Annotated in this window: 96 protein-coding genes and 1 tRNA gene (2 of these 97 running past the window's edge); 61 read left to right on the top strand and 36 right to left on the bottom strand. The window is 42.9% G+C overall.

Annotated features, from left to right (window positions below):
- Positions 1-563, bottom strand: the 5' portion of a protein-coding gene (gene ilvC, locus DRB05_RS19360; RefSeq protein WP_128728373.1) for a ketol-acid reductoisomerase. The gene continues 910 nt to the left of window position 1, outside the view; 563 of the gene's 1,473 nt are visible here — the first part of the coding sequence; the start codon lies at positions 561-563; its stop codon lies beyond the left edge, outside the window.
- A 105-nt stretch (positions 564-668) separates the two neighbouring features.
- Between ilvC and ilvY the strand changes: the two genes are divergently transcribed.
- The 6 genes from ilvY to DRB05_RS19330 all read left to right on the top strand — a co-directional run bounded on the left by ilvY (position 669) and on the right by DRB05_RS19330 (position 9,113).
- Positions 669-1,562: an HTH-type transcriptional activator IlvY gene (ilvY, locus tag DRB05_RS19355; RefSeq protein WP_128728372.1), complete on the top strand. Its 894-nt coding sequence runs from the start codon at positions 669-671 to the stop codon at positions 1,560-1,562.
- 62 nt (positions 1,563-1,624) lie between these two features.
- Entirely contained in the window at positions 1,625-2,320 is a 696-nt protein-coding gene (locus DRB05_RS19350; protein WP_010373828.1) for a response regulator transcription factor, read from the top strand.
- A 309-nt stretch (positions 2,321-2,629) separates the two neighbouring features.
- The gene (locus DRB05_RS19345) at positions 2,630-4,459 is read left to right on the top strand and encodes an Ig-like domain-containing protein (RefSeq protein ID WP_128728371.1); all 1,830 of its coding nucleotides are present in this window, start codon (positions 2,630-2,632) and stop codon (positions 4,457-4,459) included.
- Positions 4,460-4,541: 82 nt separating this feature from the next.
- Positions 4,542-5,810 (top strand): imelysin family protein, encoded by a 1,269-nt coding sequence (locus tag DRB05_RS19340; RefSeq protein ID WP_128728370.1) that lies wholly within the window; start codon positions 4,542-4,544, stop codon positions 5,808-5,810.
- Positions 5,803-8,010 carry a TonB-dependent receptor gene (locus DRB05_RS19335; protein ID WP_128728369.1) on the top strand — a complete coding sequence of 736 codons (2,208 nt, stop codon included), beginning with the start codon at positions 5,803-5,805 and terminating at the stop codon, positions 8,008-8,010. The genes DRB05_RS19340 and DRB05_RS19335 overlap by 8 nt, the downstream gene beginning before the upstream one ends.
- Positions 8,011-8,126: 116 nt before the next feature.
- Positions 8,127-9,113: a sterol desaturase family protein gene (locus DRB05_RS19330; RefSeq protein WP_128728368.1), complete on the top strand. Its 987-nt coding sequence runs from the start codon at positions 8,127-8,129 to the stop codon at positions 9,111-9,113.
- A 151-nt stretch (positions 9,114-9,264) separates the two neighbouring features.
- On the opposite strand, the gene DRB05_RS19325 is transcribed toward DRB05_RS19330, so the two are convergent.
- Positions 9,265-9,555 (bottom strand): hypothetical protein, encoded by a 291-nt coding sequence (locus DRB05_RS19325; protein WP_128728367.1) that lies wholly within the window; start codon positions 9,553-9,555, stop codon positions 9,265-9,267.
- A 277-nt stretch (positions 9,556-9,832) separates the two neighbouring features.
- Complete coding sequence (locus DRB05_RS19320) at positions 9,833-11,404, bottom strand: cation:proton antiporter family protein (protein WP_128728366.1); 1,572 nt, start codon at positions 11,402-11,404, stop codon at positions 9,833-9,835.
- 131 nt (positions 11,405-11,535) lie between these two features.
- On the opposite strand from DRB05_RS19320, the gene DRB05_RS19315 reads away from it, so the two are divergent.
- Positions 11,536-12,279, top strand: coding sequence for a sporulation protein (locus tag DRB05_RS19315; RefSeq protein ID WP_128728365.1), 744 nt, complete (start codon positions 11,536-11,538; stop codon positions 12,277-12,279).
- 282 nt (positions 12,280-12,561) lie between these two features.
- On the top strand, positions 12,562-13,008 hold the full coding sequence (locus DRB05_RS19310) for a GNAT family N-acetyltransferase (protein WP_128728364.1): 447 nt from the start codon (positions 12,562-12,564) through the stop codon (positions 13,006-13,008).
- Positions 13,009-13,044: 36 nt separating this feature from the next.
- Here the strand turns inward: DRB05_RS19310 and DRB05_RS19305 are convergent, their stop codons facing one another.
- The 4 genes from DRB05_RS19305 to DRB05_RS19290 form a co-directional block, all read right to left on the bottom strand.
- Positions 13,045-14,391 carry a sodium-dependent transporter gene (locus tag DRB05_RS19305; RefSeq protein WP_128728363.1) on the bottom strand — a complete coding sequence of 449 codons (1,347 nt, stop codon included), beginning with the start codon at positions 14,389-14,391 and terminating at the stop codon, positions 13,045-13,047.
- A gap of 221 nt (positions 14,392-14,612) precedes the next feature.
- On the bottom strand, positions 14,613-15,899 hold the full coding sequence (locus DRB05_RS19300; protein WP_128728362.1) for an ATP-binding protein: 1,287 nt from the start codon (positions 15,897-15,899) through the stop codon (positions 14,613-14,615).
- A gap of 21 nt (positions 15,900-15,920) precedes the next feature.
- Positions 15,921-16,628 (bottom strand): response regulator, encoded by a 708-nt coding sequence (locus DRB05_RS19295; protein ID WP_128728361.1) that lies wholly within the window; start codon positions 16,626-16,628, stop codon positions 15,921-15,923.
- Between the two features lie 110 nt (positions 16,629-16,738).
- On the bottom strand, positions 16,739-17,542 hold the full coding sequence (locus DRB05_RS19290; RefSeq protein ID WP_128728360.1) for a hypothetical protein: 804 nt from the start codon (positions 17,540-17,542) through the stop codon (positions 16,739-16,741).
- A gap of 98 nt (positions 17,543-17,640) precedes the next feature.
- Between DRB05_RS19290 and DRB05_RS19285 the strand changes: the two genes are divergently transcribed.
- A complete protein-coding gene (locus DRB05_RS19285) occupies positions 17,641-18,885 on the top strand; it encodes a serine hydrolase domain-containing protein (protein ID WP_128728359.1) in 1,245 nt (414 codons plus the stop codon).
- On the opposite strand, the gene yhbY is transcribed toward DRB05_RS19285, so the two are convergent.
- Positions 18,882-19,178, bottom strand: coding sequence for a ribosome assembly RNA-binding protein YhbY (yhbY, locus tag DRB05_RS19280; RefSeq protein ID WP_128728358.1), 297 nt, complete (start codon positions 19,176-19,178; stop codon positions 18,882-18,884). The genes DRB05_RS19285 and yhbY overlap by 4 nt on opposite strands.
- 86 nt (positions 19,179-19,264) lie before the next feature.
- Here yhbY and rlmE point away from each other — a divergent pair, with 86 nt between their 5' ends.
- The 8 genes from rlmE to DRB05_RS19240 all read left to right on the top strand — a co-directional run bounded on the left by rlmE (position 19,265) and on the right by DRB05_RS19240 (position 27,020).
- Positions 19,265-19,894, top strand: a complete 630-nt coding sequence (rlmE, locus tag DRB05_RS19275) for a 23S rRNA (uridine(2552)-2'-O)-methyltransferase RlmE (protein WP_099028807.1) — start codon at positions 19,265-19,267, stop codon at positions 19,892-19,894.
- 67 nt (positions 19,895-19,961) lie between these two features.
- Complete coding sequence (gene ftsH / locus DRB05_RS19270) at positions 19,962-21,914, top strand: ATP-dependent zinc metalloprotease FtsH (RefSeq protein WP_095728538.1); 1,953 nt, start codon at positions 19,962-19,964, stop codon at positions 21,912-21,914.
- A gap of 148 nt (positions 21,915-22,062) precedes the next feature.
- Positions 22,063-22,908, top strand: a complete 846-nt coding sequence (gene folP, locus DRB05_RS19265; protein ID WP_128728357.1) for a dihydropteroate synthase — start codon at positions 22,063-22,065, stop codon at positions 22,906-22,908.
- On the top strand, positions 22,905-24,245 hold the full coding sequence (gene glmM / locus DRB05_RS19260; protein WP_128728356.1) for a phosphoglucosamine mutase: 1,341 nt from the start codon (positions 22,905-22,907) through the stop codon (positions 24,243-24,245). Before folP ends, glmM begins: the two co-directional genes overlap by 4 nt.
- 79 nt (positions 24,246-24,324) lie before the next feature.
- Entirely contained in the window at positions 24,325-25,065 is a 741-nt protein-coding gene (gene tpiA / locus DRB05_RS19255; RefSeq protein ID WP_128728355.1) for a triose-phosphate isomerase, read from the top strand.
- Positions 25,066-25,069: 4 nt separating this feature from the next.
- Complete coding sequence (gene secG / locus DRB05_RS19250) at positions 25,070-25,417, top strand: preprotein translocase subunit SecG (protein ID WP_128728354.1); 348 nt, start codon at positions 25,070-25,072, stop codon at positions 25,415-25,417.
- A 23-nt stretch (positions 25,418-25,440) separates the two neighbouring features.
- Positions 25,441-25,525, top strand: a tRNA-Leu gene (locus tag DRB05_RS19245).
- Positions 25,526-25,991: 466 nt separating this feature from the next.
- Positions 25,992-27,020, top strand: a complete 1,029-nt coding sequence (locus tag DRB05_RS19240) for a tetratricopeptide repeat protein (protein ID WP_193554585.1) — start codon at positions 25,992-25,994, stop codon at positions 27,018-27,020.
- Positions 27,021-27,163: 143 nt separating this feature from the next.
- Here the strand turns inward: DRB05_RS19240 and DRB05_RS19235 are convergent, their stop codons facing one another.
- Positions 27,164-27,943 carry a nucleoside-binding protein gene (locus DRB05_RS19235; protein ID WP_128728352.1) on the bottom strand — a complete coding sequence of 260 codons (780 nt, stop codon included), beginning with the start codon at positions 27,941-27,943 and terminating at the stop codon, positions 27,164-27,166.
- Between the two features lie 73 nt (positions 27,944-28,016).
- Complete coding sequence (locus DRB05_RS19230; protein ID WP_010604026.1) at positions 28,017-29,330, bottom strand: Na+/H+ antiporter NhaC family protein; 1,314 nt, start codon at positions 29,328-29,330, stop codon at positions 28,017-28,019.
- Between the two features lie 434 nt (positions 29,331-29,764).
- Here DRB05_RS19230 and dapB point away from each other — a divergent pair, with 434 nt between their 5' ends.
- From dapB to DRB05_RS19190, 8 genes are all read left to right on the top strand, one after another.
- Complete coding sequence (dapB, locus tag DRB05_RS19225; RefSeq protein WP_128728351.1) at positions 29,765-30,568, top strand: 4-hydroxy-tetrahydrodipicolinate reductase; 804 nt, start codon at positions 29,765-29,767, stop codon at positions 30,566-30,568.
- 206 nt (positions 30,569-30,774) lie between these two features.
- A complete protein-coding gene (carA, locus tag DRB05_RS19220; RefSeq protein WP_010377970.1) occupies positions 30,775-31,911 on the top strand; it encodes a glutamine-hydrolyzing carbamoyl-phosphate synthase small subunit in 1,137 nt (378 codons plus the stop codon).
- Between the two features lie 16 nt (positions 31,912-31,927).
- Positions 31,928-35,146, top strand: coding sequence for a carbamoyl-phosphate synthase large subunit (gene carB / locus DRB05_RS19215; protein WP_128728350.1), 3,219 nt, complete (start codon positions 31,928-31,930; stop codon positions 35,144-35,146).
- A 46-nt stretch (positions 35,147-35,192) separates the two neighbouring features.
- A complete protein-coding gene (gene greA / locus DRB05_RS19210) occupies positions 35,193-35,669 on the top strand; it encodes a transcription elongation factor GreA (RefSeq protein ID WP_010377973.1) in 477 nt (158 codons plus the stop codon).
- Positions 35,670-35,836: 167 nt separating this feature from the next.
- Complete coding sequence (locus tag DRB05_RS19205; protein ID WP_128728349.1) at positions 35,837-36,442, top strand: hypothetical protein; 606 nt, start codon at positions 35,837-35,839, stop codon at positions 36,440-36,442.
- Positions 36,443-36,589: 147 nt separating this feature from the next.
- Complete coding sequence (locus DRB05_RS19200) at positions 36,590-36,865, top strand: hypothetical protein (RefSeq protein ID WP_128728348.1); 276 nt, start codon at positions 36,590-36,592, stop codon at positions 36,863-36,865.
- 251 nt (positions 36,866-37,116) lie between these two features.
- Positions 37,117-39,915: a collagenase gene (locus DRB05_RS19195; RefSeq protein WP_128728347.1), complete on the top strand. Its 2,799-nt coding sequence runs from the start codon at positions 37,117-37,119 to the stop codon at positions 39,913-39,915.
- A 224-nt stretch (positions 39,916-40,139) separates the two neighbouring features.
- Entirely contained in the window at positions 40,140-40,892 is a 753-nt protein-coding gene (locus tag DRB05_RS19190; RefSeq protein ID WP_128728346.1) for a transporter substrate-binding domain-containing protein, read from the top strand.
- 55 nt (positions 40,893-40,947) lie between these two features.
- Here DRB05_RS19190 and DRB05_RS19185 read toward each other — a convergent pair whose 3' ends face one another.
- Positions 40,948-41,388 carry a VOC family protein gene (locus DRB05_RS19185; protein ID WP_128728345.1) on the bottom strand — a complete coding sequence of 147 codons (441 nt, stop codon included), beginning with the start codon at positions 41,386-41,388 and terminating at the stop codon, positions 40,948-40,950.
- Positions 41,389-41,662: 274 nt separating this feature from the next.
- Between DRB05_RS19185 and DRB05_RS19180 the strand changes: the two genes are divergently transcribed.
- The 6 genes from DRB05_RS19180 (at position 41,663) to DRB05_RS19155 (ending at position 48,918) form a co-directional block, all read left to right on the top strand.
- On the top strand, positions 41,663-42,724 hold the full coding sequence (locus tag DRB05_RS19180) for a DUF2066 domain-containing protein (RefSeq protein WP_128728344.1): 1,062 nt from the start codon (positions 41,663-41,665) through the stop codon (positions 42,722-42,724).
- 1 nt (position 42,725) lies between these two features.
- Positions 42,726-43,430: a DnaA inactivator Hda gene (gene hda, locus DRB05_RS19175; RefSeq protein WP_117332898.1), complete on the top strand. Its 705-nt coding sequence runs from the start codon at positions 42,726-42,728 to the stop codon at positions 43,428-43,430.
- 83 nt (positions 43,431-43,513) lie between these two features.
- Positions 43,514-44,494: a phenylalanine--tRNA ligase subunit alpha gene (pheS, locus tag DRB05_RS19170; RefSeq protein WP_128728343.1), complete on the top strand. Its 981-nt coding sequence runs from the start codon at positions 43,514-43,516 to the stop codon at positions 44,492-44,494.
- Positions 44,495-44,507: 13 nt separating this feature from the next.
- The gene (gene pheT / locus DRB05_RS19165; protein ID WP_128728342.1) at positions 44,508-46,895 is read left to right on the top strand and encodes a phenylalanine--tRNA ligase subunit beta; all 2,388 of its coding nucleotides are present in this window, start codon (positions 44,508-44,510) and stop codon (positions 46,893-46,895) included.
- 2 nt (positions 46,896-46,897) lie between these two features.
- A complete protein-coding gene (gene ihfA / locus DRB05_RS19160) occupies positions 46,898-47,197 on the top strand; it encodes an integration host factor subunit alpha (protein WP_010377997.1) in 300 nt (99 codons plus the stop codon).
- A 110-nt stretch (positions 47,198-47,307) separates the two neighbouring features.
- Positions 47,308-48,918 (top strand): EAL domain-containing protein, encoded by a 1,611-nt coding sequence (locus DRB05_RS19155; protein WP_128728341.1) that lies wholly within the window; start codon positions 47,308-47,310, stop codon positions 48,916-48,918.
- A 30-nt stretch (positions 48,919-48,948) separates the two neighbouring features.
- Here DRB05_RS19155 and DRB05_RS19150 read toward each other — a convergent pair whose 3' ends face one another.
- Entirely contained in the window at positions 48,949-50,568 is a 1,620-nt protein-coding gene (locus DRB05_RS19150; RefSeq protein WP_128728340.1) for an alpha-glucosidase family protein, read from the bottom strand.
- A gap of 635 nt (positions 50,569-51,203) precedes the next feature.
- Here DRB05_RS19150 and DRB05_RS19145 point away from each other — a divergent pair.
- The 5 genes from DRB05_RS19145 (at position 51,204) to DRB05_RS19125 (ending at position 61,639) form a co-directional block, all read left to right on the top strand.
- Complete coding sequence (locus DRB05_RS19145) at positions 51,204-54,062, top strand: TonB-dependent receptor (RefSeq protein WP_128728339.1); 2,859 nt, start codon at positions 51,204-51,206, stop codon at positions 54,060-54,062.
- A 158-nt stretch (positions 54,063-54,220) separates the two neighbouring features.
- Positions 54,221-55,735 carry a tryptophan halogenase family protein gene (locus tag DRB05_RS19140; RefSeq protein ID WP_128728338.1) on the top strand — a complete coding sequence of 505 codons (1,515 nt, stop codon included), beginning with the start codon at positions 54,221-54,223 and terminating at the stop codon, positions 55,733-55,735.
- 119 nt (positions 55,736-55,854) lie between these two features.
- A complete protein-coding gene (locus DRB05_RS19135; RefSeq protein WP_128728337.1) occupies positions 55,855-57,729 on the top strand; it encodes an alpha-amylase family glycosyl hydrolase in 1,875 nt (624 codons plus the stop codon).
- A 3-nt stretch (positions 57,730-57,732) separates the two neighbouring features.
- A complete protein-coding gene (locus DRB05_RS19130; protein ID WP_128728336.1) occupies positions 57,733-59,232 on the top strand; it encodes an MFS transporter in 1,500 nt (499 codons plus the stop codon).
- A 10-nt stretch (positions 59,233-59,242) separates the two neighbouring features.
- Positions 59,243-61,639, top strand: a complete 2,397-nt coding sequence (locus tag DRB05_RS19125) for a glycoside hydrolase family 15 protein (protein ID WP_128728335.1) — start codon at positions 59,243-59,245, stop codon at positions 61,637-61,639.
- A gap of 61 nt (positions 61,640-61,700) precedes the next feature.
- Here the strand turns inward: DRB05_RS19125 and DRB05_RS19120 are convergent, their stop codons facing one another.
- Positions 61,701-62,720: a LacI family DNA-binding transcriptional regulator gene (locus tag DRB05_RS19120; protein WP_128728408.1), complete on the bottom strand. Its 1,020-nt coding sequence runs from the start codon at positions 62,718-62,720 to the stop codon at positions 61,701-61,703.
- Positions 62,721-63,038: 318 nt separating this feature from the next.
- On the opposite strand from DRB05_RS19120, the gene glk reads away from it, so the two are divergent.
- Positions 63,039-64,040: a glucokinase gene (gene glk, locus DRB05_RS19115; protein ID WP_128728334.1), complete on the top strand. Its 1,002-nt coding sequence runs from the start codon at positions 63,039-63,041 to the stop codon at positions 64,038-64,040.
- Between the two features lie 10 nt (positions 64,041-64,050).
- Positions 64,051-65,070: a LacI family DNA-binding transcriptional regulator gene (locus DRB05_RS19110; protein WP_128728333.1), complete on the top strand. Its 1,020-nt coding sequence runs from the start codon at positions 64,051-64,053 to the stop codon at positions 65,068-65,070.
- A gap of 118 nt (positions 65,071-65,188) precedes the next feature.
- On the opposite strand, the gene DRB05_RS19105 is transcribed toward DRB05_RS19110, so the two are convergent.
- From DRB05_RS19105 to purM, 3 genes are read right to left on the bottom strand one after another with little or no spacing between them, the layout of a single operon-like run.
- Positions 65,189-65,884 (bottom strand): DUF3108 domain-containing protein, encoded by a 696-nt coding sequence (locus DRB05_RS19105; protein WP_128728332.1) that lies wholly within the window; start codon positions 65,882-65,884, stop codon positions 65,189-65,191.
- A gap of 13 nt (positions 65,885-65,897) precedes the next feature.
- Entirely contained in the window at positions 65,898-66,548 is a 651-nt protein-coding gene (purN, locus tag DRB05_RS19100; RefSeq protein WP_128728331.1) for a phosphoribosylglycinamide formyltransferase, read from the bottom strand.
- Positions 66,548-67,600: a phosphoribosylformylglycinamidine cyclo-ligase gene (purM, locus tag DRB05_RS19095; protein WP_128728330.1), complete on the bottom strand. Its 1,053-nt coding sequence runs from the start codon at positions 67,598-67,600 to the stop codon at positions 66,548-66,550. The genes purN and purM overlap by 1 nt, the downstream gene beginning before the upstream one ends.
- A 353-nt stretch (positions 67,601-67,953) precedes the next feature.
- Here purM and DRB05_RS19090 point away from each other — a divergent pair, with 353 nt between their 5' ends.
- Positions 67,954-68,196 carry a DUF465 domain-containing protein gene (locus DRB05_RS19090; protein ID WP_128728329.1) on the top strand — a complete coding sequence of 81 codons (243 nt, stop codon included), beginning with the start codon at positions 67,954-67,956 and terminating at the stop codon, positions 68,194-68,196.
- Between the two features lie 390 nt (positions 68,197-68,586).
- Positions 68,587-69,951: a bifunctional diguanylate cyclase/phosphodiesterase gene (locus DRB05_RS19085; RefSeq protein ID WP_240036275.1), complete on the top strand. Its 1,365-nt coding sequence runs from the start codon at positions 68,587-68,589 to the stop codon at positions 69,949-69,951.
- Positions 69,952-70,002: 51 nt separating this feature from the next.
- On the opposite strand, the gene DRB05_RS19080 is transcribed toward DRB05_RS19085, so the two are convergent.
- Positions 70,003-70,974 carry a LysR substrate-binding domain-containing protein gene (locus DRB05_RS19080; RefSeq protein ID WP_128728328.1) on the bottom strand — a complete coding sequence of 324 codons (972 nt, stop codon included), beginning with the start codon at positions 70,972-70,974 and terminating at the stop codon, positions 70,003-70,005.
- Positions 70,975-71,139: 165 nt separating this feature from the next.
- Here DRB05_RS19080 and DRB05_RS19075 point away from each other — a divergent pair, with 165 nt between their 5' ends.
- Positions 71,140-72,120, top strand: a complete 981-nt coding sequence (locus DRB05_RS19075) for a zinc-binding dehydrogenase (RefSeq protein ID WP_240036273.1) — start codon at positions 71,140-71,142, stop codon at positions 72,118-72,120.
- 321 nt (positions 72,121-72,441) lie between these two features.
- Positions 72,442-73,029 carry an ABC transporter substrate-binding protein gene (locus DRB05_RS19070; protein WP_128728327.1) on the top strand — a complete coding sequence of 196 codons (588 nt, stop codon included), beginning with the start codon at positions 72,442-72,444 and terminating at the stop codon, positions 73,027-73,029.
- A 78-nt stretch (positions 73,030-73,107) separates the two neighbouring features.
- Here the strand turns inward: DRB05_RS19070 and DRB05_RS19065 are convergent, their stop codons facing one another.
- Positions 73,108-74,088: a 2-hydroxyacid dehydrogenase gene (locus DRB05_RS19065; RefSeq protein ID WP_128728326.1), complete on the bottom strand. Its 981-nt coding sequence runs from the start codon at positions 74,086-74,088 to the stop codon at positions 73,108-73,110.
- Positions 74,054-74,569 (bottom strand): glutathione peroxidase, encoded by a 516-nt coding sequence (locus DRB05_RS19060; protein ID WP_128728325.1) that lies wholly within the window; start codon positions 74,567-74,569, stop codon positions 74,054-74,056. The genes DRB05_RS19065 and DRB05_RS19060 overlap by 35 nt, the downstream gene beginning before the upstream one ends.
- A 128-nt stretch (positions 74,570-74,697) precedes the next feature.
- Here DRB05_RS19060 and DRB05_RS19055 point away from each other — a divergent pair, with 128 nt between their 5' ends.
- Complete coding sequence (locus DRB05_RS19055; protein ID WP_128728324.1) at positions 74,698-75,585, top strand: NAD(P)-dependent oxidoreductase; 888 nt, start codon at positions 74,698-74,700, stop codon at positions 75,583-75,585.
- Between the two features lie 42 nt (positions 75,586-75,627).
- Here DRB05_RS19055 and DRB05_RS19050 read toward each other — a convergent pair whose 3' ends face one another.
- The 7 genes from DRB05_RS19050 to DRB05_RS19020 form a co-directional block, all read right to left on the bottom strand.
- The gene (locus tag DRB05_RS19050; RefSeq protein WP_128728323.1) at positions 75,628-76,320 is read right to left on the bottom strand and encodes a M15 family metallopeptidase; all 693 of its coding nucleotides are present in this window, start codon (positions 76,318-76,320) and stop codon (positions 75,628-75,630) included.
- Positions 76,313-77,440 (bottom strand): succinyl-diaminopimelate desuccinylase, encoded by a 1,128-nt coding sequence (gene dapE, locus DRB05_RS19045; protein ID WP_128728322.1) that lies wholly within the window; start codon positions 77,438-77,440, stop codon positions 76,313-76,315. Before dapE ends, DRB05_RS19050 begins: the two co-directional genes overlap by 8 nt.
- Entirely contained in the window at positions 77,440-77,787 is a 348-nt protein-coding gene (locus tag DRB05_RS19040; RefSeq protein WP_128728321.1) for an ArsC family reductase, read from the bottom strand. Before DRB05_RS19040 ends, dapE begins: the two co-directional genes overlap by 1 nt.
- Positions 77,784-78,296 (bottom strand): PTS glucose transporter subunit IIA, encoded by a 513-nt coding sequence (locus DRB05_RS19035; protein ID WP_128728320.1) that lies wholly within the window; start codon positions 78,294-78,296, stop codon positions 77,784-77,786. Before DRB05_RS19035 ends, DRB05_RS19040 begins: the two co-directional genes overlap by 4 nt.
- Positions 78,293-78,673, bottom strand: a complete 381-nt coding sequence (locus DRB05_RS19030) for an ACT domain-containing protein (protein ID WP_010373910.1) — start codon at positions 78,671-78,673, stop codon at positions 78,293-78,295. Before DRB05_RS19030 ends, DRB05_RS19035 begins: the two co-directional genes overlap by 4 nt.
- A gap of 157 nt (positions 78,674-78,830) precedes the next feature.
- On the bottom strand, positions 78,831-80,978 hold the full coding sequence (gene pta, locus DRB05_RS19025; RefSeq protein WP_193554588.1) for a phosphate acetyltransferase: 2,148 nt from the start codon (positions 80,976-80,978) through the stop codon (positions 78,831-78,833).
- Between the two features lie 2 nt (positions 80,979-80,980).
- Positions 80,981-82,180, bottom strand: coding sequence for an acetate kinase (locus tag DRB05_RS19020; protein WP_128728318.1), 1,200 nt, complete (start codon positions 82,178-82,180; stop codon positions 80,981-80,983).
- 152 nt (positions 82,181-82,332) lie between these two features.
- Here DRB05_RS19020 and yfbV point away from each other — a divergent pair, with 152 nt between their 5' ends.
- Positions 82,333-82,779, top strand: coding sequence for a terminus macrodomain insulation protein YfbV (gene yfbV, locus DRB05_RS19015; protein ID WP_039497434.1), 447 nt, complete (start codon positions 82,333-82,335; stop codon positions 82,777-82,779).
- A gap of 67 nt (positions 82,780-82,846) precedes the next feature.
- Here yfbV and rlmA read toward each other — a convergent pair whose 3' ends face one another.
- From rlmA to xthA, 3 genes are all read right to left on the bottom strand, one after another.
- Positions 82,847-83,647: a 23S rRNA (guanine(745)-N(1))-methyltransferase gene (gene rlmA / locus DRB05_RS19010; RefSeq protein ID WP_128728317.1), complete on the bottom strand. Its 801-nt coding sequence runs from the start codon at positions 83,645-83,647 to the stop codon at positions 82,847-82,849.
- Positions 83,644-84,267 (bottom strand): energy-coupling factor ABC transporter permease, encoded by a 624-nt coding sequence (locus DRB05_RS19005; protein ID WP_128728316.1) that lies wholly within the window; start codon positions 84,265-84,267, stop codon positions 83,644-83,646. The genes rlmA and DRB05_RS19005 overlap by 4 nt, the downstream gene beginning before the upstream one ends.
- Before the next feature lie 79 nt (positions 84,268-84,346).
- Complete coding sequence (xthA, locus tag DRB05_RS19000; RefSeq protein WP_128728315.1) at positions 84,347-85,156, bottom strand: exodeoxyribonuclease III; 810 nt, start codon at positions 85,154-85,156, stop codon at positions 84,347-84,349.
- A 265-nt stretch (positions 85,157-85,421) separates the two neighbouring features.
- On the opposite strand from xthA, the gene DRB05_RS18995 reads away from it, so the two are divergent.
- On the top strand, positions 85,422-85,856 hold the full coding sequence (locus DRB05_RS18995) for an exonuclease III (RefSeq protein WP_128728314.1): 435 nt from the start codon (positions 85,422-85,424) through the stop codon (positions 85,854-85,856).
- Between the two features lie 39 nt (positions 85,857-85,895).
- Here the strand turns inward: DRB05_RS18995 and DRB05_RS18990 are convergent, their stop codons facing one another.
- Both DRB05_RS18990 and DRB05_RS18985 read right to left on the bottom strand, forming a co-directional pair.
- On the bottom strand, positions 85,896-86,180 hold the full coding sequence (locus DRB05_RS18990; protein WP_128728313.1) for a hypothetical protein: 285 nt from the start codon (positions 86,178-86,180) through the stop codon (positions 85,896-85,898).
- Between the two features lie 128 nt (positions 86,181-86,308).
- Positions 86,309-87,118 carry a hypothetical protein gene (locus DRB05_RS18985; protein WP_128728312.1) on the bottom strand — a complete coding sequence of 270 codons (810 nt, stop codon included), beginning with the start codon at positions 87,116-87,118 and terminating at the stop codon, positions 86,309-86,311.
- A gap of 286 nt (positions 87,119-87,404) precedes the next feature.
- On the opposite strand from DRB05_RS18985, the gene DRB05_RS18980 reads away from it, so the two are divergent.
- Positions 87,405-88,640, top strand: a complete 1,236-nt coding sequence (locus DRB05_RS18980) for a DEAD/DEAH box helicase (RefSeq protein ID WP_128728311.1) — start codon at positions 87,405-87,407, stop codon at positions 88,638-88,640.
- Positions 88,641-88,868: 228 nt separating this feature from the next.
- Here the strand turns inward: DRB05_RS18980 and DRB05_RS18975 are convergent, their stop codons facing one another.
- On the bottom strand, positions 88,869-90,164 hold the full coding sequence (locus DRB05_RS18975) for an anti-phage deoxyguanosine triphosphatase (protein WP_128728310.1): 1,296 nt from the start codon (positions 90,162-90,164) through the stop codon (positions 88,869-88,871).
- 255 nt (positions 90,165-90,419) lie between these two features.
- Between DRB05_RS18975 and DRB05_RS18970 the strand changes: the two genes are divergently transcribed.
- From DRB05_RS18970 to DRB05_RS18955, 4 genes are all read left to right on the top strand, one after another.
- Positions 90,420-91,241, top strand: coding sequence for a glucosaminidase domain-containing protein (locus tag DRB05_RS18970; protein ID WP_128728309.1), 822 nt, complete (start codon positions 90,420-90,422; stop codon positions 91,239-91,241).
- Positions 91,231-91,881, top strand: a complete 651-nt coding sequence (locus DRB05_RS18965; protein WP_128728308.1) for a DUF2987 domain-containing protein — start codon at positions 91,231-91,233, stop codon at positions 91,879-91,881. The genes DRB05_RS18970 and DRB05_RS18965 overlap by 11 nt, the downstream gene beginning before the upstream one ends.
- Before the next feature lie 314 nt (positions 91,882-92,195).
- Complete coding sequence (locus DRB05_RS18960; protein ID WP_128728307.1) at positions 92,196-94,862, top strand: TonB-dependent receptor; 2,667 nt, start codon at positions 92,196-92,198, stop codon at positions 94,860-94,862.
- 513 nt (positions 94,863-95,375) lie between these two features.
- Positions 95,376-95,813: a hypothetical protein gene (locus DRB05_RS18955; protein WP_128728306.1), complete on the top strand. Its 438-nt coding sequence runs from the start codon at positions 95,376-95,378 to the stop codon at positions 95,811-95,813.
- A gap of 307 nt (positions 95,814-96,120) precedes the next feature.
- On the opposite strand, the gene DRB05_RS18950 is transcribed toward DRB05_RS18955, so the two are convergent.
- Complete coding sequence (locus DRB05_RS18950) at positions 96,121-98,535, bottom strand: hypothetical protein (protein WP_128728305.1); 2,415 nt, start codon at positions 98,533-98,535, stop codon at positions 96,121-96,123.
- 74 nt (positions 98,536-98,609) lie between these two features.
- Between DRB05_RS18950 and DRB05_RS18945 the strand changes: the two genes are divergently transcribed.
- The 7 genes from DRB05_RS18945 (at position 98,610) to DRB05_RS18915 (ending at position 106,859) form a co-directional block, all read left to right on the top strand.
- Positions 98,610-100,355 carry an MFS transporter gene (locus tag DRB05_RS18945; protein WP_128728304.1) on the top strand — a complete coding sequence of 582 codons (1,746 nt, stop codon included), beginning with the start codon at positions 98,610-98,612 and terminating at the stop codon, positions 100,353-100,355.
- Between the two features lie 90 nt (positions 100,356-100,445).
- Positions 100,446-101,711, top strand: coding sequence for an amidohydrolase family protein (locus DRB05_RS18940; RefSeq protein WP_128728303.1), 1,266 nt, complete (start codon positions 100,446-100,448; stop codon positions 101,709-101,711).
- A gap of 214 nt (positions 101,712-101,925) precedes the next feature.
- Positions 101,926-103,230 carry an NAD(P)/FAD-dependent oxidoreductase gene (locus tag DRB05_RS18935; RefSeq protein ID WP_128728405.1) on the top strand — a complete coding sequence of 435 codons (1,305 nt, stop codon included), beginning with the start codon at positions 101,926-101,928 and terminating at the stop codon, positions 103,228-103,230.
- A 263-nt stretch (positions 103,231-103,493) separates the two neighbouring features.
- Positions 103,494-104,141, top strand: coding sequence for a TetR family transcriptional regulator (locus DRB05_RS18930; protein WP_128728302.1), 648 nt, complete (start codon positions 103,494-103,496; stop codon positions 104,139-104,141).
- Positions 104,142-104,665: 524 nt separating this feature from the next.
- On the top strand, positions 104,666-105,292 hold the full coding sequence (locus DRB05_RS18925; RefSeq protein ID WP_128728301.1) for a LysE family translocator: 627 nt from the start codon (positions 104,666-104,668) through the stop codon (positions 105,290-105,292).
- 49 nt (positions 105,293-105,341) lie between these two features.
- Positions 105,342-106,142 carry an AraC family transcriptional regulator gene (locus DRB05_RS18920; protein ID WP_128728300.1) on the top strand — a complete coding sequence of 267 codons (801 nt, stop codon included), beginning with the start codon at positions 105,342-105,344 and terminating at the stop codon, positions 106,140-106,142.
- Between the two features lie 93 nt (positions 106,143-106,235).
- Positions 106,236-106,859, top strand: a complete 624-nt coding sequence (locus DRB05_RS18915) for a LysE family translocator (protein WP_128728299.1) — start codon at positions 106,236-106,238, stop codon at positions 106,857-106,859.
- A 56-nt stretch (positions 106,860-106,915) separates the two neighbouring features.
- Here DRB05_RS18915 and metG read toward each other — a convergent pair whose 3' ends face one another.
- Positions 106,916-108,952, bottom strand: a complete 2,037-nt coding sequence (metG, locus tag DRB05_RS18910) for a methionine--tRNA ligase (protein ID WP_128728298.1) — start codon at positions 108,950-108,952, stop codon at positions 106,916-106,918.
- A gap of 202 nt (positions 108,953-109,154) precedes the next feature.
- On the opposite strand from metG, the gene apbC reads away from it, so the two are divergent.
- From apbC to DRB05_RS18895, 3 genes are all read left to right on the top strand, one after another.
- The gene (gene apbC / locus DRB05_RS18905) at positions 109,155-110,258 is read left to right on the top strand and encodes an iron-sulfur cluster carrier protein ApbC (protein ID WP_128728297.1); all 1,104 of its coding nucleotides are present in this window, start codon (positions 109,155-109,157) and stop codon (positions 110,256-110,258) included.
- A 2-nt stretch (positions 110,259-110,260) separates the two neighbouring features.
- Entirely contained in the window at positions 110,261-110,845 is a 585-nt protein-coding gene (gene dcd, locus DRB05_RS18900; protein WP_128728296.1) for a dCTP deaminase, read from the top strand.
- A 456-nt stretch (positions 110,846-111,301) separates the two neighbouring features.
- Positions 111,302-113,767, top strand: coding sequence for an EAL domain-containing protein (locus tag DRB05_RS18895; RefSeq protein ID WP_128728295.1), 2,466 nt, complete (start codon positions 111,302-111,304; stop codon positions 113,765-113,767).
- Here DRB05_RS18895 and DRB05_RS18890 read toward each other — a convergent pair.
- Together DRB05_RS18890 and DRB05_RS18885 are read right to left on the bottom strand one after the other, a co-directional pair.
- Positions 113,727-114,515: a CLCA_X family protein gene (locus DRB05_RS18890; protein WP_128728294.1), complete on the bottom strand. Its 789-nt coding sequence runs from the start codon at positions 114,513-114,515 to the stop codon at positions 113,727-113,729. The two genes, DRB05_RS18895 and DRB05_RS18890, sit on opposite strands and share 41 nt — an antisense overlap.
- 9 nt (positions 114,516-114,524) lie before the next feature.
- On the bottom strand, positions 114,525-115,115 hold the full coding sequence (locus tag DRB05_RS18885) for a tRNA-uridine aminocarboxypropyltransferase (protein ID WP_128728293.1): 591 nt from the start codon (positions 115,113-115,115) through the stop codon (positions 114,525-114,527).
- 119 nt (positions 115,116-115,234) lie between these two features.
- Here DRB05_RS18885 and DRB05_RS18880 point away from each other — a divergent pair, with 119 nt between their 5' ends.
- On the top strand, positions 115,235-115,343 hold the start of the coding sequence (locus DRB05_RS18880; protein ID WP_128728292.1) for an Hpt domain-containing protein. The gene runs 236 nt beyond the window's last position; 109 of the gene's 345 nt are visible here — the first part of the coding sequence; it begins with the start codon at positions 115,235-115,237; its stop codon lies beyond the right edge, outside the window.

Below are 115,343 nucleotides of genomic sequence, written 5' to 3'. Positions count from 1 at the left end.
AGACCTTTACCCTCAGGGTCGTTTTCAGGGTGAACAGCAATCAGCGTAGGTACACCAAAGCCGCGTTTGTATTCTTCACGTACTTCCGTGCCCGGACATTTTGGTGCAACCATGATTACGGTGATATCTTCACGCACTTGCATCCCTTCTTCTACGATGTTGAAGCCGTGAGAGTAAGCAAGTGTTGCGCCTTTTTTCATTAACGGCATAACCGCATTTACAACAGGTGTATGTTGTTTGTCAGGCGTTAAGTTTAGTACCAAATCTGCTTCAGGAATGAGCTCTTCATAGGTGCCAACGATAAAGCCGTTTTCAGATGCATTAAGAAACGATTGACGTTTTTCTTCGATTGCTGAGGGACGTAGTGCGTAACTAACATTCAAACCAGAATCTCTTAAGTTTAGACCTTGGTTTAAGCCTTGGGCACCACAACCAACGATGACCAGTTTTTTACCAATCAGAACGTCGACACCTTGTTCGAATTCTCTTGGATCCATGAATTCACATTGAGAAAGCTGAGCTAATTGCTCGCGTAAAGATAAAGTATTAAAGTAATTCGACATGATATTTCCTGATTCTGTAGAAATAGATTGAAGTCAGAGTAGGGCGAACTTTTGATTGCGTAAAATGATATATTTGAACTATAGTATTTCAAAAAGTGAAATACTATGAATCACAAACAACTAAAATATTTTTTGGCACTTGCAGATACGCTGCATTTTTCCCGGGCGAGTGAACGCTGTTTTGTAAGCCCTCCAACTTTAAGTCGTCAAATCAAGCAGCTAGAAGAGGAGGTCGGGGCGCCTTTGTTTCTACGAGACAATCGCACCGTAGAGCTGACTCAGCAAGGTAAAGCGTTTGTTCATTACGCGCAAGCGACGTTGGCAAGCTGGCGGCAGTTTAAGAGCGAATGTGTTGACGATGATAAGCCTTTGACCGGTGAGCTGAGCTTATTTTGTTCAGTGACCGCGACTTACAGCTTTATTTATGATCTTTTTTCCAAATTTCGCCATCTATACCCGCAAGTAGAGTTGAATCTTATTACCGGCGACCCCGCGCATTCGATAGCAGAAGTTGCCAGTAGTAAGGAAGATGTGGCAGTAGCGGTGAAGCCAAAACATCTGCCAAACGGTATCGAGTATTTACCTATCGGCCGTTCTAGGTTGGTGTTCATTGGCCCGACGATGGATTGTCCGCTTAAATCTATTATTGACGAATACAGTCACAGTGATCTGCCATGGCAGCGCTTGTCTTTTATTATGCCAGAGCAAGGTGTGTTAAAAGATCGTATTGATAGCTTTTGCAAAAAACACAATTTTATACCCAAGGTTTATGCGCATGTTTCGGGTCATGAAGCTATGGTTGCACTCGCAAGTTTGGGTTTTGGTATCGCGTGTGTCCCCGAGATAGTAATTAGTCAAAGCCCATTTAAGAATCAAGTTCAGCTTTTGCAGCTTAGATCTGATGAGATTGAAATTGGACTTGTAACTAAGAATAAACGGTTATATGACCCAGTTGTTAAAGCACTTTGGGATACGGCAAAAGGATTATTTGTGCTGTAAAGCATCCATTCAGGTTGCGTGACTACACTGTGTTCATCCACGTTGAATGAAGAGGTGCGTCCGTGTCCACTATCTTGGTTGCACAAAGCAATAACAATATATTGACATCACAACAAAAAATGCTTGAAGAGCAAGGTTATACTGTTGAGTTGTTGAGGGAATTAGGCCAATTGAATGGTTTTTCAGGGAAATCTATTAACGGTATCGTGCTTGATCAAGCTATCGCTTCGGTACCAACCTGTGATTCAATTAGCCAGTTTAGACAAAGGTTTAAAGCGCCGGTGATTGTCAGTCTTGACAGCGATGATGAAGATGTTCATAGCCTGTTTCTAGAGCTTGGTGCTGATGAAGTTATTTCAAAAGATGCAAAGCCACGGCTGTGGCGTGCTCGACTTGACGCCGTATTAAGAAGGCAAGCTGCGAACTCGCAGTTCGACGATGAGCCGGAGCAGCTCACTTTCGGACAATTACATATCGATAAAAACACCAGACGCGTGAGTTATGGTCAGGAGCGTATTGATCTTACTACACATGAATTTGAACTTTTATGGTTGCTCGCAAGCAATGGTGGCAAAGTGGTGAAACGCGACTTTGTTTATGAACAAATCCTAGGTAAGTACTATCGCCCAGACACACGAACGATAGATGTCCGTATTTCTCGCTTACGTAAAAAACTACATGATAATCCCAGTCGTCCTGAGAAGATCAAGACAATTTGGCGTCAGGGTTACTTATTTGTTACTGACGTTTGGAACTAAAAAGTAACAATTTGATTTAACGCAAAAATACTTCGGGTTTTTCGAATACTTAATTCGATTAAATTTGATGAAAAGCTATGCGTAATAGCGGCATAAATTCATTGTTATGGGTTTATGCCTTTGTTTTTTCTATATTATTTTTACTCCCTCAATTTTTCCATTGCCTCTTGGTGGTAAAATGCCAAGCAATAAACTTGAAAAAATTGTTATTTTTACAATGCAAATAATATTGATTGCTATTTAGGTGCGTGTATACTTTACACCTAGTTATGAAAATATAAACATAATTAGTCTCAAAGGAACAATTCAATGGCACTTAAAAAGTCTCTGTTAACGACTGCTATTCTCGCTGCAACTTTAGGCCTCACTGCATGTGGTGGCTCGAGCAGCAATTCAAACGATAACGATGATAACAACACAACACCACCTCCAGCGGAAACTAATGCTGCACCTACGATCAATGTAGACAGTGCATCAGTATCTGAAGATACACTTGGTGCAGCGGTTGCAAACATTACTTTCGCAGATGATAACGATGAAGTAAGTGCACTGACACTAAGCATCTCTGACAATCGTTTTGAAATTGTCGACGGTGCCGTCAAGCTCAAAGCTGCGAATGCACTAAACTTCGAACAGGTTGACGCTGGTAAAGTATCGGTAACTATCACGGCAACAGACAGCAAAGGCGAAAAAACCGAAGTTGAAGCCGAAATCGCTGTTCAGCAAATTGCTGAAGAAAACAAAGCGGGTGTAAACCGTTATGCCTTTAATAATGCTCAAGGTGAGTCTTCAGTTTCTTACTCTGGCCAAATCGCGCGCCACGCGGCTATGGTTCATATCAAGAGTTTAATGGGTAAGCTTAGCAATGAGACTGTAGGTAATGCACCTGGTCAAAAAACGGCTGAAGCAGCAATCACAGAAATAAAATCATTCTTGATGCCTACAGAAGCACTTGTATTAGATGAACCTTTAGATTTTGCTGTTGCGGCAAACGCTTCACAAACTACATTGGGGCAAATTTCAGGCTCATTTAAAAAGGTGGCGGGTGAAAGCGGTAAAATTGCAGGCCGTGACACGTCTTATATGCATAAAGCATGGGAAGAAGATGGCGTTATGGTTGGTTGGACTGACTTCGGTACACAGCCTAAAACACCAGAAGGTCTAGCACTGCACTATTTAGACTTGTTACAAGCTCAGCTTCAACAGTTTGAAAATGGTTCAACGATTAAAGCTGAACATAATGGTACAGAAGTAACATTAAACAAGCTATATGTCACACCGGAAGGCCTAGATTTGGCCCAACTGATGCAAAAGCATTTAAATGGTGCCGTATCACTTTCTCAAGCAGCTGATGATTACCTTGACGACTTACTTATCGGAGCTAAATCGGCAGACAACTCTGCGCTAGCTGAAGGTAAGAGTTATACAGAGCTCGAGCACAAATTTGATGAAGGTTATGGCTACTTTGGTGCTGCAATTGACTATCTAGATTATTCAGATGATGAGATTGCGGGCAAGGGTGGACGTGAAGCTTACGCAAGTGGTTATCATGATTTAGATAAAGATGGAAAAATCAATCTACTGTCTGAGTTTAACTTCGGTAACTCAACAAATGCAGCAAAACGTGATCGTGGTACTAAATCCAATGTGAATCCAACGGATTTGACTGCCCAAGCGCAATTGGCATTTATTGAAGCTCGTAAACTTATCAACATGAATGTTGGCACTAACGTTGCGCAGTGGTCAGACGAAGACAAAGCGCGCTTAGAAGCTTTGCGTGATCAAGCATTGCTTGCATGGGAAAAGTCGATTGCAGCGACAGTGGTTCACTACATCAATGATACAATCTCTGACGATGATGGTGATTTAGACGATATCGCATCAGGTAACTTTACTGCTGAGCAATTTTATACAGTAGCTAAACACTGGTCTGAGATGAAAGGGTTCGCGTTAAACTTCCAGTTTAACCCGCATTCTCCAGTAGAAGAAGCCGACTTCGCTGAAATCCATAACTTAATGGGTGATAAACCTGAGCTTGCAGCTGACAAAGTAGCAGATTATAAGGCTGACTTGTTGAAAGCGCGCGAGATTATTGCCAATGCATATGGCTTTGATGCTGAGAATGTTGCCAACTGGTAATCTAAATTTTCATTTATAACGTTAAAAGGTTAGCCGTTTATTCAGCTAACCTTTTGTTGTATATAGATAATAGAGAATACAAATGAGAGTATCTAAACGTTTAAGTACTGCAGCTATCGCAGTGGCTCTGGTGTTGTCGGGTTGTGGGGAAAGCACTTCAAGTAGTCAAGGCCCAGGAGTAAAGGACAATAATAACTCAGGAACGGATAACCCATCACCAACGCAATTTGATGAAGCAGCCTTGGTAAGTAACTTGGTTGATAATGTACTGACTCCTACTATCGAGCAGTTTAATGAACTAGCAAAGACACAACAAGTTGCAATTGCCAGTTACTGTAGTGCTGAAAAAGCGGTGGCAGAAAATACCGCAGCGTTAAAGCTAAGTGCTCAAGACAGTTGGCGCTCAGCTATGGTGGGATGGCAGTATGTTGAATTAATGCAAATGGGTCCACTTACCGCCAATAGCAAAGAGCTTAAGAATAACATTTATGTTTGGCCTGCTACCGGTTCTTTATGTGATATCGATTTGGATGTTGTGTATTTCGAAGATGGTGTCATTAATCGTAATGCTAGCAATCCTTATAATATTTCTGAGCGCACCGCAAACCGCAAAGGCTTAACGGCCCTTGAGCACCTTCTATTCAATGCTAATCTTGACCATAACTGTTCGTCAGTGAATGATGCTTTGGCACCATGGAATAGTCGCCCAGCTCAGGAGCGGGTCATTGCTCGTTGTGAGTTCGCGACGGAAGTCGCAAAAGATGTTGAAACTCAGAGTAATTTACTTCTGTCCCAGTGGGGCGGAGAAAATGGCTATGCAGCTAAGCTTGTTAATGCGGGACAGCCTGGGTCGCCGTTTGATACGCCTCATTTAGCGCTAAATGAGATATCAAAAGCACTGTTTTATATGACCGAAGAGCTGAAAGACGGCAAAATTGCGACACCGTTAGGCCTAGGTTTTCCTAATGCATGTGGTTTAGAGGCTTGTCCTGAAGCTGTTGAGTCCCCTTTGTCTGAGCATTCAAAAGAGAATTTACTTGCCAATATAAGAGCGTTTAGGAAGATTTTTACCGGTAATGGCCAAGACGCTGAAAATACACTGGGCTTTGATGACTTTTTAGACGCAGAGGATGGCAGTGATGTAAAAGAGCGCATGCTTGCAGGGCTTGCAGATGCTGAAGCCACATTGCTTGCGATGGATGCGAGCCTTAAAGCTGAGCTCGCGGGTTCAACAGAACAAGTAACGCAAACGCATACAGATGTTAAAAAAGTGACGGACGACTTAAAGACTGATTTTATCGAAAAGCTCGCCCTAGAACTTCCACAAACTTCGGCAGGTGACAATGACTAAGCGCATGAATATGAAGAGATCTTTATTAGCTGTTGCGGTAATTTTTGCATTGCCTCAAGCGCAAGCTGCGGATGACAATCAAGATATTGAACATATCTCTATTATCAGCCACCACGATAAGTTGCGAAAAGAAGCAGGCTCCGCAACGTTGTTGTCAGAAGCGCAGTTGGCAGAATACGAGTATGATGATATTCACCGTATTCTTTCTAACGTACCCGGCGTTAATATTCGTGAAGAAGATGGTTATGGCTTGCGACCAAATATCGGGTTTCGTGGTGTAACACCTGAGCGAAGCAAAAAAATCACCATAATGGAAGATGGTGTGCTGATTGGCCCCTCACCATACTCTGCACCAGCTGCTTATTACTTTCCAGTGCCGACTCGTATGACTGCGGTTGAGGTATTTAAAGGGCCTGCGGCTATCAAGCATGGTCCGCAAACCGTTGCTGGGGCACTTAACTTAGTGACTCGCCAAGTGCCAGAATTTACAGAAGGCGGTATTGATGTCGCGGCTGGAAGTGATGGGTACTCCAAAGCACACGGTTATTATGGCTCTGTGGTAAATAATGTCGGCTTCTTATTTGAAGCAGTTAATTTACAGGCTGATGGCTTTAAAGAGCTTGATGGTGGGGGAGATACTGGATTTGAAAAGAACGATATCTTAGCCAAATTCAATTATAAGCTTTCTCAAGGTGAATTAAACCACACTTTTGGGCTAAAACTCAGCTATGCTGATGAGTTGTCTGATGAAACCTATCTTGGTTTAACTGATGCAGATTTTGCTGAAAACCCATACCGTCGATACGCAGCGTCTGAGCCTGCAGAGATGGACACTAAGCATACTCAAGTAATGTTATCCCATGTGCTTGATGGTGAAGACTTTAACATTACAACAAGACTTTATCGCAATGACTATGAGCGAGCTTGGCTTAAACTCAATAGTGTGGGTAGCAAAAATGGACCATCATTGTCAAAAATCATGGCAAACCCAGAGGCTTTTGCAAACGAGTACGATGTGATCACAGGGGCAAGGGACTCGGTCGTTGCAGGTTCAAATATCTTTTTGAATATGGGGACTAATGATCGCGAGTATTTCTCTCAAGGTCTTCAAGTCGATGCCAATACGAGCTTTAGTCTGTTTAACTTAACCCATGATATTGCTGTTGGCGTGCGTTTTCATGAAGATGAAATTGAGCGCAAACATTTTGAGCAAGCGTATGCAATGGAAGCTGGTTCACCCGTGTTGCTAGAAGGCTCAAAGCAGTTTACATCGCTAAATACTGAAAATACTAAAGCTTGGTCTGTATATCTAGAAGACAAAGTACAACTGGATGCTTTAACACTAGGCCTTGGCCTTCGTGGCGAGCTGATGGACATGTCTTACCAAGATAATAAAGATGTCGATGTTTGGATTGATAAAACCACCCGTATTTGGCTACCTAGCCTAAGTGGTTTCTATCAGCTTTCTGATGATGCCGGTCTTTTATTTGGTGTGCACCAAGGTTTTGTGCCTTCTTCACCACAACAAGATCCGGATATAGAGCTTGAGAAGAGCGTTAACTACGAATTTGGTGGGCGCTTTAATGATGGTGTGACTCAGTTTGAGATTGTGAGCTTTTTCAACGATTATGAGAATCTGAACGAAAGCTGTGGTCAGTCTAACTGTGGTGTTAATGACCAACAAGACCAGCAGTTCAGTGGCGGTGAGGTGGATGTTTACGGTCTCGAAATGCAGTTTGCACAACGTTACCCTTTGAACCTTCAACTGGATATCCCTTATAGTCTCACCTACACCTATACGAAAGGTGAATTCCAGAATGAGCGTGCGACAACGTTTGCACAATGGGGTTATATTAAAAATGGTGATGAGCTTCCGTATTTACCATCTCATCAAGCCACTTTTAATATTGGCCTTGCAGCAAGTGACTGGAAAGTTAACGTAGCCATCAAATACATCAGTGAGATGAGCGAAGCTGCTGGCAGAAGCACTGAAGACTTTGAGCTTGTACTTGAAGGCGCAAAGGTGCCTAGCACAACCATCGTTGATGTGTCTGCGAGTTACGAGCTAGGCCAGTATGGTCAAATCTATGCTAAAATCGATAACTTGTTCGATGAAGCAGAAATTGTCAGTCGCCGCCCGTATGGCGCGCGCCCAGGCAAACCAAGACAATTTAGTTTAGGTTATAAATACCAGTTTTAATTGATTGTCTATGCGCTCTTAAATAAGAGCCGCAGCTTCATGGCGGTTTGTCGCTAGACCTATGGAGCTATTCCCAAAATATATGAACTCATTATTTCTTTTTGATGGAAATGACTATGTTAGAGCAATTATGGCAAAGCATTACTGAACTCCCAGGCTACTTGTTCGATGCCAATAAAAGAGTGTATTTGCCATACTTGTTTAGTGCCGTTTTGATGGCTGTTCCTGTTTATATCGCCACAGAAAAAGCGCGCTCTGGTAAAGGTTTTTTAAAGTTTCTGTTTCCCAAGCAAGTGTGGTGGTGCAAAAGCGCCAAGCTCGATTACTGTTTATTGGTCACAAATCGATTGATAAAGGCGGCGACGTTCACGCCTATCGTGTTGACTATGGTACCGGTGGCGTTGGGGTTATCAGGTGGGCTCGAAGCGCTTTTTGGTCCAGCGTTACATATTGAAGCGCCAGAATGGGTGGTGATTGGACTATTTACGTTATTTTTGTTTATAGTCGATGACCTCACTCGGTTCTTGCTGCACCTGATGCTACATAAAATCCCATTCTTTTGGGAGTTTCACAAGGTGCACCATTCTGCAAAAGTCCTAACCCCTTTTACCATTTATCGCTCACATCCCGTTGAAAGCTACCTGTACGCCTGTCGTATGGCATTAACTCAAGGAATTGTAGTTGGAATAGGGTATTACGTATTTGGCAGCAGCTTGAGTATGTACGATATTCTTGGTGCGAATGCGTTTGTCTTTTTATTTAATATCTTTGGGGCCAATTTAAGGCATTCACATATATGGCTGAGTTGGGGTGATAGGCTAGAAAATTGGTTTATTAGTCCTGCACAACATCAAGTGCATCACAGTGATAATCCAATCCATTTTGATACCAATTTAGGCTCGGCACTAGCCATTTGGGACCGTATGTATGGCTCGCTTATTAAGGCCTCGAGTGCGGGTAGCATTACCATTGGAGTCGGACAATATGATGCTGGGCATGATTCACTCTCCGCTATTTATTTGAAGCCGTTCAAGCAAGCTTGGAAAACGTTGTTACCGAAAAAGAAAAATGACCCACCACTTAAATCACCGCAGGGGGAATGATTAAGTTATCCAGCTCAGCGTTTTTATGAGAAACAAGATTGGTATTTCGTGTTTCAGTCATAAATTAGTTTCTTTTATTGAGCGAAAGGGGAAAATAGGCTGACGACGGGCATTGTCAGCCTATGTGGGAGAGTAGGCTCCCTAAATCATATTAGTGTAGTTGTGACGACAGCTTATTACGCACGAAGCCAAGTTCATTTAGCCTTTCAACCAGTTTTTGTGGATCATCTAAACCACAAGGTGTTTCTTCGCTTCGCAAAAAGTGATCATTTGGGACTGCGTGTAAATCCAGCATTTTATGGAATAGAATATTTCTAATTGCCAGCGCTGTCATGCCATTGTCCTGAATCGCATCGAGTCGCTCTTGAAGGTCTGAAAAAGGCGCAGCCTTTACGTCATCCACTACTGCAGAAAATTGACTATTAGATTTATTCTTAATCATAAAACCTCCAGAGGTATAGCTTGTTCACAATCCAGTGACACACTGTTCTAAAGCCGAAAAATATCAATTTATGTTCATAAAATAGATACTTACGTCTTGTCCAATGTGGTCAGTTTACTCTGAAGTCGGGGCAAATTACCATCTTGGATGTAAAGCTTTGTAAATCGAATAATGAGAGGAATGAAATAATTAAATAGACGTCTAGATGTAACATGATGATCTGAATATGAAAATAGTTCTCAGTACCAATTATGGAACTGAGAACCGAGTATCTAATTTAAGTAAATAATTTTTCTTTTACATGCTCAGCAAAGCCGCTACCTGCTTCTAAGTAAAAGTTATAGGTAGAATTTACTCCCATCTCTTCTAATTCTTTTTGTTGATCTGGGTAGTTTGCAATCGCGGTTACTTGGCCGTTGTAACCTGAAGCTTTTAGCTGCTCTAATGCGTAAATATTCTGCATGTGTTTTGGCATAGCCAGCATCACCATTTCTACTTCAGAGTGATTTACACGTTGCCAAAAATCAGGATCGGTTGCGTCGGCGGTCAATACTCTGCGGCCTCTGGAAACATGTTTTTCAACCACCTCAGGCTTAATATCTACACCCGCTACGGTGTCTGGGAAGCTAGCTTGTATCGTTTCATAAGCACCTGTTCCAATTCTTCCCATGCCAAATATTACGATTTTTGTATCGGTAAGATTTACGGGAAGCTCTTCTTCTAAGCGGTCTTGGCTCTCAAACTTTAATAGCCAAGGCTCTAATTTAACGTAGATCTCATTTGAGCGCTTGTTTAGCGGAGAGGCAATTACAAAAGTGATAGAAACAGCGATCGCCACGACCGCTAACCAATCAGGAGCAACCGCACCAGAAGCAGATGCAACGGCACAGACAATGAGACCAAACTCGCTATAGTTGGTTAGCGTAAAAGCGCTCAAGAGTGACGTACGGGCACGCAGTTTAAACATATTGGTAAAGATGTAATAAAGCGATACCTTGATTGGTAGCACAAATACTAACAAGATAGCGATTAGTAACGCGTCTAAGGTAATGGTCGCGTTCAAACCAATATTCAAGAAAAATCCAACAAGTAAAATGTCTTTTACATTTAATAGTGACTTTGACAGCTCACCCGCCTTTTTATGTGGTGCGAAAATCATCCCCATAATAAGTGCGCCTAAATCGCCCTTGAGACCCGCAAACTCAAAGGCATGATAGCCTGCAACCAATGCAAAAAAGAAGCCAAAAAGTGGTAGCAACTCGCCATGTTTCGAGCGACTTAACACCCAAAACATAACTGGACGTACAAGGGGTAAAACTACAAGCAGTGCCAAAGCCCAAATATTTGGTACTTTGCCCGTACTCACGGCGAGAAAGATAACCGCAAAGATATCTTGCATGACTAAAATACCGATTGAGATTTTACCATGAAGGCTTGCCATCTCACCGCGCTCTTCTAATACTTTTACTGCGAAAACGGTACTGGAAAAGCTAAATGCAAAACCAACCAATAACGCACTTTGCCAGTCTAAGTCAGTAAACAAAGGTAGGCTCATTGCTCCTAGCATCAATGATAGGCTAGCGAAAAAAGCGGTGCTAGTAATGATGTGCATACTTGCTGGCGCCCAAACCTGAGGCTTTATTAGGTTACCAACTCGTAATTTTAAACCTATGCTAAAAAGTAGTAGTGTTACACCAAGATCAGCCAATTGGGTGAGTAAATCAGTGGTTTTGTGTCCAAGTAAGTTTAAAACAAAGCCAGCCATCAAAAAACCAATCAAAGGAGGAAGCTTTAATTGATAGACAGAAAATCCGCATGCGAATGCGACAGCAAAATAGAGCAGTTCCATAACTTCAAATTTTTATCCAAGATATGAGCAGTGTACCAAAACCTCCTGATATATAAATTATAAATTTTCGCTGACAAGTTGGAAAAAATATGGTTATGATGCAGGTAAGGACATACCGGACAGGAGACGTAATGTTTAAGAAGATCCTAGCATCTGTCGGTATCGGTGCGGCAAAAGTAGACACTATATTAGAAACAGAACATTTGCACCCGGGACAGAAATTTCAAGCGCAAATAGTAGTGAAGGGTGGTGACGTTAGCCAAGAAGTAACAGGTTTAGAACTTGCGCTAATGACCAGAGTTAAGATTGAAGGGGAAGACGGCGAATACTTCAGCAATCATGTTATCGATCGTTGGCGTGTAAGCAATAGCTTCACGATAGGTCCAGATGAAGAAAAAGTGATTCCTTTCGAAGCTCGACTTCATTCAGAAACACCAATCACAGAAATTAATGCAGGTTTCAACCGTTGTCATGTTTGGATTGAAACAGGACTAGACATTGATTTAGCAATAGATCCTTCTGACAAAGATGCTTTGCATATATATCCAAATGAAGCAGTTAAAGCCTGTATGACGGCAATGGAGCGTTTAGGCTTTCGTTTAGTGAAAGCTGATGTGGAAAAGGGGTATTTACGAGCCTCTGAGTTTCAGTCTGTTTCTGGTTGCTATCAAGAATTAGAATACCGACCAAGTGCTCGTTCGTTGTTTGGATTACAAGAGATTGAGCTCTCATTTGTCCCTGAGGCACATCGAACTCATGTACTGATTGAACTAGATAGAGCATTTCGAGGCGATGGCTATGTCGATCTTACGATTGAGCACGATCAGGTAAATATTTCCCAATTATGCGATCAGTTGGAGCGGCTGTTCTCATAATCACTTAATTTAACTCAAAACGCCCAGCTTTGTCTGGGTGTTTTTGTTTCAGCATAAAGGATACCAATTAGTTTTTAATACTTGCTCAATTTGACGGAGCAAATCTGACGCTAACTGTGTTAAAAATTTTCATTTAGAACAACTAAATAGCAAAATTTCGCCTTGCCTACATGGATGTAGGTACCTTGGCGTGAGCCGGATGCGGAAGCGGTGTTATCGACAAGATTTTCTCGCCTCAAAATAGATCACTTAATTAAGCTAATAGGTATGACAGAGAAGAATATGAATTGGCAAGTTAAAAGTTATGATGCACTTACAAAAGATGAGCTTTTTGAAATTTTAAAACTAAGAGTAGATGTATTTATTGTGGAGCAGGCATGTCCCTATCCGGAAATTGATGACACGGATAGAGCGCCTGAAACTAGACATTTGTTTTTGGTTAAAGATGAGCAAATCTTGGCCTATGCGCGTTGTTACAGGCAATCAGCATCAACAGCATCCATTGGTCGTGTGATTGTTTCGTCAATATTGCGCGGGCAGGGTGTTGCGCACGATCTTATGCATCGTGCTATTGCTTGTTGTGACACGGATATAACCCATGAAGCTTTAGTTATTTCTGCGCAGTGCTACTTAGACAAGTTTTATACAGGGCTTGGTTTTGTGAAGCAAGGTGACGAATATCTTGAAGATGGGATCCCGCATCAAGATATGTTTTTGGTGAGAAATTAAAAGAGGCTACGTGTAGCCTCTTTTTTATGAGCAAAATTATAGCGAATTTAAAAATACTGCAGCAATAGCGATTGGACAAACGAAGCGAATGTACCAAGGCCATATCTTCCAGAAAAAACTACTACCAACTTCCGGGTACCCTGACTCAATTTCCTTGAGTAGCTTTGCTCTGTGCCAAATCCAACCTACAAAAATACAGCAAAGCATGCCGAGCAGAGGTTGCCCAAACTTAGTTGTTAGGCTGACAATGAAGCCGAATAGCGTCTCGATATTTACTAAAATGGTTAAGCTTACAGCTGTCACTAAAGCACCGATGATCCAAGTTGCTTGTACTCTGCCAAGTGCAAAACGTTCAACGGCGTAAGATACAGGTGCTTCTAACATCGAAATAGAAGAGGTGAGTGCTGCAATACTCATCAGTGCGAAGAAAGCGAAGCTTACTAAGAGGCCAATACTACCCATGCTGTCAAACAGTGCAGGCAATACTTGGAACACTAGGGTATCTTCGTTTAGAAGCGAGCCGTCGGCTGCGAAGATGTCCACGCCTTGTGCTTGTGCAACATACATGGCAGGAATGATAAGTAAGCCGGCAACGAATGCGATAAAGACGTCGATTAATGTGACCAACGCACCGAGTGAAACTAAATTTTCTTTTTTACTAATATATGAGCCGTAAATGATCATCACGCTGGTACCAAGCGAAAGCGAGAAAAATGCTTGTCCAAGGGCATCAACGAGTAACTGCGGATTGAGCACAGACGAAAAATCAGGAACAAGATAAACTTTAAGCCCTTCAACAGCACCTTCTTGGGTTAATACATAGGCAATTAACGAGAATAAAATACCAATAAGTGCAGGCATCAAGCGTTTTGACCACTTTTCGATCCCATTTTCTACGCCTTTGCTGATAATAAGCACAGTGAGTGCAATAAAGGAGGCTGTAAAGACGATATTGCGCGACATGGAAGAGTCAGCAAGCCAAGATTGTGCTTGAGACATTGACGCAACCTCGGCGATGGGCTCAAGTGTTGCACTAAACATCCAACCTGCCACGATCGCATAGAAACTTAAAATAAGACCAGCGCAAATGATACCGCCGAATCCAACAACAAAAGCAAGCTTACTTTGCCATGCTGTATTTGTAAGTTTGCGCAGTGAAGATACCGCATTTGCTTGGCCGTGACGGCCAATAACAAGCTCTGCCATTAGTGCTGGGTAGGCAAGACAAAAAGCCAACACCAGATAAACGAAAACAAACGCAGCACCACCATTGGATGCTGTCTGTGTAGGGAAACCCCAAATATTTCCCAAACCTACTGCCGACCCTGCGGCAGCCATAATAAAACCAAAGCGAGAGCTGAACTCTCCTCGGACATTGCTCATAATTATTATACTTCTCTAAATTTTCTAACGGCGTTGACAATCTACTGTAATTAAAAAGAAATAAAAAGAATAAATTACTTTGATTTAGCGCAAGTTTTAGCCGGATATGTGGCCGTAATTAAGTTGTTGCACTCAAAAAGGAAAGTTTAGCTTATAAGCTAATGTTTTCACGATTATTTATGCATGAGGTTGGTTAGCGTGTAGCGGCATATTTACAACAATTATTTTTCTTTACAGGGAAGCGAAAGCACAAATTTTGCACCGCCTAATCGCTCGGACTGGTTAACAGTGGCTGTACCATGATGCCAATCCATGACTTTTGCAACGATGGCAAGCCCTAAACCGTAGCTCTTACCCGCACGGTTACGATGAGTTTGCTCTTGAAAGAAAGGGCTAAAGACTTTGTCCCAGTTTTGTCTCGCGATCCCAGGTCCATCGTCTTCAACGGTAATAATAAGCCTGTGTTCGGTACGATGTGCACTCAATACCACACTACTTGTCGCAAAATCACAAGCATTGCTGATCAGATTACTTACGGCTCTGGCAAGCCAATGTAAGTCACCATAGATCATTAAGTGTTCAGGAATATCCACCAGACCACTAAGTTGATTCTTTTGTAGTTTAGGCTGCATTTGCTGCATAAGATCTTGGCCATAATGAGATAAGTTTGTGACTTCGTGTTTGAGTAAATGAGACTTTTGCTCGAGTGTTGCAAACGAGAGGTAGCTCGCAAGCATATCTTCCATTTGGTCTAAATCTTTTTCCATACGTTCTAAATAGTCGTGGATAGCGCCAATATCATTTTCATCCAAAGCAGCATCTAAGCCAAATCTTAAGCACGCAACAGGTGTTCGAATGTCATGAGAAAGACTAGAGGCCATTAATTTATTTTCGGCCATTAGCTTTTCAATCTGATTGGCCATGCGATTGAAAGTGTTTTCCAGATCACGGATGTAAGTGAAATGATTGGGGGCGATCCGCGCACTTAGGTTGCCGCTAGCAAAGTGCTTTGCTGCGGTATTGAGTACAATCAATCGTTTCACTAAGGGAGAGAGAATAAACCATAGAATCGCGCAAATACCGCCATAGAAAAATAAAGTCAGTAGCACATCGTAGTTCGCCTGTTCAACTTGAGGCAACCATTCTAACTCAATATAGTCAGGTGCCATTTCAGGCGTTGTTTTTAGTAGATAGACATTCTCGTTCTCTATCACTAACCCATCAGGTTGAAGCATTTGTTGCTTCAACTCGAGTGGCATGGCTAGTGTATCGCCATCTTTATAACTAATGTTGATAGCAAATTGTCGAGCAATCAAAGTAGTTGCATCTTCACGCTTTGCCCGATCAATATTGGCAATTTGCTTAGCAAGGCCGGTGATTAGTTTACTTTGCCATTCAAAGTTATCTTCTACAGGGGCGGTTTGCTGATTGTAGGTGTCAATCACCCAACCTAATGCAAAGATCGAAATCAATGCACCGGCGAGTAAGTAGATGTAGAGTTTTTTCACGATATGAGCTTGTAATTCACGTTACCAAGCCGAGGGTACAAGTAAATAACCTTTTCCCCATACGGTTTTAATCTTTTCGGGATTTTGTGGGTCGTCGTTAAATTTCTTCCGCAGAGCGGAAATGAGTACGTCTACGCTTCTATCAAGGCCATCGTATTCTCTTCCTTTCGTGGCTTTAAATACCGCGTCACGAGATACAACTTCGCCAGCATGACTGGCTAGAAACTGTAACAGTAAATATTCGGCGCTGGAAACGATGATTTCTTGTCCTGAAACACTGACTTTGCGAGCCTGAGTATCAATGCATAGGTGTCCAACGATAAGTTCATGATTTGCCGTTTTGTGGTCGAGTGGCTTTTCTTGGGCTGCGCGTACATTGGCTTTGATCCGAGCTAGTAAGGCTCGGGGGCGAACCGGCTTAATAACATAATCGCTAGCACCAACTTCTAAGCCAATGACTTCGTCCATTTCTTCATCTTTGGCGGTAAGCATAATAACAGGTTTGTTATAAAACTGGCGTAAGTCGCGGCACACGCTGATACCGTCTTTACCAGGAAGCATAAGATCAAGTAAAACAAGGTCTGGGTCTAACGACTTAACACGTTCGATCACCTCGTCGCCACGATAGCAACAATGTGTTTTGTAGCCTTGATTGTCTAGATATTCCGCAACCCACTGAGCAAGTGAAGTGTCATCTTCAACCAATAAAATCGTACCGTATTGCTCCATGTCTTAACTCCGAACTTTTTATTTTTCTGCGTCGAGTATAATTCCAGAAGCGAAGATGTCTGTAAATAAGTGTAGCGCCAGCTTCTGAGAAAAAGCTGACGGCTCTTCAATTATTTAACGTTTAGCTTCTCAATTAAACTTTCGGCTAAGTGTTTTTGCATATCCGCTGTTAGTGCAGATACTTCTGTTTGGGTACACGCACCAGCGGTTTTTTCGAGTGGAGAAACCGTCTTAGTTACCTTGTAAGGAGGAATATCCACTGGGTTTTTGCCACGTTGACGGCGCGCCTCGTCGGTATTTTGTGCAACGATAAACGATAGCACGTCATGTTCATTTTCTATTTTCTCTACTTCGGTAAAAGTGAACTGCAATGGGATCCCTTGGAATCCAGCACTGTCCACCGAAGATTTAGCAAACCATACAACATCTGATGAAGCTTGGTGTGCCAGGCGCATACTGACTGAAGCCACAATATTTGTGCATTGGAACGCTGGTGAGTTTTGTGCAAGCTCAGCAATGTGAGGGTGTGGATTTCTTGGTCTATCCAAAGCGTACGTTTTATTGGCCGCAAACTCTAAATCAAGTTGATGAATCGTTAGCGTATAGCTTGCCCCTTTTCCAGCGGCAATTTTAAGCCCTTTTTTCTCGAGTAAAGTAACGATTTGCTTTCTTAGCGTATCAGTTAAGCTAACTTTGTCTGCGTTGATATAAACAGTATCACCTTGTGCGAGCGGGTGAGCGGGTAATTGCACTGATTTAATCCGTGCGGAATTAAGTTCGGTACTATAGCTGATTTGATAGACAGATTTTTTTAATAGTGGCTTCTTAGGCACATCTAACTTTGGCGCTAATGGCGCTGTGGTGACACATCCAAAGAGTAGGCTTGTACATAGAGCTGCTAGCACTAAACGCATTAAAATACCTCAATTAAACAGTTATTTTCTTATATTTAGTGAGTTCCGCCAATTCATCGTGTTAATATGGCGGGCGAGTGTTAATGAAATGAGTCATTATGAAGTCGCTAATTCTCACATTAGTTTGTTTTTTTTGCATTAGTTATCCAAAAATAACGATTGCAAAAACTCCAAACCAGCAATGGTCACAATTTTTAAAGAGCTATTCTAAGCAAGTCGAGCGCAAACTAAAAGAAAAATCGGTGCCTGGTGCTGCATTATCCATTGTGCATATTGAGCACGGTAGCTACGCTAAAGGCTTTGGTTTGACGAAAAGCCGCCAAGGAAGAGTGGTTAATGAGCAAACTCGTTTTCGATTAGCATCTTTATCTAAAACGTTTGCGGGCAGTTTAACCGCAAAGCTGGCGAGTGAAGGATATTTTAGTGTTGACGATCATGTCAGTACCTATTTGCCACAAGTCGCAAAGGGAAATTATAGTCAACTTAAGCTCTATCACCTGCTAAGTCATTCGAGTGGCTTGGTGCCCAACGCCTACGATAACCTAATAGAATCGCGCATGGATTATCCGCAAATTGTAGAGCGCTTACTGCAAGTCAAAGCGTTGTGTAAGCCCGGCGAGTGCTATGGCTATCAAAATGTCATGTTTAGCTTGATTGGGGATGTTATCGAAAAAGCAACAAACATCAGTTACAAGACTTGGATGGAAGAATTTGTATTCGCGCCACTTAATATGCGCGATTCAGGTCTTGGTTATGAGCAAATGACAAAAAATGATAACTTTGCCTGGCCGCATGTGAGAGGCAGAAAACGTTGGCATACCGCAAAATTAAAGCAACATTACTATAAAGTACTGCCGGCTGCAGGTGTAAATGCGAGCGCAGCGGATATGGCGCAGTGGTTAAAAGCACAGTTAGGCATGTACCCAAGTGTGTTATCACCAGATGCGCTAAGTAAACAATCGGTACCTTATACCTTGACCAAGCGAGAGTTACGACGAAGGATTTGGCGTGGCCACGTAGAAGAAGCTTATTATGGACTTGGATGGCGCATTTATCGCTACGATGGCAAGTTACTTTATTATCACAGTGGCTGGGTGCAAGGTTATCGTACCGATGTAGTGATTATTCCTGAGCTTGGTGTTGGCTTTAGCTTACTGTTAAATGCTGAAAGTGGGATCATTAACCAATTAACGAATGACTTTATTGTTGATGCATTGGCACTTGAGAAGAAATTACTGCCTAAGGTGAGTGAGCAAGAAATTAAGAAAATTAAAGAAGACGAAGCAAATTTATTGAAAGCCGCGACGTTTTCTAGTGAAAGCGTCGCGAGCAATAAAGATTAATTACGAGGTAATTGGATCTTTTTGTCTTCACTTTGACGGTACAGCACAATGATATGGCCAATTGTTTGTACCTTGTGCGCGTTCGTTTCACGAACAATTGCTTCAAAAATCAGTTGCTTAGTTTCACGATCATTAGTAGGTACTTTTACCTTGATGAGTTCGTGAATGTTCAGGTTTTGCTCAATTTCAGCCATGACACCTTCTGTTAGGCCGTTTGCGCCTAGAAGAACAACTGGGTTTAAAGAATGAGCTAGCCCTTTTAGGAACTGCTTTTGTTTATTTGATAAGGTCATATTGATACAATCTTATTTATTAAAAGGCTTGAATTCTCGATATTCTAACGCCATCTAGACAATATTACTAATGAGTTGTAGTTAATATGGCAAATAAAAAACATTCCGCCAGTTCGAAACGTTGGTTAAAAGAGCACGTAGAAGACCCTTACGTACATGAGGCTCAAAAGCGTGGCTACCGTTCACGAGCGGTTTTTAAGCTGGAAGAAATCCAACAAAAGGATAAATTGATCCGTAAAGGGATGACGGTAGTTGATTTAGGGGCTGCCCCGGGGAGCTGGTCGCAGTATCTCGCAGAGCAGGTAGATATTGACGGACAAGTGATTGCCTGTGATATCTTACCGATGGACTCATTAGCAGGCGTTGACTTCCTTCAGGGAGACTTCAGAGAAGAAGCGGTATTAAATGCGCTGCTCGACAGAATAAATGGCAAGAACGTAGACGTGGTTTTTTCCGACATGGCTCCAAATATGAGTGGTAATATGTCAACCGATCAATCTGGCAGCATGTATTTAGTCGAACTAGCATTAGATATGTGTCACCAAGTGCTTAAACCAAATGGCGCATTTGCGGTTAAAGTTTTTCAAGGCGAGGGCTTTGATCAATTTGTACAAGAGGTACGTAATTGTTTTAAGGTTGTAAAGATCCGTAAACCAAAAGCGTCTCGTCCTCGTTCACGAGAAGTATATGTAGTGGCGACAGGTTACAAACTGTAGTACAGTTGGAAAGCATCAAGTTGAATTTGAATTTTTTTGGATACAAGAGGTTAACTCCTTGAGCGATATGGCTAAAAATCTAATACTCTGGTTAGTGATTGCAGTAGTGCTAATGACTGTGTTCCAGAGCTTTAACGGTGGCGAACAATATGATCGCCAAACGAGTTACACACAATTTGTAAAGGATGTGCGCAATGGCTCTGTAAGAGAAGTCAGTATTGACCGTCAAACGGGCATGATTAGTGGCGTTCGTTCTAGTGGAGATCGTTTCCAGACAGTGATCCCATTAACTGATTTAGATTTAGTTAATGATTTACTTAAGAATGACGTAAATATCAAAGGTGTTGCACCGGAAGAACAGTCTTTCTTGGCAAATATCTTTATTTCTTGGTTCCCAATGCTGCTGCTTATCGGGGTATGGATTTTCTTCATGCGCCAAATGCAAGGCGGTGGCGGCAAAGGCGCGATGTCGTTTGGTAAAAGTAAAGCTCGATTAATGAGCGAAGACCAAGTTAAGACAACATTTGCGGATGTTGCTGGTTGTGATGAAGCGAAAGAAGATGTTACTGAGCTAGTCGATTTCTTGCGTGATCCGTCAAAGTTTCAAAAGTTGGGCGGTAGCATTCCGAAAGGCGTGTTAATGGTTGGTCCTCCTGGTACGGGTAAAACCCTACTTGCTAAAGCCGTTGCTGGTGAAGCAAAAGTGCCATTCTTTACCATTTCGGGTTCTGACTTCGTAGAAATGTTTGTTGGTGTTGGTGCATCTCGTGTTCGTGATATGTTTGAGCAGGCGAAAAAAGCAGCGCCTTGTATTATCTTTATCGATGAAATCGACGCTGTAGGCCGTAAACGTGGCGCTGGTATGGGCGGTGGTCACGACGAGCGAGAGCAAACACTTAACCAAATGCTTGTAGAAATGGATGGCTTTGAGGGTAACGAAGGTATTATCGTTATTGCTGCTACTAACCGTCCTGATGTACTAGACCCTGCATTATTACGTCCAGGCCGTTTTGACCGCCAAGTCGTAGTTGGTCTTCCGGATATTCGTGGCCGTGAACAAATCTTAAATGTACACATGCGTAAAGTGCCTTTAGACGATAATGTTGAAGCGTCTGTGATTGCACGTGGTACACCTGGTTTTTCTGGTGCTGACTTAGCTAATCTTGTGAATGAAGCTGCACTTTTTGCCGCTCGTGGCAACAAGCGTAAGGTAAGCATGGCGGAATTTGACGCCGCGAAAGATAAAATCATGATGGGTGCTGAGCGTAAGTCCATGGTGATGAGCGAGCAAGAGAAGGAAATGACGGCTTATCACGAAGCTGGTCACGCGATTGTTGGTCGTTTAGTGCCTGAGCATGACCCAGTATATAAAGTGTCGATTATCCCACGAGGTCGCGCATTAGGTGTAACAATGTACTTACCGGAGCAAGACCGTGTAAGTCACTCTAAGCAACACCTAGAATCTATGCTTTCGAGTTTATACGGTGGTCGTATCGCTGAAGCGCTGATTTACGGCGATGACAAAGTAACGACAGGCGCGAGCAACGATATTGAGCGCGCAACTGATATTGCTAAGAAAATGGTTACGCAGTGGGGCTTAAGTCCGAAACTTGGTCCACAGATGTATTTAGAAGAGCAAGGCGAGATGTATATGGGTGGTGGTTCTCACCGCATGTCAGGTATGTCAGATGAGACCGCTAAGCTTATTGATGCTGAAATTAAAGATTTCATCGATCGCAACTACCAACGTGCGGAGCAAATCCTAAAAGATAATATGGATATTCTTCACACGATGAAAGACGCGTTGATGAAATATGAAACGATTGATGCATTGCAGATTGATGACTTAATGGAGCGCCGTGATGTTCGTCCACCAAGGGATGCACATGACATTAAGCCAGAGAAAAAAGCGGAATCTGCGAAAGTAACAGAGATAAAGCCTGAGCCTAAAGCTGAAAAACCAGCAGAGGAGCAGTCAAACGACACATCATCAAACTCAGAACTTGATGACAAATCGTAAGATTAGGTAGAATACGACAGCCCCGAGCAATCGGGGCTTTTTTGTATCAGTTGATATAAGTTCTATTAACACTCAATGCGAGAATTTAAATCAACTGCTATAAGCCTTTCGTTATCACCAAACTTAAACTACAGAAAATAGGTATAGAATGTACGAGTTACGTTTACCCAAAGGGCGCACCCTTAGTTTAGACAAGCCTCAGGTAATGGGGATTTTAAATGTTACTCCCGACTCATTTTCTGACGGTGGACATTTTACTCACCTTGATAGTGCGATAGAGCAAGCAAATTTAATGCTTTCACAAGGCGCTACCATCTTAGACATAGGTGGAGAGTCCACTCGTCCCGGTGCGCCAGACGTACAATTAGAAGAAGAATTACAGCGCGTAATACCGGTTATTCAAGCAATTCGTACACACTCTAACTGTGTGATTTCGGTAGATACCAGTAAAGCCGAGGTGATGAAACAAGCAATAGAGGCTGGCGCTGATATCATTAATGATGTTCGAGCGTTGCAAGAGCCAGGTGCGCTCGAAGTCGCAGCTCAATACAGTGATGTACCAATTTGTTTAATGCATATGCAAGGTCAACCTCGCTCAATGCAAAATAACCCTCACTATGATGACTTATTTTCAGACATCAGTCAGTTTTTCGAAGCTAGGATCAGTGCATGCAAGCAAGCTGGGATTGATATCAATCGGCTGATTTTAGATCCTGGCTTTGGCTTCGGTAAATCTCTAGAGCATAACTTTCAGATATTAGGTGGGCTGGACAAGTTTCATGCTTTCGATTTGCCGATTCTGACAGGCCTCTCTAGAAAGTCCATGTTTGGACAACTACTCACTCGGGAAACGCATGAGCGCGTAGCTGCGAGTCTAGCTGGTGCACTGATATGTGCGCAGAAAGGCGCGCACATAATTCGTGTTCATGACGTAAAAGAAACAAGCGACGCGCTTAATGTATGGCTAGCGTCGGTCAATGGAGTTACTCAATGACAACAAGAAAGTACTTCGGTACGGATGGTGTAAGAGGCATGGTGGGCGAGTTCCCAATTACGCCTGAGTTTGCAATGAAACTAGGCTGGGCGGCTGGAAAAGTGCTGTCTGAGCGTGGTACCAAAAAGGTAATTATTGGCAAAGATACCCGCATTTCTGGCTACCTTCTTGAAACCGCGTTAGAGGCTGGGTTAATTGCCGCTGGGATCAATGTGATTTTATTGGGGCCTATGCCGACACCCGCTGTTGCTTACTTGACGCAAACGTTCAGAGCTGAGGCTGGTATTGTGATCAGTGCATCTCATAATCCATACCATGACAATGGCATCAAGTTTTTTGGTGGCGATGGTAAAAAGCTCCCTGACGAGGTGGAACTTGCAATAGAAGCAAAGCTGGATGAGCCGATGACGTGTGTAGCGTCTGAAAAGCTCGGTAAAGCTAAGCGCCTAGAGAGTGCGGATGGTCGCTATATCGAATTTTGTAAAGGCCAGTTCCCTAAAGAGCTATCGCTTGAAGGTTTGAAAGTGGTGCTGGACTGCGCAAATGGCGCGACTTATCACATTGCGCCAAGTGTCATGCGTGAACTTGGTGCGGACGTGATCACAACTGCGTGTGAACCGAATGGTGTTAACATCAACGAAAAATGCGGTGCAACGCATGTCGAAGCGTTGAAAAAAGCCGTGCTTGAACATCAAGCGGATGTTGGTATTGCTTATGACGGTGATGGTGATCGAGTCATGATGGTCGATCACGACGGTCATGTATTTGATGGTGATGACATCGTCTATATTATTGCATGCCAGGCTCATGCCGATGGCACATTAGGTGGCGGTGTTGTAGGTACGGTGATGTCTAACATGGGGCTCGAAAACGCCCTTAAATCACGCGGAATTGCTTTTGAGCGCAGTAAGGTCGGTGACCGCTATGTGATGGAGCTTCTTGGTGAGAAAGGCTGGAAAATCGGCGGCGAAAGCTCAGGTCACGTTTTAAATCTGGATCTGATCAGCACCGGTGATGGCATTGTCTCGAGCTTACAAGTGCTTGCCGCCATGGTTGCGCAGAATAAAACATTAAAAGATTTGGGTGACGGTTTTAGCAAATACCCAATGAAGATGATTAATGTGCGTTATAGCACTAAAGATGATCCAACCGAGCAAGACGCTGTTAAAGCGGTTGTCGCTGAAGTTGAAACTCAGCTTGCCGGAAAGGGCAGAGTGCTATTGCGTAAATCTGGTACAGAGCCAGTGGTTCGCGTCATGGTTGAAGCTCAGCAACAGAAGCAAGTTATCGATTTTGCCCAAAAAATCGCTGAAGTTGTTGAATCTGTGAGCAATTAAACCAAAAGTTAAATTTATTTCTTGTAACTTCGGGTGAGTAGAGTTAGTATCTCACCCGCTTTCTACTGCGGAGTATCGTATGACAACTAGAAAGCAAATTGTTGCTGGTAACTGGAAAATGAATGGCTCAAAAGCTCTTGTTGACCAAATATCAGAAGCAGTAAGCAATCAAACATTTAAAGCAGATGTAATTATTTTTCCTCCTGCTATGCTCATTGAGCAAGCAGCAAGTAAAGGGCTTACTGTCGGAACACAAACTGTTTCGGAATATAAAGAAGGCGCATACACTGGAGAAGTTCAGGCGTCCCTAGCAAAATCGCTAGGAGCAACATATACCTTAGTTGGTCATTCAGAGCGTCGAGCTATTTATGGCGAAAGCGATGAAGATGTTGCTAATAAATTTGCACATGCTCAAGAACAAGGTTTAACACCAATTTTATGTGTTGGTGAGACCGAAGAAGAAAGAGAAAATGGGCAGACAGAGCAAGTAGTTGCTAGGCAAATAAACGCAGTTATCACCAAATTAGGTGTAGCAGCGTTAGCAAACTCTGTGATAGCATACGAACCTGTTTGGGCTATTGGTACTGGTAAAACAGCATCTCCAGAGCAAGCGCAAGCAGTACACAAATTTATACGTGATTTGCTTTCAGATAATGACAAGCAAATCGCACAATCACTGCAGCTCCTTTACGGCGGCAGTGTTAATGAACAGAACAGTGAATTGTTATTCGCACAAGACGATATAGACGGTGGACTTATCGGTGGCGCAAGCCTAAAACCTGAGAGTTTCGCTGCTATATGCAGAAGTGCAAAAGGATAAGTAAATGTACGAAATTCTAATGGTTGTTTACTTAATTGTGGCATTAGCATTAATTGGTATGGTGTTAATTCAACAAGGTAAAGGCGCAGACATGGGCTCTTCGTTTGGTGCAGGTGCATCAGCGACAGTTTTTGGCTCATCAGGCGCAGGCAACTTTATGACCAAGACAACAACAATATTGGCAACTGTATTCTTTGTGCTAAGTATTGTTCTAGGTAATCTAACTACAGGTCAGATTAAAAAGACTAACGAGTGGGAAAACCTAGAGGCACCAGCTGCTGCAACAACAGTTCCAGCAACAAATGATGTGCCAGCGACAGAAGAAAATCCAGCTTCTGACGTGCCTAACTAATTGTTAGGAAATACACCGAATTTGCGAATGTGGTGGAATTGGTAGACACGCCATCTTGAGGGGGTGGTGGCTTCGGCCGTGGGGGTTCAAGTCCCCCCATTCGCACCAAATAAAAAAACCAGCTTAGGCTGGTTTTTTTCGTCTAGACTCTTTTATTTAGAGAAACTAATACCAGTTGTATTAAGTAAATGATCTATCTTGAAGCGGGGAAATAGCTTTAGTAGCACCGCTCTCGCGTCCTGCTACCGCTAAGGTACCTATATCCATATAGGCAAGGCAAAAATTTTGCTATTTAGTTGTTCTAAATGAGAAATTTTTAACGAAGCTAATATGCTATTTCACCCTTCAAATTGATTAGAGAATTAATTCAATTGGTATAAGTAGCAAAGTTTTTGGTCTGCCAATAGACATGTTGATACTTTTGTGCGAGCAGAATATGGTAGCTGTGTTATCGACAAAATTTTCTCGCCTAATAATAGAACACTTAAACGTTAAGTAAATTGCTATTAGGCATTTTGCCAACCAAAAGAAGCTCCACTATGATTACTTTAAATCAGGAAATCGGAGAGCGAAAGTGCTTCCAGTTTTAATTGTTGTTTCTTCCCTGACAGTACTTGCACCTGATGAGCTGTTTAAGACATTGCGGGTTATTCAAGATTTAAACATCTCTAACCCAGCACAAGCAACTCGAGCCTATGAAGCAGTATTACCCAAACTGCCAGTGCAGCCCTCAAAAGGTTTATATGAGCTACATCGAGCAGGCTTAGAGGCATCAATAAAATCAAATAATGTACGTAGAATAACTGAAATTGTGGAGCTATTTTCTGAAAGTGCTGATTGGCTTACCTATCTTCAGTCAGAGAAAGGGTTAATTGCAAACAATCTTGCGATTTATTATCGCCGCATTAATCAACCTGCTCTTGCTCAAATAAACTACGAATGTGCACTCAGGTACTCAACTCATGATCAAAGGCCCCGTATCGTTAATAATCTCGCGGTTTTATATCGAACGATGGGACAGTTAAAAGAAGCAATCAATATTTTAACACCAACATTGTCTGACGTTAAAGATGAGCAACTGGAAGCGGCACTTAACAATAACTTAGCCAATGTTTATTTTGATATGAGCAAATACCAACATGCTGCAAGACTATATAGACAAGCTTTTCTTTATCACCAAAAATCAGGGCAAGCATATGAGGCGAGTTATACCGGGTTAAATTTGTTAAACGTTTATTTGCTCGCAAATCAATGGAAAAACTATAGACGCTATAGGAATACAGTAAAAGCTCAGCTAAGTGCAGCAGAGGATAGAGAATTGTCGATTGTGTTTATGTGGCAGGAGTTAATTTTTCAAAAAAGTAGAAATGGTTTAAACCCAAAAGCAGAGCAAGTGGAGTTTCTCATGTCGACTTTACCCAAGTTGATCCAAAGTGACTACGGCAGCAACATGGAAAAATATGTTTATACACTACAGCTCCCAGAGTTGATAGCATCTTATAATACCTTGCTGTCCGAGCAGCAAAAAACATCACCTAATGTATCAACAGAGGCTCAACTGTTAGGCGTCGCGCTGTCCTGGTGTGAGAGCAATAACTCATAACAAAAACACGACTACCTCAGTAGAAAGCGGTACGGTTTTTATACTGTGAGTGGTAGAGAAATGTAGCTAAGCAATACTGGCTAGTCAGCGCCTATGACTCAACTACCCCAGAGCCAAGTCAAAGGCTATGAAAAAATTGACGACTAGAATGTCCACGCAACGTGTACTTGAGGAACAGATTCGTTAGTGTCTGTACCAAGTTTGTTGCGCCAATACTGCCATTCAATACCTAACATCAACTGGCTGTTAGGCATGCCCATCGCGTAGCCGAGATCCCATTGCAGAATTGGCTGCGCGAGCAACCAGCCTTTTACGTCATTACCAAACTCGTTCTCTCGCTCGCCAATATATTCTACGTGACCTGTGAGGTAGAACTTTTGTTCGCCTATTGTGAAAGGGTAACCCCATGCAAGATCTATCATCCAGCTATCACTTTCCTTAGGTGCACCGCCATGGCTGACCCCTTGGCTATCGTCTTGATAGAGAGTAAAAGTAGAAGAGAAAAAGTTGAATCCTTCAAAATTCCAGTTCACTTTGACACCAGGTAAGTATTTCATCACCTTAGCGTCTCCAGCTGCATTGAAACCCATGGTTAAGCTAACGTCAGCTATGGCGTCGAAAGAAGACTTAAAGCCAGCAACCTTTGACATCGACAAGCTTGAATACCACTCTCCATAAAAGTCACCATCTTGGTAACCATCACGAAGGTTATCTTTGCTGTAATCGATAAAGAAGAAATTATCGCCGTAGCGATATCCAGACGCATGTTGTAATGAGTAAACCGTTGCCGTTGCTTCGTTTCTGCTAAACGGGTTTTTGAAATCACCGTGGTTTATGTGTAGTTGCGTTGTACTCCAATCAGCAGCATAACTAAATGTGCTAAAAGCGAGTGAGGAGGAAATGATGAGCGTGTTGATTTTCATTTATTAATTCGGATAGCGTTAAAAATGAAAGTATAACAAAAGCGCCCAAAGTTGGGCGCGTAAACCGAATAAATTATGCTTTATTTCTTCTTAGGCAGATTACGGTAATGGCGGTGAAAGCCAAAATGAAACAGTAATAAGAAGAGCTAGATACGTCCCAAGGGCTGATTTTAAACGTGGCCCCGAGCAGCAGTGCCTGTGCACCATAGGGTAAAGAGCCTTGCATAACACACGCAAAAATATCTAATAAGCTTGCCGAACGCTTAGCTGAGATCTTTCCATCTTCAGCCAGTTTTTTAGCAACGGGGCCAGCAACTATGATACTTACCGTGTTATTTGCGATACACAAGTTACTTGTTAACACGAGTGCAGCAATACCGAGTTGATCAGCTACTTGACGGTGCCATTTCGCAATAATGCTGGTAATTTTTTGGATCTGTTTGGCTAAAAAATCTAGGCCGCCATTGATACGAATAAATTCAGATAAACCACCAATGAACATCGACAGCAAGAAAATCTCCTGCATATCACTAAAGCCTTTATAGATATCGTTTAAGAACGCAGCGCCTTGATAGTCACCGGCAAAACCCATACAGCCGGCAAACACAATGCCACTAAAGAGCACAACAAAAACATTGATACCAATCACCGCCAAGACCAAAATAAATGCGTATGGTAAAACTAATAACCAATCAAACGGCTTGGTTTCTACAACCTGCGGCTCTGGGGTTAAAAACACCAAGAGTAAAACAGTCAGCAGTGCAGCTGGTAGGGCTATTTTTAGATTCTCTCTAAATTTATCTTTCATTTCACAGCCTTGCGTTCGCGTTGCTGCAATTGTGGTATCAGAAATAATGGATAAATTATCGCCAAACATTGCGCCCGAAACGATGGTGCCAGCCATAAGTGCCGGATCAATCCCGGTTTTCATCGCGACGGCAACAGCAATAGGTCCAATTGCACCAATCGTGCCCATGGAGGTTCCCATTGCAGTAGAGACGACAGCAGAAATAAGGAACAAGCCGGGTAATAAAAATGCCGGAGGAATAAGTGATAAACCGGCGTTAACCACAGCGTCAACACCGCCAGTGGCACTTGCAACCGCAGAAAAAGCACCTGCTAATAAATAGATGAGGCACATGGTGATGATATTGCTGTGTCCTGCGCCTTGAATAAAAGTTTCGACACTGCGGTTGATGGTATCTTTATTAAGTAAAAAAGCGAGAACGATGGCTGGTAAAATCGCGACAGGAGCTTTTAATTGATAAAACGCATAATCAACGCCTTGCGATTGCAAATACAATCCTGCGCCAAGAAAAATCCCTACAAAGGTCAACAGCGGCAATAGTGATAGTTTTGCCTTTGTTTGATTGTAATTTGGTTGCATAGCACTCCCCAACAATAAAGCACAGCCAATAGTTAGCTGTAAAACCGCACAACACACCTGATACCAATTGTATTAATTCTCCAACCAATTTGAAGGGTGAATTAGCATATTAGCGTCGTTAAAAATTTCTCATTTAGAACAACTAAATAGCAAAATTTTTGCCTAGCTACTAAAGCTATTTCTCCGCTTCAAAATAGCCCTTTTACTTAATGCAATTGGTATAAGATGAAAATCTCTCAACTTCAATAGGTGAGCGAGCGCGGCAGTTTATATGTTTAGACGTCTAAAGTCTAATGTTTTATTATTTTCAACTTAACTGACTATGACACACAGATACGGTAAACTCTACTCCCGCAAAAACACATTTCCATTATCCGGTTAGCCATCGTTGCTGCCTTTCGGATAATCAATATCGCAAATAAAAAGGGTAACGTATGACAAGAATAGGTATTTACGGTGCGAATGGCAGAATGGGGTTAGCATTGATAGAAGCCTGCTATTTGTCGCAAGAAGTAGAGCTGGGCAACGCTTTTGTACGAGATAGTTCACAATATCTTGATAAAGCAGTTAATCAATTGCAGCCTCAAGCAGACGCAAATATCTGTTTTAGTTCCGAGCAAAGTAAGCTTGAAAATGTTGATGTATTAATAGACTTTACTTTGCCAGAGGGTATGAAGCAGCATTTATCAGCTGCAATTGCCGCTAAAAAACCAATGGTGATTGGTACTACTGGACTGACAGCAAGTGAAATGGCGCAGTTGGCGGAAGCCGCAAAAGATATCCCAATTGTGTTTTCTCGAAACTATAGCGTTGGCATTAATCTGCTGCTTAATCTTGTACAAACAGCCGCTCAAAAGCTGGCTGACGACATGGATATTGAAATCTTTGAAGCGCATCATCGCAACAAAATAGACGCCCCCTCGGGAACCGCGCTCGCTATCGGAGAGGCAATTGCAGAAGCTAAAGGCTGGCAACATGATGATGTTGCGGTTTACGATCGAAGTCAAAATCATGAAGCGAAATCACAACAAGAAATCGGATATTCGGTCCTCAGAGCGGGTGATATAGTAGGCGAACATACAGCTTACTTCGCGACAATGGGGGAAAGGCTTGAATTAACACATAAAGCTGCGTCGAGACTGACCTTTGCATCAGGTGCTGTAAGGGCTGCGCAGTGGCTAAAAGATAAACCAGCAGGTCTTTACGATATGCAAGATGTGCTGGATTTAAAGAAGTAAGTATAACATTTTGAGGCTTTAAAACAAAAAAAGAGTTTAATGGCTTATTTTTATAATTTTTGTGATTTGTATTAGACGAAAAGGCATTCATGCTGTAGACTATAACGAATTTGCCAAAATTTTAATAACTGCGTGTTACCAAGCGCTTTGTAGACGGGATGTTGAGCGTTTTGCTTTCGCCCGTTTTTTACTATTAGGAGGTTAACTTGACTAAATCCGCTCTGTTAGTCCTTGAAGACGGCACGGTGTTTCGCGGTACTGCTATCGGTGCTGACGGTATGTCAGTCGGTGAGGTGGTATTTAATACGTCAATGACGGGGTATCAAGAGATCTTAACGGATCCTTCATACGCGGAACAAATCGTTACGCTTACTTACCCACATATCGGCAACACCGGTACTAACAGCGAAGATGAGGAAGCGGACAAGATCTGGGCAAAAGGCCTAGTGATCCGTGACTTACCACTGCTTGCGAGTAATTTCCGTAACGAACAATCATTGAGTGATTACTTGAAAGAACGCAATATCTTAGGGATCGCAGATATTGATACTCGTAAACTAACTCGCATTTTACGTGATAAAGGTGCCCAAAATGGCTGTATTATCGCAGGTGACGAAGTAGACGAGCAAAAAGCGCTAGAAGCGGCGCAAGCATTCCCTGGCTTGAAAGGGATGGATTTAGCAAAAGTAGTAACAACAGAATCTCAGTTTGAATGGCGTGAATCAAGCTGGACTCTAGGCGAGGGCTTTAAAACGCTTTCTGCTGAAGAAGAAAAATTCCATGTTGTTGCGTACGATTTTGGTGTGAAAAAGAACATTCTTAGAATGTTAGTTGATAGAGGCTGTAAGTTAACCGTTGTTCCAGCAGAAACCTCCGCTGCTGATGTACTTGCATTAAACCCTGATGGTATCTTCCTATCAAATGGTCCTGGCGACCCTGAGCCATGTACTTATGCCATTGAAGCAATCAAAGCATTTTTAGAGACAGATACACCTATTTTTGGTATTTGTCTAGGCCATCAGTTATTAGCACTCGCTTCTGGTGCGAAAACAGTAAAAATGAAGTTTGGTCACCATGGTGGTAACCACCCGGTTAAAGACTTAGATCGTGATGTTGTGATGATCACAGCACAAAACCACGGTTTTGCTGCTGACGAAGCAACGCTTCCTGATACGCTACGTGCAACGCACAAGTCACTGTTCGATGGCACACTGCAAGGTATTCACCGTACTGATAAGCCAGCGTTTAGCTTCCAAGGTCACCCTGAAGCAAGTCCTGGTCCACATGATGCGGCACCGCTATTCGACCATTTCATTGAATTAATGCAATCTCGCAACGCTTAATTAGACCGGAGTAATAATGCCAAAACGTACCGACATAAAAAGCATTCTGATTTTGGGCGCAGGTCCAATCGTTATCGGCCAAGCATGTGAATTCGATTACTCTGGTGCTCAGGCCTGTAAAGCGCTTAGAGAAGAAGGCTATAGAGTTATTCTTGTAAACTCTAACCCTGCGACTATCATGACTGACCCTGAAATGGCGGATGCGACTTACATCGAGCCTATTCACTGGGAAGTGGTAGAAAAGATCATCGAAAAAGAAAAGCCTGATGCGGTGCTACCTACTATGGGTGGCCAAACAGCACTTAACTGTGCGCTAGACCTAGATAAGCACGGTGTGCTTGCTAAACATGGCGTTGAGCTAATTGGTGCGACTGCAGATGCGATTGATAAAGCGGAAAACCGTGAGCGTTTTGATGCGGCGATGAAAAATATCGGCCTAGAATGTCCTCGCGCTGAAATTGCACACTCAATGGATGAAGCCCACGATATCTTAACTCGTATCGGGTTCCCATGTATTATTCGTCCTTCATTCACGATGGGTGGTACCGGTGGTGGTGTTGCGTATAACATGGAAGAGTTTGACGAGATCTGTACTCGTGGTCTTGATCTGTCACCAACCAATGAGCTGCTTATCGATGAAAGCCTATTAGGCTGGAAAGAATATGAGATGGAAGTGGTTCGTGACAAAAACGACAACTGTATCATCGTATGTTCAATCGAAAACTTCGACCCAATGGGCGTACACACTGGTGATTCAATCACAGTTGCGCCAGCACAAACGCTAACTGATAAAGAATATCAAATCATGCGTAACGCCTCGATGGCGGTACTTCGTGAAATTGGTGTTGAAACGGGTGGTTCAAACGTTCAGTTTGGTGTAAACCCAGTTGATGGCCGTATGGTTATCATCGAGATGAACCCACGCGTATCACGCTCTTCTGCACTTGCGTCAAAGGCTACGGGCTTCCCGATCGCTAAAATCGCAGCCAAGCTTGCCGTAGGTTACACGCTAGATGAGCTTCAAAACGACATCACAGGTGGTGCAACTCCAGCATCATTTGAGCCGTCAATCGACTACGTAGTGACTAAGATCCCTCGTTTTAACTTCGAAAAATTCGCAGGTTCAAACGACCGTCTAACTACGCAAATGAAGTCGGTTGGTGAGGTAATGGCAATTGGTCGTAACCAACAAGAGTCATTACAAAAAGCACTACGAGGTCTAGAAGTGGGTGCAACGGGTCTGAACCCGATTGTCGCATTAGATGCGCCAAACGCAAAAGAAACGATCATTCGCGAATTGCGCGAGCCAGGTGCCGAGCGTATTTGGTATATTGCCGATGCGATGCGTCATGGCATGTCTGTCGAAGAAGTATTTGAATTAACTAAGATTGACCCTTGGTACCTAGTTCAAATCGAAGACATTTTAAAAGATGAAGCGACAATCGCTGAAGTGGGAATGGCAGGTCTAAACAAAGACTTCCTGCGTCGCTTGAAACGTAAAGGTTTCTCAGATGCTCGCATTGCCGAAATCGCGGGTGTATCAGAAAAAGAAATTCGCAAGAAGCGTCACCAGCTTGAAATCCTACCGGTTTACAAGCGTGTAGACACATGTGCTGCAGAATTTAGCTCAGACACCGCTTACATGTACTCAACGTATGATGAAGAATGTGAAGCGAATCCTTCTGACAAAGACAAAATCATGGTTATCGGTGGCGGTCCTAACCGTATCGGTCAAGGCATCGAATTTGATTACTGCTGTGTACACGCAGCCCTTGCAATGCGTGAAGATGGCTATGAAACTATCATGGTTAACTGTAACCCGGAGACGGTTTCAACAGACTACGATACGTCTGATCGCCTATTCTTCGAGCCAATTACACTTGAAGACGTGCTGGAAATTGTCCGTGTTGAAAAGCCAAAAGGCGTGATCGTTCAGTACGGTGGCCAAACGCCACTGAAACTGGCAAGAGACCTTGAAGCGAATGGTGTTCCTGTAATTGGTACTTCTCCTGACGCCATTGACCGCGCAGAAGACCGTGAACGCTTCCAACAGCTAGTAGAGCGTCTAGATCTACTGCAACCAGAAAACGCAACAGTGACGTCACTAGAAGAAGCGGTTGCTAAATCACAAGAAATTGGCTTCCCACTGGTTGTTCGTCCATCATACGTACTTGGTGGTCGAGCAATGGAAATCGTGTACGATGAAGACGACTTACGTCGCTACATGACAGAAGCGGTGTCTGTTTCTAATGAAGCACCAGTGCTACTTGACCGTTTCTTGGATGATGCGATCGAAGTCGATGTAGATGCTATTTGTGACGGTGAGAACGTTATCATTGGCGGTATCATGGAACACATCGAGCAAGCGGGTGTTCACTCGGGTGACTCGGCTTGTTCATTACCAGCACACACGCTGGCGCAAGATATTCAAGACGTGATGCGTAAGCAGGTTCGCGATATGGCGCTTGAGCTAGGTGTTGTGGGTCTGATGAATACTCAGTTTGCGGTGAAAGATGGTCAAGTTTATTTGATTGAAGTTAACCCGCGTGCTGCTCGTACAGTACCATTTGTTTCAAAAGCAACAGGCGTTGCACTTGCAAAGGTTGCGGCACGTTGTATGGTTGGTCAGTCTCTTGAAAGCCAAGGTGTAACGAAGGAAGTGATTCCTCCATATTACAGTGTAAAAGAAGTGGTATTGCCATTCGCTAAGTTCCCAGGTGTTGACCCAATGCGTGGTCCAGAGATGCGCTCGACGGGTGAAGTGATGGGTGTTGGTGAAAACTTCGCCGAAGCATTCGCAAAAGCCCAATTAGGTGCATCAAACACTTTACCACGTGGCGGCCGCGCGCTACTATCTGTGCGTAATGGTGATAAGGCACGCGTAGTTGAACTAGCTAAGACAATGAAAGCAATTGGATTTGAGCTAGATGCAACGAATGGTACGGCGAAAGCGCTTGAAGAAGCGGGTATTGAAGTACGTCGCGTAAACAAAGTATTCGAAGGCCGTCCTCATATTCTTGACCGTATCAAGAATGGTGAGTATAGCTATATCGTTAATACGACCGAAGGTCGCCAAGCTATTGAGGACTCGAAGGTGTTACGTCGTGGTGCACTTCAGCATAAGACTAACTACACCACTACGCTAAATGCAGCGTTTGCAAACTGTACAGCGAATGAAGCTGACGACAGAAGTTCTGTAAACTCTGTTCAAGAACTACACCAGCGTTTGAACTAAGAAGAACAAGGCCAGAGCGTTAGCTCTGGCAATGAGTGAGATACTTATGCAATCAATTCCGATGACAGTACGAGGCGAAGAGCTGCTTCGTGATGAACTGAATCATTTAAAAAAAGTTGTTCGCCCGAAAATCGTTGCCGATATTGCAGAAGCGCGTGAACACGGTGACTTGAAAGAAAATGCTGAGTACCATGCTGCACGTGAGCAGCAAGGTTTTTGTGAAGGCCGAATTCAAGAAATTGAAGCTAAGCTTTCGACAGCACAAATCATCGACGTGACTAAAATGCAGAATAACGGCAAAGTGATTTTTGGTAGTACTGTGACTATTGTTAATGTAGATACAGACAAAGAAGTGACTTATCGTATCGTTGGTGACGACGAGGCTGATCTTAAGAACAATTTGATTTCTGTTAATTCACCGATTGCGCGTGGGTTAATCGGTAAAGAACTGGATGATACAGTGAATATTCAAACACCAAATGGTGCTGTTGAATATGAAATCATCGAAGTTGAATACAAGTAATCCTTCCTTTTAAAGCCCGGGTCTGCGGGCTTTATACTATCTCAATCTTAATCATCTTATTTCGACTTTTGCAGCTGTAATGCCGTGTAATTGCCATTTCTCAAGATTCTTATAGCTTAAGATGATGCCTGTGTATTTTTTGCTATAAACACTTTTAGGAGAAATGGATGTCATTTGAAGTCGACCAGTTTAAAACACAAGGGTTTGAATTGTTTATGTCCAGTTGGAGATCTAGGTTGGCAGGTGCTGGCGCGCGGGACCTTTCCCTGGATCAACATTATTTTTGGCGTACCATGCGTAGTCGCTTTGCGATTGACCTCAGTAAGCAGAGTGAGCTTTTGCAAGGAGTGAGCTTAGCGAGATACGATACCTATCTTATTCTAACCGCTTTGTTGTACACCAATAGCTTGTACGAAAGTTCAGATTTAATTGTTGGTTATAATCTTCCGGATCATTTTTTTACCACTAATAGTTCGGAAGCTCGGCACTGCTTTTCTCGAGAGCTACTTGATTCGCTTAAGCTTACTCAGTCATTGGTCTTAGTCGATGAATATTTTGAAAATTTTGAGTTCAATACCATTGCTTATGAAAAGCTTAATGAGGATAATCCCGTTTGGCACGATATTAGTAGCGAATTAGGCACTTTACCTAGTTTAGTAAATACCACACGCTCCGAGCACCAACTTTCCTTAAATCTATTGCATTTTGTGCCGAAACTCTTTTCTGGTAGGCAGCTTGCCGAGCAAATAAATTACTTAGCTGAGATCGAGTAGAGTGGTACACGTCTGACATAGTTTGAAACGAATTTGCTTTAGACTTTTAAAGTATACTTGTTACACTCGGATTGTTCCCAAAACCAATCAGGCACCGGTTCATAATTGGTGTTATTATGAGCCGGTATCTTTATCAGGAGAGTAACCATGAGTTTATTAAAAAGCGCATTGTTTAAGACGTTGAAAAATAAGTCTACTCAGCAAGTCGCTTCAGTGGTATTGGATAAGGCACTGAAGCAGGGAAAAGAATATCTAGATTCAAGAAACACCAGCGGTGGTAACGATACAGATGAGTTGTTGTTAGGGCTGCAGCATTTGTTAGCACAAAAACCCAATGATGGTGTTTATTCAATCACACTATCCACTTATCGAGTGAGAGTAAAAATTACTTCCGGCGCTATTTCCCATATTGATAAGATCTAATTTATTCCACTCACTGTAAATTTTTATTCCTCCTTTTCGTCAATTGGTTGGATTTTTAATCATAAAGATCAACCAATTGGATGTATGTATAAGCTACGACTTTCCCTTTGGATATCCGTTTTTAAGATTATGATGGCTTGTCCGTCGATCCACTATTCCATAAAGTTATATAAAATATATTGTATACATTGTAATTTTGGTGTTAAAAACCTATAACCCGATCGGGTTTGGATACACAACAGGAAAGGTAAATTATGAAAATTACAAAACTCACTTTGGCGTTATCTGCGATCACAGCGATAAATTCAGCCAACGCACATCAAGAATCACAGCGACTTTTTAAGCCGCTCAATGCATCGGTTCAAGTGGAAACGAACATATCTCATGGCCATGAGCATAAAGCTTTGAATGATAGAGCACCCGTTGCACACACACCAACAAGAAGCGTGCCGCTGCTATCTGCTAAGCACACACCATTATTGCAAGCGATGGCAGTTAGCGAGAGAGAAGCAATTGCTGCATGTGATTTAAACAGCTTAGCAAGTGCGAGCAGTAGCCAAATTGTTACTGAAATAAAGCAACAGGGCACGAGCTGTATCAATGCTTTATTCTCCGCTGACAGCAGCATCCAAACGCAAGTGTTCACGTCAGATAAAATGTATGCTGCGGCGCAAAATGCTAAGTCGCTTTCGCAAAGCTATACAGGCAACGGCAGTGCCGATCTCGAAGCGCTTTATTTGTTTATTCGCGCTGGCTTTTATGTTGAGTTTTACAATGATCAGGTAACTTTCGCCACTTGGGTTAAGCCTGCGGTGAAAGATGCGTTGGATGCTTTTGTTAGCAATAGCCATTTCTACGACGACAATGATGCCCATGGTAAAGTACTTGGTGAGGCTATTACTACAATGGACTCATCGGAACTACAAGGGCACTATCTGCCTGTCGTAAAAGCATGGTTATCTAAATGGAATGAAAGCTACGCTCAAAAGTGGAATATGCGCAGTGCGGTAAACGGCATTTTCACTATCTTATATCGTGGTCAGTGGAATGATAACTTTGTCGCTTTGGTTAAAAACGATCAACAATTGGTAAGTTTACTGGGGAGCTTTACCGAACAAACTTGGATGGTAAATTCTGACTCTGAATATCTAATCATCAATGCAGCAAGCGAATTGGCTCGACTTAAACTGTACAATGGTGCAGCTATTCAAGAGTCAGTCGACACGCAATTAACTGCTTTATTCTCGCGTTACAACAGTTATGGTTTTGGCGATGGTGTCTGGTTAGCTGCGGCTGATGTCGCGACCTATTATGCTGATTGTGGTCAGTTTGGTATTTGTAATTTTGATAAAGAACTTGAGACAAAAGTACTTTCTCAACAACATAGTTGTAGCGATACAATAAAGATTAGAGCACAAGCGCTTACTACTCAGCAATTGACTTCAGCTTGTCAAACTATGGAAGCGGAAGAAGTGCGATTCCACACCATGCTGGAAACAGGCCGCTTACCGGTTGCCGATGACAACAATGATTTTCTGCAAGTGAATATCTTTAATAGCAGTGCGGACTATAAAAAATATGCCAAAGCCATTTTTAAGATCAGCACCGACAACGGTGGTATGTATTTAGAAGGTAATCCCAGCGATGTAAATAACGTTGCTAATTTCGTTGCATACGAGGCCAGTTATGCAAAGCCGGATCATTACATCTGGAACTTAGAGCATGAATACGTCCATTACCTTGATGGGCGCTTTGATCTTTATGGTGACTTTAATGCACCAACTAAACCTATCGTCTGGTGGAGCGAGGGGGTGGCTGAGTACATTGCAAACCTCAATGATAATCAAGCTGCAATAGACACAATCAAAGATGGTTCAGCATATACGCTTGCCGAAATATTCAGCACCACGTATGACGGTTTTGATCAAGATAGAATTTACCGTTGGGGTTATTTAGGGGTGAGATTCCTGTATGAAAAGCACTTTGATGAAGTGCTCGCAATGCGACAGGAAACGAGACAAGCAAATTGGAATGCGTACCAAGCTCGTATGGACCGACTCGCATCACAGTATCAATCAGAGTTTGTTCAATGGTGTAATGCGCTTGCCACTGGTGGTCAGAATAACGCGCCGACTTCAGAGATTAATGGCCCTTACTCCGGTGACGTCAATCAAGCGATACTATTTTCAAGCCAAGGTAGTGTCGATCCTGATGGCGACGCGCTCACTTATTTGTGGCGCTTTGGTGATGGTAGTCAAAGTAATGAAGCCAATCCCACGCACAGATATGCACAAGCAGGCGAGTATCAAATTAGCTTAACAGTAAGTGACCCTAGCGGATTGAATCACACTAGTAATACAGTGACTACAGTAAGTGCAACGACTTCAAACAAACTACAGTCTGGCGTACCTGTCACAGTTGCTGGCGAGCAAGATGAACAAGTTGCGTTTTCAATTGATGTTGCTGCTGGCACCGATAAGTTAGTCATTCGCACGTCTGGAGGTAACGGTGATGCCGATCTTTACGTTAAGTTAGGGTCGGCGCCAACGTTCAGCGATTATGATTGTAGACCATACCAATCAGGTAACGAAGAGATATGTGAGATCACCACACCTACCGCTGGCACCTATTACATTATGTTGTATGGCTATAACCGCTTCGAAAATGTGCAATTGTTAGGAGAAATCGTAACAACTTCAACAATAGCGGACGTATGTCAGTCGCAGGGCAGTGTCTCTAATGGTAGATTGGTAGCAGGTGAAACGATTTGCCTTGGAAGTCAAGAGCCTATGTGGTTTAGCCTTGAGAACGTAAGTGGTCAACAATCGGTGGTGATCAAAACCGCGCATGGTAGTGGTGATCTTGGTCTGGAATACAGCAATTCAGGGTGGCCGAATGGCACAAATGTGGATGCAAGCTCCTTCAATCAAGGTAATCAGGAGTGCATTGAAATAAGTGCGCAATCTCAATATTGGGGATACCTAAAAGTGTCGGGCGCACCGACGGGAGCTGCGCTGAAAGTCTCTTATAATAAAGGTGATTGTCAGTAACTGTTCAATATTAAGCTTAAATTGATGAAGGCAATTGAAAAGGTGAGTTAGATCACAGATATTACTTGTTAATAATTTGTTTTTGTTATATTTTTGTGAAGTGAAGGGGCCTTTGGTCCCTTTACTTATTGTAAAAACATGCAAAAGGAATTAACTGATGTGCCAAGAAGGAGCTAGGCTGTATTAGACTGTATGAAAAGTTTAGGGTATACACGAGGCGCTCAGTGTTAAAACAGTATTGTATTGCCATTACTACTTTGTTAATGCTGGCCTTTTCAGTGAAAGCCACAGAAACACAAATTCTCTATATATATCACGATAAACCACCCTATGTTATTGATCTAGAGTCCCAAAAAGGCCTCTATTTTGATTTAGCCAAATTAATTAATGCAGTACAAAAAGACGTACGGGTAGAAGTACGGTTTGTACCACGCAAACGCTTAGATAAGCAACTCGAACGACAAACGTTTCAAGGCTTCATATTAGGGGTAAATCCAGCTTGGTTTGATGACCGAAAAAAACAAAAATATTTGTGGAGTAGCCCGTTAATGTATGACACGGACGAATTTGTTTCGCATATAGATCAACCGTTCGAATATTATCACCCCAGCTCTTTGTATGGAAATCAGGTTGGCGCTATTGCTGGATACTATTATCGACACCTAGATCAGGGAATGGAGCAATCTAATATCCAGCGAGTGAACGTAAATTCCGAAGAAGCGCTGTTGGAAATGGTCCTAAAAAAGCGGGTGAGTATTGCGATCGTCAGTCGGTCTACGACAGAATATCTTATTGCTAAAAATGGATGGAAGAGAGTGTTTCACTTTTCACAAAATCCGCACGAAACCTATTTCAGAGCGATATTGGCGCCTAAAAGTTCTGTATCGGACTTTGAGGCGCTACAGCTGGTGCTAGATTCCAAGCCCTTCAAAAAACAACTGGTGAAATTGCTTAAAAGCTATCATCTTGTCTATTGAGCGATTGGGGGCTAATTTTATTTAAATCAGTTACATCGCTCAGGCGCTTGAGTGATTACCAACTGCCAGTGTTGTCCATTGACTGCCAAGGCTCAGCTGGAGGCAATGCATCACCTTGCTGCAGTAACTCGATAGAAATTCCATCTGGAGATTTTACAAATGCCATATGGCCACAGCGCGGTGGTCTGTTGATCACGACTCCGGCATCTTGCAGTTTTTGGCAAAGTGCATAAATGTTCTCTACGGCAAAGGCCAAGTGACCAAAATTTCGTCCCCCCGTGTATTCTTCCGGATCCCAATTATAGGTAAGTTCGATAGTAGGAGAAAAGCTTTGCTGCGCTTGTTCAACTTGATCAGGGGCGGCAAGATAAACCAGACTAAAGCGACCTTGCTCACTGTCATAACGTTTCACTTCAACGAGGCCCAATAGCTCGCAATAAAACTTCATTGACTCATTAAGGTCACGGACTCGCACCATAGTGTGTAAGTATTTCATTATGTAATCCATTTAGACTCTAGTTGATAAATTTTAAAGTGTTCTACATCAGATTGGAAGGTCAACAGACTTTGACGCTTAACAGTGGCGATAAACGTGCTTTATGAGCCGAAAAGAAGTACAAGAACCTGTTCCTATATAGCTTCAAACAATACTGAATATTAGATTAATATTTTGTTATTTATCATGTTTTTATAAAATTTCATGATATTTTTCGTTGCCCTTTGCTTTAAGCAGATGATTGATTTAGGATCAGACTTTATAGTCAAAAAACATGGACATTATGATCATCAGGCTGATCCTTATTGCACTGTTTTGTTTTGCCATGACGGCAAAAGCAGTAGAAGTTCAAAATTTATATGAAGCCTCGCTGAGTGTTAACGACAAATCTCGCGCAACACGAGCGCAAGCGAGCCAACAGGCATTATTAAAAGTGTTGCAAAAGCTCACGGGTAAAGCCGATGATTTTTCTCACCCTTCTATCCAAGCGAGCCTTAAGCGTATTTCAGATTACATGCTGAGGTATGAATATTATGATCGACAAGGTGTAACTAAAATAAAGGTGGAGTTTGAGCCTGGTAAGGTCGAAGATTTGGTTAGAGAAGCTGGCTTACCGCTTTGGGGCAACCGCCGTCCTATGGTCGCGATATGGATGGTGATTGAAGATAACTTCCGCCGAGAGTTTGTTACGCAAGAAAGCTACCCTCAACTCGAACGCTTGATTTATGACACAGCAGACGAATGGGGTGTGCCAGTCGTCGTCCCTTTGATGGATCTTGAAGATCGCAGCAATGTGAGTATCGCAGAGGTATGGGGAAACTTTTCTAACGAAGTTGAGGAAGCGTCATTGCGTTATGAGGCGGAGCGCGTTATCACTGCACGTTTGTTTCAGCCTGCCCATACAAATTCTTGGCAGTTAGACTGGCGCTACACTGATGCCGAATATTTTGAGCCTGAGCAATATGTTGGTGACAAGCAGCAAGTTATCATTGATATGGTGAATCAGCTATCTAGTACCTTAGCTCAGAAGTATGTTATCGATCCTAATCTTACTTTAGAGGCCCATCGAACTGAAATTGTCGTCGAGCAATTACGGTCATTTTCGGATGTAGAAATGGCTAAGCGTCGTTTGCTATCCATGAGTACGGTGGTGGATGTCGATGTGATCTACCGTGCGAAAACAGCGGTGAAGTTTGCAATTGAACATACCTCAAGCACAACAGACTTGCGTAAAACGATTGCATTGGAGCAAAGCTTTAAGGCGTATGAAGACCCAAGAGCTTATTATCAAATTGCAGACGAAAATAACCTTAAATACAATTGGGTGGGCAAATAGGATGGAATCGCCACGTCAAATGGCGTTGCCAGTGACACTGCCAGATGACGAAACCTTTGCCTCTTATTTTGGTGGCGAAGCGTCATTGGAAGTAAGTCACTTAAAAAATGGCCTTGCCCGTCGTTTAACTGGTTTTCAGTACACTTACCTGTGTGGATTAGCAGACTCTGGCAAGTCGCACTTGCTTTATGCCACGTGCATTGAAGCGCAAGAGCTTGGGCTTTCAACTATCTTATTGTCTATGCGAGAAGTGTTGGATTTTGGTCCGTTAGTGTTAGATGGGCTCGATGCACTGGATGTAGTTTGTATAGACGATGTGCATTTGGTTGCAGGAGATGAAGCGTGGGAAAAAGCCTTATTTAACTTTTTCAATCGTTTTAATGAAAAAGGCAAATGCCTAGTGGTCACTGCCGATCTGTTACCCAACATGCTGAATTTGTCACTGCCAGACTTAGAATCGCGCCTAACCTGGGGAACGACCTTTCAGATCCGCTCGATGAGTGACGATGATAAAGCCGAAGCCTTAGTAAAAAGAGCGCATATGCGTGGCCTTGAACTATCCGATGAATGTGCGCGATTTTTGCTCACGAGATTGAGTCGTGATATGCGTGCGTTACTTGATGTATTGGATAAACTCGATCACGCATCCATGGCTGCGCAAAGAAAGTTAACAATTCCTTTTATAAAAGCCACTTTAAAGCTGTAACAGGGCTAGAATATCGCCTTGCAATTCAGTTATCATAAGAGATTAAATAACAGCAAATTACCTCAGCAAAGATCAGGTAGACAATGAATTTAGAAAATATTTTAGCGCAAGCGCTTGAAGCCGTTGAGCAGGCAAGCGAAATTGCGCACCTTGAGGAAGTTAGAATTAACTACCTTGGTAAAAAAGGTGAGATCACAGGTCTTCTTAAAACGCTAGGCAAACTAGCACCAGAAGAGCGTAAAGACGCAGGTCAGGTGATTAACCAAGCGAAGACCCAAGTACAAGATGCGATTACGGTAAAACGTGAAGCGTTAGCCAATGCTGCACTTGAGCAGAAGCTAGCAGCTGAGACAATTGATGTGACGTTGCCGGGTCGTACAATGCCAGCTGGTGGTCTTCACCCAGTTACTCGCACCATTGAGCGTATTGAGCAGTTTTTTGGTGAGCTAGGATTTGCTGTTAAATCTGGCCCAGAGGTTGAAGATGACTTTCATAACTTTGATGCGCTAAATATTCCAGAGCACCACCCTGCGCGTGCCGATCATGATACTTTCTACTTCAATCCTAAATTGGTACTACGTACACAAACCAGTGGCGTTCAGATCCGTACTATGGAAGCTGAGCAGCCACCTTTACGTATTATCTCACCAGGTCGTGTATACCGTAACGATTACGATCAAACACATACGCCAATGTTCCACCAAGTTGAAGGCTTGATGGTAGACACTAACGTAAGCTTTACAGAACTTAAAGGGATTTTGCACGATTTCCTACGCAACTTCTTTGAAGAAGATATGGAAATCCGTTTCCGTCCTTCATACTTTCCGTTTACAGAACCTTCTGCTGAGGTAGATGTAAAAGGTAAAAATGGTAAATGGCTTGAAGTACTAGGCTGCGGCATGGTGCACCCTAACGTATTGCGATCGGTAGGCATTGACCCTGAAAAATACACTGGTTTCGCCTTCGGTATGGGGGTTGAGCGTTTGACGATGTTACGTTACGGCGTAACTGACTTAAGAGCTTTCTTCGAAAACGACTTAAAATTCCTAAACCAATTCAGATAAGAGCGACAAAAGTATGAAATTCAGTGAAAAGTGGTTACGCGAGTGGGTCAATCCAGCAATTGATACTGATGCGTTATCTGAGCAATTATCAATGGCGGGTTTAGAAGTTGATGGTGTAGACCCAGTTGCCGGTGACTTCCAAGGTGTGGTTGTCGGTGAAGTGGTCGAATGTGGTCAACACCCAGATGCTGACAAACTTAGAGTAACAAAAGTAAATGTAGGCGAAGACGAGCTACTAGATATTGTCTGTGGTGCCGCTAACTGCCGTGCCGGTTTAAAAGTAGCGGTTGCTAAAGTGGGCGCAACGCTTCCTGGCGATTTCAAAATTAAGAAAGCCAAACTTCGTGGTCAGCCGTCTCACGGTATGTTGTGTGCGTTTGAAGAGCTTGGCATGGCGGAAAGTTCAGACGGAATTTTAGAACTCCCTATGGATGCGCCAATTGGCCAAGACATTCGTGAATACTTTGGCTTGAACGACGTGACTATTGACGTTGATTTAACGGCTAACCGTAGCGACTGTTTAGGGATCAAAGGTCTGGCTCGTGAAGTTGGGGTACTAAACAGCATTGACGTAACAGAAGTTGCTATCACGCCTGTTGCGCCAACGATTGATGATAAAATCTCTATTGAACTGGTAAATAGCGAAGCATGTCCACGCTACTTAGGTCGTGTGATCAAGGGCGTTAATGTTAAAGCAGAGACCCCGTTTTGGATGGTAGAGAAACTGCGCCGCTGCGGTGTTCGCTCGATTGATCCAGTTGTTGACGTAACGAACTACGTGTTGCTTGAGCTAGGTCACCCGATGCACGCGTTCGATTTAAGCCAAATCGAAGGTGGAATTAAAGTACGTAATGCCTTTGAGAATGAAGAGCTAGTATTGTTAGACGGCAACACGGCGAAGCTTAATCCATCAACGCTACTGATTGCTGATGATAATAAAGCACTTGCGATGGCCGGTATTTTCGGTGGTGAACAGTCTGGTGTTAGTGACGAGACAAATGACATCTTGCTAGAAAGCGCGTTCTTTGCACCGCTTGCGATTGCAGGTCAGGCACGTAACTACGGTTTGCATACCGATGCATCGCACCGTTACGAGCGTGGTGTAGACCCAGTGCTGCAGCGTGATGCAATGGAAAGAGCGACAGGCTTGTTACTTGAAATCGTTGGCGGTGAAGCAGGCCCGATTGTTGAAGCTGTGTCAGAAGCAGATTTACCAAAAGAGCGTCAGGTGACGTTACGCCGTGAGCGTTTAGACCGTGTGATCGGTTATCATATCGAAGATGCTAAAGTGTCAGACATTTTAACGCGTCTGGGCTTAGCTGTAACATTTGCAGGCGGCCAGTGGCAAGCAACAGTGCCAAGCTATCGCTTCGATATTAGTATCGAAGAAGACTTAATTGAAGAAGTTGCTCGCGTATTTGGCTACAACAATATTCCAAATGTGGCGCCAACCGCTGCGTTAAAGATGACAGATCATCAAGAAGCACGTTTGCCTGTAGCGCGTTTTAGAGATGAGTTAGTAAGCCGTGGTTATCAAGAAGCCATCACATATAGTTTCGTTGATCCAAAAGCACAGCAGCAGCTACATCCAGAAGCTGATGCATTAATTCTTCCGCACCCAATTTCGATTGAAATGTCAGCAATGCGTGTAAGCTTGATGACAGGCTTGATCAATGCGGTTTCTTATAACCAAAACCGTCAACAGTCACGTATTCGCTTATTCGAAACGGGCCTTAAGTTCATCAAAGACGACAGCGCGGAAAACGGCGTACGTCAAACAGCTGTGATTGGTGGTATCGCGTATGGTAATACGCACAATGAACACTGGTCTGTGCCTTCACGTAAAGTGGATTTCTTTGATGTGAAAGGCGATGTAGAAGCATTACTTGCGCTTTGTAACGATAAAGCACGCTTTAGCTTTAAAGCAGAAGCGAGCGATGGTTTGCACCCAGGTCAATCAGCTGCAATTTATGCAGACGGTAAAAAGGTTGGTTTCATCGGTGCTGTTCACCCTCAGCTATTAAAGCCGTTAGAGCTTAAAGATACACCATATGTATTTGAAATCGACATGGCTGCTTTAGAAAATCGCCTGCTTCCAGAAGCAGTTAGTATCTCGAAATTCCCATCAAATAGAAGAGATATTGCTATTTTAGTTGCAGATGACGTAAAAATAGGCGATATTTTAGAGTGCATTGAGAAAGTTGGCGGAAATCAATTAGTTGACCTAAACTTATTCGATGTGTACAAAGGGCAAGGGGTTGAACCTGATCATAAGAGTTTAGCCATTGCTCTAACATTACAAGCGGTTGATAGAACGCTCGAAGAGAAAGACATCAACGCGGTTGTAGAAAACGTGGTGGCCGAACTGGCCAAACAATTCAATGCATCGTTGAGGGACTAGATATGGCGCTTACTAAAGCCGACATAGCTGAACACCTATTTGAAAAACTGGGGATCAATAAGAAAGATGCCAAAGACTTAGTTGAAGCGTTTTTTGAAGAAATCCGCTCAGCGCTAGAAAACGGCGAGCAAGTAAAGCTCTCTGGGTTTGGTAACTTTGACCTTCGCGACAAGAAGGAACGCCCAGGTAGGAACCCAAAAACTGGGGAAGATATTCCTATCTCTGCGCGACGCGTGGTAACTTTTAGGCCTGGCCAAAAGTTAAAAACCCGTGTTGAGGTCGGCACAAGCAAAAACTTGTAATATAAGAAAGCCTTGGTGGTGATACCAAGGCTTTTTTTATATTGAAATAGTTTTGTCACATATTCAAGCTACACTCTGCGCTTGATTGCGTTCTGTGGAGTGGAGAGCTTATGCGAGGAGCACACTCCTTAAGCAAGTTGTTTAAGAATATCTTTATTGCTTGGTTGTCTTGCACCTTTGTATTTTCAATTTTGGCAGCATTCACTTATGTGCATCAAAAAGAGACTGCTAAATCCAACCTTACTACCGTAGCGAGTCGGATTGTATCTGACATCAACAAAGAGTTTGCTGTAGTAGACGATACCTTAAAACATGCTATCCACCTTTCTTCGAATTGTGACCCTGAGGGTCTACAGTACATGCGTAGATTGGTTTTTGAAAATCCAGGTATGAGCGAAATAGGTATAGTAGATAGTAAAGGGAAATTGGTTTGCAACTCTTTTGGGCAGCTCACTCCACCTGTTAATACCAGTGCCCCCATAAAAAAGCCCGGGCTAAGATACTACGGTCCAGTTATTACTGACTACCTGGAGCTTCCAGCCTTTGTTCTAGCACGTACAAGAGACGATGGCTATGAAGTGAATGTGTTGATCCCTGCTCATTGGCTGAAGAGTATGCTTGATATTTCGGCTCATCATAATACCGATTTTGCTGCCTTGGTCGACAATAGCACGGGTGTGCCGATTTTTTTAAATGGTAAATACGCTTTGCCAATCCGTCAAAAACTATTTCCGTCCGCTAATAGCCGTGCAGTAGAAGCACTTTTTGATGATGGAAAAGTAAAATTTGCTTACGTTGCTGCTATTCCAAGTTTACCGCAGATGAGTTTGATTATTGCAAAAAATGACGAGCAACTAGTGAGTCTAGGTTGGTTATGGTTAATACTCTGGAGTGTTTTTTATGGCGTCTCTTGGGTTGGCCTTACGTTGTTATTAATCAGTTATGACAAGCGCCAGTTAAGCAGTAAAACCCAAATACTAAGAGCATTGGCAAATGATGAGCTGTTTAACGTATATCAACCACTCGTTAATTCCGAAGTGAAGTCGATAGTGGGCGTAGAGGTGCTCATTCGTTGGCGACATCCACTTGAAGGTGTGCTAGGGCCAGCTTACTTTGTTCCCGAGGCTGAGCGAGATGGTACTATTTTAGATATCTCGATAGCGCAAGTCGAAAACGCTGTGCGTGATTTGACGGACATCTTGGAAGCTCAGCCAGACTTTAAGGTTTCTTTTAACGTTAATGGTTTACTTCTGGGTTCTAAGCGCTATATAGACGCCTTACTCGCTGCAAAATGTCAAATATCTTCATTAACTATTGAGTTAACTGAGCGCGATGTGCTGACACAAGCTCAAACCAAAACGGTACTAACTGAGCTCAAACGTGCTGGAATAGAAATCGCGATTGATGATTTTGGCACGGGGTATAGTGGTCTGCAGTACCTGCAAAGTTTTCCGATTGACCTACTGAAAATAGACCAGAGCTTTGTCGCATCGATTGGCCTAGATACTTTGCAATCCCCGGTTTTATCGGCGGTGATTGATATGGCGGAAAAGCTGGACAAAAAACTGATTGCCGAAGGGGTAGAAACTCAGGCTCAAGCAAGTTACCTAAAAAGTCGAGGAGTGAATATTCACCAAGGCTGGCTTTACTTTAAAGCATTGGAGCTGCCGCAATTGCAGTGTGAGGTAGGTAAAGCGCTGGGTGATAACAGAGCAGCTTAACCACTCTGTTACTTTCAATAGACCCTAAAATTAAATAACCTTAGCGAAGTAGCAACCAAATGCATCAAGAGTGAGTACATTTGCGCTTGCCGTGCCACTTAGGTGCTTCAGGTCGCACTGCATTAATGCAACTTCAGGAAGTGTCACGCTTTGCTGAGTAGCGGCTAAGTTGAATGCGCACAGCAGTGTCTGGGTTTGTGCTTTACGGTAAAAAGCTAATACTGGCTCTGGAGTATCAATAAACTCAATATCGCCTGTTTTTAGTGCAGGTTGCGCATTTCGCCACTGTAAAAAAGCTTGATAGTAGCTGAGCGTTGAATAGTCATCTACTGCCTGTTCATCTACAGCTCGTAGCGCATGCGCTTCAGAAACTGGTAACCAAGGCTTAGATTCTGAGAATCCAGCATTGGTTTTTTCTTTTGTCCACGGAAGCGGCGTTCTACAGCCATCACGGCCTTTAAAGTTTGGCCAGAAGGTAATGCCATATGGGTCCTGCAGCTCCTCGAAAGCAACGGTGGCTTCGCCAAGTCCAAGTTCTTCGCCTTGATACATACAGACGCTACCGCGCAATGAACCGAGAAGGGCGGTGAGCATTTTGACCTGCGTATCGTTCACCTTGCCATCTACACTCCAGCGACTTGCTACCCGTTCTACATCGTGATTTGCAAACGCCCAACATGGCCAACCTTCGGTCATGACTGACTCTAGGCGAGCAACCGTTTCTCTGATGTACTTTGCACTATAATCGTTAGTTAGGAGCTCAAAGCTATAACCCATGTGTAGCTTGTTACCATCGGCTGTGTACTCTGCCATTGTTTGCAAAGAGTCTTCTGAGCTTATCTCACCCAAGCTAACTGTGCCTGGGTATCTATCTAATAAGGCACGGATCTCTTCCATGAACAGTAAGTTTTCAGGTTGTGTATTGTTGTAATAATGGTACTGAAAAGCATAAGGGTTGTCTTCGCTAAAGCCACGACCTTGACGAAGCTCAATAGGCTTAGCTGGATTATCCCTAAGCTGCTTGTCGTGAAAACAGAAGTTGATGGCATCTAGTCTAAATCCATCAACGCCTTTTTTAAGCCAAAATTCGACGTTGTCTAGTACGGCTTTACGCACTTCAGGGTGATGAAAGTTAAGATCCGGCTGCTCAGTTAAGAAGTTATGCAGGTAATATTGGCAACGTCTAGGCTCCCACTGCCAGGCAACACCGCCAAAAATGGATAGCCAATTGTTTGGTGGACTGCCGTCTGGATTGGCATCGGCCCATACATACCAGTCTGCTTTGTCGTTTGTTTTGTTTTCACGACTTTCGACAAACCAAGGGTGTTGATTTGAGGTATGACTAAGTACCTGATCAATGATGATCTTAATATCACGGTTATGTGCTTCGCTGATAAGCGTATCAAAATCGTCGAGTGTGCCGAACATAGGATCGATATCGCGATAATCGCTAATATCATAGCCAAAGTCTTTCATCGGTGATTTAAAAAATGGTGAAATCCATACTGCATCAACACCAAGCGACTTAATGTAGTCTAGTCGCTGAATAATACCCTGTAAGTCGCCAATACCATCTGCGTTACTGTCCTGAAAGCTACGTGGATATATTTGATAGATAACCGCGCCTTTCCACCATTCATTATTTGCCATGCACTTTCTCCAGGCTATGTGCGTGTTTATTCTGTGGTCGTGCTGAGTATCAAGTAAATACGATACTAGGCACTTTCACCACTAATTTTGCCAAAGAATACGTCATGCTCATGGGGCTGTAAAAAACCTGCATACGTATGCAAGTTTTGTTGGGTAAATTTATGATAAGTCATTTACATAATTTTATTTTATAAAATAAATTTACCAATATTGGCCTACAAAAGGGAATAACCAGATAAATAAGGCTTTACAAGACTAAGTTTTTGGTAAGACCAATTTAACTTGAGTAAGTCGTTAGATAACACGGAAGATGTGGTTTGATGTTCAGTCAACAATAATAGTCCGTGAAAGTTAAGATTTAGTGAAATTAAAGCAGGTAAATAAATGTTGTCGGTCTTATGACCTTAATAAGTAAAACTATATATTTATCATTAGGTTGGGCTTTATTTCTGTAAAAAGCCTGTAAATTTCGTTGAAATGCACTAGCTTTGAATACGTATGCATAAAGTTGTTTACAAATTTAATCAGCCGCTAGTATTTGACTGACAACAACTGTGCTCGTTTGTTTTTTCATCAGTTTGCACGCCAGATGAACAAATCGCACAATATAATATGGTTAATTGGGATAAAACATTATGTCTAAGTTCAAACCGAGTATGCTAACGCTTGCGCTGATTGCTGCAGGTGTGAGCCATGCTGCTCCTGTTGAAGATAACACTGCTAATAATGAAGAGAAAAACGTTGAGGTGATCGAAGTTCGCGGTATCTCGCGCAGTATCATCGCCTCAATAGATAAAAAAAGATTTAGCGACACCATTGCAGAAGTAGTTGATGCTGGAGACTTAGCTTCCTTACCTGACGTTTCAATTGCTGACTCGTTAAGCCGATTGCCTGGGATCACAGCGGTAAGAGCAAGTGGGCAATCATCGCAACTTAATATTCGCGGGATGAACGGCGACTTTATTCAAACCACATTAAACGGACGCGAGCAGGCGAGTACCAGTGGATATACTGCAGGTAGTCGCTGGATTTCATTCGACCAATATCCGTCAGAATTAATTAATCAAGCCGCGGTGTATAAATCACCAAAAGCGTCGCTGATTGAAGGCGGTGTTGCGGCTACGGTTGAACTTAAAACGGCAAATCCTCTCGATGCTGAAAAAGAACATAATTTTAATTCTTCGGTAAGATATTCCTACAATGATGCAGCGTCAGATGTGGGGGCGGATTCAACGGGTGAGCGCATTAGTTTTTCATACCGAGGTAAATTCCTAAATGAGACACTTGGTTTTGCCATTGGTGGGGCGTATCTAAACCAACCAAATAATGCAATTGATATTTCAGCGCATGCACCTACACGCTCTCAAGATTTTGATGGTGATGGTACTGAAGAGCGCTCAGTTAATGGCTTTCAATATCGTTCAGCCAAAGGCAGTGATGAAAGACTTGGCCTGTTAAGCACCTTAGTGTATCAGCCAACAGACGCACTCAAAGTCCAATTTGATTATTTCCATTCTAAGTTTGAATCGGAAGATAAAAAGAGCGGCTTGAATATTGAAGGGTTTTCAAAAGATATTAACTCGTTGTACACGGTTGACAATGCAGTTGTTAAAGACGGCTTTCTAGTTGCTGGGGATGTCACTATTACAGATCCAAATGGTCCATGGGTTGAGATGCGCTCTGAAGACCAATCAACGGACTCAACCACCGATAGCTTTGGCTTAAACTTACAATACACGACTGATACATGGGAGTTAAAGTTCGACTGGGCTCATAGTGAAGGGGAAAAGACGCGTAGAGATATGATTGCTTCAATGCATGCATATGAATACGGTACTTCCACACTGGAAGATGGAACGTTAGTTAACACTTGGCAAGAATTAAGAAATCAAACGTTTTCTTTTGAACAAAGAGAGAAAGACTCACCACTGTTAACACTTGGCAACGGGTATACTGACCTATCTAATATGCGACTGGGTGATTGGGAACAATTCCCTCACAAGTACACAGACGAGTTAGATAGCGTTAAAGTTGATTTTAAATATTTTATTGAGAACAGCTTTATTTCTTCAATTGAGGTCGGTGCACGCTGGTCCGAACGAGAATTTACTGATCAGCGCTCGACATTTAGATGGGGGGCACGTGAAGGTCAAAATGGTTATCAGTTACCGGATGGCACTATCGTCACGAACAAAGGCTGTGAGTTTAATGATCAGAACCACCCGTGTATTCCTCACGATTTGACGGGATATGTCTCGGTTAGAGATACACGGGGCTTTCAATACTTGGAATTAGATCTTGAAGGTATCGCTGATGAGGTATTTGGTCCAGGTAACTATGACGCGCAACAAACTTGGGGTCATAACTGGACACTTATTGAAAGTGGAGCTGTTCGAGAAGAAGTGTTAGCTGGTTATATTATGGCTAACATTGATACCGAAATTGCTGACATACCAGTGACGGGTAATTTTGGTGTTAGAGTTGTAAGAACTGATACGAAATCAATAGGCATTCAACAGATCCAAGGCGATGAAGTTGGCGACTCAATCATTGATGACAATGGCGTTGAAAGAACCGATTATCGCCATGTTAATTATGGTCCTGAGTATACAGACACATTGCCTTCACTAAACCTCAATTTCAGAGTGAGTGACACTGACCAAATTAGGTTTGCAGCTGCGGAAGTTATTGGTCGTCCACCTGTCTACCAGCTTAGAGGTGGTGCAGGTTCTTGGGCTGACACTGCAAATGATGGTACTAGTCCTCGTTATAATGTTTGGTCAAAAGGTAACCCAAATTTAGACCCATTTAGAGCGACTCAAATTGATTTATCTTATGAGCGTTATTTTGAAGATGGTGGTGCTTTTGTTGCCGCTATATTCTGGAAAGATATTGAATCTTTGATTGAAAGCATCACTTATCAGGAAGGTGAAGTTGACTGGGCTGATATTGGCTTAGAGGTACCAGATGGGTTCGTTGCAGGTCAATACCAAACGACTCAGAACAATGATCAAGGTGGATACATAAGAGGTATTGAGCTTGCTTATACCACGATGTTTGATAATTTACCGGGCATCTTTTCGGGCTTAGGTTTTAACGCTAACTATTCATATACTGAGAGCGAAACAACGGTGGATGGCGGTGGTAATTTCCCTGATCAGCAATTGCCGCTCCCAGGTCTATCAAAAAATGTTTGGAGTGCGACGGTATTTTGGAACATAGACTCGTTCACAACACACCTGAATATCCGTTACCGTGATGAGTATGTGTATGAAGGGGCTTCACCTGGTGGCTCTTCTCTAGCTTGGGCTGATGAATATACTGTGGTTGATTGGCAGGCATCGTACAACTTTGAGAATGGCTTGGAAGCCGTCTTACAGGTTAATAACCTAACTGATGAGCCAAATACCACTAACTATGGGACTGCACTTGCCACTGGTGAGTACAAAGAGTTTGGTCGCCAGTATTATTTAGGGTTCAACTACAGCTTCTAATTATTAGCAAGCATTCATGGCCACCAAAGTAACACCTGCTTTGGTGGCTTTTTTATAGTCGCTCACAGTGTAATGGGTGGTTATCATCAGTTATCTAAATTGATATGTTTGTTTCACTTTCAATACATGGTTTTTAATAGGTTTAAGGTGCGAAGGCGATGAAAAGTCAGAAAATAGTGATTTTAGGTGGTGGAACTGCAGGTTGGATGGCCGCAAATATGATGGCGAAAAGCTGGGCAGATAAAGCGATAGAAATCACTGTGGTTGAATCTTCAAGCATCGGAACTATTGGCGTTGGTGAAGGGTCTACTCCGCAGTTCAAAGGATTTATGGACTATTTAGGTATCTCGGAAGCCGAGTGGATGCCGGCTTGTAATGCGACCTATAAAAATGGCATTCGGTTTATAGATTGGTCGACCAAACCTGGGTTTTCTAGCTATTTTCACCCATTTCCTGCACAACCTGACGACTACAGTGCACCGGCTTTTTTTCATAACAGCTTTGTTCGGCGTAAGGCGATTGACGTAGAGGGCCATCCAGACCACTTTTTTTTAGCGACTCACTTGGCTGATTTAAATAAATCCCCAATTGCTGCAGAAAACTTTCCATTCGAAATTAATTATGGTTATCACTTTGACTCTGCTTTGCTTGGCCAGTTGTTGGCTCGCAAAGCGGCTGAGTTTAATGTAAAACACATTGATACCACTATTACCGACGTTCGAACACACGTTGATGGTGATATCGCAGCACTGATAACGTCGGAGGGTACGGAAGTCGCTGGTGATATCTTTATTGATTGCTCGGGTTTCAAAAGTTTACTGCTACAACACACTTTAGGTGTGGGTTTTGAGTCATTTGAGTCCAATTTATTTAACGACGCTGCGGTCGTTATACCTACCAAGCAACTTGACACTATTCGCTCCGAAACACAATCTGTTGCGCGTCAATTTGGGTGGTCTTGGCACATTCCACTAACGAACCGTATCGGTAATGGTTATGTTTATAGTCAGCGTTACTGCGATGCGGATCAAGCAGAAACCGAGCTAAGGGCTGCTTTGGGTTTGTTGGACTCAGAAGTAGAAGCTCGGCATATAAAAATGAAAGTCGGGCAAGTTAAAGCGCACTGGAGTAAAAACTGCATAGCGATTGGTTTATCTCAGGGCTTCATAGAGCCATTAGAAGCAACCGCTTTGCATATAGTCCAAGAAACCGTTCAAAGTTTCATTGAATGCTACCAAGATGCGGATTTTACCGATGGTAACAGAGATAAACACAACCGCGCTTTGAGCGAACGGTATCAGGCTATTCGAGACTATATCGTCGCTCATTATCGTGTCAATAGTCGTACTGACACCAACTACTGGCTTGATAATGCCAACAATAACCACTTATCGCGGTCACTCTATCAAATTTTACAGACTTGGGTTTCTGGTAACAACTTATCGGATGAATTAGTTCGCCAAAACGTCGAGCAATATTACCCTTCAGTCAGCTGGCATTGTTTATTGGCAGGTTATGGTATCTACCCAGAACAATCTCAGCTTAAGTCAGGCAATGCCCTAGCAAACCAACATAGCATCGAAAAAGTGAATGATTTCATCAGACGATGTGGATTGAATTTTAAAGATCACCGAATGGAGCTAGAAAGCTTTGTGGCAAATGTTCACAAGTAACTTGGTATTAATCGTTATAAATAAAATCTAATTAAGGGTCTCTCTGAATACATATGTAATGGGTTCAGTACGTTCGTTTACGCAAGTAGACTCTTTTAAAACAGCATTATGACAACACTATGAAAAATAAATCTCTACTATTGGCTGTGTCAGCGCTTTTGGGTGGTGCAGTAGGTTTAAGCGGCTGTGGCCCTAAGCCAGTTGACAATAAAACTGAACAAATGACATTGCAATCGGAAGTGGCACCAGTGAGCAAACCCGTTGTTTATCAAGTCTTCACAAGGCTCTTTGGCAATACCAAAACGGTGAACAAACCTTGGGGAACAATTGAGGAAAACGGTGTAGGCAAGTTTTCTGATTTTACTCCTACGGCACTACAACAAATCAAGGCGATGGGCGTGACCCATGTTTGGTATACCGGTGTCCTTCATCACGCAGTCGTAACCGATTATAGCAAGTATGGGATCAGCCAAGATGATCCTGATGTTGTAAAAGGCAGATCGGGTTCACCCTATGCGATAAAAGATTACTACAATGTTAATCCTGATCTTGCGAACGATCCTTCCGCACGACTGGCTGAATTTGAAGCCTTAATCAAACGCACACATGACGCCGGTTTAAAAGTGATCATTGATATTGTGCCAAACCATGTCGCTCGTAACTATGAGTCACTCGGTGCGCCCAAAGGAACTGTCGATTTTGGCGCGAATGACGACACGCAAGTTGCATATGCTAGGGACAATAACTTTTATTACGTGGTTGGTGAAGAATTTGCAGTACCAACGAGTGAAAGCTATCAGGTGTTAGGGGGGGGAACCCATCCATTAGCGGATGGCAAATTTGCAGAAAATCCAGCAAAGTGGACCGGTAATGGGGCTCGTGCGGCAAAGCCTGATATTAATGATTGGTATGAAACCGTCAAAGTGAATTATGGGGTAAAGCCTGATGGTAGCTACGATTTCGATCGCTTGCCAGATGAGTATGCGCAGCAAGATTACCGTGCGCACTTTGAATTTTGGCAACACAAGCAATTGCCCGATAGTTGGTACAAATTTCAAGCCATTACCCACTTTTGGTTAGAAAAGGGCGTAGACGGTTTTCGTTACGATATGGCGGAAATGGTGCCAGTAGAGTTTTGGAGCTTCTTAAACTCGTCGATTAAAACAAAAAATCCTGAAGCTTTCTTGCTTGCAGAAGTCTATAACCCCACTTTATATCGCCCGTATATCAAGCAAGGGAAAATGGATTACCTCTACGACAAAGTGGGTTTTTACGACACCTTGAAGGCGTTAATGCAAGGCAAAGGTAGTGCCCAAGCTGTGTTGGATAGTCATCAATCGGTAGCCGATATTGCTCCACATATGTTGCACTTTTTAGAAAACCATGATGAGCAGCGTATCGCAAGCCCTGAATTTGTAGGCGATCCGCTAAAAGGCAAACCCGCTATGGTGGTCAGTCACCTGATAAGCACAGCGCCATCAATGATCTATTTTGGACAAACATTAGGGGAAGATGCCTCTGAGCATGCAGGGTTCGGCAGTCCAAGCAGAACCAGTATCTTTGACTATATTGGTGTACCCGAACATCAAAAATGGATGAATAACGGAAAATTTGATGGCGCGTTACTGTCAAATGAGCAAAAGGCGCTTCGTAATTACTACGTCAAATTACTTAACCTTGCAAAGCAGCCGGCGATTGCTGCTGGTGAATACCAGCAAGTCGTTATGAGCGCTGAGATGTCAAGCAATGCTGAAGCCGTCATGGCATTTGGCCGTAAATTAGGTCAACAAAAGCTGTTGGTCGTGAGCAACTTTAATGCAGAACAAGAACAAACAGTCACCGTCAATCTGCCTAAAGACTGGCAGGGTACTTATAACGATATTTTAGAGTCACACCCGACTTTACAATTACAACCAACAGCTGATGGCGAGCATGCCAACGCAACGATTACGCTAGCGCCGCTTGCCAGCGCAGTTTATCAATTAGAGAAGTAACCTATGCAACAAGAACAACAAAAACCACAACTCAGTTTTTGGCAGATATGGAATATGTGCTTTGGGTTTCTTGGGATCCAATTTGGTTTTGCACTACAAAACGGCAACGTGAGCCGTATTTTTCAAACCCTTGGTGCAAAGGTCGATGACATCCCTATATTGTGGGTTGCAGCGCCCTTAACGGGTTTAATCGTGCAACCAATTATTGGCTATTGGAGTGATAGAACATGGGGAAAACTTGGCCGTAGAAGACCATTTTTCTTGTGGGGGGCTATTCTCACCACGCTATCGCTTTTTATCATGCCCAATTCTCCAACGCTTTGGATTGCGGCGGGTATGCTGTGGATCATGGATGCGTCGATCAACGTCACGATGGAGCCGTTTAGAGCATTAGTAGGTGATAATCTGAATGAAAAGCAACGTGCTACAGGTTATGCGATGCAGAGCTTTTTCATTGGGGTTGGTGCCGTGGTCGCGTCTGCGCTGCCTTGGGTGATGACCAATTGGTTTGAGGTGAGTAATACAGCACCTGCTGGACAAATCCCTGACTCGGTAAAATACGCATTTTACTGGGGGGGAGCTATCCTGTTCATCTCCGTATTATGGACGATTTTAAAAACGAAAGAATATAGTCCTGAGCAACTCGCTGCTTTTGAACAAGCGCAAACGAATACGCAAAGCGCAACACTGTCAGACCTACCTGTGAACTTTATAAAAGGCAGTGCGGTGAGTGGTTTCATTGGCGTTATTGTGTTGCTTGCCGTTGCACTTCTTGGCCTTGAAAAAGAGCTTTATTTGCTTAGCGGGCTGCTCATCGCTTTTGCAATTGTATTTGTCATTGCGCATGTGATGCAGCAAAAACAGCGTGTAAGTAATGGTTTTTATCATGTTATTTTTGACTTATTTACGATGCCAAAGACCATGCAGCAGCTTGCTGTGGTGCAGTTTTTTAGCTGGTTTTCGCTATTCGCCATGTGGATCTACACTACCTCAGCGGTGACGAGCCATCACTATGGTACGTCAGATGTAACGAGCAAACTTTATAACGATGGTGCTGACTGGGTTGGGGTGTTATTTGCAGCTTACAATGGCTTTGCTGCCATTGCTGCGATGGTGATCCCATTCATGGTTAAGCACATTGGTCTCAAAGGGGCACATGCAGCTAACTTGTTTTTTGGTGCTGTGTCTTTAATTAGCTTCAAATTTATTGGTGACCCCACATTACTTTGGTTGCCAATGGTGGGCATTGGCTTTGCTTGGGCATCTATTTTGTCATTACCTTACGCGATGTTAAGTAACGCTTTGCCAAGCAACAAAATGGGTGTATTTATGGGGATCTTTAACTTTTTTATCGTGATCCCACAATTACTCGCCGCCAGTATTCTAGGTCTAATTCTACGTCATGGTTTTGATAACCAACCGATATTTGCACTCGTCATCGGAGGCGTGTCATTTTTACTCGCTGCATTAGCTGTTTCAAGAGTCACGATAAAGGCTCAATAAGGAGAACGAGATGATTAAACTATCAACAATTGCACTTGCTCTGGTAAGTGCTGGCCTCATGGGTTGCGGATCACAGCAATCTGGCAATGAAACCCTGACGGCACCAGGTGAACCTGGCGTTAAACCTTATTGGTCATACTCTGGAAAAACGGGGATTGGTACGTCGTACGAAGCGTACGAAGACGGCAAGTACAGTGATTCTACGGCTACTAAAGCAGTTTCAAAGGTATGGTTTTCTGTTGCAAAAGGGATGATCACAGAGACCATGTTTGGACTTATTCACCAAGCGCAGATCAAAGACATGCAATTCATCATCGTGGGTGACGGCTTTGCAGTGAAAGAATCTGATACTGACGCCCTAGATGTCACGATTGACTATCTTTATAAAGATGCCAATGGACGACCGTTATCGCTGGCTTACAAAATTTTAAGCAAGGATAAACAAGGCCGCTTTACCCTTGAAAAGCATATTTTTACCGATCCTGACGGACAAACCTTGTTTGTTAGAGCAAAAGTAGATACTGCTCTCAAAGATGTAAAAGCTTTTGTGAACGTAAACCCATACGTGAATAACAATGGCTTAAACGATTTTGCAAAAGTGACAGAGCAAGGTTTGTTAGCATGGGAAGGTAAGAATTATCTCTCTTTGCAGAGCAAAACTGGCTTTGTTGAAGCATCTGTCGGTTTTACTGGCACCAGCGATAATTTAGCGGCACTTGAGTCTACAGGACATATAGCTCAGGCTTATGCGTCTACAGGCAAAGAAAGTGGCAACGTTAACTGGTTGGCAAACTTAGGGCAAGTAAAGGGCAGCAGCACCTTTGATCTTACCTTGAGTTTTGGTCATTCTCAGCAGCAGAGCTTTGCTGAGGGAGCAGCCACATTAGCCAAAGGTTATGACAAGGTACTGGCTGATTATAATGGCCAAGGCGAAGCGACGGGCTGGCAAGATTATCTCGACAGTTTAGTGCCACTAAAGTCCATGACGGCAAATACCGCAGACAACGGCAAGTTACTTTACACCAGTGCGCTAGTGCTTAAGGCGCAAGAAGATAAAACCCATGCCGGTGCGCTGATAGCATCGTTGTCAAATCCGTGGGGTGACACAGTGCCTGCAGAGCAAGGCCATACCGGCTATAAAGCAGTATGGGTGCGTGATTTTTATCAAGTAGCGATGGCATTTTTGGCGATGGGAGATACACAAACAGCACTCACTGCTTTTGAGTATCTAGAAAAAGTGCAAGTTACGGATAAAACACCGGGTAACCATGGTGATACTGGCTGGTTCTTACAAAAAACGCATGTAGATGGCGAGCTTGAGTGGGTTGGTGTACAGCTTGACCAAACGGCAATGCCAATCATGCTGGCATGGAAACTGTGGCAATCGGGTGTGCTAAGCGATGAAAGACTGGTTTATTGGTACAATAAGATGTTAAAGCCCGCGGCTAACTTCTTAGTTGAAGGGGGACTGGCTAAAATATTGTGGAATGACACGCAAATCACACCGCCTGCGACACAGCAAGAGCGTTGGGAAGAGCAAAATGGCTATTCACCATCGACTACCGCGGCAATCATTGCAGGCCTTGTGACGGCGAGCGATATTGCTAAATTGGCTGGTGATAAAGCGGGACAAGAGAAATTCCTTGCGACGGCGCAGCAGTACAATCGTGATGTTGAGTCATTCATGTTCACAACCAAAGGGAGTCTGCAAAGCAAACACAGTGACGGTCAATATTTCTTCCGTATTGGACAAGACAAAGATCCTAATTCCAATACGACCTTAAATACCAACAATGGCCGCAGCGGAATGGATAAGAAGCAGATCATCGACGGTGGCTTTTTAGAACTTGTGCGTTACGGGGTTAGAGGGGCTGACGCCCCGAGCATCGTGGCCACCATGCCTGAATACGATGATGAATCGATAGCTGACAACTTAAGAGTAAAATATAGCTTTAAATTTGATGGTGATGTTAATAGTTATCCGGGGTATCGCCGTTACGGTAATGACGGTTATGGTGAAGATGAGAAGCGTGGTATCAATTATGCCGAAAATGGTCAGAATACTGATGGCCAACGCGGTCGAGTGTGGCCTTTCTTTACCGGAGAGCGTGGTCACTATGATATTGCGCTGGCGCTGCTTGATGGTGAATTAAGTGCGGATGAACAGAGCAAAATACAAAATACTTATGTGAAGGGGATGGAGCACTTTGCTAATGAAGGCATGATGTTACCTGAGCAAGTATGGGATGGTGTGGGTAAAAATACCTTTGGCTATCAACTTGGCAAAGGAACCAACTCGGCGACGCCTTTGGCTTGGACACATGCTGAATACGTAAAGTTAGTACGCTCTCTTAATGAAAAGCAAGTATGGGATCACTACCCAATCGTAGAAAGTAAACTGAAATAACAAACTGTAAGTAAACACATAAAAAATGCCGAACATGAGTTCGGCATTTTTATCGCTATTGCTACCGTGAAGACTGCCTAACAATCAATTTCGGCGGCAAGAGGGTAGAGGTTACCGCTTCACCTCGGATAAGCGTAAGTAGGTTATCGACTAGCATTTGCCCTGCCAATGTGGTGTTTTGCTGCACAGTAGTCAAAGAGGGAGAAACATAACCCGCCGCGGCAATGTTATCAAAGCCAACGACATGCACATCATGCGGCACGCGAACGCCCGCTTCTTGAAGTGCCTTAATCGCGCCAATAGCAATGAGATCGCTAGCAGCGAAAAGCGCATTAAATTTAACATTGTTGGCGATTAAAGAGCGAGTCGCATGATACCCTGAGTCTTCTGTGGAAATCGCATTTGCCATTTTACGGTCACTCACCTCAATACCTTTTGCTTTAAGGGTGTCTCTAAAACCTTTAAAACGCGCAAAAAATTCCGGGCTGTGATCCGAGGCATCGCCAATAAACGCACAATCTGTTCTGACCATGTCGATTAAATGCTTTGCAGCTAATACACCACCACCGTAATTATCGCAGCTCACAGTGAGGTCTGGACGGTTATCAACCGTTGCCCCCCAGCAAACAAACTTCGTGTGGTTGTCGAGTAGAGTTTGTAACTTTGACTGGTAATCGATGTAATCACCATAGCCGAGTAAAATTAACCCGTCAGCACGATGACTATCCTCGTAATCGGCATGCCAATCACTGCTCGTCGATTGAAACGACACTAAAAGGTCATAGCCTTCTTTCGCGCATGCTCGGGTAATACTGCCAAGCATACTTAAAAAGAAAGGATTAATTTGTGACTCGTCTTCTGTGGGATCTTCAAATAACAGCAAAGCCAACGTACTGCTTTGCTGAGTGCGCAGATTACTCGCGTTTTTATCGACCTTATAGTTAAGCTTTTTAGCAATCTCATGAACGCGACGACGAGTTTCTTCGTTAACCAAAGGGCTATTTCTTAGGGCGCGCGATACCGTAGATTGCGAAACGCCAGCATAATGGGCGATATCAAATGAAGTTGCTTTACCTTTCATGTTCTTCTCAACGCTTAAGACAGTGACATTGTCAGTCATTCAATTTTTTTTTCAACCAATTTCACCGAATTTGCAAATTTTTATTGATACAGTCTGACACCGGTGTCATAATGTCGATGTTTTATCATTTTGTTGTCAAAACGTATTTGGCTGCCCTATGCCAAGGGCAGCATTTTTTTACCAAATTAACAGAATAACAGGTAAGAGCAAAAGCCAAGGCGTGCAAATTTTGGCGAGTTGAGACAGTAAATTGCAGGACGTGTGCTGGCAGCCCTGATGTTAGCCCAAGCATAATCGCAGTGATAAAGAGATAATAATATGAGCCAGACAACAAGCCATTCATCCGTGCCGTTTGAGCCGATTGTCGTTGCCGACATCGGGGGAACAAACGCCAGATTTGCAATCGTGTCAGATTTTGATGCGCGAACTAACCATTTTTCAATTACGCATCAAGTCACTTTTCCTAGTGCTGAATTCCAGTCTTTTGAATCCGCTATCCAAAAATATTTAACTGAGCTACCTGTTGCGCAACCAAGCAGAGCCTGCCTCGCGGTTGCTGGTCCTATTAAATCTCAGCAAGTTCATTTAACTAATTTAGGTTGGCACTTTAGTTCAGAAGATATCAAAGCTCAGTTCGACTTTACCGAGCTTGCCGTGATCAACGATTTTGCCGCTTTTGCCTACGCGGCACCTTATTTGGCACTAGAGAAAAATCTAGTAATTAAGCAAGGTCAACCTGAGCTAGGTGCAAATATCGGCGTGATGGGTCCGGGCACTGGATTTGGTGCGGCTTGCCTTGCTAGAGATATCAATGGCAGCGCAGTGATGAGCTGTGAAGCAGGGCATATATCGCTTGCGCCGGTTACTGCTCTAGACAAAGAGTTATTAAAGGTGCTGCGCGCGAGTATTCAACATGTTTCAGTCGAAACTGTATTTTCAGGCCCGGGTATTGCGAGACTCTATAAAGCCATGGCTGAAGTGCGTGGTGAGCAAGCTAAAGATCTTAATGCTGCGCAGATCAGTGCGCTTGCGAAAGAATGCAAGGTTTGTGACGCAACATTGAGTCACTTCTGTGACTGGATGGGGAGCGTAGCTGGCGATTTAGCGCTGACTTTTGGAGCCTTAGGTGGTGTTTATATTGGTGGTGGGATCTTGCCGCGGATGAAAGCGCGATTACAAGCAAGTAGCTTTGTTGAGCGCTTTACCGAAAAAGGCATGATGTCACAGTACACGAGCCAAATTCCAGTGACTTTGGTGGTACAAGATAATATCCCACTGATTGGTGCAGCGGCATGTATTCATGAGCGACGCCGAGCCTAAGGGAAAATCGATGAAAAAAGTAACTATTAATAGCGTTGCCGAATATGCCGGAGTATCTAAAAAGACTGTATCTCGAGTATTAAATAACGAGCCAAATGTTAGTCCAGCAACGCGGGAAAAAGTCCTGAAAGTCTTTGAAGAGCTGAATTATAAGCCAAATCCTATTGCACGCGGTTTGGCACAAAACCGTAGCTTTATCATTGGCTGTTTATACGACAATCCATCAAAAAGCTATATCACGCGAGTGCAAAGTGGTGCGCTGGAAGCGTGTCAGAAGCATAGTTACAATTTATTGATACATCCTTGTGAACTGCGCGGCCAAGACCTCATCGACAATGTTGAGCAGCTGCTGACCACATCGAGACTTGATGGTATTGTGCTTACTCCACCGTTTTCAGACTCCAACGAGCTTATTGCTTTTTTAAAGCAACGTAATATTCCCTATGCACGCGTTGCTTCAGCCATTGAAGGTGATGATTCGATTTCAATTCGCAGTAATGACGAGCAGGGGGCTTTTGAGTTAACTGAGCATCTGATCAATTTAGGTCATACCGAAATTGCCTTTATTAAAGGTCACCCTGATCACAGTGCTACAGAAAATCGTTTCTCTGGCTACCAAAAAGCGCTAGCAAAACATGGCATTGAATATCGCGAACGATTAGTTGCAGAAGGTAACTTTAGTTATCACTCAGGTGCAGACAGTGCAAAAGCCATATTGGACTTAGAGCCAAGGCCAACGGCTGTATTTGCATCAAACGACTACATGGCTGCGGCCGTGTTAAAACTTGCGACCCAGAGAGAGATCAAAGTGCCCGAGCAGTTATCTATTGCTGGGTTTGATAACGCACCTATCGCAAGGCATATTTGGCCGGGCCTGACGACGATAGCACAGCCCGTGGAAGAAATGACTCGGATAGCGGTAGAAGAGCTGATTAAGCATATAACTCAGCCGCAAGAAGCACCGTTTCAGCAGGTTTTAGAAGCTAAACTCATCACTCGAGAATCGACGAAAGCGCGCTCGAGCTCATAACATTTTCAATTTTTATACTTGCCCCAAAGCCCAACGCCTAGCCGTTGGGCTTTTTATTAGGGAAGTGACGGCAGCAATACAGTAGAACGGAGCGACTTGCTCTAACGAGTTAGTGCTTTCAACTATCAGATTTTGGTTGATAGGTTTTAAGCTCAATCTGAAATTGTTCCATACCATCTTTGCCTTTAAACATTTTAACCAACATGTGATCGTAGTTAGGAGCAAACCAAGCAATAGCTTGTCGGTCGCTATCATCGTAAACGCGCTTAACCTTGATGGTTTTGACATTACCAAAAGGTAAGGTGATCATTTCCTCGCCGACAACTTCAAAATCATAGCTTCGCTGGCCGCCTTTTTTGTCTATGATTGGGTAGCTAAACTTGGTTTTTCCGGCTTTCAGGTCTTCTCGCAGCTGTACCTGATAACTAATTAAATCTTGCTGATTCTCAAGCCACTTCACTTTCAGTGGATACTTTTCTTCACTGGAGGTAATTGCTTGGTTTTGATGATCAAACTTAATTTTGTAGCTTTTATCTGGGCCAGTCCCTTCACGAGTCATGCTATAGTGTAGTGGGCTTACAGTATGCTCGGTGACTTTAAACAATGACTCTTCAGTTCTTACGTCCGAAAAAATCATCCATTCGATATCACTTTTGTAGCGCACAGCGTATGTTGCGTCTGCAATTTTTGTGAGATCGCGGGTGGCCGTACCATGAACCTCACCTTTGCGCGAAACTTGGTATTCGGCGTGATATTCAGTGAGCGAGTTTGCAAATGTGGAGGTAGAAAGTAGAGCGCTAATACCAATTAGCACAGCGCTCCATTTTTTATTTTTCTGGGTACGGTGCGCCTTGAATTGGTAAGGTTTTGTTATCAAAAACAGCATAGTCTGCTTCCATTGTTAGTCTTTGTTCGCTGAACCATTTGACCACCAAAGGATAAAGAATGTGTTCTTGCTTATGCACACGTTGCGCCAGTGACTCTGCCGTATCATCTGGAAGAATAGCGACCTTGGCTTGACAGACCACAGGACCACCATCTAACTCCTCTGTGACAAAGTGAACGCTAGCACCATGTTCTGCATCGTTTGCATCGATTGCTCTTTGGTGGGTGTTCAACCCTTGATACTTAGGCAACAAAGAAGGATGAATGTTCAACATTTTTCCTCTAAATTTTTGCACCAAGTTTGGAGTTAGAATACGCATAAATCCAGCTAATACAACCAAATCTGGTGTAAAGCTATCAATTAGTTGACCAAGCGCAACATCATACTCTTCACGAGAAGTGTATTGCTTATGGTCTAAAACGGATGTTGCTATGCCAGCTTCTTGCGCTCTGGTTAGGCCGTATGCGTCCGCTTTATTACTAATAACGGCAGCAATTTCACCTTGAATATAGCCAGCTTTGCAAGCATCAATGATGGCTTGCAAATTCGAACCACTCCCAGAAATCAGAACTACAAGGCGAGTGGGTGCCATTACTCGGCACCACCTAAGATCTCAACTTGTTCTTCACCAGCCTGAGCGTCTTGAATTTCACCGATGTGCCAAGCGTTCTCGCCTTGTTCTTTTAGGATTTCAAGACTTTGCTCAAGCTTATCAGCTGGAACAACTAAGATCATGCCAACACCGCAGTTGAATGTGCGGTACATCTCGTGAGTTGCAATGTTACCGTTTTCTTGTAGCCAGTTGAAGATTGCAGGCCATTGCCAGCTATCACCCTTGATCACTGCTTTCGCTGACTCAGGTAGTACACGAGGGATGTTTTCCCAGAAGCCACCGCCAGTGATATGAGAAAGTGCGTGAACATCAACTTCTTTTAATAGCGCTAAGATTTGCTTTACGTAGATACGGGTCGGCTCTAGCAGGTGCTCGCCTAGAGTTTTGCCTTCGAACTCTGCGTTAGTATCTGCGCCAGATATTTCTAGTACTTTACGAATTAGAGAGTAGCCGTTTGAGTGCGGACCGCTTGAACCTAGTGCAATTAGCTGATCGCCAGATGCAACTTTAGTTCCATCAATGATTTTAGACTTTTCGACCACACCAGTACAAAAGCCAGCCATATCGTAGTCATCGCCTTCGTACATGCCTGGCATTTCAGCTGTTTCACCACCGATAAGCGCACAACCCGAAAGTTCACAGCCCTTACCAATACCAGATACCACATCTGCTGCGACGTCAACGTCTAACTTGCCTGTGGCATAGTAATCCAAGAAAAACAGCGGTTCAGCACCTTGGACAATAAGATCGTTAACACACATAGCAACTAGGTCAATACCTACTGTGTCGTGCTTTTTCAAATCGATAGCTAAGCGTAGCTTAGTACCAACACCGTCAGTGCCAGCAACCAAAACAGGCTCTTTATATCCAGTTGGAAGTTCGCATAGTGCACCAAAACCACCAATGCCACCCATTACTTCAGGGCGACGAGTTTTTTTTACTACGCCTTTAATTCTTTCGACCAATGCGTTGCCCGCATCGATGTCAACGCCAGCGTCTTTATAACTAAGAGACTGTTTTTGTTCGCTCACAGGTTTTCCTCAAAAGTTGCTAGATAGATTTGCTTAGAAACGCCGCCATTTTACAACAATTGCATCTAGGCGGCTAGCGACTTTGCGAGAAACCCCGAGAATGTGGTCAAAGGTCCTAGCTTTTATGGGGTAGATAGTATAAAGAAGCAGCAAAATACCGAGGGCTAAGCAAGGTTTGCGTTAGATCAATACTCAAAGGCGACAGCGGGTTACTATGGGAGTAGGCCCAATCAGACAGTAACTTCATCAATACTTTGAAGCGACTGTTACTACGGCGCATTGATTGGGTCTACTCTTTGAGGTTGGGTGTATATCTTAACCTCGTGTATATGGCTATTTATGGGAATAAAACGATGAACATTGAACGTCACAGCCTAGCTAAAGAACTCCCAGAATTTAAAGATAGAATTCATGACTTAAAACTGTCAGATGGACACTTCTCAAGGTTATTTAAAGATTACCATGAAGTGGACAATGAAGTTATTCGGATTGAAGATGGTGTAGAGCACTCAAGTGATGAGTATCTCGAGTCACTAAAGAAAAAAAGGCTGTGGTTAAAAGATCAGCTTTACCAAATTCTAAAAAGCGCGGATTAAACTCTTGTCTTGGCCAATTAGCTAATATGAGCGGGCTACCTAGCCCGCCACTGTGTTCCCCACCCAATATTGAATAATTCTTTCTGTCCCGAGCAAGGGCGTATTTATAATCTATACTCTAACCATTGTACTCTATGCACGATGATTCCTTTGATTGCACTTATATTAGTATTAGCTGGCAGCTTTATCATGGGATTAGCTTTTTCTCCGGCCTTTAAAATATGTCGATTAACTTCTTCGGTCGGTTGGCGAGTGTTGTTAATTCTTATGGCTCTGTTTGAACTTGGATATTTGAGCTTTGCCTACTTCCTGTACGATCACAATAGCGCGAGTTTTATTGAGCAAGGCTTAAGTTTAATCCTGTTTCTAGGTTCCATTTTTGTTTTTGTGGTGAATTGTTTGAGTCTAACTAGCCTGCAAGAATTGAATGAAATTGCAACACAGGCCAAGTATAACGCAGAACATGATTTTTTAACGGATTTAGAGAATCGCCAGCGTTGCATTGATGCTATTAATGAACGTAAACATCAGCAGCTTGATTTTAGTGTTATTCTGGTAGATTTGAATAATTTCAAGCAGATCAATGATGCTAAAGGGCACTTTTTTGGTGATAAATTACTGGTGGAACTGGCGCATAAAATGGGGGCAGCACTGCTTCCTCGTAGCAAGTTATATCGCATGGGCGGCGATGAATTTATTATTTTAATGGACGTGACAGACGTAAATTGTATTTACTCCCAGAACAATGCGCTGCTGAGTGAGCTAAAGTCAGGTATTGAAGTTGAAGAGCTACAACTTGACGTGACGTACAGTGCAGGCGCAAGCTTATGGACTAAGTCTCGTCAGCTCGATGTTTTTGAGCTATTGAAGCAAGCTGACATCGCTATGTATTCGGCCAAACATAGCCGGCAAAGCATTGTTATTTTTGATGAAGAGCTTCATGAGGGAATTGAAGCCGAATTCCAGATGCTGGCCAATCTAAAGGTTGCGCTCGCACGTGGTGAACTTGCGCTTCATTATCAACCGATTGTTTGTTCGAAAAGTGGTGATATTCATGGGGTTGAAGCCTTACTTAGATGGCCGCAGCCAGATGGCTCAATGACAATGCCGGATCAATTTATTGAATTGGCGGAGCGTAATAATTTGATCCGCCAGCTGAGTACATTTGTGATCAATCGTGTTTTTCAAGATCTCGCTATCTTAACTGAAATAGATAACAAGTTAGTTGTACATATTAATCTTTCTTGTCAGGACTTTGCCGAGCAGAACTTAATTAATACCCTCGCAATGCTTCTGGATACACACCGAGTAGACCCAACACATATTGTGTTTGAGCTCACGGAAAGTACGGTGATGGAAGAAGTTGAGAAGGCACGGAGCATGATTGAAACGTTAATTGATATGGGATTTGCAGTCAGCATTGATGATTTTGGTACTGGTTTTTCTTCATTTTCAATATTAAAGGAGTTACCAATTTCTCAAATTAAAATTGATGGCTCGTTTGTGAGGCAAAGCCATGAAAGTGAAAAAGATCAAGCCATAGTCGAAACAAGTATGTTTTTAGCGCGTAAATTGAATTGCAGTATAGTTGCTGAGGGTGTTGAAAGCGATGCCTGCTTGCAGTATTTGTATAGCTTGGATTGTCCTTATATTCAGGGCTTCCAGATCTGTGAACCACTCTCGCTAAGCGAATGCGTAAAGTGGATTAATTCCCAGAGCATGGTGAGAGGTGCGATGAAAAGGTTAGACGGATGAGAGTAATAATCCTTTTCTACTAAAAGCTTATTGTCCAGATATACGAGTCAACTAGAACGTCAACATGGGTTTAGGTGGGACGAAGCCATACATTTGTTCAAACCCCGGGATCTCTGTTTCCCAAATCGGTGTTTCCTCACCAATATATGCTCTGAATGCATCTAAGAAAAGCCTCGTTCTAACCGGTAAATCTCGGTGAGGGTAGAGGGCATACATCGCAGCGAAGTCAACTAACTTAATATTCGTTAAAATTGGCTGTAACTTCCCTTCAATAATCTCTTTACCAACTAAAAACGCAGGCGCTACGATGTAGCATGTACCTGATAATACACTTTCTAGCAAGGTATCTCCGTCATTGGTTCTAAAGATACTTTTAACAGGCATTTGTTGTTCGATGCCTTGCTCGTCTTGATAGGTGATACTGGTAAACCTTAGCGCATCACTGGCGTAAGTTGCTGCAGGTAACTCGCTGAGCTCTTCAAGGGAGCTTGGTGTGCCATGGGCTTTTAAGAAGGTTGGGCTTGCTAATATGAGCAATCGATTGCGTGCAATTCTACGAGCGATAAGCGAAGAATCTTTCGGTTCGCCGACACGAAAAGCTAAATCAAAACCTTCACCGACCAAATCTACTAATCTGTCTTCAAGTCGAAGCTCAACCTCGACGTGGGGGAAACGTTTCTGAAAATCGTTAATGACAGGCTGTACATAGCGTCTACCTACTACAGTGGAGCTCGCAATTTTAAGCAAACCTTTAGGCTCGGTGTGATAATTTTGTGCGATCCGTTGTGTGTCGTTGAGTAATAGCCTTAGCTCCTCTGCTTTTTTTACCATCTCAGAACCAGCAGAAGTGAGTGAGAAAGAGCGAGTTGTACGGTTCATTAATCTTACGCCAAGCTCTTCTTCTAATTTGGTCATCTGTTTAGAAATGACAGAACGGTCAATATTTCTCAACTGTGCCGCACTGGCAAAGGAACCGCGCTCCACAACGTCTAAAAAGATTAATAATCTGCTGCTAATATCCATGATGCGAAAAAGTTCACCAACACTGATGCCATTGTGACACTAAACAATTGGAAATGCGAGTAGCATATTTACACTAATAAAGTTGTGGCTCGTTGCTAACAATGGTTTAATGAAGTGAAGCGCATAGGTCAAATTATTTTATTTTTAGACATAAAGTTAAGGTATATGATGAAAGCAGTCCGATTCAATCACACAAATGGACTTACCTTCGAGCAGGGAGAAATTAATTTGCCTGAAGCAACGGATGATCAGGTTTTGGTCAAAGTTGAATACGTTGGTTTAAGCTTTATCGATACAAAGGTGGCCAATTGTCCCTGTGAAGAAACACCAAACAGAGTGTTTGGCGTGGACGCTGTGGGTATTGTGGAAAAAGCATGTAAAACAGGGTTTCCAGAGCCGGGAACTCGAGTATTCTGGCACGGCGATATTCGAGAGCATGGTACGATGAGTGAATTTGCCTTGGTGCCAAGTCATGCACTTACTGTCTTGCCAACAAACGTCGATGGAAAACTGGCCGCAGCTTCAATTGCTCCAGCAATGTGCGCGTTAATAGCTCTTTTCAAACTGCAGTTAAATGCTGGGGATACGGTCTTAATCGAATCGGCTCATCACCCAGTTGGTCAAATGGCGATACAATTTGCAAAACAGTTGGGTTTGGGCGTTGCGGCATGTTCTGAATCTAAGCATAAAAAGCTGCTTGAGAAACTAGGCGCGGATCTGGTGTATTGTCATCCTGACTTTGCGGGTTTGGCTGATGCGTTGCAGCTTCACTTTGGTGCCGCAGAGGTACAAGGTGCGTTGGACGTGACGGGCACACATACTCAGCAACTGATTGCGCACTTGACATTTTGTGGCCGCGTCAGCTGCCTAGCTGGGTTACCAGCAATTGAACAACATATATTGATGAAGAAAGCCCCCAATATAGGAATTGTTTCCTTATGCGGCAGCTGGCTTTCAAATAGCGTCTGTGCACAGCAAAGAATGGCATTTATTGGAAACGCGCTTGCAGAAAAGCTTGAAAAAAATGAAATCATTTTGCAGCAACTTGAGTCAATTTCGCCGCAGCATGATGCGATAATAGAAACACTGGAAAAACTGGGAAGCTGCGATAATATCGCGTTTTTTGTGGCAGATATGGAACGCTAGCCTCCAGCGACAACGGTAATTTATCCCCTTCACGCAATAATCGTGAGCTTGGCTGCAATCGCCAAGCTCAGCGAGCAAATAAATTGATACAATTTCTGACATTTTTCGTCGTTTGATCCCCGTATACTTCCCGTAGGCCTTGTCATAACAGTAATACGCCTTTTATTTCTGACTTTATAAAAAGCGGTTGTCATCGTGAGCCTCTATTTTACATTGCGTTAATTGATGTCGGTTAGGCATTAATTTGGTGCAGATTGGTATGTTTATTTGCACTCGTCAAATTGGATAGACTAGTGTCATCAGTTTAATAAGGATTAAACAATGAAAAAGTTACTCGTTATTTTCAGTTTTCTCATTTTCTCAGGCTTCGCTTCTGCGAATGACACGCCTTACGAGTTAATTAATCACGTTGGCGATAAACTATTTGCCGACATAAAAACGGTTAATCAAGATGGCAAGGCGACGGAAACTCAGATGAAAGGCATTGTACGTAGCCGTTTAATGCCGCACATAGATGTCAAGTTTGTATCTTTTAAATTACTTGGCAAACACATCAAAGGGTTAAAGCGAGATGAAGCGATTGAATTTATCAATGCAGTAGATAAGTATCTTGTAGCCACCTATGCCAATGCACTTTTGCAGTATAAAGGTCAAGATGTATTGTTTGAAGAATTACCAGTTTCTGACGGCGCTGATTTTGCCACGGTCAAGGTGGTAATAAAAGAGCAATCAAAACCGGATATTGATATGCATTTTAAGTTTCGCCAAAGCAAAGACGGCAGTTGGAAAGTCTATGACATGGTTGCTGAAGGTATTTCTTTATTGAGTGCTAAGCAAAAAGAGATCACGATGAGAATTTCAGAAGTAGGTTTAGCTCAGGTTACGGCTGAATTGAAGAGCAAAGCATAAATCAAATTACTTCCCCCGACTTTGAAGTAACCAAAAGAGCACATCATGATTGATATGCTCTTTTTTTTGGTTCTGAAATTAGATTACTTGGTTTATCAACGGCTTTTCCAGTCTTGCTGCGTCGAGGTTTTCACAGGTTATTGTTGCAATTTGTTTTAGTGCTTCTTTGGTAAAGAAGCCTTGATGCCCTGTAACTAGTACGTTGGGGAAGCTAACCAAACGCGAGAAAACATCATCTTGAATTATTTCTTCACTATGGTTTTTAAAAAATAGCTCTGACTCTTGTTCATACACATCTAAGCCGAGATAACCGAGTTGTTTAGACTTGAGCGCGGCGATACAGGCTTTGCTATCTAACAGGGCGCCTCTACTGGTGTTAATAAGCATCACACCCGCTTTCATTTTGGCAAACGCAGCATCATCGATAATATGATGGGTATTTTCATTAAGCGGACAGTGCAGACTAATAATATCCGATTGTGCTAGTAAGATATCTAGAGAGACCAAAGTGTAGGGGCCTTCTCCAACGTTTGGGTCATAAACTAATACATTGGCACCAAAGCCGTTCAAGATACTGACCAATGCTTGCCCAATTTTGCCACAACCGATGATACCGACCGTTTTATTATAAATATTAAAACCTAGTAAACCGTTGAGATCAAAGTTATCTTCTCGAACTCGATTATAGGCCTTATGAGTTTTGCGGCTGAGCGTTAGCATTAACGCGATACAGTGCTCTGCAACCGCTTCAGGACTGTAGGCTGGCACACGGACAACATTTATGCCACGTAGCTTTGCTTGTCGAATATCAACGTTATTGAAACCTGCGCAGCGTAGGGCGATGAATTTAACACCATAGTCAGCGAGTTTATCAATCACTTGCGCATTTACAGAATCGTTTACAAATACACAAACCGCGTCATAGTGCTGACAAAGTGAAACTGTGTTTTCATTGAGTGACTCGCTAATAAAGCTTATTTCAAGTTCTGAGTAAACATTTACAGCTTGCTCAAAAAATGGCACTTCATAGTTTTGCGAGCTGAATAGGGCGATTCTCATGATTAATGTGGCTCTCTATCACTGATTTAAGCGTTTCTGGTTTAGTTCTTGGGGCATATCTAGATACTAGCATGCCTTCTGAGTTTATTAGAAACTTGGTAAAATTCCATTTAATTGCACGGTTTTGCGCGATACCACGGGTATGAGATTTTAAGTAGCTAAACAATGGATGTGCATCAGGTCCGTTGACTTGTGTTTTAGTACAGATCTTAAAGCTTAAATTGAAATGTGTATTGTAAAACTCTTTAAGCATTTCATCTTCAAGTGGCTCGTTGCGACCAAACTGATTGCAAGGAAAGGCCAATACCTCAAATCCAAAAGGTTTGTATTTGCTGTATAGCTTTTCAAGTGCAGAAAGTTGTGGCGCAAAGCTACATTTACTCGCAATGTTAACGATCAATAACGGTCTTCCCGCCAGAGACTGTAATGGCAAAACTTGGCCATCAATAAGTTGTGCACTAAAACGATAAATATTCTCCATCCTTTCAGGCTCCGTGTGATTTATTCATGTTATTCGGTATCAAAGCGGTTTTTTCATTTGCTATGACAGAGGTGCTCGGGTATAAAAACTCCATTCTTATTAAGATAACAACGAAATAGGACAGAAATATGTCAGTGAAAGTCGCATTTATAGGATTAGGCGTCATGGGGTATCCAATGGCTGGGCATTTGCAAAAGGCGGGTCACCAAGTCACGGTATATAATCGTACTACCAGCAAAGCCGAAAAATGGGCCGAGGAGTATGCTGGCAACTTTGCAGTTACACCTAAAGACGCAGCGACTGACTGTGATTTTGTGTTTATGTGTGTTGGCAATGATGACGATTTACGCTCAGTCGTATATGGCGAAAGTGGTGTATTAGCGGGAGTGAAGCCGGGAGCGGTGATAATTGATCATACTACAACATCTGCAAGAGTTGCCCGTGAAATAGCGCAAGAAGCCAAGAAATTAAAAGTTGAATTTCTAGATGCTCCTGTATCTGGAGGCCAGGCTGGTGCAGAGAATGGCGTGTTGACGGTAATGGTTGGCGGAGACGAAAGTACGTTTGCAAAAGCACAACCAATCATGGCCGCGTTTGCTCGCTTTAGCCAATTAATTGGAGAAGTGGGTGCTGGGCAGCTTTGTAAAATGGTTAATCAAATCTGTATCGCGGGTGTGGTGCAAGGGCTCGCAGAAGGCTTGCACTTTGCTAAAAAAGCGGGTCTTGATGGTGAAAAGGTGATTGAAACGATTGCCAAGGGTGCGGCTGGCTCTTGGCAAATGGAGAATCGTTATAAAACCATGTTAGCAGGCGAATATGACTTTGGTTTTGCAGTCGATTGGATGAGAAAAGATTTAGGCATTGCGCTAGACGAGTCAAGAAGTAACGGCGCAAATTTGGCGCTTACAGCTTTAGTGGATCAATATTATGCGGATGTTCAAGCGCTTGGCGGCAACCGTTTTGATACCTCAAGTCTACTGGCTAGGCTTGACGCTATTCACGACAAAAGCAAATAACCTTTCGTTTCTAGTCTAAGTAACTTAAGGTCGGGTTAGTTGTTATGGCTGCGCTACATTGGTGATAAATTGCTGATGTAGTGCGCTGAGATTCGTCAGTATTGCGTCTTTACCTTTGATATCGCTGCGTTTAAGCACTGCACCAATCGCGTCAACGGATTGCAGCGAGGCAAGTTTTGATGCCGTTAGCTGGTGGCTAATATGCCAAGGCTCCGCAGCAACACCCCCTCGGTAACAATCATAAGGCCGATAGAAACCAAAAGTTGCTAAATGCGCATCAAGCCACAGCGAAAATTCGTGCTGATGTCCATCTCGCTGGTATTCCCACGGTTCCAGTTGTAGTGATTGCCCTGCTGGTACAAGGTTTTTGGCGAACACATCCAGATCAGTGCCCAAATGGTGGCGACTAGCACCAGGTAGGGCGGAGAACAACATAATTGCTTTTACTTTGTCGATGTCTGAGAGGTTACTCAGTTCTATCTCTTGATTAGTGATACCAAAAACAGGACGGCGCATTGCAAACTTGCTATTCCAAATCGCTTTTTGCCTTTCAAATCCTCGATATGCGGACGCCATGTAAAACTCAAAACCTGCCTTTTTCGCAGCTTTAGAGAGGTCATTGAGATCGGAAACTATTGCGCTATGCACGTGGCGACCATGGTAAAACACCAGATGTGATTCGTTGACGCCACAAGCGCTACATTCAGCGCTTGTAAGCATATAGTTGCTAGGCAAGTAACTTCTCCAAGATCTTTTCATAGATTAAGGCTAATTGATCTAGGTCTTTGCAGCTCACGCATTCATCGACTTGATGGATTGTGGCATTAATTGGGCCAAGCTCAATTACCTTACATCCCGTTTGGGCAATAAACCGGCCATCCGATGTGCCACCTGAAGTTTCTGGTGTGGTTTGCCTTCCCGTCACTTCTTTGATGGCTGCAATCGTCACATCGAGCAACGGACCTGGTTCAGTTAAAAACGGTAAGCCATTCAATATCCAATTAAGTTCATAATCAAGTTGATGCTTGTCTAGAATAGCAATAACACGTTGTTTGAGCTCATCGGCTGTAACTTCGGTGCTAAAGCGAAAGTTAAACTGTACTTGCAGGGAACCTGGTATCACATTACCAGCCCCCGTTCCGCCATTGATATTGGACACTTGGAAGCTTGTTGCGGGGAAAAATGCATTCCCTTGATCCCACTCGGTCTGACTGAGTTCAGCAATCGCCGCCGCAGACAAGTGAATGGGGTTTTTAGCAAGGTGAGGGTAAGCTACGTGACCTTGTTTTCCAATCACTTTTAGGTGTCCTGTGAGTGAACCGCGGCGACCATTTTTTACTACGTCGCCAAGTTTATGGCGCGATGAAGGTTCACCGACTAAGCACATATCAATTTTTTCGTTGCGGGCTTCTAATAAATCTACAACTCGAGTTGTGCCGTTCACGAAAGGGCCTTCCTCATCAGAGGTTATCAAAAAAGATAGTGACCCTTTGTGGTTGGGGTGTTTTTCGATGAACCGTTCCGTTGCCACGATCATAGCTGCAAGTGAGCCTTTCATGTCAGCAGCTCCACGGCCATGCAACATGTCATTTTCAATCACTGCAGCAAATGGCGGGTGTTGCCATTGACTCTCGTCGCCAACCGGTACTACATCAGTGTGTCCAGCAAAGCAAAAATGTGGTCCGCTGTCGCCTTTTCGTGCCCATGTGTTGAGGGTATCAACAAAGAAGTGTTCTTCGATGGTAAAGCCAAGCTTTGCTAGGCGTTCATTCATTAATTGTTGGCAACCAGCATCATCAGGTGTAACAGAAGCCCTTTGGATCAGAGCTTGAGCGAGCTTAACTACTTCGCTCATTAGGCAAAAATCTCATCATACTGCGCAGCTTTAAAACCCAAGTGATATTGACCTTGGTACTGCAAAATAGGGCGCTTTATCATGGCTGGTGCCGCCAAAAGGTGTTGTTTCGCTGACTGCGCATCGAGATTTTGTTTTTGTTCTTCGCTAAGCGCTCGGTATGTGGTCCCGCGTTTGTTTAACACGTTTTCCCAGCCAAGTTGGTCAATAAAAGTAGTGAGTAGAGCTTCGTCTAATCCATCTTTGCGGTAGTCGTGAAAAGTGAATTCGATATTGTTGTCTTGAAGATATTTTTTGGCTTTTTTAATGGTATCGCAGTTGCTGATCCCATACATGGTGATTGTCATAAAGCACACGCCCTTGCAATTGTGATTATCGGCTCTTTGGCCGCAGATACTTGTTTTAAAGGATAATAACACGCACCAAGCTTTTGTGCATTGAGTAGCACAATAGCGGCCATGGTTTTTGCTTCACTGAGTGGAATATCAAAAAAGCATAGCGGCTCTCCAAGCTTTATCGTGGTTTTGCCAAAGCTGTTTGCTTTGAGATATTCGGGTTTGGCAAACTCATTGCCGACTTCTAAGCTCAGCAACATTTTTAAGCCGTTATGGGCGTGTAGAATGTATTCACAGTTATTTTTTCTGATCTGAATTAGTTTTCCGTTACAAGGAGATAGCAACAAAGGCACGCGCATTTGTACACAAACACCAATCCCTAACATTCCTGACGCAATCGCCGCGTTTGGGTGCGCACTTAGCGGTAAGACTTTACCAGAAAAGGGACTTGGAATATGCGCAATAGGGTTTGCGATTTGGGATATTGGCCGATATTGGATAGGTGGTGAGAGTTCAATCAAAGTAATAAATATCCATCTTTTTTAAGTGCTTGCATCGCTTGCTGGATTTGGCTTTCTTTTACTAGGATGTAATCGGTATCGTACGTTGATAACGTAAAAATAGAGACGTTGGACTTTGCTAGCACACCAGAAATATTAGCCATAATGCCTGTAAGCGAAAACCCCAGCGGACCCACGACTTCCAATGCTCTCCAATGACTTTCAGCCGCGAGGCTACTGACTGCGATATCTGACGCGCAAACGATAGAGAGCTCATCCTCAGTTTTGGCAATAAAAAAGATTTTACTGTTTAACACTGCTTGTGGAACAGCGTCATCGCAATCCAAGCTATGTATTGTAAATTCTTGTTTGAGCAATTGCAGCGTTTGCTTTGACATTACCAACCCTTGTTTTTGGAAAAATACCAATTGGTATAATTCATAGTATAGCTAAGTCAATTTAAAGACCAGAGGGTTCACCCGAATTCTGGGCAAAAGAAAGGATTAGTGAGGTAATAAAGAAAAGGGCTCACGCATTGAGCCCTTAGTGTGAAGACTATTCTTCGATTTGTGTTGCCTGAATAGCAGTTAAGGCTATGGTGTATACAATGTCATCAACCAAAGCCCCGCGGCTTAAGTCGTTAACTGGCTTACGCATACCTTGTAACATAGGCCCGATGCTAACAAGTTCAGCACTTCGCTGCACCGCTTTATATGTGGTGTTACCTGTATTTAGATCTGGGAAGACAAATACTGTTGCTTTACCAGCGACTTTGCTGTTTGGCGCTTTTTTACGTGCGACATTTTCCATAATGGCGGCATCGTATTGCAGCGGCCCGTCAATATCGAGATCAGGGCGTTTCTTTTGCGCGATCTCTGTGGCTTCACGCACTTTTTCTACATCTGCACCTTGTCCAGATGTTCCTGTGCTGTAACTGATCATGGCAACGCGAGGCTCAATGCCGAATGCTGCAGCGGAATCTGCAGATTGAATTGCGATATCTGCTAACTGCTCAGCCGTTGGATCAGGGTTAATTGCACAGTCGCCGTATACTAACACTTGGTCCGGTAGCAACATGAAAAATACTGAGCTTACCAAAGACGCGCCTGGTGCCGTTTTGATTAACTGCAGTGGTGGACGAATAGTATTGGCGGTGGTATTTACCGCACCAGATACTAAGCCATCAACTTGGCCTTCGGCTAACATCATGGTGCCGAGCACGACGTTATCTTGCAGTTGCTCTGCCGCAACAACTTCGGTTAGGCCTTTGTTTTTACGTAGCTCAACCATAGGCGCAATGTACTTTTGCAACTCTTCTTCTGGAGATAAGATAGTCACGTTTTCATTAAGCTCAACACCTTGTTGCTGGGCGATACGCTCAATCTCTTCTCTATCTCCAAGTAGAACGGTTTTAGCAATGTTTCGTGCACCGCAGATAGCCGCCGCCTTGATCGTTCTAGGCTCATTACCCTCAGGCAGCACAATGGTTTTGCTAGCACGTCTAGCTAAATCAGTCAGCAGATAACGAAACGCAGGAGGGGAGAGTTTTCGGGTTTTACCGACCCCTTTAGCCAAACTTTCCAGCCACTCGCTATCGATATGGCGAGCGTTGTGCTGTTTTACGCGCTCGATGCGCTGCTCGTCATCACTTGGCACTTCCATATTGAAATTATGTAATAGTAACGAGGTACGCCACGTATCAGCCTCAGTAGCAAGAATAGGCAGACCGGTATCCATCGCTTGCTCACATAAGGTCATGATCTTCTCTTCTGGTTTGAATCCACCAGTTAACAAGATAGCGCCAATCTTGGTGCCATTCATAGCTGATAAACACGCTGCAACTAAGATATCCGAACGATCGCCAGGAGTAACCAATAGGGCACCTGGCGTAAAGTGGTTAAGAATGTTCGATACCGTTCTTGCACAGAAAGTAACACGGCGCAGACGACGGTGCTCCATATCACCCGCATTGATGATTTCGGCTTTTAAATAATTGCTTAAGTCGATAACTCGCGGCGCAACTAAGTCAAAGTCCCATGGTATGGCACCTAAAAGTTGAAATGGGTGTTTTCTGAAAATAGGTAGCGATGCTAAACGATTCATTTCGTTTTCAAGCTCTTCTGGTTTGTATTGATCAACCAGATCGGCGCGCGCTCTGCCATCTTCATCCAGCGGTGCATTCACTTTATTGAATATACAACCCAATACGCGAGGGTGGTTTACACCGCCATAATTGCCTGCAGCTATCTCTAAGCGGTCTTCAAGCTCGTCGATAGAGTCATTACCCGGCGTTAAGACAAACACGATATCTGCACCTAACGTTTGCGCAATCTCGCGGTTTACACGGCCAGCGTAAGGTTGACGACGGGTGGGAACCATTCCTTCTATAATGGCAACTTCATCGTCTTGTACTGTGCCTTCAAAGCGCTCCACTATTTCTTCTAACAGGTCATCGCCTTTACCATCACCTATCATTTGCTCAGCGTAGCTAAGCTCAAACGGCGTGGGTGGGGCAATGGTTGAACCTTGCTGAACGATGAGTGTTGACTTCTCGGGGCCGACTTCATCTTTACGAGGTTGAGCGATCGGCTTAAAGAAGTTTACTTTTACCGCTTTTTGTTCCAGTGCTCGGACTATTCCTACAGACACCGACGTCAAACCAACGCCCGTTGAAATAGGAATAAGCATGATACGACGACCCATCATTACACTCCTTTAGCAAGCGTGGCTGCATCGTTGGCAATCACCCACTCTTCATTGGTTGGGATGACCATAGCGACAGGAGAGTGAGACTCATCAGTGATCACACCTTGATTACCAAAGCGTGCGTTGAGGTTATGCTCCTTATTGATGTGCATGCCAAGGAAGCTAAGTTGGCTCACTACTTTTTCACGGATAACGTCAGAGTTTTCACCAATTCCGCCAGTGAATACAAGTGCATCTAAGCCGTTTAGTGGTACCAAGAAGCTAGCAATTTGTTTGGCTAAACGATAACAGAAAATATCAAGCGCCAGTGTTGCTTGAGGATGGTTCTCCTGCGCTGCTTCTTCTATCGTACGGCAATCGTTAGAAAGCTCACTAATACCTAAAAGGCCACTTTGTTTGTTCAACAAAGTGTCAATTTGCTGTGTTGAATAGTTTAGGTGATTAACTAAAAACGAGAACAAGCCCGGATCAATATCACCACTTCGGGTGCCCATCACTAGGCCTTCTAATGGAGTTAAGCCCATGCTGGTGTCCACCGATTTACCGTCTTTAATCGCAGTAACGGAACAGCCATTGCCCAGGTGTGCAGTGATAATACGAGATGGCTTATCTTTTAAGCCTAAAATCTCGATGGCCTGCGCCGATACATAAGCATGGCTGGTGCCGTGGAAACCATAACGTCTAACACCATGTTCACGGTATAGTGAATAAGGTAGGGCATAAAGGTACGCTGTTTGATCCATACTTTGATGGAAAGCCGTATCAAAGACAGCGATTTGCGGTAAATGTGCAAATGCGGCTTGAGCTGATCGGATCCCAAGTAGGTTAGCTGGATTATGTAAAGGCGCCAGACTTGCCGTTTCTTGGATAGCTGTGATAACGGAGTCATCGATAATGACTGAGTGTGTGAAGCGCTCACCGCCGTGTACCACGCGATGGCCTACAGCGACAAGATTTGCGTCTAACGCGAGATCTTTGATAAGTTTTACAAGTGTTGTGATCGCAACTTGGTGCGCATCACCACTATTTAGGGGCACGATTTCCTTGTTGCCTTGGAACTTATATTTAATTTGTGGCGACTGTTCAGCTAGGCGTTCAGCCAGACCTGATAATATCTCCTCTCCCGTTGCATTATCGATGATTGCAAACTTAAGACTGGAGCTTCCACAATTAAGAACCAAAACATGCTGAGATGACATAATGACTTTCCGTTTTGACAATAACAGTTATTGCGTATTAAGCTTAAAGCTATAGCGCATATAAGCTACGCATTTAGACTAAGGTATAGTTGACAGTAAAGACGTCGATTTTACCTCATTTTTTATATAAAAGTTAGCACCTAGGAGTTATGATGCAAAAAAGTCTTATTTCGCAAGTGCAACTTGGACGTCAATACTCGAAAGAGTGGCCTATGCGCAAGGAGCTAGCACCGTTGTTCCCTGAATTTAGGGTGATCAAGGCGACAGAACTTGCTTTAAATACAATGCCTATGCTGGCGGTGTTTACTCTGTTTTTGCAGACCAGCCAATTGGGTTTTCAATATCTTCCGCAAGCCATTGCGATTGCTTTGTTCTTTTTATCGCTTCCTGTCCAAGGATTATTATGGCTTGGTAAAAGAGCTGAAACGCCGTTGAATCCGGCTTTGTATTCTTGGTATACAGAGCTGCATCAAAAGATGGTTGCTAATGGTTATGATTCGCCCCTGTCTTCAAGAAAGCCTAGATACAGAGATTTAGCGCGATTGCTAAAAGATATGTTCGATAAAATGGACAAAGCGTTTACGCAAGAAAACCTGTAGGATCCGTTTTCCTGCCTACCAAGCAAGTAGGCAGTGATTTGCTCATAATTGGTGATCTGATGTTGGATTACTTGCGCTGATATTCGTTTATTAAAAACGAGAGCGTGACTTCGATATGATCCATCTTTTGTAATCTATCCATGTGTTGTTGCTTAAATTTCCATGCAAACGGCGTCATCATGATTAAGTGCTCAACACACTCAAATTCCATGCTATGTGTTTGTTGCAATTTAGTTCGTTCAACCAATTCAAACCCTTGTGGTGTTTCAGGTGCCTTGTGTAGCTTTACATTATCATAAATCAGCGACTTGAGTTCGAATAGATGGTGCTCACCAGGTGAGACGACATACAAACTGCCTGATGGTTTGCATAGACGGGCAAGTTCCTCGGCAAACACTGGCGCAAAAATACTCACAATCACATCTGCAAATTCATTTTCAAAAGGGGCGTCTTTGATAGAGGCTACGCTAAACTCTACTTGAGGATAGCGTTTAGCAGCATAGCGGACAGCAGGTTTTGCGATATCGACCCCGTAGACTTTAGCATTCTCGCAGCGGTTTGCGATTTCACGGGTATAAAATCCTTCACCACATCCTAAATCCAGTAGGGTAGCTGGCAATTTTTCAGAGACTATTTGTGCAAGTCTATCACGTAGAAAGTGATAGTGATCGGTTTCGAAGAATGCCCGACGCGCTGCAACCATTTCCTGATTGTCGCCCGGTTGTTTTGATTTTTTATTTTGCACGGGTAGTAAGTTGACATAGCCTTCTTTGGCAATATCAAATTGATGATTATTATTGCAACTGTAGCTGGCACCGCCCTGATATAAAGGCAGTTTACACAGTGGACAGCGGTAGTGGGAGATCATTTGTCTAAGTATTCCCTATCAAAAAAAGTTTTTACCCAGTGTGGGCGATATGTAATGAGTAAGGTGATGGCCATACCATTCAACATGGCTTCCGGGAACCACATTATCACCGCAAAATGGAGATAATTGTCCGCCAACTGATACCAAGTATAGGCACCGACTGCATAATAATAGAATGCGCTTAGGAGTATCTTTAAACAGCCCACCGTACCTGCGAAAATAAATGCACAAACAAAAATATAAACAAAAAAGTGCCGCGGTAAATGATGATAGCAAAGGGCAAAAAGTCCATAGCTTAAGTAAACAGGGAGCAGTGCTGTGAATAGCCAAAAATTACCGAACTCTATCAAAGTAAAAGCGCTAAAGTAACTGTGGACGAGACAGGCCAAAGTCGCACTCAACGCGCCTAGCCGCCAACCCAAAATTAACGTTACTGCGGTTATTCCTAGAATATGAATGTTCAACTCAGGTAAGATACCTGCTTTTATTTGCCAAAGGAATGTAAGCACGACCGCACAGCTAAATACACCAGTTTGTCTGGCAGGCACTTGTAACAATTGCTGATATTCTTTGCGATGAAAACTGAGTAAAAATAACCCAAGGGCAGCGATAAACGTCACGTTTCTATCCAGTTTTTAAGTTGGTGATTTTAGTATATGCCGAGCACTGAATTCACAGTCTCGGCGGAAAAGCGGGCGATTAGATGTCGAAAGTTGCCCAAATAGGTGCGTGATCTGAGGGTTTATCAATTCCTCTCAATTCGTAATCTATGTCACTTTCAATACACTTCGCAGTTAAAGGAGCAGTTGCTAGAACCACATCTATGCGTAGACCACGATTATCATCAAACCCTTTAGAGCGATAGTCAAACCATGAGTACTTTTCGGTTGCATCAGGTGTTAACTCTCTAAATGTATCTTTAAAGCCCCAATCTAGCAGTGTTTTTAACCATTCGCGCTCTTCAGGTTGGAACGAGCACTTACCTGTTTTTAACCAACGCTTGCGGTTTTGCTCACCAATACCAATATCTGCATCCAGTGGAGAAATATTAATATCGCCCATGACCACAAGGTTAGATTGAGGATCGGCAAAATTATTTAAATGGGTCATGAGGTCCGCATAAAATTGTCTTTTATACGGAAACTTTGTTTCATGGCTGATGTTATCCCCTTGAGGGAAGTAACCATTCATAACGGTAACTTCGTTCCCTGAATCGCTTTCAAACGTACCGCTGATCATGCGACGTTGTGATTCATCAGTATCCGTTGCGAAGCCTTTTTGTATCGCTTTTGCAGGTTTCTTGGAGAGTAGTGCCACACCGTAATGCGCCTTTTGGCCATGGAAATAAACATGGTAGCCAAGCGCTTCTACATCGTCGACAGGAAAAGCTTCGTCATGGACTTTAATTTCTTGCAGTCCAATGACATCAGGTTGGTGTTTTTCAATCAATGCTTGTAATTGATGCAGTCTAGCTCTAAGGCCGTTTATATTAAACGAAACAATTTTCATAGCGCTCTCTTTAGATTCTTGCTGTTATTTGACAAAGTTTATCACTTAAAAACGAGAGGGTCAGCGCTTGGGGGAAATAACTTCTTTAGTGAATGGGTACGCATGTTGGTAGTTGTTAAATTTTGCACAAGTTTAGCGCGGGGATAACGAGGATTTTAGCTTAGTGTGAATAGATCATTAAATAATCAAAATTGCATGATTTAGCTGTTTACTTATTCTTCATTGTAATTATAATCCGCGCCGAATCGTTCAATTGGGGTATATTATGCTTAAATCTCTCTCTTTCTTTGGTCTTGTTTCTTTGGTTTCTACAACGGCTTTTGCTTCACAGGTTGAGTTCACTCAAGCTGATGCATCACCAGCGACAAAAGTATGTGCTGTTGCAGCAGAACAAGGTTTCAGTGCAGCTCGTAGAGAAGCTTCTTCACTAGGTCTATTTATTTCACGCTTTTCACCAAGCATCCATTGTAACGGTGAAGATATCCGTGAGTTTGCGAAAGCGGCAAAGCGCTCGCAAAAGCAAGAAAAGAAAGTTGAGCTAATCGCTGAAAAAACTGATACCGCAACTGAGCTATGCTTAGACGCAGTTCGTCACGGCGTAAATCACCTACGTTTGAATAACCAACAGGTTCGCAACTTACGTTGTAACGATATGCCTGTTAAGCAATTCGTCAAAGAATTCAGAAACGCAGCAATCTAACCTAATTGATGTGAAGAGAAGGGGCGTTTAGCCCCTTTTTTATTGCTTTTTATTCAATTGTGCATCACGATATTTGTTGTAACAGACTAGCGCTGCCAAACCTCCTACTGGCACTGTAATAATACCGAACCAGCCACCCGTATATAAGACGGCAAGTAGCATTCCAATATCAATACCGCCGATAACACAATCAGAATGACCACTTTCTGAAACCCGACAATTCAGTACTGCAACGCTAAGTTCAGCAATGAGTAAACCAAATAAAGGCGCAAGGGCGAGAAACCCTAAGCTCACCGCTAAAAGTTTCAATTGCTTGTGTGACATGTACATATCCTTATTTATCATTCACGTTTATTGTGTCGTGATGAGATTAACGCGAGCTGATAATTTCTGCAACGCAATGACAGTCGCACGTTTTTTGCACAAAAAGTGTCGTTCACATAATACGATATTTAACGTAGTGAGGATGGTGAAGTTGTACAATCAGGTGAAAACCAAAAGTCATCGGAGGCTGCTGACCACTCATCGCTACATACACCGAGTTGCTCACCTTCAACGTCAGCACAGGCATCGTGATTTAAGCAATCTTGAGTGTATTGTCCATCGCCAAACATTGGGCAGCCAGCACCGCATCGAGCAGCACAAAAACCATGACCGCCAACAATATAACTCCGTGTTTTTACGTTTGAATCGTTAACATCCCAAACCGCTGTTCTTGAGTAACCCATGTATGGACAAAGATCGGTCCATCCTTGTGCACTAAAGTCCCTAGTAACTTCTTGTTCTATTGCCTCACCTAACGGGTAGGTCGATAAAAACTCGAAGAACTTCAGCAACACCAGTTTCGATTGCTGGTCTAGAGTAGATTGGCTCTTCATGATGGCGCTTCCATTCAGTTTTGCATGATGTAACATATCTTTAATATCTGTTTGGAGTGCTTGAGTGTTAACGAGTGGCTGCTTAGTCGCATCAATCCCTGATATTTTAACTAGCTTCTTATTTTGATCTAGCGATAAAAAGTAAAAATTACCCTTGTATTGAATGGATGCCGAGACTATACCCTGCATTTTGTTAGTTATCGAAAACTGAATTGGAGAGGAATCACTTTGCAGGTTTGGCGATTGGTCCTTACCATCATTGTGAGTTTGAATTACTCCTTTAATACCGTGTTCCGTAGTCTGAACGATAGTATTGTCGGTGCTAGCGAATGTTAAACCAGAGAATAATACAGATAAGATAATAGATGAAAACAGGTGCTTCATAGTAAATCCTTTTTAAAAAATATTAAAAAACTAGGTTAAATTAAAGCTCTTAACCTGGTTTACATTTTTGTTTCATTTTTAGTGTTTGTCAAGTGTATGTTCTATAAAGAAATAATTGTTTTATTGGTAATAATGTTGTTTTTTGGTTTTGACCAAGTTATAAAATTATTACCGTGAGCTTCTTGCGTTGTTTTACTTACTTAAACTATTACTTGCTACCGCTTTATAACCTTGTCTATTTCTTTGCTATAATCCGCACAATTTTGGTAATAGGCACTGACCTCCAATGACATTTAGCGAATTACAACTTCACCCTGAACTACTAAGCGCAATTACCGAGCTTGGGTTTGCGTCACCAACACCAATCCAAGAAAAGAGTATTCCACTTCTGCTCAGTGGTTTTGATTTAATTGCAAGTGCCCAAACTGGAACCGGTAAGACTGCTGCCTTCATGCTGCCGATTTTGCATTCCATGCTGATAGGTGGCGTGCAAGATGAGAAACGGGTTAGGGCGCTGATACTTACCCCAACTCGTGAGTTGGCGCAGCAGGTTGCTGAGCATACTGAAAAGTTAGTGGGTAGCACCGGCCTAAATGTCGTGTGCTTATATGGCGGTGCAAATATTGGTCCGCAAGAAAAGCGCTTAAGAGCGGGCGTTGACATAGTGGTTGCGACACCTGGGCGTTTACTTGACCACCTAATCAAAGGCACATTAACACTCAAAAATATTCAACACTTGGTCTTCGATGAAGCAGATCGCATGTTAGATATGGGGTTTATGGGGGAAATTAAGCGGATCATGCGAACTATGCCGCTTAAGCGTCAAACGTTGCTATTTTCAGCTACGGTTGACGATGCTGTGTTGTCCCAAGTAAAGCCTTGGTTGAACGACCCTAAGCGAGTAGGAGTTGAATCTCAGAACAGCACCGCAAGCACAGTTACGCAAACTTTCTATTCGGTAGACGAAGATCGCAAACGTGAATTGATCTCCCACTTGATTGGCAAAAATAATTGGCATCAGGTACTGGTGTTTACTCGCACAAAAAATAGTGCTGATAGCTACGCAAAAGAATTGAATAAGGATGGCCTTAAAACCGCAGCGATCCACGGTGATAAGTCTCAAGGTGCGCGTGACAAAGCGCTATCTCAATTCAAATCAGGTGAAATTCGCGTCTTGGTTGCAACGGATGTAGCAGCTCGTGGCATTGACATTGACTCGCTAAACTATGTCTTCAATGCTGAGTTACCCTATGTTGCTGAAGACTATGTGCACCGTATCGGCCGTAGTGGTCGTGCTGGACAAAATGGCCAAGCCATTTCGCTTGTGAGTATTGATGAACAGTGGCTACTAGAAGAAATAGAAATTTTCTTAGATGAGCGATTTGCACCGCAATGGCTGCTAGGCTATGAACCTGATTTAACCAAAGAGCCTAAAGACACTCGCCGTAATTCTGGTAAATCTAAGAAGCAAAGAGACAAAAAGCGTATTTTGGGAACAAGAACCAAGCGTAAAAGGAAGTAATGGCTTAGCGCTAAAGCTAATTTCGTTTGATACATGCTTAGTTTGTTGATTGAAATACCATGGCAACGGTTTTAAAATTTCTCATTTTTAACAACTTCATAACGCAAATTTTGGCATGCCTTTTTAGATATCGTTAGTCTGGCGCCAGCAGGATACGAGAGCGGAGTTAATAATACTATTTCTCCGCTTCAAGTAGCCCCTGCTGAAGTTCAGGGCTTGGAATGCCGGCTATAATTCCCCGGTAAATAAGCGTCGATGCGCTTTTCGTGCATACTCATCAGACATACCACCAAGATAGTCCGCTAACACGCGCATTTGCTGCGTTTCATCGGTTGCTTGCTGGAATAGTGTTTGGGTTGTATACGGCAATAATCGCATTGGGTCACTGGCAAAAACTTCAAATAAATCAATAAGCAGGTTTTGACCACTAAACTCAATTTGCTGCATTTTAGGTTCACGAATTAATCTTCGATATACGAACACTTTTAATACTTGCAGGATCTCTTGAAATTCGGGTGCCATCTCAACGGTAAAATGAAGTAGGGCGGAGTCAAAATCTGAGTCTTGAACGGTGAGTTTACAGTGCACAATAAACAGGTTGACGAGTTCGCCTATAGTATCTTTACGGTTAGATTCATCTTCTGAAAATAAACTCTCGCTCACGCGTTGTAAGTTTTGCTTTAACCAAGGTGAGTCTAACTTTTGTAATTCAGGTAGAGCGAAATCATGCCATGCTGCCTCGTTAAGGGTCTCGGTTGCAATCGCATCTTCTAAATCATGAACTGCATAGGCGATATCATCGGCATATTCCATAATGGCGCAATCTAACGATTTAAACTTAGTCTTGCGACGAAAAGTATCTTTTACTTCGGTTTCCTGCAGCTTGCTTTGGTCATTTTGAGAAAATGGCGAGAGGATCCAATCAAATACAGATTGGTCGCATTGATAAATACCTTTAGCAGGCAGCCAATCGCTAGACAATATGTATTTTCGACTTTGTGTTTGCGTTGGTTGGTGATACCAAAGTGTGTCGATTAATGCAGGATATTTAATAAAACCTAGTAGGGTGCGGCGCGTTAAGTTCATGCCATAACCTTTAGTATAGGGTTCTAATTTAGTTACAATGCGCAAGGTTTGAGCATTACCTTCGAATCCTCCATGGTCACGCATAAGGTAATTAAGTGCGATTTCGCCACCATGGCCAAAGGGTGGGTGGCCGATATCATGGGCTAGACACAAAGTTTCAATAAGGCTTGTCGAAGGAAAGTGTTCAAATTCAGGGTGTTGTTTTCTTAAATGGCGCAGTAGACCGCTGCCTATTTGCGATACTTCCAAAGAGTGGGTTAGACGAGTCCGATAAAAATCGTTAACGCCGATTGCCATAATTTGGGTTTTGGCTTGCAAGCGCCTAAAAGCCGCGGCATGTATGATCCTAGAGCGGTCAATTTGCCATGCTGAGCGGTTGTCGTTAGGGCGGTTTTTTTGCAGCGATAGCAGACGCTGCTGCCAAGCGTTAGACGTCATACCTCTGTTCCTTTTTCTTTATACCTTAAATTCGTCTAAACTATGTACGATAACTGAACGAAAATTCGCGTTTAATTGCGGCTTTTGATATTATCAGCCGCTATTTTTGAATACTGTTATTTTGGCGCAAGTTATCAACGCCTTATCACACTATAGTAACAGAATAAAACTGTTATTGAGTGGGCTTGAGAAAAGTTCTTAGAGACTTAGGGAAAGAGACTCCGTTTCCAGAACAACGCCACTGCGAGGAGAAGTATGCAAGCTAAACTGATTAAACTCATTGTTGCCCTAGTGACTATTTGGGCACTCTTATTCCCTTTTGTCCAAGATAAGGGCCCTCAAGATACCGTTTTAGACCAAGAGGATACGGGCACAGAAGTCTTACCTAAGGTGCCTGAAAAGCCACTTCATAGCGTAAAACTACCCAATTTTTCAGACATTCGTGATATCAATGAAAAGAAAACGGCATTTTTCGACTTTATTAAACCGCATGTAGAAGCCGAAAATAAACAGATCTTGGAGCAACGAGCCACGCTTGAAATTGCGCTGATGATGGTGCAATTTGATGAAACCCTGACACGAAAACAAATAGAAAAGATAGCATTGATTTTCACAAAGTATGATTTAAAAGGTGAAGCCATTAATGAATCGTCGCTCAAAAGAGCATTACGCCGAGTGGATATTATTCCTAAAGAGCTGGCGTTGATGCAAGCTGCTAATGAATCCGCTTGGGGCACGTCACGATTTGCGCGAATTGGATTAAACTTCTTTGGTCAGTGGTGTTATACAAAGGGCTGCGGTATGGTACCCAGACGTAGAGAAGACGCCGCAGATCATGAAGTTAGAGCATTTCAGTCGGTACGGGCTGCGGTTAAGTCGTACTTTAGAAATATCAACACCAATGATGCATACAGAGAGTTGCGTTTGGTACGAGCAGAGCTGCGAGCTCAAAAAGCACCGATTGATGCGACAGTATTAACAAGTGGCCTGTTGAGTTATTCAGAACGTGGTGAAGACTACGTGAACGAACTTAACGACATGATTAGACATAACCGAGCGTATTTTGATGAAGAGTAAGATTGTATTTGTCCTGATAATGGCACTTTGGAGTGCGATAGCCTCTGCTAACACGGTCACCTTTGCATACGATAGTTTTTACGACAGATTAAAAGTAGTAAATAAAGGCGATTTTGAATTTGCACGTGTGGGTTTTTACCTTGTCGATACAGTGAGCATGCAGCCATGCAAAATCACCAAGGGGAATATTGTAACCGAAGAGGCCAGTTTTCCATTATCGTATACCGATGAAGCACAACTATTGCTTCCATTTGACAAAGAATTGGACAAAGACAAAGCAAAAGTGTTGATTGAAACAAAGAGTGGACACTCGGACTGTCAGCTAAAAATGCAGATTGAAGCCGAGTTATTTAATACGACATCTCTAAGCAGATCTGACCTTTATAAAATGCAAATGGAATTTGAGGAGCTGTTGGCTGATCTATCGGGTTTCTTTATTAAAAACTTGCTATCATTTTTGCTACCAGAGCAACAAGGGGTCATTGTAACCTTTGACCATACTCAAAAAGTCACTGATGCCGCTATGCAGTGTGAATCGCAAGTCTGTCAAATCACTGTTCCTAAAACATGGCTTAATGACAATACACATTTTGCTGACTCTGCTAATGTGCAGTCAGTACAACCTTGGCTAGCATTATAATTAGTCTATTATAATATGAAGTAACGTCTTTAGACTTTAGTCGTAGCTCTTCAAGCTGGCTAAATTTATTAGATGTTACTTCATCCTCGCGTTTTTATATGTCAAATTTCCTCTTTACGACCTTTAATCCTTCTTTTGGCAATAATTCAGGCTGGAAAATAGTTTGGTATATTCGTCGCATTTTTCTGTCGTCACATCCCTAAATTGGAAACTTTCTGTTAAATAAATGCATTGTTAAAGTTTACGTGGTGTGCTAATAATGTTTTGATTATTAAAAAAACTACAGTGTAATTATTAACTTAAGGGGAAACAGGATGACCTATAAATTACCACTCAGTGCGCTTTCAATTGCTATTTTAATTGGCATGAATCAACAAGTTAAGGCTGAAGAAACAACGCAAGTTGAACGTATTGAAGTGACCGGCTCTCACATAAAAAGAACAGACTTAGAAGGCCCGTCACCAATCCAAAGTTTATCGGCTGCTGATCTAGCATCAACAGGATCAACGGACCTTATTGGCGCACTACAGAAACTACCAGTTTCAGGAACGGGGACTTTTAGTACGCAAGGTAACTCAAGTGATGACACCGCAAATGGTGGTTCAAGTGTGGCGCTAAGAGGACTTGGGGCCTCATCAACTCTTGTACTGATCAATGGTCGTCGCGTTGCAGTGAGCCCATTTGCAAAAGATATTGAAACTTCGTTTGTTGACTTAAATACCATTCCGGTTTCATCGGTTAAGCGTATAGATATTCTAAAAGATGGCGCTTCAGCGACTTATGGTTCTGATGCGGTAGCTGGTGTTATTAACATCATTCTTCGTGACGATATAGATGGTTTTGAAGTTGCGGGTAAAATCTCTGATACCGCAGATGGTGGTGCCGAAGAACAAAACTTTACTCTTCTTTGGGGGTCGTCAACACAAAATGGCCACCATAATTTCTCATTAGATTACTTCAAGCGCGGTCACTTAACGTATGCAGATCGAGATTATACGGCGTCTGCTGATCAGCGTTTTCGTGGTGGTAATAACTCATTAAGCTCTGCAGGTGTGCCAGGAAGCGTAGAGGTAATGAGAAGTATGCTCACAGACGAGCAGTGGGCGAGATTACCTGTTGTTCGTGTTGAAGACGATGGTACTCAAGTTAGGCAGACTATCTTTACTGATGTATGGGGAAATGATACGTGTGACCCTGCTTTAGATATTGGTGATATCTGTCGCTATGATTATGCGCCACACATGACCGCAATCCCATCGACAGAGCGTATTAGCTTTAACTATAACGGCGTACAAGAAATCACCGATGGAATTGAAGGTTTTGCAGAAATCTCTGCACAGCACTCCTCAACCTTCATTCAAGGTGCAGGTAGTCCAAGTTTTACAGAACTATTTATGGATGGTGATAACCCAAATCACCCATTGTTTAACGACCCAGACCATTTCTTACATGGTGTAGATATTTCCATGCGTCGTCGTACGGTTGATATCGGTAACCGTAAAAAAGATGTTGATTCCGAATACTATCGTGCTGTTCTCGGTGCGCGTGGTGAATGGAATGCGTGGTCGTGGGAAGTTGCGTATTCTGCTATTCGTTCAAGTGCAGTCGAAAAAGGCTTTGATGGCTTTCCGAACAAACTAAGAGCGCAACAAGCGATTGATGAGGGCCTTTGGAATCCATTTGAACCAAGCACCAATACAGAAGCCGGTCTGGCGTTTTTTGAAACCACGACTACACGCTATGGTGCATCAACCATGCAATCATTAGACGGTACTATTTCAGGTGAACTATTTGAATTGGGTGCAGGCTACGTTGCAGCAGCGTTTGGTTTCGAACATCGCTACGAAAAAATCGAAGATAATCCTGATAGCCAATACATCAGAGGCGAAATCTTTGGTACTGAAGCAACACAAGCTAATGGTGATAGAGACAATACTGCGCTATTCGCTGAGTTTAGTGTGCCAGTACTGGATAATTTAGAGCTACAACTAGCGCTTCGTTATGAAGACTACAGTGACTTTGGAACAACAACCGATCCGAAAGTGGCATTTCGCTGGACACCAATTGACAGTGTTGTAGTTCGAGGCTCTTGGGGAACTGCATTTAGAGCACCTTCTCTTGTGCAGTTACATCTAGGTAGAACTGACGAATCACCAAGTGTGATAGACCGCGAACGTTGTCGTCAAACAGGTGCCGATGATGATTGTAGTCCGTATGAATACACCGCGATTGTATCTGGTAACAAGAATCTTCAACCGGAAGAATCAGAAAACTACAACTTAGGTATTGTGTGGCAGGCAACCGATGACTTTAGCATCGGTGTGGATTACTGGAACTATGATCAAGAAGATCTTATTAAGAAGATAGGTGCACAGAAGTTAGTTGATTGTTGTGGTACTGATCCTAATTTGGTGGTGCGTGCGCCTAATCAAGGTAGCACACTTGGTCGTATTCTGACTATTAACGACACTTTTGTTAATATTGGTGGTCGTGAAACAGACGGTTTCGATGTTAACTTAGCCTACGCATTAACTACTCGTGAAATGGGCGAGTTTAAGTTCAATTACAACATAACTTACGCACTTAACTTTGAAGAGCAGTCATTTGAAAGTGATGATCAAGGTAACACATTCAATGTCGCAGAAGATCTCAATGGAGAATACCAGCATCCACAGTTCCGTTGGACCGCAGGCATGGACTGGGCTAAAAACGATTGGCTTGCAAATATCAGCGTAAACTATGTTGATTCTTACAAAGATCTAGCTGACAGTGATGGCAACAAGTATGAAATCGATTCTTGGACTACGGTTGATACAAGTGTCAGTTATATTGGTGTAGAGAAGCTGACAGTAACACTAGGTGCATCGAACTTGTTCAATGAAGAAGCGCCGCTAGCGCCTTCAGAGTCAATGGGTATTGATAATAAGACACACAGTATCCTTGGTCGTCAAGCTTATGTGAAATTTGCTTACCAGTTTTAAGCTACATTAACTCTTCCCTCCAGAGGCTTGGAGGGAAGCTTCCCCAAAAAAGTTAAATCTTTGACTATGGTCAGTTGACCTTTATGATCTAATTTCTATTTCCAGTTTATGTGTTGTTCGTAATATCCGAGTTACTGCATTTTCCTTTAAGAAACAGTGCAATGTAAACTTTATTTGTAATAAGCCCAATCACATTAATACCAATTGAATTAGTTCTCTAATCAATTTGAAGGGTGAAATAGCATATTAGTTTCGTTAAAAATTTCTCATTTAGAACAACTAAATAGCAAAACTTTTGCCTTGCCTATATGGATATAGGTACCTTAGCGGTAGCAGGACGCGAGAGCGGTGCTACTAAAGCTATTTCCCCGCTTCAAGATAGATCATTTACTTAATACAACTGGTATAAATCGACTATTTCTTTACTTATGGTAGGGGGTTAAAAGAGGTGTAAAAAGTGGCTTGCTAATTGCTTTTTAAAGTTAGGCTACCAATAAAACACAGGGGTTCATTATGGAGATCCAAGGAGTAGGGCAAATATTTGCCACATCAGGTAATAATAGCAACAAGTTAGCACAATCCGGTCTAGAAACGGATTCAGCCTTTAGCAGTTCTTCTTCATCGGTTGAGTCGCAAATAGAAAAACGGATTGATATGCACAATATATCTCCAAATGAATACAATATGCTAGTCCGTGCAGGCGTTGCAGATCTTCCTATTCCTATGGTTCTACCCAATGGGCGATTATACTTGGATGGACAACAAGGAAAAATGGGGGATGTCCGAACTGACTACATCGGGCAAATCGAGCAATCTATAAAGTATAGTAAGAGTATCGGCGATGTTAATCAGGCAAACTTCCTTGAAAATAGATTAGCGATTGTAAAAGAGCTTCATGGTAAAGATTATCTGCAGACAGAACATGCTTTAGGCCTTGATGTCATGGCTTAAATTAGTTTACCAATGAGATAGATAAGTCCCAAAAAATTCGAAATACGCGTTACAGCGGTGCATAATAGGCCGATTGGGGAGATGAAAATTTAAAAGGAAACACCGAATTAAAGTCGAGTGTTGGGTCTTATTTGATTCGATTTCTGCCTATATACAGCTCTGTTGCGGTATGGTTCACCTAAGTGTGCTTTGTTCATTGTTGCTCAACTTTTGCTTAGATTACTTGGCGGAAAGTCGAGCGTCGTGACCAAAACACACTCAGGAGAACGACAATCAAACAGCAAAGGTCCTATAGTGAGTACAGGCTTTATAAATTGATTGTTTTTATCAACTTAATCGGTTCACCATCAACGTCAAACTCACCCGTGATCTCAAGTAACCCATCCTTTAGCCCCCGTAGCTTATCTAGGTTAAAAGTTTTACTTTCATAAGGTGCAAAGGTGACGGGCAGTTGCCAAAGAGGCTCATCATTTTTGAATGAGTGGAATGGGGTAAAACCGACGCGTAATGTGCCACTCGATGCACCTGAATAGGGGCCGGTTAGCGTGATGGTTATATTGTCATGAATAGTGACTTCCATTTTTACGCCATCAAAAGACTTCTCTGGCGTTAGAAGAGATTTATGTTGTGTTAGTCCGTTCCAACGAATCACTAAGTTTTGAAAGGTATGTTTTGGCAATAAAATACGGTGTTCACCTGAAGCTAGAATTTTTTTGTGGTTACCGTAAGTTAGCGCAACATCATGGGTACTGGGGTTATTGACGTAAAGGTCGTGCGTTCCATCAGAAAAATAGTCCTGGATGTTGATACCACTTAGCGTAAAGAGCGCATCGTCGCCAAGTGTTGATTGCCATTGCTGCAGCAAGTGGTTGAGGGTTTTATGCTCAGTTTCCGTGACTGTCCTAGATTTCTGTTTGTTAAAGATTTCGCGAAGTGGGGTCATACAATCACTTAACTGAGCGCTATATTCCACACAAGTGTTAAAAGCTCTGCGAAGTAAAGGTGCATCGTTAAAGTGCCAAGGATTAGTGGTTTGTTCATTCGTGATCAAGTAGTCATGCGCAGCAAAGTACGGCGTTATTCTATGATTGTTATTTCGGCCAAGAAGACTTATTTTTTGCAAGCTAAGGTCTGAAACACCAATTTGGATCAACGGTAGCCTAGCCAATTGCTCATGGTGTTGTGTTTTCATTTTAATAATCAGTGTATCGTCCCGCTTTGAAAGCGTGAGCGCAACTTGATGATATAGCTTAATATCGTTGCGTAATTGCGGCAGCAGTGCGATAGACTTTGCAGGAAACAATGCTTGATTGCTTGAGACTGTTAACTTTACTCCGTCTTGAAGGGTAAATTGCAGTAGAGTGTCTTTATTGAAATCAATTTCTTTTGGTTTAACGCGTCCGAGACGCGCATCTAAGCTCTCGATTGTTAAATCAGCGATTAACGCAAAGCCAATTTCCCCACGTTTTATCTGCTCTGGTTCGAAGTCGATTAGTACTGCAACACTATGCCCATCAAGTGAGTTGATTAGAGGTGTTTTATCGGGGGCGGGAAAATCCATCACGACATGTGTAGAGGAAAAGTTTGGATGAATATCGAGACGATTAAGTGTTTTGCTTTCGGTATTTCTGAGCCAATATGCGGCACCGTTTTGCTCCCAAGGCCCATCGACAATATAAAAACTTGGCGTGGCAGAGCGCACAAACGCTGCAAACTGCTGTTCAAGCTGAGGCCAATCGGGGAAGGTCTGTTTTAAGAGTGCATTGGCAGTTGGCAAGGTGTTTTCAGAGTGAGGATTTGCGTCCATTAATTTGCCGATAAAGCGTTTAAAATATTGATATCGTTCAGGATCGCTCAATAAAAAATGTACGATAAAAAAGTTGAGCCCGCGTTTGAGTGATGGATCATCATTGATTGCTTCGAAAGATGGCTGTCCATTTTGGTGATATTGCTGTAAACCTAAGTGCAGATAATTCATTGGAGCGCGGTCGAAAACCATCACAGTTAGCTGCTTTTTATTTGGATCATATACGTGGCTTGCAATGGCATCTGCCATCCCCTCAGTGATCCAATTGGGTGCCCAAGTTGAGTGACCGTTCAGAGCCATATGAAACGCATGCATGGTTTCATGGATCACGATGTAGCGCTGGTGATGCTGACGATGACTCGGAAAGTTGTACCCTGCGCGGTTATAAAACATGGTTTCGCCACCAGCCGTTTTATGTACGCCTCGCAAAAAACCGTCGTCCAGCATGGCTTCTTTTGTACGTTGGCGTGAACTGCCATAAACGACAGCAATTCTCTTTTTATCAATCGCTGCAGGCGCCATACCAAACAATTCAACATAGTGAGGGTAAGACATTTCTAGTAATTCTAAATAGAGTTTTACTTTGTCCTCAGGAAAGTCACTTTTTAGCGCAAAATGTTTACTCACCCACCAGTCATACCCCCGCGAGTTAGCTATTTTTCCATCGCTATAAGTCAGCGGAATTTGTTTACCAACATGTTGGATATCAATGTGTCTCAACGTGCTGACTCGACCATTAACGCTTATTTCAGAGCGCATATCAGCGGGGCTTGGAATAGCGGCAATATCGCTTCGTGTAGTTTTACATCCGCTGAGTAAAGCAAGTATTGCAATTAGAGGAGCAAATACTAGCCGGGGCTTTTGGATAGAGGGTATTCGCCAATAAAAGGTATGGAATAGATAAAATAAAGACATGATACTTTTCTCTCGTTATTATTTGTGTATATTGTATGCAATATAAAATAACAAAGATAACAGGTATTGTCATTATGCAAAATCAGCAGCAGTGGTGTGAGCCAGATCTCAATGGAGCAAATCGGTCAAAGTCGTCTTCTGGGTTTGGTCGAACTTTTTACATCGCGAATATCATGGAAATATTCGAACGGCTCGCTTGGTATGGCTTTTTCGCTGTGTCATCAATTTATATGACAACCCCAAAATCACAAGGTGGTATTGGCTTTACTGATATAGAGCGTGGCGCCGTGCAGGGGATTATTCCCTTCTTTTTATATCTTTTGCCTGTTGTAACTGGTGCGCTGGGAGATCGCGTCGGGTATAAAAAGATGTTCTTTTTTGCATTTTTGGTGATGACACCAAGTTATTATTTACTGGGACAGGCACAGAGCTTTTGGCCGTTTTTTGCTGCGCTGAGCTTTGTTGCCCTGGGTGCTGCTTGCTTTAAACCTGTGGTTGTTGGCACCGTCAGCCACAGTACAAACGATGGTAATCGTGGCCTTGGATTTGGGATCTTTTATACCATGGTGAATATTGGTGGGTTTTTAGGTCCTTTGGTTGCGGGGTATATGCGCGCTATTAGCTGGGATGCGGTATTTATGATGTCGGCGATTTGGATTGCCATAAACTTTATCCCCTTGATGTTATTTTACAAAGACCCGCAAACATTACCTAAAACCAAGCAATCTCCTACTCAAGTATTAAAAACGGCACAGTCGGTGCTGGGTAATACACGTTTAGCACTTGCGCTGTTTGTCGCACTGGCGCTATTGATGTCGGCAGGCGTTGGGTTTTCTGACTACAGTCAGGCGTTTACTTGGATTGCAATCTGGTTAGTAGTTAACTGGGTGTGGGACAGAGTACTCATAAATCGAGCGCCGACTAAAGCATGGTGGCAACAACCGATGAAGGTGAGTAACCTGCCGTTTGCGTTATATTTGCTGATCCTTGCAGGCTTTTGGACTGTGTATAATCAGCTGTTTTATACTTTACCTGTGTATATCCGTGATTATGCAGATACCCGAGATATATTGGCGTGGTTTGGCGATTCTGGCGTCGCGTTTTTAGCGCATGTTGATATTGATAAGTTAACTGCTGCTATTTTTACGCTGTTCAATGAGCTTAAGGAAAGTGGCACGGTATCCATTGAAACCATTAGGCTGGAATGGGTTCACCTCAAAGTGAATGTCCCCCATGAGCAAATACAGTTGATACTACAAACGCTAAATGCGCTTCATGATAATGGACAGGCTCTTTCACAGCACCAAGCGCAAGCCCTTGCTAAGCAACTCGTACAATATCGTCAAATCAATCCTGAGTATCTCATCAACTTAGACTTTGCAGCGATCGTGGTCGCACAAATTTTGGTGAGCTTTCTCTGTCAGCGATTTAGACCATTTTATGTGTTAGTCACAGGCTTACTGGTGATGGCGGTTGCGTTTACCGCATTACTTAGCGATAGCGACTGGTTAAGCGGTCAGCTCATTGTCACTGTCATATTGCTTATCGCGCTTGGTGAAATGCTTGCCTCTCCTAAAAGCCAAGAGTATGTCGCGAGTATCGCGCCTCAATCTCAAGCTGCGTTGTATATGGGATACTACTTTGTTTCTATGGCGCTGGGCTTCTTATTTGCTGGATTTTTATCTGGTTGGAGCTATAAAGTGTTAGTACAAGAAATGGCGGCACCTGAGTTAATGTGGGGGCTATTTGCCGCTATCGCGCTTATAACTGCCATTGCATTATTCTGGTTCAACAAAGTGATAATAGACAGAAAAACATAGCACTATTGAAATGGGAACAGTTATTGGTCGCGATCGGTTTGTTTGCAAGCCATATTCTCTCTACACTCAAGCAAAAAATGAGGAAGTAACATGAATAAAAAAATATGGATGAGCGCGGCCCTCTTTGTTTCAAGTAGTGTGCATGCACAAACGTATGTTTTAAATGCCGACTCTGCAATTGATGTGGTGTCAGGCAAGCTTATCTCACCTGCCACTGTGGTCGTTGAAGACAATAAAATTATTTCAGTCGGAAAATCAAATCGTAAAGCCTATCCAAAAGGCGCAGAGGTGATAGACCTAAGCGGTCACACATTATTACCCGGTCTATTTGATATGCATGTCCACTTAACTTCAGATGCTCATGTTCATGGCTACAAAAGGTTGCAACGTACCGCACCTCGAGCGGCAATTACTGGCGTTAGAAACGCCAAGCGCACGCTAGATGCGGGCTTTACGTCTGTTCGTAACCTCGGTGCTGCTGGCTATGCTGACATTGCGCTGCGAGATGCCATTATTGATGGTGATGTATCAGGCCCACGTGTAAATGCAGCAGGCCCTTCACTTGGGATCACTGGCGGCCATTGTGACAACAACCTCCTAACCCATGAGCATAAAGTCTTTTCAGAAGGGGTAGCTGATGGTCCCTGGGCGGTAAGGCAAAAGGTACGTGAAAATATTAAATATGGCGCTAACTTAATCAAGTTCTGTGCAACGGGTGGCGTACTATCTAAAGGCACTAAAGTGGGGGCTCAGCAATATTCTCAAGAGGAAATGACGGCGATAGTAACCGAAGCGCATCTACGTGGCTTAACAGTTGCAGCCCACGCACACGGCACGGATGGTATCAAGTCCGCAATTAAAGCAGGTGTGAACTCGGTTGAGCATGTCAGTTTTGTTGATGATGAAGCCATTCAGCTGGCCAAAGACAAAGGTACGTATTTCTCTATGGATATCTACAATACGGAATATATCCTTGGCGAGGGCGAAAAAGCAGGTATTTTGCCTGAGAGCTTGGATAAAGAACGTAAGGTCGGTGCAACTCAGCGTGCTAGTTTTACAAAAGCGGTAAAAGCAGGCGTGAATATGGTGTTTGGCTCCGACGCTGGCGTTTATCCTCACGGTGACAATGGTAAGCAGTTTAGCCGCATGGTGAAATTTGGTATGACTGAGCTACAGGCTCTGCAGGCCGCTACTATTAACGCAGCGACGTTACTCAAGCAAAACACACTATTAGGCTCGCTTGAGACGGGGAAACTTGCTGATATTATTGCGGTTAAAGGCAATCCGCTCAAAGACATTGGCGTGATGGAAAATGTCACTTTTGTGATGAAAGACGGCAAAGTAGAGAAGCAATAACCAAATGCTCAGCAGCTAATGCTTTTTTTAACAACTACGTCCTGACCTTTGAGGAACTGGCGATTAATTTTGGCATTATCCGCTGACAAACGAGCAAAAAAGGCGCACAATAGCAAGCGTTGCCAGACAAGGTATTTCATGATGGATTTGAAATACCTAAGTGCTTTTCTAAGACCCTAGAGTACTTAAGTATTATACTTTTAAGGGCAACATGATGAATACGCAACTTCCTAAAATCGTGATAGTCGGTGGTGGTGCTGGTGGTTTAGAGTTGGCTACACAGCTAGGACATAAACTCGGGAAAAAGCGCCAAGCAGAAATCTTATTAATTGATAAAAATCGTAGCCATATTTGGAAACCGCTGCTCCATGAGGTCGCGACAGGATCTATTGACGCTGACTTAGATGGTGTGGTTTATTCTGCTCATGCGGCAAAGCATTATTATCAGTTTCAACTCGGCAGTTTTAGCCACGTAGACTCAATCAATAACACCATCACGCTGAGCGAGCTAAGAGACGAACTCGGTCATCGTATTCTCCCAGAGCGACAAGTCAACTATGACTATTTAGTGCTTGCTATTGGTAGTATTAGCAATGATTTTAATACTCCAGGGGTCAAGGAGCACTGCTTCTTTCTCGATTCAAATCAGCAAGCTGAGCGATTTCAGCATGCACTTCTCGATAACTTTACACGCTTACATCAAGACGATGATCAGAAGCATTCGTTAACTATTGGCATTGTTGGTGGTGGTGCTACAGGCGTTGAGCTTTCTGCTGAGCTGTATCATGTGTCTGACATGTTGAAAATGTACGGGCTGAATAAAATGACTGCCAAACGCCTTCGTATCGATTTAATAGAAGCAGGTCCTCGAATATTACCAGCACTCCCTGAGCGTATTGCCAATTCAGCTAAACAGGAGCTTGTGAAGCTCGGTGTCACGGTGCGAGAAGGTACCCAAGTAAAGCAGGCAACTGAAGACAGTTTTATTACTAAAGAAGATGAGCAGCTAAAGGCAGACATCAAAGTGTGGGCTGCGGGGGTAAAAGCACCTGACTTTATTAAAGAGATTGGGCTGTTCGAGCTTACTCGCAATAATCAAATTAAGGTAAATCAATACTTACAAAGCAGTGTAGATGAGCATATTTATGTCATCGGTGATTGCTGCGCATTTACCCAAGCGGATGGTACTCAAGTGCCGCCGCGTGCTCAGTCGGCCCATCAAATGGCGCAATGTGTAGAGAAAAATCTAATTGCAACACTAAAAAATCAACCTTTACAAGAGTTTACCTACAGTGACCACGGCTCTTTAGTGAATTTATCTCGCTATAGCACCGTTGGGAGTTTAATGGGAAATCTAACCAGCAATAGCTTTTTTATTGAAGGTAAGATAGCGCGATTCATGTACATCTCGTTGTATAGAATGCATCAGCGCGCAATCCATGGTATCGCAAAAACTTTTGCACTATGGATAAGCGAAAAGGTGCTTAGAGTGGTACGGCCAAAAATGAAACTGCACTAAACCCAGTTTGATATGTTACTTAAAAGCCGACGAAGGTCGGTTTCAAATGTAAGCGTGCCATAATAATCTTGCTCAGCAATACAAACGCTACAATAAACTTCTAAGGTGAAGTCCAGTATGGCCGGCTCTATATTTCAATAAACGGCAGAAATTTGATTTGGAAGAGTAATTAATCACTTTGTTACTTTTGATTAACGAAATGGGTCGTGAAATATCTACTTTTACTCTAGTATGATTAATCATGCGATTAAAGGAGTAAAAATATGACTGAAGAGTTAGTAGAGATTGCGGAGACACCGAGGGATAAACTGGTGACAGCGGGAAAAAACTTATTTATTAGAAAAGGTTATAATCGCGTCACTACGAGAGCAATAGCTGAGCAGGCTGACGTGAACGTCGCTTTAATAAAATATTATTTTAGCGATAAGGCGGGTTTGTTTGAAGCGGTATTTCGTGAAGTTGCAGCTCCTTTACTAGGTTTACTTGAGGAAGTTAAGGTGTCACAGCTACAAGATGTATCGCCGATTATATTGACTCAGTTTGTTGAGAACTATTACCAAGTGATGAGCACTTACCCAACACTTCCGAAGATCATTTTGATTGCGTTACACGATACTCATTCTAAGGAGCATGAGATCATTAGACGGATCTTCTTGGAGCATGTGGAAGTTGGAGTAAAAATATTGAATTCGGCGTTTAGGCAACTCGTGCCATCGAAACCTATTCGTGTTGAGTGGTTATTGTTAACTTGCCTTAGTCTATCTTCATTTCCATTTTTAGTACCGCCCGTAATACAACCATTGCTGGGTATTGAGAGCAAAAACACTCAGCATTGGCAAGCGCTTGGTGAACATCAACAAGCCATCTTTAACGTGTTTCTCTCTCAAATTGCTGAACAGAAGACATCATGACGACACTATTCTTAATCATATTGGTTTTATTTTACAGATGAGTGTGAATAGCTGATAGAAACTCGAGAGTAGAATCCTCGGTATAATCGAATGACCTCTGGTATAGCCAAGCGGAGAATTGTTAGGGGTTATTCAACTTTGCTGTTTGGTTTTTGTTCTCTTGAGGGGTGCAACGCTTGACTTGCCGGTTAGCAATCTAACTAAGCAAAAGTTGAGAAACAATGAACAAAGCGCACCCAGGTGAACCCAAAGGACTGCGCTTGATTAGCATTTCTTTTGTGTTGCTCAACAAGGATGTGAGGTAACTTGGCTTTTATAAATACCAGTCAGATTGCCGGAAAAATAAACTTAAAAGATAAACTAAACCTAGTTGAGCTAATGAGAAATTATGGCAACAGCGTAGTAAAAAGATAAGCACTGGCAAAAACTTCAATATCAAAAGCATGAGCGCAGCTAGATTAGTTGTACAAATTCGTCGGTACTGATAACTTACGACGAAGTTTTGTTTTAAAAGGAAAATTTTGATGGACTTGCAATCTTTGGCTGTGTTTGCGGTGGCGTGTCTCGCGATTAACCTCATTCCAGGCCCCGATGTGATCTATATTGTGTCCAATACAATGAAGGGTAAAATGTCTGCAGGGTTAAAGGCTGCATTAGGCTTAGGCACTGGTTACTTCATTCATACTATTGCCGCTTGTTTAGGATTATCAGCAATTATTTTAAGCTCGGCCTTTGCGTTTACTGTGGTGAAGTGGCTTGGCGCTGCTTACCTAGTTTATTTAGGGATTCAGTCGTTATTATCGATGTGGCGTGGCGATAGTCAACTTCAGTTAAAACAAACCGAGGTTGCAACAGGCAATGTCTTTATGCAGGGGGTATTGGTAAGTGTTTTAAACCCTAAAGTGGCTTTGTTTTTCTTATCCTTTTTACCGCAATTTGTTGACCTTTCAGCACATTCCACTTCGCTGCAAATTTTAATGCTCGGCATGTTGTTTAGTGCCCTGGCGACACTTTGTAACTTGATTTACGCGGTAGCCGGAAGCTGGCTATTTAATCGTCCTAATGCTAAGCGGTACTCTCGTGCCCTTGAAGGTATCTCGGGCGTATTGCTGCTGGGATTAGCTGGAAAAGTTATCGCGAGCGAGAAGTAGAGTAATCAAAGGTGACTTAAAAAGGTAATCCAAAGTAATAGAGTTACACGTGGAAAAGTCTAAAATCTGGAAAGACAAGTCTGTTGAGGGTGTCGAGCTTTTATCAGCGCAATATACTAAATTTGAGTTTGCCAAACATTGGCATGATGAATTGGCTATTGGCGTGATAGAAGAGGGTGCTGAAGGTATTCTCTATGGCGGGCAAAAGTTGATTGTGCCTAAACACCACGTTGTTGCTATCAACCCTTCTGAAGTGCACACCGGATTCCCAGGTGTGCCAAGTGGATGGCGCTATCGAATGTTTTACTTTGATCTCGCATTTCTACAGCGACTTTTTGATAATATGAGTGTGCACTTAGCGCCCGTTGTTACTCGCACCATCATTGATGATAATCGTCTGTTTTTAGGTTTATTGCAGCTTCATCAAGCCATGGAGCAAGCCAGTTTCACACTGACAAAAGAGTCGTTGTTGCTGATGACCTTAGAAAAGGTGTTTACTCAGTATGGCTCAGTGACAAACCCTGAAAACACTGCTTTTATTGATACTCACAGCGTGTTTCGTGCAAGAGATTACCTTTTTGATAACTGGCAAGAAAATATTTCACTCGATGAGTTAGAGTGTTTAACGGACAGCACTCGGTTTCAATTAATTAAAGGTTTTAATTCTGCATTTGGCCTGACTCCACACCAATTCCTCCTGCAAATTAAAATCCAAAAGGCCAAGCTGCTGCTTGCTAAGGGCATGACGTGTGTGGACACGGCGCTAACCTGTGGCTTTTATGATCAAAGCCATTTTAGTCGTAACTTCAAGCGGGCATATGGGGTATCACCGTCTAATTATAGGTGCTGATATCTAGGCCTTTGGCTTAATTTCAATTTTGTACAAGAACATGCCTTGCGATTTCTGTACTTTGTGTGCTTTCACAAAGGAGAAGTTTCAACCATGAGTTTGTTTATCATTTGGTTTAGTGCCATGTTCCCGTTAGTTTTTAGTCCTGGACCTGCAAATATCGTATTTGCCGCATCAGGTGCGAACGTCGGAGTGAGGCGGTCATTAGGACTCTTGGCCGGAGTTGACGTAGTGTATATTCTAAAGTCGCTGCTGGTGGGGTATGGTCTTGGCAAAGTCGTTGAGTCTCACCCCGTGGCTTTGAATATTATGCAATTGATAGGTGCAATTTACCTCATATATCTGGCAACGAAGTTTTTTGCCGCGACTAAGAACACCCCAGCAAATGATAACAAAAAATTAGGTTTTATAGATGGAGCGTTGCTGCAAATATTGAATAGCAAAGGATGGGTATTAGTCTTTGTTATGTTTACGCTTTTTAGTGAGCAAGCAAATGAGACCTTCGGCGCGTTGGGCAATTTAATTCTGGTGTTGTGGCTTGCGATACTTAATATTTCGGTGCATTTGGTGTGGATTAAAGCTGGTGATTTGTTGGCGCGAGTGTCGAATGACCCAAATTATAATAAATGGTTGAATCGGTTTTACGGCGGCTGTTTGTATCTGGTCGCGGCTTGGTTAATTTTCGACAATGAAATTTGGCGCGAAGGTTTGACCTGAGCAAAAATAAAGGCTTCAAAATAGAAGCCTTTATTTGTATACAAGTATTAGGGTGATTACATCACTCGCATGCCAGGCTGTGAGCCCTCGTCTGGATTTAAGATGTAAATCTCTTTACCACCGGGGCCAGCGGCCAATACCATGCCTTCCGACATGCCAAAACGCATCTTACGAGGTTTTAGGTTTGCAACCATTACTGTTAACTTGCCGATAAGATCTTCAGGTGAATAAGCCGATTTAATGCCAGCAAATACCTGGCGCGTTTCACCACCTAAATCAAGCGTAAGTTTAAGCAGTTTATCTGCACCTTCAACATGCTCTGCGTTAGCAATTTTTGCGACACGCAGATCAACTTTGGCAAAATCATCGAATTCGATTTCCGCAGAGATTGGCTCTTTGGCAAGCGGGCTATTCGGATCTGCTGCTACAGATTGACCACCCACTTTCTTTTCAAGGCTTTCTTTAGACGACTCGATCATCGCATTCACTTTATCAAGCTCAACACGCTGCATTAGCGCTTTAAATTTATTGATCTCATGATTAACAAGAGCGTTGTTAACACTTTCCCAAGTAAGCTCAGTATTTAAGAAAGCTTCTACATTTTTCGCCATACCTGGAAGGATAGGCTTTAAATAAGTCAGTAGTACGCGGAATAGGTTAAGACCCATAGAGCACACTTGATGTGCACGCTCAAGCGTCTCTTCATTCTTTGCAAGCACCCAAGGCGCTTCGGCATCAATAAACTGGTTTGCTTTGTCAGCAAGGGTCATGATCTCACGCACTGCGCGGCTGTATTCACGGTTTTCAAAATGTGTCGCGATTGAATCCTTTGCAGCAACAAAGCTAGTTAATAGTGCTTCGTCCATAACAGAGCCGCTTAGCTTGCCGTCAAATTTCTTAGTAATAAAGCCTGCACACCGACTTGCGATGTTTACCACTTTGCCCACTAAGTCTGAGTTTACGCGTGCCGCGAAATCTTCTAAGTTTAGATCTAAATCCGTAACGCCGCTGTTTAGTTTAGCTGCATAGTAATAACGTAGATATTCAGGGTCTAAATGCTCTAGATAAGTACGAGCCTTTACAAAAGTGCCTTTTGATTTAGACATCTTAGCGCCATTCACGGTGACAAAACCGTGAGCGAATACGTTATTTGGTTTACGGAAATTAGCGCCATCAAGCATCGCAGGCCAAAATAGGCTGTGGAAGTAGATGATGTCTTTGCCGATAAAGTGATAAAGCTCGGCGTCAGATCCTTCACCCCAAAACTCGTCAAAGTTTAGGCCTTGTTTCTCGCAAAGGCTTTTGAAGCTTGCCATGTAGCCGATTGGTGCATCCAACCAAACATAGAAATACTTGCCAGGCGCGCCTGGTATTTCAAAACCAAAATAGGGGGCGTCACGGCTGATATCCCATTGCTGCAAGCCGTCTGCAAACCATTCGTCTAGCTTGTTCGCCATTTCAGATTGCAGACTACCTGAGCGTAGCCATGTTTTTAGCATGTCTTCAAACGCTGGTAAGTCAAAGAAGTAATGCTCTGAGTCTTTCAAGATGGGTGTCGCACCAGACATCACTGATTTTGGCTCAATTAATTCTGTTGGGCTGTAGGTTGCACCGCAGGCATCACAGCTGTCGCCATTTTGATCTTCAGACTTACAAGTCGGGCAAGTGCCAGTAACAAAACGATCTGGTAGGAAAATGCCTTTCTCTGGGTCAAATAACTGTGAAATCGTGCGCTTTTTGATATAGCCTTTTTCGTCTAAACGAGTGTAGATTAGCTCGCTTAGTTCACGGTTTTCGTCACTGTGTGTGCTGTGATAGTTATCAAACTTGATATTGAAGTCTGCAAAGTCACGCTGACGCTCAATACTTACCTGCTTAACCATTTCTTCAGGCGTGATACCTTGCTTCTGTGCATTTAGCATGATTGGTGTGCCGTGCGCATCGTCCGCACATACATAATAGGCTTCATGGCCTTGTAGCTTTTGGAAGCGAGCCCAAATATCGGTTTGAATATATTCCAGCAAGTGGCCTAAGTGTGTGGGGCCATTTGCATATGGTAATGCACTGGTAATGAGAATTTTTCTCTTCGTCATAACGATTCCATGAATTTAGCGCGATCTTTCTAATTGATGGTGTTGAATTGGTTGATTATTCACCGAGTTAACACTTGAATGGACAAGTGTGCTTAGTGACTCACCTTAGTTCAGACCATGAACCGCGAATTGACTGGTTTTAATGAGTTGAATGTTACATAATTCCGTGGCTATTTTCATCACCCAGAGGAGTTTAATTTGTATGTTTGGACTGGAAAAATGGTTTGCCAAGGGAAAAAACACCAAACAGGCAATCATTGAGCTTTTAAATGGTTATCGTAGTGCCGCATTACCAGTGGGCATTGATGCAAACTGGGTGATCAAAACACAAGAATCAAAGGCGCAAATTCAAGTACAAATTAATTTCCCATTTGCCATCCAATGCGACCAAGATGTTGCTAGTTATCTACAGCAACACTTAGGCAAGCCCGTTGAGGTGACATCGAAAGTCGTCGTTGTCGGCAGACCAAAATTTAAAGCCATTAAACATATTATTCTTGTTGCCTCAGGTAAGGGCGGAGTGGGAAAGTCTACCACTGCGATTAATTTGGCGTATGCGCTACGTGCTCAAGGCGCGAAAGTCGGTGTGCTAGATGCTGATATTTATGGCCCTTCGCTACCTAGTTTACTGGCTCTTGAGGATGAAAAACCTCAGGCGAAAGATGATAAAACCTTACTACCAATTGAAAAGTCGGGCATTAAAGCCATGTCTATTGGCTTTTTAGTCCCTGCAGAAGACGCCACTGTTTGGCGCGGACCAATGGCTTCTCAAGCGCTTACTCAATTGTTAAATGAAACGGATTGGGGCGAGCTGGATTATCTGATTGTTGATATGCCACCAGGCACAGGAGATATCCAACTCACTATGACGCAAAAAGTGCCAGCCAGTGGCGCGGTGATTGTCACCACTCCTCAAACATTGGCGCTTGCAGATGCACAGAAGGGCATCGCGATGTTTGAAAAAGTGCAGCTCCCCATTTTAGGTTTGGTCGAAAATATGAGTTACTTCAATTGTGCGCAATGTGGTAGCCGCAACCATATTTTTGGTCACTCTGGTGGCACCACGTTGGCGAGTCGCTATGGTGTGCCTTTACTTGCGGAAGTACCGCTTAACGACCAAATTAGAACAGCAACAGAGCAGGGCGAAGATATCATTGCCGCGACCCGTGAGCCTAGTTCAGAAAGTAAGACTGACAATCATGGTATAGCAGATCACTATGTTGATTGTGCCCAACTGGTTGCCAGTATGTTATATTACCAATCAGACTCAACATCGGGTGTTGAGATTGTGATGACGGAAGACTAAGAATGAGATTATCGGATACCCATATTCGAGAAGCGATCGAACAACAACGCATAATCATCGAACCGACCCCAAAGCCTGATATGATTTCAGGCGTTACCGTGGATTTAAGACTGGGTAACAAGTTCAGAGTGTTTCAGGACCATGCCGCGCCTTACGTTGATCTCAGTGGTCCTAAAGATCAGATCAATGCCGCGATGGAATCCATCATGAGTGACGAAATTGTGTTAGAAGATGGCCAAGCGTTTTTCTTGCACCCTGGTGAGCTTGCGCTGGCAATGACGTATGAAAAGGTAACGCTACCTGCCGACCTTGTTGGTTGGTTAGATGGCCGCTCGTCGCTGGCAAGACTTGGTTTAATGGTTCATGTTACTGCGCATCGTATCGATCCCGGTTGGTCTGGAAACATCGTATTGGAGTTTTACAACTCCGGTAAGTTACCTTTGGCACTTAGGCCAAATATGAAAATAGGTGCGATGAGTTTTGAAACGATGACCAGTGCCGCGCAATTTCCTTATAACGAGCGCAAAGACGCCAAATATAAGGATCAAACTAGTGCGGTTGCTTCACGTATTAGTGACGACAGTTAATGGAATACTTTGGCGGATGGATTGGCGCGCTAGTCGTTAGCCTACTATAAGCAAATTTGACCCTTATGTTTGGAATAACAACGGCTAGAGAACAAGTTGTTATTCCAATCTTAAAATTAAATATTAGACCTCCTATAACGGCACACCACCTTTACATTTTTGAGCTCACACCAAATCAGTCATAACGATTTAAATTCAATAATATTTTTGCATTTGCTTTGATCCAAACCATACTTACAACAATACGTTTTTATGTTGTCGAACGATACATCATGTAAATGGCTACAGAAGACAAAGTGAATACGTGTTGGCGCGAGAATGACGTAGCCTACTGATTTTCAATGGAATTTAATTAATAACCGTGAGGGTTAGTGTTTTTCTGAATGATAACGCTTGGTTCTTTGGATAATGAATAGGCTAATAAATCACCGTCAAAGTGACTCAAGGAGAATGGGTATGTGGCTTAGCACTGCTAGGTATGTCACGTTGATGTTTATGATAATTGTGAGCTGTACTTTTGCGATGTCGGCTTCTGCTGAAACGCAGTTGGCTGCAAAAAATATAGAAGCAAGACCACTAGTTTCGGTAGGTTACGGTGACTTTGCCGAAGCCCAATTTAGTGAATCGCAAGAGGCTGTAATTATTCCGAAGGGGGTGGCTGTTTGGCTTCGAGTCACGAATCTTATTTATGCTGATTCGTCAGGCCAAGTGCTAACAGTTTCACGTCCATCTATGGGCAGTGTTGAGTTTTTTACCACTGACTCTACTGGAAAATTAATTCAAATTTCCAATAGTAATAACCATACATCATTGAGACATTTTTCACCCCATTTGGTGATTGATACCAATAGCCATGTTGAGCCGTTAATCGTTAAAGTTCAATCACCTTATGTTGCCGTGTCGCGAGTGAGCATTGAACCCTATGAAGTGTATATCAAAAATACCAATGCTCATTTATTTTTAACTGGGCTATTTCTAGGGGTGATATTTTTACTGAGTATCTTTATGCTCAGTACCGGTGTTATTTCGAAGCGCCTAAGTCTGCTTTCGGTTAGTGGCTATTTGCTGTCATTAGCCTGCTTGTACGTAGCTCATAAAGGACTTGCGGATATCTTTTTTAGCTACCAAAATAGTATTCATTTTCTACATTACAGTGGCAGCTTTGTGTGTTTTTCACTTGGCTTCACCCTTTTGTTTTTTCATCACTTCCTCACCAAAAATAGGCTTGAACGAAAGACGAAGCTAATCATCAAGACGACTGCCCATGTTTATTTATTAAGCGGTATCGTCGTTGCATTTGCAAAAGTGGATTTACCGCTTGCTTTGCAATCAATTATGGTTATCGGGGCAATCGCGTTAATTATAATGATTCTGGTAAGCCAAGATAAAGACAGTCGCAAAGAAGTCTATTTCTGCTGCGCAATTTGGTCTCCCATGGTGGCGGTATTAATTGGCTTTGCAGGAAGTCAATTGATACAGCCAAGTGAGCAAATATCAGCCGTAAACTATGTATTGATCAGCCTGCATTTAATGTTGTTACTCCTGTTTGTGGTTTGGCATGATGCAGAAAAGCGGCGCATGTATATTCATTATGCTGAGTATGATAAAGAGACTTCACTGCCCAATAAATTCGCCCTGTTTGGCTCACTCGCTAAGCTTGAGGAGCAAAATAAAGCGCATACCCTAGTGCTCTTTAAACCACTTATCCTACCATCAATAAGGTTGAGCTTTGGTTTAACTTTTGCAAATCAGCACATCAATAAGCTATTTAAAGAGGTTTCCGAACAGATCAATACTTATGGTAGCGCTGCAGTTGCAAATAAAGGAGAAACACCAATTTATCGTCTCGAAGATCAAGTGTTTGCCATCGTGCTTGACGGTAAAATTGAAGTCAGTCAAGTTGAGCAATATGTATGTATTTTATCTTCCGTTTTTGAAGAAGGAATTGGCTATAAGGGCACGCAAATAGTAGATAGTTTAGAAGTAGGTGTGGCGAATTATCCAATGCACGCAAAATCTACTGAAAAGCTGATCCAGCGCGCACTGCAGGCACTGAATACTAAATCGCATAATGGTCAACGCTGGCATTTATTTGACGTTGAAAGTTCTATTTCCACTGAACGACATTTAAAGCTCACCTCATTTCTCAAAAGTGCGATAGCGCATGAGCAGTTTAGTTTGTTTTTTCAGCCACAGGTTGACCTTGGGACCGGGAGGGTGTTCGGCTCGGAAGTATTACTACGGTGGCTCCACCCTGAACTTGGTTACATTCCACCTGACGAATTTATTCCTATCGCCGAGTCTTCAGGGCAAATTTACGAAATCACGGAGTGGGTGATCGAGCATGCACTGCGTTATCAAGCCGAGATAACAAAGCTATTGCCTGAACACGTTATTTCGATAAATGTATCTGGTCGTGATTTAAGTCGAAGAGAGTTGTCGGTACAGCTCATTACACTTATCAATGAGCTTTCGTTAGCACCTTCACAGATTATGATAGAGATCACAGAATCTGTCACAATAGGAAATGAAGCCGAGCTTAAAGGGGTGTTAAATGACTACCGTTCAATCGGCGTAAAAGTAGCGATAGACGACTTTGGTACTGGATATTCCTCACTTGCATACCTGAGTAAGCTTGGATTTGATGAGCTTAAAATTGATAAAAGCTTTGTGATGGATATTGAGACATCCAAAAGTAATCAAAGTATTTGTAAGGCAACTTGTGATATGGCACACAGTTTAGGATCAAAAGTGGTGGCTGAAGGGGTTGAAGATATCAATAGCTATATTCGTTTACAGGCCTATGGCTGCGACTTTGCACAGGGCTATTTTATTTCACGTCCGTTACCGTTTAACGAATTTAAGAGTTGGCTAAGTAAAGTCACCTATGCCGGCGATATAAAATCTTTCCTAGTTCGCTGAAGTAGTTAAAAATGGGCTTAGCGCAGCGTGTTCTATGTTCACTCGTCGGGTAAATTCCCAGCTTTTCTTGCTCAGAATCTTTAATTCCTGCGGCCAAGAATGAATTTGATATATCGCTGTGATAGGCAATAATGGCCTCGAACATTCGAGCGGTTAATTCCTCGGGTAGTGCGTAATAAATTTGTCTATTTGCGCTATCAGCAATCTTAGCGGTATGAAAAAACCGATTTGGCTTTTGATGTTGTTCATCTAAAAAGGTATGCGCAAAGAAAGTTGCTAAGGCATTGTTCAATGGGTGTCGTACGGTCTCAGTAGAAAGTAGCCAAGCAGATGATGCAAAAGGTTTCTTTGGCTGTGTTATTAAATGCTGGCAAATATAGTGGTCAAAAGCATGCCACCATTCATGGGCGAGTGCACCACCACCGGCATTTTTTGCCAAAGCGAGTGTTCTGGTATTTGCGGCATAATGCGCTTGAACACCTTGTTGACCGCCTGTACCAAAGGCAAAGTGAAGTGTTCCCCGAAGGCCTATGACTTCAGGTGGTACCTGTAATATTTGGGCTAGATCTGCAAGAGCATCATAAATTAAATTGGCGGATAAACGGGTTTCTTCGGGCGTAACCCAATTACCAATGGTCATGGTTTTAAAGCCAAAGGTCTGCTTGATTTCACTAAAATCCACTTGATCGCCGAATCGATAATCGGGTCCGTGGCGAGCATATCCACGCTGTAGTCTAGAGCTTGGCATTTTCTTCCTTCAATACCTAGCCTTAACATCATCAGGCATGAGCTTCATCTGTTCTTTCACCATGCCTGCTTGAAGCTTATAGAGATCCGCAGTTTCGCATTGATCTACAATCTCGAGAAATTGAGCTGCCGCTTCAAGTGTTGATAAACTGTATTCATGTTTAGATTTACGAATAGTATATTCACTCGCATTTACCGAATCGAACTGAAAACTGGGCAACTGGCTTAGCCACGGGTTGAGATTATAAAGCTTAGTGGCTTTCTTCCACGTACCATCCAATAAGATGATAGCATCAAGCGTTTGATCGAAGTTATATTCTGTAGTTAGGGTTTTGGCATGGCTGCTTGGGTATAGCACAGCGACGTGATTTAAGCGGCAGAAGTTAATTAATTCCTCAAAATCAGCGGTATTTTCTCCAACATAAAGCGTAAACCTATCTAACTGCAAGGCGAGTAGCTTTGCTGTATTTTTGGCAACTTTTACTTCGCTTGGGTGCTGCATGATAATAACTTGGGTTGTATTTGATATTGTGTTTCCAATATAGCTGCAAACGCAAGTGTTTGTGGGAAATCGACAGACTGGACAGGTATTACGTTTCATGATTGATGAGGCATTTTTTAATTTAAGTCACATTTTATCATATCTTGCCTGTATTTACTTTGCACAAGAAACCAGATTTGGCTAGCATAAGTAATAGAATATTAAACTTAAGGAAAATTATGAGCATCGTGATAGATGAAAGTGCCTTAGAGAACATGCAAATGTTACTGGGCGAGCAATTCGAAGATACGGTTCATTTTTGTTGTTCGGAATTCGAGCGGTTAGAAT

It is taken from the genome of Pseudoalteromonas sp. A757, from assembly GCF_004103285.1.
Taxonomy (GTDB): Bacteria; Pseudomonadota; Gammaproteobacteria; order Enterobacterales; family Alteromonadaceae; genus Pseudoalteromonas; species Pseudoalteromonas galatheae.
The sequence above is the reverse complement of the archived record's forward strand: the minus strand, read 5'-3'. Positions and strand labels throughout refer to the sequence as shown.

Coding starts and splice junctions, on each gene's coding strand:
- DRB05_RS18935 (WP_128728405.1), top strand. CDS start 101,926: ATGAATACGCAACTTCCTAAAATCGTGATAGTCGGTGGTGGTGCTGGT.
- DRB05_RS19070 (WP_128728327.1), top strand. CDS start 72,442: ATGAAAAAGTTACTCGTTATTTTCAGTTTTCTCATTTTCTCAGGCTTC.
- rlmE (WP_099028807.1), top strand. CDS start 19,265: ATGGCAAATAAAAAACATTCCGCCAGTTCGAAACGTTGGTTAAAAGAG.
- DRB05_RS18895 (WP_128728295.1), top strand. CDS start 111,302: ATGTGGCTTAGCACTGCTAGGTATGTCACGTTGATGTTTATGATAATT.
- DRB05_RS18995 (WP_128728314.1), top strand. CDS start 85,422: ATGCTTAAATCTCTCTCTTTCTTTGGTCTTGTTTCTTTGGTTTCTACA.
- DRB05_RS19075 (WP_240036273.1), top strand. CDS start 71,140: ATGATGAAAGCAGTCCGATTCAATCACACAAATGGACTTACCTTCGAG.
- DRB05_RS19315 (WP_128728365.1), top strand. CDS start 11,536: ATGTTTAAGAAGATCCTAGCATCTGTCGGTATCGGTGCGGCAAAAGTA.
- DRB05_RS18960 (WP_128728307.1), top strand. CDS start 92,196: ATGACCTATAAATTACCACTCAGTGCGCTTTCAATTGCTATTTTAATT.
- tpiA (WP_128728355.1), top strand. CDS start 24,325: ATGACAACTAGAAAGCAAATTGTTGCTGGTAACTGGAAAATGAATGGC.
- DRB05_RS19065 (WP_128728326.1), bottom strand. CDS start 74,088: ATGAGAATCGCCCTATTCAGCTCGCAAAACTATGAAGTGCCATTTTTT.
- DRB05_RS19235 (WP_128728352.1), bottom strand. CDS start 27,943: ATGAAAATCAACACGCTCATCATTTCCTCCTCACTCGCTTTTAGCACA.
- apbC (WP_128728297.1), top strand. CDS start 109,155: ATGTTTGGACTGGAAAAATGGTTTGCCAAGGGAAAAAACACCAAACAG.
- DRB05_RS19135 (WP_128728337.1), top strand. CDS start 55,855: ATGAAAAATAAATCTCTACTATTGGCTGTGTCAGCGCTTTTGGGTGGT.
- DRB05_RS19205 (WP_128728349.1), top strand. CDS start 35,837: ATGTCATTTGAAGTCGACCAGTTTAAAACACAAGGGTTTGAATTGTTT.
- DRB05_RS19310 (WP_128728364.1), top strand. CDS start 12,562: ATGAATTGGCAAGTTAAAAGTTATGATGCACTTACAAAAGATGAGCTT.
- DRB05_RS19295 (WP_128728361.1), bottom strand. CDS start 16,628: ATGGAGCAATACGGTACGATTTTATTGGTTGAAGATGACACTTCACTT.
- xthA (WP_128728315.1), bottom strand. CDS start 85,156: ATGAAAATTGTTTCGTTTAATATAAACGGCCTTAGAGCTAGACTGCAT.
- DRB05_RS18890 (WP_128728294.1), bottom strand. CDS start 114,515: ATGCCAAGCTCTAGACTACAGCGTGGATATGCTCGCCACGGACCCGAT.
- DRB05_RS19090 (WP_128728329.1), top strand. CDS start 67,954: ATGAACATTGAACGTCACAGCCTAGCTAAAGAACTCCCAGAATTTAAA.
- DRB05_RS19140 (WP_128728338.1), top strand. CDS start 54,221: ATGAAAAGTCAGAAAATAGTGATTTTAGGTGGTGGAACTGCAGGTTGG.
- DRB05_RS18965 (WP_128728308.1), top strand. CDS start 91,231: ATGAAGAGTAAGATTGTATTTGTCCTGATAATGGCACTTTGGAGTGCG.
- DRB05_RS19120 (WP_128728408.1), bottom strand. CDS start 62,720: ATGAAAGGTAAAGCAACTTCATTTGATATCGCCCATTATGCTGGCGTT.
- DRB05_RS18945 (WP_128728304.1), top strand. CDS start 98,610: ATGCAAAATCAGCAGCAGTGGTGTGAGCCAGATCTCAATGGAGCAAAT.
- purN (WP_128728331.1), bottom strand. CDS start 66,548: ATGGCACCCACTCGCCTTGTAGTTCTGATTTCTGGGAGTGGTTCGAAT.
- DRB05_RS19180 (WP_128728344.1), top strand. CDS start 41,663: ATGGACATTATGATCATCAGGCTGATCCTTATTGCACTGTTTTGTTTT.
- metG (WP_128728298.1), bottom strand. CDS start 108,952: ATGACGAAGAGAAAAATTCTCATTACCAGTGCATTACCATATGCAAAT.
- DRB05_RS19060 (WP_128728325.1), bottom strand. CDS start 74,569: ATGGAGAATATTTATCGTTTTAGTGCACAACTTATTGATGGCCAAGTT.
- DRB05_RS19110 (WP_128728333.1), top strand. CDS start 64,051: ATGAAAAAAGTAACTATTAATAGCGTTGCCGAATATGCCGGAGTATCT.
- ilvY (WP_128728372.1), top strand. CDS start 669: ATGAATCACAAACAACTAAAATATTTTTTGGCACTTGCAGATACGCTG.
- DRB05_RS19020 (WP_128728318.1), bottom strand. CDS start 82,180: ATGTCATCTCAGCATGTTTTGGTTCTTAATTGTGGAAGCTCCAGTCTT.
- DRB05_RS18925 (WP_128728301.1), top strand. CDS start 104,666: ATGGACTTGCAATCTTTGGCTGTGTTTGCGGTGGCGTGTCTCGCGATT.
- DRB05_RS18940 (WP_128728303.1), top strand. CDS start 100,446: ATGAATAAAAAAATATGGATGAGCGCGGCCCTCTTTGTTTCAAGTAGT.
- DRB05_RS19230 (WP_010604026.1), bottom strand. CDS start 29,330: ATGCAACCAAATTACAATCAAACAAAGGCAAAACTATCACTATTGCCG.
- hda (WP_117332898.1), top strand. CDS start 42,726: ATGGAATCGCCACGTCAAATGGCGTTGCCAGTGACACTGCCAGATGAC.
- rlmA (WP_128728317.1), bottom strand. CDS start 83,647: ATGATCTCCCACTACCGCTGTCCACTGTGTAAACTGCCTTTATATCAG.
- DRB05_RS18975 (WP_128728310.1), bottom strand. CDS start 90,164: ATGACGTCTAACGCTTGGCAGCAGCGTCTGCTATCGCTGCAAAAAAAC.
- DRB05_RS18915 (WP_128728299.1), top strand. CDS start 106,236: ATGAGTTTGTTTATCATTTGGTTTAGTGCCATGTTCCCGTTAGTTTTT.
- DRB05_RS19340 (WP_128728370.1), top strand. CDS start 4,542: ATGAGAGTATCTAAACGTTTAAGTACTGCAGCTATCGCAGTGGCTCTG.
- dapB (WP_128728351.1), top strand. CDS start 29,765: ATGACAAGAATAGGTATTTACGGTGCGAATGGCAGAATGGGGTTAGCA.
- dcd (WP_128728296.1), top strand. CDS start 110,261: ATGAGATTATCGGATACCCATATTCGAGAAGCGATCGAACAACAACGC.
- DRB05_RS18990 (WP_128728313.1), bottom strand. CDS start 86,180: ATGTCACACAAGCAATTGAAACTTTTAGCGGTGAGCTTAGGGTTTCTC.
- DRB05_RS19130 (WP_128728336.1), top strand. CDS start 57,733: ATGCAACAAGAACAACAAAAACCACAACTCAGTTTTTGGCAGATATGG.
- DRB05_RS19285 (WP_128728359.1), top strand. CDS start 17,641: ATGAAGTCGCTAATTCTCACATTAGTTTGTTTTTTTTGCATTAGTTAT.
- carB (WP_128728350.1), top strand. CDS start 31,928: ATGCCAAAACGTACCGACATAAAAAGCATTCTGATTTTGGGCGCAGGT.
- DRB05_RS19330 (WP_128728368.1), top strand. CDS start 8,127: ATGTTAGAGCAATTATGGCAAAGCATTACTGAACTCCCAGGCTACTTG.
- secG (WP_128728354.1), top strand. CDS start 25,070: ATGTACGAAATTCTAATGGTTGTTTACTTAATTGTGGCATTAGCATTA.
- DRB05_RS18955 (WP_128728306.1), top strand. CDS start 95,376: ATGGAGATCCAAGGAGTAGGGCAAATATTTGCCACATCAGGTAATAAT.
- DRB05_RS18885 (WP_128728293.1), bottom strand. CDS start 115,115: ATGAAACGTAATACCTGTCCAGTCTGTCGATTTCCCACAAACACTTGC.
- dapE (WP_128728322.1), bottom strand. CDS start 77,440: ATGAGCGAAGTAGTTAAGCTCGCTCAAGCTCTGATCCAAAGGGCTTCT.
- DRB05_RS19145 (WP_128728339.1), top strand. CDS start 51,204: ATGTCTAAGTTCAAACCGAGTATGCTAACGCTTGCGCTGATTGCTGCA.
- DRB05_RS18970 (WP_128728309.1), top strand. CDS start 90,420: ATGCAAGCTAAACTGATTAAACTCATTGTTGCCCTAGTGACTATTTGG.
- DRB05_RS18985 (WP_128728312.1), bottom strand. CDS start 87,118: ATGAAGCACCTGTTTTCATCTATTATCTTATCTGTATTATTCTCTGGT.
- DRB05_RS19125 (WP_128728335.1), top strand. CDS start 59,243: ATGATTAAACTATCAACAATTGCACTTGCTCTGGTAAGTGCTGGCCTC.
- DRB05_RS19345 (WP_128728371.1), top strand. CDS start 2,630: ATGGCACTTAAAAAGTCTCTGTTAACGACTGCTATTCTCGCTGCAACT.
- ftsH (WP_095728538.1), top strand. CDS start 19,962: ATGGCTAAAAATCTAATACTCTGGTTAGTGATTGCAGTAGTGCTAATG.
- greA (WP_010377973.1), top strand. CDS start 35,193: ATGCAATCAATTCCGATGACAGTACGAGGCGAAGAGCTGCTTCGTGAT.
- yfbV (WP_039497434.1), top strand. CDS start 82,333: ATGCAAAAAAGTCTTATTTCGCAAGTGCAACTTGGACGTCAATACTCG.
- pheS (WP_128728343.1), top strand. CDS start 43,514: ATGAATTTAGAAAATATTTTAGCGCAAGCGCTTGAAGCCGTTGAGCAG.
- pta (WP_193554588.1), bottom strand. CDS start 80,978: ATGGGTCGTCGTATCATGCTTATTCCTATTTCAACGGGCGTTGGTTTG.
- DRB05_RS19320 (WP_128728366.1), bottom strand. CDS start 11,404: ATGGAACTGCTCTATTTTGCTGTCGCATTCGCATGCGGATTTTCTGTC.
- DRB05_RS19200 (WP_128728348.1), top strand. CDS start 36,590: ATGAGTTTATTAAAAAGCGCATTGTTTAAGACGTTGAAAAATAAGTCT.
- yhbY (WP_128728358.1), bottom strand. CDS start 19,178: ATGACCTTATCAAATAAACAAAAGCAGTTCCTAAAAGGGCTAGCTCAT.
- DRB05_RS18930 (WP_128728302.1), top strand. CDS start 103,494: ATGACTGAAGAGTTAGTAGAGATTGCGGAGACACCGAGGGATAAACTG.
- DRB05_RS19325 (WP_128728367.1), bottom strand. CDS start 9,555: ATGATTAAGAATAAATCTAATAGTCAATTTTCTGCAGTAGTGGATGAC.
- DRB05_RS18950 (WP_128728305.1), bottom strand. CDS start 98,535: ATGTCTTTATTTTATCTATTCCATACCTTTTATTGGCGAATACCCTCT.
- DRB05_RS19305 (WP_128728363.1), bottom strand. CDS start 14,391: ATGAGCAATGTCCGAGGAGAGTTCAGCTCTCGCTTTGGTTTTATTATG.
- DRB05_RS19150 (WP_128728340.1), bottom strand. CDS start 50,568: ATGGCAAATAATGAATGGTGGAAAGGCGCGGTTATCTATCAAATATAT.
- DRB05_RS18980 (WP_128728311.1), top strand. CDS start 87,405: ATGACATTTAGCGAATTACAACTTCACCCTGAACTACTAAGCGCAATT.
- DRB05_RS19155 (WP_128728341.1), top strand. CDS start 47,308: ATGCGAGGAGCACACTCCTTAAGCAAGTTGTTTAAGAATATCTTTATT.
- DRB05_RS19040 (WP_128728321.1), bottom strand. CDS start 77,787: ATGACAATCACCATGTATGGGATCAGCAACTGCGATACCATTAAAAAA.
- folP (WP_128728357.1), top strand. CDS start 22,063: ATGTACGAGTTACGTTTACCCAAAGGGCGCACCCTTAGTTTAGACAAG.
- DRB05_RS19055 (WP_128728324.1), top strand. CDS start 74,698: ATGTCAGTGAAAGTCGCATTTATAGGATTAGGCGTCATGGGGTATCCA.
- ihfA (WP_010377997.1), top strand. CDS start 46,898: ATGGCGCTTACTAAAGCCGACATAGCTGAACACCTATTTGAAAAACTG.
- glk (WP_128728334.1), top strand. CDS start 63,039: ATGAGCCAGACAACAAGCCATTCATCCGTGCCGTTTGAGCCGATTGTC.
- DRB05_RS19030 (WP_010373910.1), bottom strand. CDS start 78,673: ATGTCAAAGCAAACGCTGCAATTGCTCAAACAAGAATTTACAATACAT.
- pheT (WP_128728342.1), top strand. CDS start 44,508: ATGAAATTCAGTGAAAAGTGGTTACGCGAGTGGGTCAATCCAGCAATT.
- DRB05_RS19080 (WP_128728328.1), bottom strand. CDS start 70,974: ATGGATATTAGCAGCAGATTATTAATCTTTTTAGACGTTGTGGAGCGC.
- DRB05_RS19335 (WP_128728369.1), top strand. CDS start 5,803: ATGACTAAGCGCATGAATATGAAGAGATCTTTATTAGCTGTTGCGGTA.
- DRB05_RS19185 (WP_128728345.1), bottom strand. CDS start 41,388: ATGAAATACTTACACACTATGGTGCGAGTCCGTGACCTTAATGAGTCA.
- DRB05_RS19290 (WP_128728360.1), bottom strand. CDS start 17,542: ATGCGTTTAGTGCTAGCAGCTCTATGTACAAGCCTACTCTTTGGATGT.
- glmM (WP_128728356.1), top strand. CDS start 22,905: ATGACAACAAGAAAGTACTTCGGTACGGATGGTGTAAGAGGCATGGTG.